The sequence below is a fragment of the Streptomyces sp. NPDC005820 genome (assembly GCF_040630255.1).
Classification (GTDB): Bacteria; Actinomycetota; Actinomycetes; order Streptomycetales; family Streptomycetaceae; genus Streptomyces.
The window spans coordinates 1-115343 of record NZ_JBEXXE010000010.1 but is presented as its reverse complement, the minus strand read 5'-3'; the positions used below and the strand labels follow the sequence as shown (position 1 = coordinate 115343).

The window sequence follows — 115343 nt, the reverse complement described above, 5'->3', positions numbered from 1 at the left end:
ACCGTCCTCCGTCTCACGGAGGTTGATCGCGATGACACCGCCGGAACGGGGCGAATCGTAATCCTTCAGCGGCGTCTTCTTGACCAAGCCGCCCTTGGTGGCGAGTACCAGGTACGGCGCCGCCTCGTAGTCGCGGATGGCGAGGATCTCGGCGATCGCCTCGTCCGGCTGGAAGGCCAGCAGGTTCGCGACGTGCTGGCCGCGCGCGTCCCGGCCGGCGTCGGGCAGTTCGTACGCCTTCGCGCGGTACACACGGCCCTTGTTGGTGAAGAACAGCAGCCAGTGGTGCGTGGTGGAGACGAAGAAGTGGTCGACGATGTCGTCTTCCTTCAGCTTCGCGCCCCGCACGCCCTTGCCGCCGCGCTTCTGGGCGCGGTAGTCGTCCGCCTTGGTGCGCTTGACATAGCCGCCGCGCGTGACGGTGACGACGATGTCCTCCTCGGCGATCAGGTCCTCGATGGACATGTCACCGTCGTAGGGCACCAGCATCGTCTTGCGGTCGTCGCCGTACTTCTCGACGATCGCGGCGAGTTCCTCGCTGACGATGCCGCGCTGGCGGACCGGCGAGGCCAGGATGTCGTTGTACTCCCGGATCTTCGCCTGGAGTTCGTCGTGCTCCTGGATGATCTTCCGGCGCTCCAGGGCGGCCAGTCGGCGCAGCTGCATCTCGAGGATGGCGTTCGCCTGGATCTCGTCGATCTCCAGGAGCTCCATCAGGCCCGTGCGCGCGATGTCGACGGTGTCGCTGCGCCGGATCAGCGCGATGACCTCGTCGATGGCGTCCAGGGCCTTCAGCAGGCCGCGCAGGATGTGCGCGCGCTCCTCCGCCTTGCGCAGCCGGAAGCGCGTACGGCGGACGATGACCTCGATCTGGTGCGTCACCCAGTGGCGGATGAACGCGTCCAGTGAGAGGGTGCGCGGGACGCCGTCGACCAGGGCCAGCATGTTGGCGCCGAAGTTGGACTGCAGGTCCGTGTGCTTGTAGAGGTTGTTCAGGACGACCTTGGCGACCGCGTCCCGCTTCAGGACGATCACGAGGCGCTGGCCGGTGCGGGACGACGTCTCGTCGCGGACGTCCGCGATGCCGCCGATCTTGCCGTCCTTCACCAGGTCGGCGATCTTCTGCGCGAGATTGTCCGGGTTGACCTGGTACGGCAGTTCGGTGACCACCAGGCACTGGCGGTTCTGGATCTCCTCGACCTCGACGACCGCGCGCATGGTGATCGAGCCACGGCCCGTGCGGTACGCCTCCTCGATGCCCTTGCGGCCGACGACCAGGGCGCCGGTCGGGAAGTCGGGGCCCTTGATGCGCTCGATCAGCGCGTCGAGCAGCTCCTCGTGACTGGCTTCCGGGTTCTCCAGGTACCACTGGGCGCCGGCCGCGACCTCGCGCAGGTTGTGCGAGGGGATGTTGGTCGCCATACCGACCGCGATCCCGGCCGAGCCGTTGATCAGCAGGTTCGGGAAGCGGGCGGGCAGGACGGTCGGCTCCTGGGAGCGGCCGTCGTAGTTGTCCGTGAAGTCGACGGTCTCCTCGTCGATGTCACGGACCATCTCCATGGACAGCGGCGCCATCTTGCACTCGGTGTACCGCATGGCGGCCGCCGGGTCGTTGCCCGGGGAGCCGAAGTTGCCGTTGGAGTCGACGAGCGGCATGCGCATCGACCACGGCTGGGCGAGGCGCACCAGGGCGTCGTAGATCGAGGAGTCGCCGTGGGGGTGGTAGTTGCCCATGACGTCGCCGACGACGCGGGCGCACTTGTAGAAGCCGCGCTCGGGGCGGTAGCCGCCGTCGTACATGGCGTACAGGACGCGGCGGTGGACGGGCTTGAGACCGTCGCGGACGTCGGGCAGCGCGCGGGACACGATGACGGACATCGCGTAGTCCAGGTACGAGCGCTGCATCTCCGTCTCGAGCCCGACGGGCTCGACGCGCATCGCGACTTCGCCGCCCTCTTCAGGGGTGACGGGAGTGTTCTCGTCGGCCATTGCTGGTGAAGATCCTTCCTGGTGCGGTCAGCTGAGACCGACTCAGATGTCGAGGAAGCGGACGTCCTTGGCGTTGCGCTGGATGAACTGGCGGCGGGCCTCGACGTCCTCGCCCATGAGGACCGAGAACAGGTCGTCGGCCTGGGCGGCGTCGTCCAGGGTGACCTGGCCGAGGACCCGGTGCTCCTGGTCCATCGTGGTCACGCGCAGTTCCTCGGCGTTCATCTCGCCGAGACCCTTGAAGCGCTGGATCGAGTCCTCGCGGACGCGCTTGCCACGCTGGCGGCCCATCTCGATCAGCGCGTCGCGCTCGCGGTCCGAGTAGGCGTACTCGATGTCGTCCCGGCCCCACTTGATCTTGTAGAGCGGGGGGCGGGAGAGGTAGACGTGCCCGGCCTCGACCAGCGGCCGCATGAAGCGGAACAGGAAAGTCAGCAGCAGGGTGCTGATGTGCTGGCCGTCGACGTCGGCGTCCGCCATCAGGATGATCTTGTGATAGCGGAGCTTCTCGATGTCGAAGTCCTCGTGCACACCCGTGCCGAAGGCGGAGATCAGCGCCTGGATCTCCTGGTTCTGCAGGATCTTGTCGATCCTGGCCTTCTCGACGTTGAGGATCTTGCCGCGGATCGGGAGGATCGCCTGGTACTGCGGGTTGCGGCCGGACTTGGCCGAGCCGCCGGCGGAGTCACCCTCGACGATGAAGATCTCGCACTTGGTGGGGTCGTTCGACTGGCAGTCGGAGAGCTTGCCCGGGAGCGAGGCGCTCTCCAGCAGGCCCTTGCGCCGGGTCAGGTCGCGGGCCTTGCGGGCCGCCACGCGCGCGGTGGCCGCCTGGATGCCCTTGCGGACGATGTCCGCCGCCTCGACCGGGTTGCGGTCCAGCCAGTCCTGGAGGTGCTCGTAGACCGCCTTCTGGACGAAGGTCTTGGCCTCGGTGTTGCCCAGCTTGGTCTTGGTCTGGCCCTCGAACTGCGGCTCGCTCAGCTTGACCGAGATGATCGCGGTCAGACCCTCGCGGATGTCGTCGCCCGTGAGGTTGTCGTCCTTCTCGCGCAGCAGCTTCTTGTCGCGCGCGTACTTGTTGACCAGGTTGGTCAGGGCCGCGCGGAAGCCCTCCTCGTGGGTGCCGCCCTCATGCGTGTGGATGATGTTGGCGAAGGAGTACACGCCCTCGCTGTAACCGCTGTTCCACTGCATCGCGACCTCGAGGGAGAGGGCGCGCTCCTTGTCCTCGGCCTCGAGGTCGATCACCGTCGGGTGCACCGCTTCGCCCTTGCGGGAGTTGAGGTACTTCACGAAGTCGACGATGCCGCCCTCGTAGTGGTACGTGACGGTCTTGACCTCGGACTTCTCGTCGGCGCCCGCCTCGTCCGCACCGGTGACGGCCTTCGCCGACTCGCGCTCGTCCGTGAGTTTGATCGTCAAACCCTTGTTGAGGAACGCCATCTCCTGGAAGCGCCGGGAGAGCGTCTCGAACGAGTACTCGGTGGTCTCGAAGATGTCCTGGTCGGCCCAGAAGGTGACCGAGGTGCCGGTCTCCGTGATGGCCTCGTGCTGGGCGAGGGGCGCCGTGGGGACGCCCATCTTGTAGTCCTGCGTCCAGCGGTGGCCGTCGGTCCTCACCTCGACAGCGACCTTCGACGACAGGGCGTTCACGACCGAGACGCCGACGCCGTGCAGACCGCCGGAGACCGCGTAGCCGCCGCCGCCGAACTTGCCGCCCGCGTGCAGCACGGTCAGCACGACCTCGACGGCCGGCTTGCCCTCGGAGGGCACGATGCCGACCGGGATGCCGCGGCCGTTGTCGATGACGCGGATGCCGCCGTCGGCCAGGATCGTGATGTCGATGGTGTCCGCGTGGCCGGCCAGTGCCTCGTCGACGGAGTTGTCCACCACCTCGTACACGAGGTGGTGGAGGCCACGCTCGCCCGTGGAGCCGATGTACATACCGGGGCGCTTGCGGACCGCGTCCAGGCCCTCGAGGACGGTGATGGCGCTGGCGTCGTACGAGGCGGTGACCTCGCCGTTCGCGCCGGCGTCGGTGGACGGGTTGTTCTCGTTGGGGTTGCCGGAATCGGCCACGAAGCGCCCTTTCTGGCACAGCACGAGCCAGGCTCCCCGGCAGGTTGCCGGAGCGGCTGCGGCATGTTGCGTTGGTAACGCCTTGATCAGCGTTGCTCAGCTTGTCCCGGGCGGTCCCCACGATTGGGGCGGGATTGGCTTCCAGTCTACCGGTAGCACTGACAGTGATGGGGGTTTGCCGGTACCTGAGTCCGGATGTGCCGCCCTCAACCGGTCTCCGACGGGTCCCGATATACGGAAGGGGGCTTCAAGGGGCTCACGGAGGCACTCAGCGCTTCCGGGTGTCAACCCTTGGCTACCGACGGGTCAGGTCGGAAATCGCGGGAAATCGGCCCCGTGTGCGGGCGGTTTGAGCGCTTGTCCACAGGCTGTGGGCGAAGGACGGCGCCCACCTGCGGGCATCCTCCGGGCGCCCTCCGGACAGACGAAAAGACGGCCGGGGCGGTACGCGCGTGCCGCCCCGGCCGTCTCCACGTGACGCAGATCACCCGTATGTATCGCCGGGGCCGGTGGATCCGGGGGCGCGCAGCGGGCCGTAACGACGCACGGGGCCGCCCGGGCCCTGCACCTTGATCTGTCTGACCCGGCCGTGCCCGAGATCCTCGTTGAGCCGGGCGACCAGGGTCGGGGCCAGCAGCCGCAGGTTCGTCGCCCAGGCCGTGGAGTCGCAGCGCACCACGAGGACCCGCTCGTCCTCGTCGTAGCGCTCGGGCACACAGTGCTTGGCCACGTCCTCGCCGACGATCTCGGGCCAGCGCCCCATCACCCCGCCCACGGCCGCCGGCGCCTCCCAGCCGCGCTCGGTCAGCAGCCGGTTGATCGCCGCGCCGAGCGCCATGGGGTCGCGTCCGTCCGCCCGCGCGCCGGAGCGCAGACCGCCCCCGCGGCGCGCCTGCTTCTTCTGCTGCGCGGCGTCCCCCCGCGCGCGTGCCTGCTCGCGCGCCGCCCGCAGCGCCACGCGCGCGAGGTCGACGCCGGAGGGCTCGGGTGTCTTGCGGCGGACGTCGGGGGGCTCGGGTGTGGTGCGGGGCTCCTGCTCGGTCATACGCGTTCCACCGTCCCGTCCGCGACCGCGTACCGCGCCCCGCTCAGCACATGCGGTACGTCGTCGTCGACCGCCGCGGTCACCAGGACCTGTTCGCCCGGCGCGACCAGCTCGGCCAGCCGCTCCCGGCGGCGCGCGTCCAGCTCGGCGAAGACGTCGTCGAGCACCAGCACCGGCTCGTTGCCCTCGGCCCGCAGCAGGTCGTAGGAGGCCAGCCGCAGCGCCAGCGCGTACGACCAGGACTCGCCGTGGGAGGCGTACCCCTTGGCCGGCAGCTGACCGAGTTTGAGCAGCAGATCGTCCCGATGAGGTCCTACGAGGGTGACGCCCCGCTCGATCTCCTGCTTGCGGACGTCCGCGAGCGCCGCCATCAGCTGCGCGTGGAGATCCTCGCGCGTGTGCGCCTCACCGGGCGCCGACGGCCGGTACTCCAGGGCCAGCGGCCCCCCGCCGGGCGCCAGCTGTTCGTACGCCTTGTCGGCGAGCGGCTGGATCGCCGCGACCAGGTCGAGCCGCTGGGCGAGCAGCTCGGCGCCCGCGCGCGCGAGATGCTGGTCCCACACGTCGAGCGTCGACAGGTCCATGGACCGCCCGCCGTGCCGCCGGGCGAGGGCCGCCGACTTCAGCAGGGTGTTGCGCTGCTTGAGGACCCGCTCGTAGTCGGACCGCACACCCGCCATGCGCGGGGAACGGGCCGTGATCAGCTCGTCCAGGAACCGCCGCCGCTCCCCGGGATCCCCCTTGACCAGCGCGAGGTCCTCGGGCGCGAACAGCACGGTCCGTACGATGCCCAGCACGTCCCGAGGTCTGACCTGCGAGGACCGGTTGATGCGGGCGCGGTTGGACTTGCCGGGGTTGAGCTCCAGCTCGACGAGCTGCTGCCGCTCGCCCTGCCGGACCTGCGCGCGGATGATCGCGCGGTCGGCGCCCATGCGGACCAGGGGCGCGTCGGAGGCGACCCGGTGGCTGCCGAGGGTGGCGAGATAGCCGACGGCCTCGACGAGGTTGGTCTTGCCCTGCCCGTTGGGGCCGACGAAGGCGGTGACGCCCGGGTCGAGCGGGACCTCGGCCCGGGCGTAGGAGCGGAAGTCGGCCAGCGACAGATGCGTGACGTGCATGGTCGTTCGCCGACCTCCCCCAGGGTTCTCGGGTTGTTACTTCGTCTCGACCGCGTGGCCGCCGAACTGGTTGCGCAGCGCCGCGATCATCTTCATCTGCGGGGAGTCCTCCTGGCGGGAGGAGAACCGCGCGAACAGCGAGGCCGTGATCGTGGGCAGCGGCACGGCGTTGTCGATGGCGGCCTCGACCGTCCAGCGGCCCTCGCCGGAGTCCTGGGCGAAGCCCTTCAGCTTGTCGAGGTGCTCGTCCTCGTCGAGGGCGTTGACCGCGAGGTCGAGCAGCCAGGACCGGATGACCGTGCCCTCCTGCCAGGAGCGGAAGACCTCGCGCACGTCCGTGACGGAGTCGACCTTCTCCAGCAGCTCCCAGCCCTCGGCGTAGGCCTGCATCATGGCGTACTCGATGCCGTTGTGGACCATCTTGGCGAAGTGGCCGGCGCCGACCTTGCCGGCGTGCACCGAGCCGAAGTCGCCCTCGGGCTTGAGCGCGTCGAAGACCGGCTGCACCTTGGCGACGTTCTCCGCGTCGCCGCCGTACATCAGCGCGTAGCCGTTCTCCAGGCCCCAGACGCCGCCGGAGACGCCGCAGTCGACGAAGCCGATGCCCTTGGCCGCCAGTTCCTCGGCGTGCTTCTCGTCGTCCGTCCAGCGGGAGTTGCCGCCGTCCACGACGACGTCGCCGGGCTCCAGCAGCTCGGCCAGCTCGTCGATCGTCGACTGGGTGGCCGCACCGGCCGGGACCATCACCCACACCACGCGCGGGCCCTTGAGCTTGCCCACAAGTTCTTCGAGGCTGTGGACATCGGCGAGGTCCGGGTTGCGGTCGTATCCGACGACGGTGTGGCCCGCGCGGCGGATCCGCTCGCGCATGTTGCCGCCCATCTTGCCGAGGCCGACGAGACCGAGCTCCATCAGTTGTTCCTTAGGTCGCTGTGTGGCGTGTGGGGCACCTTCGTACCCATGTCCGAGCCTAAACCCGGACGGTCACGCACACCTGTGGGCATACGCGCTCAGACGTACGGCCCCACATGCGGGCTCACCTGCGGGTTTGCCCACAGGCCGGGAGTCGGTTCTCCACGGCCTGTGGACAACACCGGCTGCTCAGCCGCTCAGTCGCACCGGCATGATCAGGTACTTGTAGGCGTCGTCCGCCTCGGCGTCCAGCGCCGGCCTGCCGCTGAGCAGCGCGGGCTTGGTGGACGTCGTGAAGGACAGCTGGGCGACGGGGGAGTCGATCGCGCTCAGGCCGTCCAGCAGGAAGGTCGGGTTGAAGGCGATCGAGATGTCGTCGCCCTCCAGCTGGGCGTCGACCCTTTCCACAGCCTGTGCGTCGTCGCTGGAGCCGGCCTCCAGGATGAGCACGCCCTGCTCGAAGCTGAGCCGCACCGGGGTGTTGCGCTCGGCGACCAGGGCCACACGCTTGACGGCCTCCACGAAGGGGGCGGTCTCGATCACGGCGACGGAGTTGAACTCCGTCGGGAACAGCGTGCGGTACTTCGGCAGATCGCCCTCGAGGAGACGGGTGGTCGTCCGGCGGCCCGCGCCCTCGAAACCGATCAGGCCCTCGCCCGAGCCCGAGCCGGAGAGCGCCAGGATGACGCTGTCGCCGCTCGTGAGCGCCTTGGCGGTGTCCAGGAGCGTCTTGGCGGGCACCAGGGCGACCGCGGAGGCGTCCGGGTTCTCCGGCTTCCACAGGAACTCACGGACCGCGAAGCGGTAGCGGTCGGTGGAGGCGAGGGTGACCGTGTCGCCCTCGATCTCGATGCGCACACCGGTGAGCACCGGCAGGGTGTCGTCACGGCCTGCGGCGATGGCGACCTGGGCGGCGGCGGAGGCGAAGACCTCACCGGGGACGGTGCCCGTCGCGTTCGGCATCTGGGGCAGCGACGGGTACTCCTCCACGGGCAGGGTGTGGAGGGTGAACCGCGAGGAGCCGCAGACCACGGTCGCCCGTACACCGTCTGTGGAAATCTCCACCGGCCGGTTGGGGAGGGCGCGGCAGATGTCCGCGAGCAGGCGGCCGGAGACGAGGACTGTGCCCTCCTCCTCGACCTCGGCCTCCACGGACACGCGCGCGGAGACCTCGTAGTCGAAGCTGGAGAGGCTCAGGGCGCCGTCCTCGGCCTTCAGCAGCAGGCCCGCGAGGACAGGCGCCGGCGGACGGGCCGGGAGGCTGCGCGCCGCCCAGGCCACTGCCTCCGCGAGTACGTCGCGTTCCACCCGGATCTTCACTCTTGCCGCCTCCTGCTGTTGCCGGCGCTTCTCGGCCTGCCTGGCTTGGTCGTCTGGTGTCGGTGTGATCGGCCCCGGCGAAGGGAAGGACCACCGGGGACCAGTCTGACGCACCGCACTGACAGTAGGTGCCTCTCGAGGTCAAGTCGTGACGAGGGGCAGCCGGACGCCGGAGGGCGAGTTGTGCACAGGCCCCACTTCGAAACGGATTCCGAGCTCTCTCTAGTTGTCAGTAGTAGTAGGGCCTGTGGATACCGTGGATAACCCTGTTTTCGCAGCTCAGAGGCGATTTTTTATCCACTGGCCCTGTGGGCGGAGGCGGTGGACAACCGGGCCCGTCTGTGGAGAACAGAAAGTTCTGCACACTCCGTGCACAGGGAGGGGCGAGTTCTCCCCAGCGCCGTCCCCAGCTTTACCCACCTTTCCCACAGGCCAACCCGGCAACTTCGTGTGACGCCTTTCACTCGACCCGGTGAGGAGGCGCGTCAGCTTGCCGAACAGTGGACAGGCATGTGGAGAAACCGCTGATCGCTGGGGACAACCGGCCGCAGCCTGTGGGTTGCCGGTGGACAACTTCGTGCACAGCCTGTGGATCAATTTTTTGTCCACAGCCTGTGGACGTCCTTCGTCCACGAATCCACAACCTGTTGACCTGGCTCGATGCTCCTCCCACAGGCTCGCCTGTGGATACAGTCTGGACAACTTCCGGGTCCCCAGGGTGTGGACGGCAAAAAGTCACCGAATCTGTGGAGAGTGGCCGTAACCCGGCCGGAAATCGAACAGCGGATGACGGGCGGCCCGGACGCACGGGCGCCCCCGGGCCCCTCCGGCGAGGTGTCACGGCTTCCCTGGACACGCGTCACGGCTCTCCTGGACACGCGCCAAGGCTTCCGCGCGGACGCGCCAAGGCTCCCGCGCGGACGCGCCAAGGGGTTCTGCGGGGACGCGTGACGGGCTTCTGCGGGGACGCGTCACGGGCTCACCCGGACACGACGCGCCAGGGGCTCACCCGGACACGCAGAGGGCGCCCCGGGATCGGTTCCCGGGGCGCCCTCCGTGGCGTCGTACGGCGGTCAGCCGGCCTTGATGCGGTTGGTCAGCTCGGTCACCTGGTTGTAGATGGAGCGCCGCTCGGCCATCAGATTGCGGATCTTGCGGTCGGCGTGCATGACCGTGGTGTGGTCCCGGCCGCCGAACAGCGCGCCGATCTTCGGCAGCGAGAGGTCCGTCAGCTCGCGGCACAGGTACATGGCGATCTGCCGGGCCGTCACCAGCGCCCGCCCGCGCGAGGTCCCGCACAGGTCCTCGACCGTGAGGCCGAAGTAGTCGGCGGTGGCGCTCATGATGGCCGTCGAGGTGATCTCGGGCGCCGAGTCCTCGCCGCCGGGGATCAGGTCCTTCAGGACGATCTCCGTCAGCCCCAGGTCCACCGGCTGCCGGTTGAGCGAGGCGAACGCGGTCACCCGGATCAGCGCGCCCTCCAGCTCACGGATGTTGCGCGAGATCCGCGAGGCGATGAACTCCAGCACCTCCGGCGGGGCGTTGAGCTGCTCCTGCACCGCCTTCTTGCGCAGGATCGCGATCCGCGTCTCCAGCTCGGGCGGCTGGACGTCGGTGATCAGACCCCACTCGAAACGGTTCCGCAGCCGGTCCTCCAGCGTCACCAGTTGCTTGGGCGGCCGGTCGCTGGACAGCACGATCTGCTTGTTGGCGTTGTGGAGCGTGTTGAAGGTGTGGAAGAACTCCTCCTGCGTCGACTCCTTGTCCGCGAGGAACTGGATGTCGTCGACGAGCAGGATGTCCATCTCCCGGTACCGCTTGCGGAAGCTGTCGCCCTTGCCGTCGCGGATGGAGTTGATGAACTCGTTGGTGAACTCCTCCGAGCTGACGTACCGCACACGCGTGCCGGGATACAGGCTCCGCGCGTAGTGTCCGATCGCGTGCAGCAGGTGCGTCTTGCCGAGCCCCGACTCGCCGTAGATGAAGAGGGGGTTGTAGGCCTTCGCGGGCGCCTCGGCCACGGCGACCGCGGCCGCGTGCGCGAAGCGGTTGGACGCGCCGATGACGAACGTGTCGAAGAGGTACTTCGGGTTCAGCCGGGCCGTCGGCTCACCGGGCCCGCCCACCGACGGCGACGGCGAGGCCGGCGCCCCGGGCACTCCCGGCGCGCCGGGCCGCTGCGGCGGCCCGGAACCTGCCGACGGCTCGGGCAGCTCCCGCCGGCCCGCGTCCCGCTGGTCGTACTCGGGCCGCTTCTGCTCGTAGGGGGCGGGGTCGTACGGCGGCCGCTCCATCGACTGCGGCCGGTAGTCCTGCGGCGGCTGACCGTAGGAGTCCTGGGGGTAGGGGGCCTGCGACGGCGACCTGTAGGGGTCCTGGGCCGGGGGACCGTAGGAGTCCTGCGACGGCGAGGCGTACGGATCACGCTCCGGGAAACCGAGCCGCTGCTGCTGCCAGCCGTACTCGTCCTGCTGCGGCCGCGGCCAGGCGCCGGGCTCCGGGCGCTGGTACTCCGACGGGTACGCGGGCCGCGCGGTCGGCAGCTGCTCCCCGCGCGGGTCCTCGCCGGAGTGCCCCGGGCGCTGCTCGGCGCGGTGCCGGCCGTAGCTCCCGTCGTACGGGCTGTCATAGGAATTGTCGTACGTGCTGTCGTAGCGGCCCTTGGGCTCGTCGTACGGGCTGTCGTACGGGCCGGACGGGAGTTCGGGCTCCTCGTAGCGCGGCTTCGGCTGCTGCTGGACCGGGGGCGCCGGCGGGGCCGGGGGCTCGCCGACGGAGTCGTCCACGGTGATCGCGATACGGATCGGGCGGCCGCACTCACGGCTCAGGGTCTCGCTGACGATCGGGGCCAGCCGGCCCTCCAGTACGCCCTTGGCGAATTCGTTCGGCACGGCGAGCAGGGCCGTGTCGGCGACCAGCGCCAGCGGCTGGCAGCGCCGGATCCAGTGCTCGTCCTTCACCTCGACACCCTGGCCACGGCCCTCACCGAGGAGCTGCTCCAGTACGCGTGGCCACACTGCGGCAAGATCGGCAGGTACGTCAGCCACAGGGCACGCTCTCTCGTGGGGGGTCCCACGCACGTGTGGTTGCGGGACGGGTTGGGAACCGGGGGTCAAAGGAACGAATCGGAGTCCGGCCACGGTAGTCAGGCCGACGGCTGCGGTTCAAGTTGTTGTCCCCAGGCTGTGGATAGTGTCTCCCGGTGACCCCTGGTTTGACCGGATGGCGCAGCCGCGCGTACCGTAACCAGGTCGAGTTGTCGATGGCTGCTGCCGCCTGCCTCCGATGGGCACAGATCGCGTCAGGTGATCGGGAAGCGGTGCACTCGGGCGTAACGAGAGCTACTCGTGGGCGCACGGTGACAGCCAGGACGGCACCCGCCACACCGATTTGATTTCTGGAGCCCCCGAGTGAGCAAGCGCACCTTCCAGCCGAACAACCGTCGTCGCGCCAAGACCCACGGCTTCCGCCTGCGGATGCGCACCCGTGCCGGCCGCGCGATTCTCGCGAACCGCCGCAGCAAGGGTCGCGCGAACCTGTCCGCCTGAGCCTGATCAGGTCATGACGTCGTGCTGCCTACCGAGCATCGGCTGAGGCGGCGCGAAGACTTCGCGACCGCAGTACGACGGGGTCGTCGGGCTGGCCGTCCGACTCTCGTCGTCCATCTTCGAAGCGGTGCCATGGACCCGCACGCGCCTGGGGAGAGCGCTCCCCCGACGCGTGCGGGTTTCGTCGTGAGCAAGGCTGTGGGCGGGGCGGTCGTACGCAACAAGGTGAAGCGCAGACTGCGTCATCTGATGCGCGACCGAGTCGTTCTGTTGCCCCCCGGTAGCCTGGTAGTCGTACGGGCGCTGCCCGGTGCGGGCGACGCCGACCACGCACAGCTGGCCCAAGACCTTGATGCCGCCCTTCAACGGCTGCTGGGAGGGGGCGCGCGATGAAGTACCCGCTGCTGGCCCTGATCAAGCTCTACCAGTGGACGATCAGTCCGCTGCTCGGGCCGGTCTGCAAGTACTACCCGTCGTGTTCCCACTACGGGTACACGGCCATCGACCGGCACGGCGCGATCAAGGGAACGGCACTCACCGCGTGGCGCATCCTGCGGTGCAACCCGTGGTCGCTGGGGGGTGTGGACCATGTCCCGCCGCGGAAGCGCCCGCGGTGGCACGAAATGCTGCGCGACGCCTGGCGTGCACGCAGGGGCGGGACCTCCGCCGCCGAAACGGCCACCGAGCTCTCCTCGAGCCCGGCCGCAGAGACCCCGTCCCATGCCCAAGGAGCATGATTAGTGGACACGATTGCCAGCCTCTTCAGCTTCATCACGACACCCGTTTCCTGGGTCATCGTCCAGTTCCACACGGTGTACGGCAAGATCTTCGGCCCTGACACCGGATGGGCCTGGGGCCTGTCGATCGTGTCTCTGGTGATCCTGATCCGCATCTGCCTGATCCCGCTCTTCGTGAAGCAGATCAAGGCGACCCGGGCCATGCAGACGCTCCAGCCCGAGATGAAGAAGATCCAGGAGCGCTACAAGAACGACAAGCAGCGTCAGTCCGAAGAGATGATGAAGCTGTACAAGGAGACGGGCACCAACCCGCTCTCCTCGTGCCTTCCCATCCTGGCGCAGTCCCCGTTCTTCTTCGCCCTCTACCACGTGCTCAACGGCATCGCGAACGGTGACACCATCGGCGTGATCAACCAGAGCCTGCTGGAGAGCGCGCAGAAGGCGCACATCTTCGGTGCTCCGCTGGCCGCGAAGTTCACGGACAGCGCGTCGGAGGCCCAGGCCCTCGGCGCCTCCCTCACGGACGTCCGCGTCGTCACCGCGATCATGATCGTCCTGATGTCGGCCTCGCAGTTCTTCACCCAGCGCCAGCTGATGACGAAGAACGTCGACACCTCGGTGAAGACCCCGTTCATGCAGCAGCAGAAGATGCTGATGTACGTCTTCCCGGTCATGTTCGCCGTCTTCGGCATCAATTTCCCGGTCGGTGTCCTCGTCTACTGGCTGACCACCAACGTGTGGACCATGGGCCAGCAGATGTACGTGATCCACAACAACCCGACCCCGGGTTCCAAGGCCCAGGCCGCGTACCTGGAGCGGCTGTACAAGCACGTGACGCACGTCGGCAAGACCCGCCGCCGCAGCGAGAAGACCATCATCAAGGCCATCGTCGCCAAGGGCCGCGACCGCAACGAGGCCGAGCGCAAGTTCATCAACGGTCTGACCAAGGCGGGCCTCGCGGCCCAGGCCGACGGCACCGTGGTGAAGAGCGACGCCCAGACCGTCGTGGAGACCGAGGACGGCACCACCACGACGACCGCGGCCGCCGCCAAGCGCCAGCAGCCGAAGCGGCAGTCCAAGTCCCAGCGCCAGTCCGGCGGCCCGAAGGCGGCCGGCGAGACGACCTCGCTGAGCAAGTCCGACGAGCCCGAGGACGAGAAGCCCTCCGACGCCGCCCCGCGGACCGCCCCCAAGGCCGGTACCGGTGGCGGACGCAGCAAGGCCCAGTCCGGGCAGCGCAAGGGCGGCCCGCAGCGCCCCAAGTCCCCGTCCAAGAAGTAAGAAGGAGCCCATCCCGTGACGGAAGGCACCACCTCCGCTGCCGAGGGTGCAGACACCCTGACCCGCCTGGAGCAGGAGGGCGAGATCGCGGCGGACTACCTCGAGGGTCTGCTGGACATCGCGGATCTCGACGGCGACATCGACATGGACGTCGAAGCCGACCGCGCCGCTGTGTCGATCATCAGCGACTCCGGCACCCGTGATCTGCAGAAGCTGGTCGGCCGGGACGGCGAGGTGCTGGAGGCGCTGCAGGAGCTGACGCGCCTGGCCGTCCACCGGGAGACCGGGGACCGCAGCCGGCTGATGCTGGACATCGCGGGCTACCGCGCCAAGAAGCGCGCCGAGCTCTCCGAGCTGGGCGCCAAGGCCGCGGCCGACGCCAAGAACAGCGGCGAGCCCGTGAAGCTGAAGCCCATGACGCCCTTCGAGCGCAAGGTCGTCCATGACGCGGTCAAGGCCGCGGGCCTGCGCAGCGAGTCCGAGGGCGAGGAGCCGCAGCGCTTCGTCGTCGTGCTCCCCGATTAGATTCGGTACGTACGTCACCCCCGGCCCCGTCTGTAGCGCAGGCGGGGCCGGTCTTTGTCAGCCTTGTTGTTCTGGTGGTCGGCGCTGGACGCGCCGAAGCGGTACGGAAGGACGGTCCCCGTGACGGAGGCAGCGGAGCTCCCCCCTGCGCCCGAGGTGGCACGCGAGGTATTCGGTGATCGCTTCGCGGATGCGGTCCGGTACGCCGAGCTCCTGGCCGAGGCAGGTGTGCAGCGCGGTCTCATCGGCCCACGAGAGGTGCCACGCCTGTGGGAGCGGCACATCCTCAACTGCGCGGTGCTCTCCGAAGTCGTGCCCGAGAGTGTCACCGTGTGCGATGTGGGCTCGGGCGCCGGCCTGCCCGGCATCCCCCTGGCGCTGGTGCGCGAGGACCTGAAGATCACTCTTCTGGAGCCGCTCCTGCGGCGTACGAACTTCCTGACCGAGGTGGTCGAGCTCCTCGGCCTGGACCATGTCACCGTGGTCCGTGGCCGTGCCGAGGAGGTCATGGGCACGCTTCCGCCGGTCCATGTGGTGACCGCCCGCGCCGTGGCACCCCTCGACCGTCTGGCCACCTGGGGCATCCCGCTGCTGCGCCCCTACGGTGAGATGCTCGCTCTCAAGGGCGACACCGCCGAGGAGGAGCTGAAGAGCGCGGCCACCGCCCTGAGCAAGCTGGGCGCGGTCGGCACCTCGATCCTCCAGGTCGGTGAGGACGTCGTCGATCCGCTCTCCACGGTGGTGCGGGTCGAGGTCGGGGAGAGTCCCGGTGGCGTGCGGTTCGCGGCCAAACGGGCGAAGGCCGCCCGGACGGGACGGGCCCGCCGCCGGCGCTGACGGAGTGTCGCGTCCGTTCGGCCGTAGGCGCTGTGCATCGTGTTTCACGTGAAACGTCGCTCCCTGCTGCACGGCATCATCAGTCGCGGTCGCGCCGCGGCCGAACCCCGCGAACGAAAGCCCCTCGGTTCACTCGATGCGGGAGTGGAGTTGTCCACAGAGGTGGATTTCTCCACAGAACAACAGGCCTCACTGGTTCGCGACCCCGAAGACATGGCAGGCTCTGTTCATTGCGAGCTTGAAGTCGAGGAGAGTGAATCCTTGCGGTCCGACGCCAACATCGCGGGACCGATGGCCGATCCGGTCCCCGGTCCCCGTACCGAGTCCTTGGGGGAGGGTGTTTCACGTGAAACACCGCCCCCGATGGACGACACTCCGATCGGTCGTGCTGCCCAACTGGCGGTGGAGGCACTGGGCCGCGCCGGCGAGGGTCTGCCACGTCCGGAGCAAACCCGGATCATCGTGGTGGCCAACCAGAAGGGCGGGGTAGGCAAGACCACGACGACCGTGAACCTTGCCGCTTCCCTGGCCCTGCACGGCGGCCGTGTGCTCGTCGTCGACCTCGACCCGCAGGGCAATGCGTCCACTGCCCTGGGGATCGATCATCACGCCGAGGTTCCATCCATCTATGACGTGTTGGTCGAGAGCCGCCCGCTCGCGGAAGTCGTCCAGCCGGTTCCCGATGTCGAGGGCCTCTTCTGTGCCCCCGCCACCATCGATCTCGCCGGTGCGGAGATCGAGCTGGTGTCGCTGGTGGCACGAGAGAGCCGGCTGCAGCGGGCCATCCAGGCCTATGAGCAGCCGCTGGACTATGTCCTCATCGACTGCCCGCCCTCGCTCGGCCTGCTGACGGTCAACGCGATGGTGGCGGGTGCGGAGGTCCTGATCCCGATCCAGTGCGAGTACTACGCACTGGAGGGGCTGGGGCAGCTGCTGCGTAACGTCGATCTGGTGCGGGGGCACCTCAACCCCGCCCTGCATGTGTCGACCATCCTGCTCACCATGTACGACGGCCGGACGCGCCTGGCGTCCCAGGTCGCCGACGAGGTGCGCACCCACTTCGGTGACGAGGTGCTGCGGACGAGCATTCCTCGCTCGGTCCGTATCTCCGAGGCGCCGAGCTATGGGCAGACGGTGCTGACCTACGATCCAGGATCGAGCGGTGCCCTCTCCTATCTTGAGGCGGCCCGAGAGATCGCGCTGAGAGGTGTGGGCATCAGCTACGACGCCACCCACGCCCATATCGGCGCACAGAACAATCCGAGCATGGTGGAGGGGATCCAGTGAATGAGCGACGGAGGGGGTTGGGCCGTGGTCTCGCCGCACTGATCCCTGCCGCCCCTACGGAGAAGACGCCGGCACAGACCGCAGTGGCCGGATCGACGGCCCCGGCGACTGTCCCGGGCCTGAACTCCGACCGCGGGGTGGCAGCGGCGAAGGTGGCCACACTGCCGGCTGTTTCACGTGAAACAGAGGAGCCGTCGGCCTTCGACGTCGTGGAGACGCCCGGGCCGCCCATCGGGGCGTACTTCGCCGAGATCCCCCTCGATGCGATCACGCCGAACCCGCAGCAGCCGCGTGTGGTCTTCGATGAGTACGCGCTGGAAGAACTCGTCATCTCCATCAAGGAGGTCGGTCTCCTCCAGCCGGTCGTCGTACGGCAGCTGGGCCCTGGGCACTATGAGCTCATCATGGGTGAGCGGCGCTGGCGGGCCTGCCGTGAGGCGGGGCTGGAAGCGATCCCGGCGATCGTGCGGGCCACCGACGACGAGAAGCTTCTCCTGGACGCGCTTCTGGAGAACCTCCACCGGGCGCAGCTGAACCCGCTGGAAGAGGCGGCCGCCTACGACCAGTTGCTGAAGGACTTCAACTGCACGCACGATCAGCTGGCGGACCGAATCGGCCGGTCCCGTCCGCAGGTCTCCAACACACTGCGTCTGCTGAAGCTTTCGCCGGCGGTTCAGAACCGGGTGGCGGCGGGTGTGCTGTCGGCCGGTCATGCTCGCGCGCTGCTCTCCGTGGAGGACGCGGAGGAGCAGGAGCGGCTCGCCCACCGGATCGTGGCCGAGGGGCTCTCGGTGCGGAACGTCGAAGAGATCGTGACCCTCATGGGCTCCCGGCCGCAGACGGCCCAGCGCGCCCGGAAACCGCGTGCCGGTGCTCTCGTGTCCCCGGCGCTGTCTGAGCTCGCCACCCGGCTCTCGGACCGCTTCGAGACCCGGGTGAAGGTCGACCTGGGGCAGAAGAAGGGCAAGATCACCGTCGAGTTCGCCTCCGTGGAGGATCTGGAGCGGATCCTCGGCACGCTGGCTCCGGGCGAGGGGTTCGCCCTGCAGAAGGGGCTCGATGAGGAGAGCGACGCGGAGGAAGCGGACGACTGAGTCCCCGTCGGCCCTGTGCCCCCGTCACAGGGGGGCGCTGTGAGCGTCTGAGCGAGCCGTGTCCGATGTGCCCGGAACACGGCTCGCTCTTTGCGTTCAGTCGGTATCGACGGGAATCGCAACGTGGATACGATGCGAGGGGGTATGGCGCATCCACCGGGCAGCACCTCGAAGTGGGAGGCGAGGGCCATGCGATCGATGAGCCGGACCGGACTGGTGAGCGCGGGGCTGGGGCTGGGGGCGGTCGGCGGATTCGTCGGCAGTCTGCTCAGGGAACGCAGCGCTCTGACAGCCGCTCGCGATGCCGCGGGCGAAGGAAGCGAGGAACAGCCTTCATGGGGCGTCGGCTCGTACCGCTCACGCTGGACAACCTTCAGGACCTTCCCAAGCGCTGTCGCTCGTGTGTCTTCTGGGAGCTGGATCCCGTCAGGGGTGCGGCCGCGCTGAAGGCGGGCACGGCGGCTCTGGAGAAGGAGTCCTGGATCTCCGCCGTCCTGCTGGACTGGGGATCATGCGGCCGGGTGGTGTACGTCGACGACCGTCCCGTGGGGTTCGTGCTCTACGCCCCGCCCGCCTATGTGCCCCGCTCGACGGCGTTTCCCACGAGTCCTGTGGCACCGGACGCCGTGCAGCTGATGACCTCGTTCATCATGCCGGGGTACCAGGGACAGGGGCTCGGCCGGGTGATGGTGCAGACGGTTGCGAAGGATCTGCTGCGACGGGGCTTCAAGGCGATCGAAGCCTTCGGCGACGCCCGCTGGAAGGAACCGGGCTGTCTGCTCCCCGCCGATCATCTGCTGGCCGTGGGCTTCAAGACGGTGCGGCCGCACCCCAGTCACCCTCGGCTGCGGTTGGAGCTGCGGACCACGCTCTCCTGGAAGGAAGACGTGGAGATGGCTCTGGACCGGTTGCTGGGGGCCGTGCAGAAGGAGCCGGTGCTGCGACCGCTGTAGGCATGACGAAGGGGCCGGCCCACCAGGACCGGCCCCTTCGTGTGTCTCTGTTTCACGTGAAACAGTGCGTCACCGTGAAACGGCGCGTCACTCGGAGATGAAGGTCTCCAGGTCGCGGACGAGCGCGGCCTTCGGCTTGGCGCCGACGATGGTCTTGGCGACCTCGCCGTCCTGGTAGACGTTCAGCGTCGGGATCGACATGACGCCGTACTTCGCGGCCGTGTTCGGGTTCTCGTCGATGTTGAGCTTGACGATCTCGATCTTGTCTCCGTGCTCGGCGGCGATGGCCTCGAGGGACGGAGCGATCTGGCGGCACGGGCCGCACCACTCGGCCCAGAAGTCCACCAGAACGGGCTTGTCGCTCTTGAGGACGACCTCATCGAAGTCGGCGTCGGTCACATTCTTCAGGGTGCCGGCCACAGGGGGCTCCTTCATTCCTTGTGCGGTGGGGCGGGAGAGGGGGGTCAGACAGCGGTTTTCTCGGGCTCGGCCTGCTCCTCGTCCGCGAGGGCGGCGAGGAAGCGCTCGGCGTCGAGAGCGGAGGAGCAGCCGGTACCGGCCGCGGTGATCGCCTGGCGGTAGGTGTGGTCCACCACGTCACCGGCCGCGAAGACACCGGTCAGGTTCGTCCGGGTGGACGGGGCGGCCACCTTCAGGTAGCCCTCCTCGTCCAGGTCGAGCTGGCCCTTGAAGAGCTCCGTGCGCGGGTCGTGGCCGATGGCGATGAACAGACCGGTGACCGCGAGGTCGGAGAGTTCGCCGGTCTTGAGGTTGCGCAGCTTCAGCCCGGCCAGCTTCGGGTCGCCCTGGATCTCGGCGACCTCGCTGTCCCAGACGAACTTGATCTTCGGGTCGGCGAAGGCGCGCTCCTGCATCGCCTTGGAGGCGCGCAGGGTGTCCCGGCGGTGGACGATGGTGACGGACTTGGCGAAGCGGGAGAGGAAGGTGGCCTCCTCCATCGCGGTGTCGCCGCCGCCGATCACGGCGATGTCCTGGTCCTTGAAGAAGAATCCGTCACACGTGGCACACCAGGAGACACCGCGGCCGGAGAGGGCGTCCTCGTTCGGCAGACCGAGCTTGCGGTGCTGGGAGCCGGTGGCGACGATGACCGCCTTGGCGTGGTGGACCGTGCCGGCCGTGTCCGTGACGGTCTTGATCTCACCGGTGAGGTCTACGGAGACGATGTCGTCCGCGATGAGCTCGGCACCGAAGCGCTCGGCCTGGGACCGCATGTTGTCCATGAGCTCGGGGCCCATGATGCCGTCCTGGAAGCCGGGGAAGTTCTCCACCTCGGTGGTGTTCATCAGGGCGCCGCCCGCGGTGACGGCGCCTTCGAAGACCAGCGGCTTCAGCGACGCGCGCGCGGTGTAGAGCGCGGCGGTGTAGCCGGCGGGCCCGGAGCCGATGATGATCACGTTACGGACGTCGCTCACGGCTTTGTTCCTCGTCTCTGGTCTGCGTCGTTCGACCGGTGGGAGCTGCTCTGAACTCTCACCCCACCCAACGGATCCTAAGGGGCGCGCATTCCCGGTGTGTCCGGGCACACGGAGCAAGAGCCCTCTGGGGAGAGCCGCCGGGGACGGAGTCGCAGGTGGGCCGTCAGTGACGGGTGTAGGAGTCCTGCAGAAGGATCTTGGCCGGGCCCGACGAGGAATCCGTGACGCAGGTCCTGTCCATGAGGTAGGCGTCGACCTTGGTGCTGTCGGAAGCGTCGGGCAGCACGACGAGAAGCGCCTCCGTGCCCTTGTAGACGCCTTCCTCGGTGACGAGGGCCGCGTCACTGCGGCCGATGCCCTTCTGGACGCAGGGGGGGACGGTGGGCGCCTTGTAGACCTTGGGCCGGGGGCTGCCGGTGTCCCCTGTGATGCCCAGACTGTTCGGAGCCTTGGACCCCTGGGCCTCGCCGAGGAGATCCGTGACCTTCTGCTCCAGGGTGCCCTGGGCGAAGGTGTCGGCGGCGGTGGACTGCCTGTGCGCCGCGGTGCCCGGCCCTCCGCCACCCGTCAGCGAGGAGACGAGGACGCCACCGAGCCCCAGGGCGGCGGCACCGAGGACGGCGCCCAGGACGGCGACCCTGCGGCGCCCACCCCGCTTGCCGCTCTTGCGGCCCGGGCCGGTGGTGGCGGCGCGGGCATGGCCCGAGGGCCGGTCCGCGGCGACCGCTGTTTCACGTGAAACATGGGGTGCCTCGGTCCCGGCGAGAGCCTTGGCGTCCGGGTCGGCCGTGGTGCCGGTCAACGCTTCGGCGGCAAGGGCCGCGTCGATGCGCAGGGCGATGTCCTCCGGCATCCGGGGCGGCTCGGGGAACGTGCCCAGCAGACCGCGGATCTCCTCGAGCGAGGCGTGGACGTCGGCGCAGAGCTCGCAGCCGTCGAGATGACGGCGTACATCGGCGCTCCGGGAAGGAGCGAGCAGGCCCTCGGTGAGGTCGGAGATCTCCGTGACGTCCGGGTGTCCGGTCGTGTCCGTCGTCGATGTCACGCTCGCCCACCTCCGCCCTTCACCGCTGCTGAATCGCCTGACCCGGCGCTGGTCGCCCCCTCATCAGGAGGGTCTGCTGCCGGTGGGACGGCTTTCCCCTGTGCCTGGTTCCGCCCCTCGCCGCTTTCCTCGTCGGCGCCGGAGTTTTCCGGCCTCAGATGGGTCAGCAGCGGAAGCAGTCGGGCTCTGCCCCGGGCACAGCGACTCTTCACCGTCCCGGTCGGCACCTCGAGGATGCGGGCGGCCTCGGCGACCGGGTAGCCCTGCATGTCCACCAGGACGAGAGCGGCCCGCTGGTCGCGTGGGAGGGTGCCGAGTGCTTCGAGGAGCTGGCGGTGGACGTCGTTGCGCTCCGCCGGGGCGGAGGCGGACTCGTGGGGTTCGAGCAGCTGCTCCAGACGCTCGGTGTCGTCGACCGGCGAGGTCTTGCGGGAGGCCGCCTTGCGTGCCCGGTCCAGACAGGCGTTCACCGTGATGCGGTGCAGCCAGGTGGTGACGGCGGACTGGCCACGGAAGGTGTGGGCGGCACGGTAGGCCGACACCAGGGCGTCCTGAACGGCGTCAGCGGCCTCCTCGCGGTCTCCCAGCGTCCGCAGGGCGACCGCCCAGAGCCGGTCCCGGTGCCGCCGTACGATCTCAGCGAAGGCGTCGGGGTCGCCCTCCACATGCCGGGCGAGGAGGTCCTGGTCGCTCGCCGCGTCGTAGCCGCCGCCCTGCGCCATCGGACCTCCTCCCCCTTCGGTGAGTCATCACCCCGTGAACTTCACGTCGGTGATGGCCTGCTTGTAGCCGGTCCCGCTGTAGTCGTCCGACCCCGAGTACGGGGCCGCCGTGATCCATACGAGAACGTACCGCGTCTTCACCGGCGTCTTGGCGGAGATCTGCAACTCCTTGCCGGTGGTCTTGGCGTCGGCGATCTTCGTCATGGAGCTGAGCGACGCCGACGACGAGAGGGAATCGGCCGCGTACAGCGTGGCGGCCGTGTAGTTCCCGCCGTAGTGCAGCCCTATCGAAGCGGCCGACAGGCTCTGCTCGGAACCCAGGTCGTAGACGATGCCCACGCCCTGCTTGTACGGGGCGAGCACGGGTCCTCCGTTGAAGGACTTGGACCGCCAGTACGTGGAGCTGTCGTTGTCGTAGGTCAGCTTGACGTCGCCCGGGTGCTGGGCCGAGCCGTCGGGGTAGTACTCGGCGGCGCCCTGGATCTTCAGCGTGGTGACCGGCTTCGGCGAGGCACTGCTCTTGTCGCCGTCGTCCGTGGTCTGGGTCTTGTTCGTGTCGTCGGACTTGTCCCGGTCCATCAGGGCGTCCGCGAGCTGCCAGCTGCCCAGGCCGAGCGCGGCGATGAGCAGCGCGGAGACCGCCCACTTCAGGGCCCGGCCGGTGCGGCTCTGCAGCGGGGGCGGCGGGGTCGGGACCGGCTGCGTGGCGCCCGGATGGGGCGCGGGGCGGCCGTAGGTGCCCTGCTGGTACGTCGTGCGCTGGTACTCCGGCGGCGCGGTGAACGCGGGCTCCGGCGGGCGGATGCGGGGCATCTCCCCGATCGCCTTCACCAGTTCCTCCGGCGTGGTGCACGCGGCCTCGTGCCGGGACGCGGTCGCCCCGTCGTTGGCGAGCGCGCGCATGGCCAGCTCGGACAGACCCCGGTGGACGCCGGCGCGTACCTGGTCGGGTGCGATGAGACCGACGTCCTTGGGCAGCCCGGACAGGCCGTAGGCGTCGTTCTCGTACGGCCAGCGCTGGGTGAGCGCCGTGTACAGCAGGGCGCCGATCGCCTCCGTGTCGGTGCGCTGCGGGGTCTCGGAGGTGATGCCGCGCAGCGCGGCGTTGACCGCGAGCCCCCGGATGCGCCACTGGCCGGTCGAGGTGCGCAGAACCGCGTTGGGGTTCAGACGCAGATGCGACAGGCCCTCACGGTGCGCCGCGGCCATCGCCGACGAGATCTGACTGACCATCTGGTACGCGTCGTGCGGCTCCAGCGGGCCGGACGCGAGCAGCGTGGTCAGTTCGGTGGCGTCGGGCAGCCATTCGTGGACGACATAGACGAGGTCGTTCTCCTCGACGGCGTCCAGGACCTGGACGAAGCGAGGGTCACCCAGCAGCGCCGAGGAGCGGGCCGCGGCCAGCACCGAGCGGGCGCGGGCATGGTCCGCGGGCAGGATGTGGACTCCCACGGCTCGGCGAAGTTTCTCGTCGACCGCACGCCAACTGCTGAAACCGTCCAGACGGGTGACGCACTCCTCGAGGCGGTACCGTCTGGCGAGTTTGTGGCCGCTGTGCAGTTCAGGCGGTGAGGTCCGGCCGGGATGCTCGGTCCCGCCACTCCCCTGTGCCTCGTCGCTGTCCGTGTCCCGCTCCCGGTTCTTGGCCACCCCGTCGGCCGTGGACTGGTCCGCCTGCGCGGTCAGCGGCTCATCGCCGCTGTTGTCTGCCACGTCGACGGCAGCCGTGCTCCGTTCCGCCACCGTCGTTCCTGCCTCCCCATCCCATGCGCGCCGCCGACCTCGTGCGCGCCGTCCGACGCCGGATCCAATTGTGCCCACAGTCCGCCGCTATGCACGACACGCGGCGGCTAACGATGGTTGTGCGCCTCCCCCTCGTTCAGCGGCCCAAGCGCCCGCGGACCATGCCGACGAGGGAGTTGAGCTCCTCGATGCGCATGCGCCGGGCGGCGACGAAGAAGATGCCGAGCAGCAGGGCTCCGCCGACCACCAGGGCCGCGAAGGAGCCGAGGACGCCCTGACCGAGGGTCCGGGCGATGCCGTAGCAGGCCGCGCCGCTGATCAGCGCCGCCGGTACGGAGGCGATGCACAGACGGGCGTACGTGCGCAGGACGTGGGAGCCGTCGAGGTCGCCGCCGAGCCGCTTGCGCAGCCGGTTCCAGGCGACGCCGACGCCGATCGCGTAGGCCAGGCCGTAGGCGGCGGCCATGCCCGCCACGGCCCAGCGGGCCGGGAGGACGAAGTAACAGACCGCCGAGGCCGTCGCGTTGACCGCGGCCACGATGACCGTGTTGTAGAAGGGGGTGCGGGTGTCTTCGTACGCGTAGAAGGCGCGCAGGACGACGTACTGCACCGAGTAGGGGATCAGGCCGAGGCCGAAGGCCATCAGCATGAAGCCCATGTTGGTGGCCTCGCTGGTGCCGGAGGAGCCGAAGATCAGGGTGCACATCGGGATGCCGAGCGCGAGGAAGCCGAAGGAGATAGGCACGATCGCGACGGCTGTGGTGCGCAGGCCCTGGGAGATGTCGTCGCGGACCGCGCCGCCGTCGCCCTCGGCCGCCGAGCGCGAGATGCGCGGCAGCAGGGCCGCCATCAGCGACACGGTGATGATGGCCTGCGGCAGACCCCAGATCAGCTGGGCGTTGGCGTAGGCGGCGAAACCGGTGCCGTCGACGGGCGAGGCCTTGCCGGCCGCGGTCGACAGCTGGGAGACGACGATCGCGCCCGCCTGGTTGGCGAGGACGAACAGGAAGGTCCACTTGGCGAGCGTCACGGCCTTGCCGAGGCCGTGGCCCCGCCAGTCGAACCGCAGCCGCAGCCGGAAGCCGGTCTCCCGCAGGTAGGGGATCATCGCGAGCGCCTGCACCACCAGGCCCAGCAGGACGCCGACGCCCAGGAGCCGCTGGCCCTCCGGCGGGATGGACGTGACCTTCATACCGGAGTCGGCGGCGGTGCCGTAGACCCAGATGAACATGCCCAGCGTCACGATGATGACGATGTTGTTCAGGACCGGCGTCCACATCATCGCGCCGAACTTGCCGCGCGCGTTGAGGATCTGACCCATCACGACATGGACGCCCATGAAGAAGATCGAGGGCAGGAAGTAGCGGACGAACGTGATGGCGACCTCGTTGGCCGCCGGGTCGCTGGCGACCGGGTCGGACAGCGCCCGGATCAGCAGGGGGGCGCCGGCGATCGCGGCGACGGTCAGCACGCCGAGCGCCACCATCACCAGCGTCAGCAGCCGGTTGGCGTAGGACTCGCCGCCGTCCTCGTCCTCCTTCATGGCCCGCACGAGCTGCGGTACGAAGACGGAGTTGAGACCGCCGCCGACGGTCAGGATGTAGATCATCGTCGGCAGCTGGTAGGCGACCTGGAAGGTGTCGCCGAGCAGGCCGACGCCGAGCGCGGAGACGATCAGAGCGGACCGGACGAAACCGGTGAGGCGGGAGACCATCGTGCCCGCGGCCATCACGGCGCTGGACTTCAGCAGGCCGGCCGCCTTGCCGCCCTTCTTCGCGGCCGGAGCGGCGCCGGGCTCGGGAGCCGGTGCCTCGGCCACGGCGGCCGCGCTGCCGAGGTTCATGGTGCGGTCGTCCACCGGCGGCACGGAAGCCGGGGCCTGCCGGCGCCGCGCGGGCCCCTGGCCGCCGGGGGCCACGGCCGGGCCCGGCACCGCTGGGGACTCGGCCGACGGGCGCGTGCCGCCCTGTTGCTGGTCCTTGAAGAGGTGCGCGAAGGCGTCGGGCTGGTGCTGCTCCTCACCGGAGTGCGACACCAGGTCGTCCACGCCCACGAACTCGGTCGTGCGCGGGTCGTCGCCGTAGGGCAGGTACTGGGTGGGGCCCTCCGGCTCGGGCGCCGGGGGCTGGGCCCACACGTGCGGGTCGGGAGCGTACGGCGACTGCGCCGGGCGGCCGTAGAGCGGCTGCTGCGGCGGGTATGTGCCCGGGGGCGGCGGGGGGTGCGCGGCACGGTCGTAGAGCGCCTCGGCGACCGGGTCCTGCGCGGTGAGGTCCTGGGACCGGTAGGGGTCCTGGTCGTAGGCGTCCTGGAGGTACATGTCCGCGGGGTGCTGCGGCGGCACCTGGCCGTGGTCGGGCGGCGGGCCCTCGGGGTGACCCGAGCTGCCCGCGGCCTGGCCGCGGTCACCCTCGTACGGCGCGTTCATGGCTACCCCACCTCATCGTCCCGGGCCCACCGGCCACGACATCCTCAACGGTCCACTCTCTCACCCGTCCCCGAGGGGGCCGTGCTTTCCGCTGCGGTGTCCGCTGTCCCGTCACTCGGCTGCTCCGGGTCGTCTGCCCCGGACCGCGCGGCCGATTCTTCCCCGGTACGGTCCTCGGCGTCGGCGGGCTTCCCGGGGCCGCCGTCGGCCTCGGCCGCCGCGCTCTCCTCGGCGTCCTCCGCCTCGGTCCCGGCCTCGGCCTCCTGCGCCTCACGGGCCGCCGCCCGCTTGCGCTGGGTGTACATACGGAAGCCGGCCAGCACGAGCAGCAGCACACCGCCGCCGATGACCAGCATCACCGTGGCCGTGATCTCGGTGACCTTCACGTCGAAGGTCACCGGCGCACCGTAGACCTGGCCGTCCTCGGTGTACAGCTGGGCGATCACCGTGGTCTGGCCGTTCACATTGGCCGAGGCGGTGAACTTCACCGTCGTGCTGTGCCCGCCGGAGACCTCGATGCGCGGGTCGGAGTCGTGGCCGCCGATCTCCAGACGGGTGTCGTTGGTCGAGGTGAGCCGCAGGACCAGGTGGTGGACGCCCTGCACCAGGTTGTTCTGCACGGTCACGGGGATCGTGGCGCTGCGCCCGGAGAAATTGGTCTCCGACTTGTCGATCAGCTTGACCTGGTCGGTGAGGTTGTCGAGATAGCTCTGCACGCCCTGGCGGAAGGTGCTCGCCCCGGTGGAGCGGCCCCGCCACGACGTGGACATCTCCCGGTTCGTGGCCCGCCCGAAGGGGGTCACCACTCGGGACTTGTCGGTGAGGATGACCTTGAAGTTGTCGAGCTTGTCCTGGGTGGCCGCGATCTGCTCGAAGGCCGACTTCGGCAGCTCCTGCTTGCGCAGGGAGGAGGGGTACGAGGAGCGCGAGGGCACCTTGGTGGTGGCGCTGTCGTCGGGCTTGGCCCTGGCGGCCGCGGTGAGGTCCTGGGACTGTGACCAGCCCGAGTCCTGCAGGGCCGTGACGGCCGCCGCCATCGCCTGGGCCTGGCCGGCGGTCGGTGTGCGCTGCGGGGCGACGACGATGCTGCGCTGCTTGTGCGTCTGCAGGTTCAGCGCCAGGCTCTGGGCGAGGAACTCCTGCACCGCGAGCGTGGACGCGGAGGCGTTCGTCAGGTCGCCCCGGAAGGTCTTGGACAGGCGGGCGTCGGCCACCACCGCCGTGGTGCCGCCGCCGATGGGCCGGGCCGCCGAGGGGGTGTAGGTCAGGCTGCCGGTCTCCGCCAGGCTGTCGCTGCGCGCGATCACCTTGTCGGCGCCCGCGGAGGTGGCGACCTTCACGATCGAGGGGTCGACGGCCCCCTCCACCGGCCAGGCGAAGTCGGTGCTCGGCGTCACGTGGAGGATCGTCTCCACCGTGGTCGTGGCGACGTCGGTGGCCGCCTTGAGCTGGCTCAGGGAGCCGGCGACCCCGGTGCCGTCGTGGGCGAGGGAGGCCAGATCGGGGTCGGCGAAGGGCAGGGCGACGACCTCCTTGTCGGCCACCGCGTCCTGCAGCTCGGCCAGCCACTTCTTGGCGACCGCCTGATGGGCGCCGGCCGTGGTGGTGTCACCGTCGGCGCGCACCCGGTAGCTGCCGGTCATCGCGTCGACGGAGGCCAGCAGGTCGGGGTCGATCACCCAGGTGACGTCGAGGTCCTTGCCGAGGCTCAGCAGCTGGTCGAGGCGGCCGCCGGGGGCGATCTCCTCGGCGAGGTCGTCGTTGAGGAAGACGGGCGTCTGGCTCGCGTTCGAGCCGGTCTCGGCGGTCATGTGGACGGTCGAGATCAGTGGCCACAGGACGGTCGTCCTCGTCGCCGTGTCCGCCTCGTCGGGCTGCCAGGGCAGGAAGGTCCGCTGGATGCCCAGCATCCGCTCCCACGGCTGCGCGGTCGTCTCACCCGAGAGGGAGACTCCGAGCGGGTAGACGCCGTCGGCGCCGAGGTCCAGTTCGTCGGCCGGTACGGAGATGCTGAAGTGCTCGGCGACTCCAGGGGTGAGTTTGGCGAACTCGGCGATGTACTTGCCGCCCACCTCGGAGCCGTAGCCGGCGGACAGGTCCTCGGCGTCGTCGGCGGCGTCGTCGATCGCCGAGCGGGTGGTGAGCGCGGACCCCACCTGGAGGCCGACGTGCGCCTTGGTGACGGCCTGCTTGCCCTTGTTGGTCACCGTGCCGGAGATGGTCACGGTGTCGCCCTCGGTGGGGACGGCCGGAGTGAGGGAGTCGACGGCGACGGAGACCGAGCCCTTGTCGGAGGCTTCCTTGACGCCTGCCGCGGTGTCGGCGTGCGCGGGGAGTGCGGGCAGCTGCAGCAGCCCGGCCAGCAGGGGCGCCCCGGCGAGCAGTGCTCCGGTGCGCCGCAGCCACCGGCGGGCAGGTGAGGGACTCATCCCCGGGAAGTCTGCCGCCTCGGCCACGCGTTCGCCCGTCTCTCGTCGTCGTCAGTGGTCGTCGGAATGTGCGTCCACGCATGGTAACGATGCGCGCGGAGGTGAAGTGCCGCGGACCGGTCCGCAAGATCAGGTGGGGCCTTTCTCCTGTCCTCTATCGTCGCGTATAGAGGGGAGTGTTGGTGAAGAAGCTCTAAGGCTTACCTTCCGAGGCTATGGGGTGATGTGTCCCACGGCTCTAATCGGGGCGCCCCCGGCCCGCCCGGGCACGTACCCTTTCCTGTTGTGCCGAACGCCAACGAAGACACCCCCAGCGCCCTGAGCCAGGCGCAGCACCACGCGGTGAGCGAGCTGCTGCGGGTCGCGCCTGTCGCCGACGACCTCGCCCGCCGTTTTCAGGAGGCCGGGTTCTCCCTCGCCCTGGTCGGCGGCTCGGTCCGGGACGCGTTGCTCGGCCGGCTCGGCAACGACCTCGACTTCACCACCGACGCCCGCCCCGAGGACGTCCTGAAGATCGTGCGGCCGTGGGCGGACGCGGTGTGGGAGGTCGGGATCGCGTTCGGCACGGTGGGGGCGCAGAAGGACGGCTACCTCATCGAGGTGACGACGTACCGCTCCGAGGCGTACGACCGCACCTCCCGCAAGCCCGAGGTGTCCTACGGCGACTCCATCGAGCAGGATCTCGTCCGGCGTGACTTCACGGTGAACGCGATGGCTGTGGCCCTCCCGCAGAAGGAGTTCATCGACCCGCACGGCGGCCGTGACGATCTCGCGGCCCGGGTGCTGCGCACCCCGGGCACGCCCGAGGAGTCCTTCTCGGACGATCCGCTGCGCATGATGCGTGCGGCCCGGTTCGCCGCACAGCTCGACTTCGAGGTCGCCCCCGAGGTCGTCACCGCGATGAAGGAGATGTCCGGGCGCCTCGACATCGTCTCCGCCGAGCGGGTGCGGGACGAGCTGAACAAGCTGGTCCTCTCCGCGCACCCGCGCAAGGGCCTGAGCCTGCTGGTCGACACCGGCCTCGCCGGCCATGTCCTGCCGGAGCTGCCCGCCCTGCGGCTGGAGCGCGACGAGCACCACCGGCACAAGGACGTCTACGACCACACGCTGATCGTCCTGGAGCAGGCGATCGCGCTGGAGGAGAACGGGCCCGACCTCACCCTGCGGCTCGCCGCGCTGCTCCATGACATCGGCAAGCCGCGCACCCGGCGGTTCGAGAAGGACGGCCGGGTCTCGTTCCACCACCACGAGGTGGTCGGGGCGAAGATGACCAAGAAGCGCATGACCGCGCTGAAGTACTCCAACGACCTGGTGAAGGACGTCTCCCGGCTGGTCGAGCTGCACCTGCGCTTCCACGGCTACGGCACCGGCGAGTGGACCGACTCCGCCGTCCGCCGGTACGTCCGTGACGCGGGCCCGCTTCTGGAACGCCTCCACAAGCTGACCCGGTCGGACTGCACGACCCGCAACAAGCGCAAGGCCACCGCACTCTCCCGGGCCTACGACGGCTTGGAGGAGCGCATCGCCCAGCTCCAGGAGCAGGAGGAGCTCGACGCGATCCGCCCGGATCTGGACGGCAACCAGATCATGGAGATCCTCGGCGTCGGCCCCGGCCCCGTCATCGGCCAGGCGTACAAGTTCCTGCTGGAGCTCCGCCTGGAGAATGGGCCGATGGAGCACGACGCGGCGGTGACCGCGCTGAAGGAGTGGTGGGCCGAACAGAACTGATCCCGTGCGGCGGGGTCATGTTTCACGTGAAACATGACCCCGATCCGCAGCCTTGGTTCTCCCCGAACGCACTGAGGGCCGGTGTTTCACGTGAAACACCGGCCCTCAGTCATGGCAGCCGTTGCTGCTACTTGACTTCCTTCATGCAGAGCACCACGTCGTGGCCGCCGCCGTACTGGACGTAGGAGATCGTCGCCTCGGTGACGGCCTCGCACTTGCTCTCGTCGCTGGAGCCGTCGAACTTCTGGACGACCTTGTACTGGGCCTTGCTGTCGGAGCAGTCGACCTCGTTGAGGTCCGCGTTGGTGTCCGTGCCATCGTTGTGCATGCAGGCGCCGACCGAGGTCGTCTCCGCGTCGTCGCGCGTCAGGAACCAGCCCGCGCCGAACTTGAGGATGCCGATGATGACGGCGACGACGATCGCACCGATGATGCGTATCGCCTTCTTGCCCATGCGCTTGCCGGCCGGCGCGGGCGGCGGGGGAACCGGAGCGCCACCCTGGTTCGGGAACGGGGCGTACGGCTGCTGCGGCGGGACTCCCGGCTGACCGGGCTGCTGCTGCCCCATGGGCACGGTGGGCTGGGCGTACGGGTTCTGGCCCTGCGGAGGCGGCGGAGTGGTCATGCTGGGGTCCCCCTAGAACGTGGGTGCGCAAGAACGTGAGTGCGCATGGCGCGAAATAAGACCCACGTAAAGTACCGGCCACCACTGACAGTGCCTGACTCCAGACGAACTCTGTGTCTTTGATGTGACACTTACTGGCGTTCAAAACGGGCTATAGCTGCCGCAATTGCTCCATAGATAACGGCGACCGTTACCACCAGTGCCGCTGAGCGACCGTCAGACGGCAGCATCAGAGCGGCCACTCCGGCGGCGCCGACGAACGCGACGTTGAACAGGACGTCGTAGAGGGAGAAGATCCGGCCGCGGAAGCCGTCCGCCACGGACGACTGCACGATGGTGTCGGTGGCGATCTTCGCGCCCTGCGTGACCAGTCCGAGGACGAACGCCGCGATGAACGTGGTGGCTTGGGTGAAGGGGAGCATCAGAGCGAGCTCCAGCACGGCGGCCGCGGCCGAGCAGACGACGATCCAGCGGCCGGGGCCCAGCCGCCCGGCCGCTGTCGGGGTCACCACGGCCGCGACGAAGAAGCCGACGCCGGAGATGGCCACGGCCACACCGAGCAGCGCCAACCCCTTGTCGGTGTCGGTGGACCAGGCGTACCGGCACAGCATCAGCACCATGACGGTCAGGGCGCCGTAGCAGAACCGCATCAGGGTGATCGAGCCGAGTGCCCAGACGGCCTCCCTGCGCTTCGGCTCCGTCAGATGGCGTACCCCGGAGGCGAGTCCATGGGCCGTCCCCTGCAGAGCGCTCACCCAACCGGCCGGAACAAGGTCGCGTTCGGGCCCGAGGAGATCCGCGGCCATGGTCAGGGACATGAGCGCCGAGCACAGGTACAGCGCGCTGCCGAGCAGGACCACCGCGGCATCGGTGTCCGCGATCGCGAGGCGTACGACGAAGGCGAGACCGCCGCCCGCGACCGCGGCGAGCGTTCCGGCGGTCGGGGAGAGGGAGTTGGCGATGACGAGACGCTCGGCGTCGACCACGCGCGGCAGGGCGGCCGAGAGGCCCGCGAGGACGAAGCGGTTGACGGCGGTCACGCACAGCGCGGAGACGTAGAAGAGCCAGTCGGGGACGTGGCTGAGCATCAGGACGGCCGTCGCCGAGGCCAGCAGAGCGCGCAGCAGATTGCCGTAGAGGAGGATCTGGCGGCGTCGCCAGCGGTCCAGCAGGACGCCGGCGAAGGGGCCGACGAGGGAGTAGGGCAGCAGCAGGACCGCCATCGCGGAGGCGATCGCCGCGGCCGAGGTCTGTTTCTCCGGGGAGAACACGACGTAGGTGGCGAGCGCGACCTGGTAGACGCCGTCGGCGCACTGGGACAGCAGCCGTACGGCGAGCAGGCGCCGGAAGGCGCCGAAGCGCAGCAGGACGCGCAGATCACGGACGACGGCCATGGGGCCCAGCCTCACATACGGGGAAGGTCCCCGGGTCGACGACCCGGGGACCGACTCAGCCCTGGCAGGAGCGAATTTCAGCGGGTGGGGCCGAGCTAGCGCTCGACCTCGCCGCGGATGAACTTCTCGACGTTCTCGCGGGCCTCGTCGTCGAAGTACTGGACCGGCGGGGACTTCATGAAGTAGCTGGAGGCCGACAGGATCGGGCCCCCGATGCCGCGGTCCTTGGCGATCTTCGCGGCGCGCAGGGCGTCGATGATGACACCCGCGGAGTTCGGGGAGTCCCAGACCTCGAGCTTGTACTCCAGGTTCAGCGGGACGTCACCGAAGGCGCGGCCCTCGAGGCGGACGTACGCCCACTTGCGGTCGTCGAGCCAGGCGACGTAGTCGGACGGGCCGATGTGGACGTTCTTCTCGCCGAGATCCCGGTCGGGGATCTGGGAGGTGACGGCCTGCGTCTTGGAGATCTTCTTGGACTCCAGGCGGTCACGCTCGAGCATGTTCTTGAAGTCCATGTTGCCGCCGACGTTCAGCTGCATCGTGCGGTCCAGGACGACACCGCGGTCCTCGAACAGCTTCGCCATGACGCGGTGCGTGATGGTGGCGCCGACCTGGGACTTGATGTCGTCACCGACGATCGGGACGCCCGCCTCGGTGAACTTGTCCGCCCACTCCTTGGTGCCGGCGATGAAGACCGGGAGGGCGTTGACGAACGCGACCTTGGCGTCGATGGCGCACTGGGCGTAGAACTTCGCCGCTTCCTCGGAGCCGACGGGCAGGTAGCAGACGAGGACGTCGACCTGCTTCTTCTTGAGGATCTTCACGACGTCGACCGGCTCGGCCTCGGACTCCTCGATGGTCTGGCGGTAGTACTTGCCGAGACCGTCGAGGGTGTGGCCGCGCCGCACCTTCACACCGGTGTTGGGCACGTCGCAGATCTTGATGGTGTTGTTCTCGGATGCGCCGATGGCGTCCGAGAGGTCAAGGCCGACCTTCTTGGCGTCCACGTCGAACGCGGCGACGAACTCGACGTCACGGACGTGGTAGTCGCCGAACTGGACGTGCATCAGGCCCGGGACCTTGGACGCCGGGTCGGCGTCCTTGTAGTACTCGACGCCCTGCACCAGCGATGCGGCGCAGTTGCCCACACCGACGATGGCTACGCGAACCGAACCCATTCCGGTTGCTCCCTGTGTGTACGAGTGAGGCCCTGGCTGGGCGCTCACGGGGTGGTGTCGCCGGGCGTATCCGTCCCGGGGGTGTCCCCGGGACGGGGCAGGACGCCCGGCGCTCCATTGGTGTTCTGCTGAGCGGACTCCCCGGAAGCGGAACCCTTCAGGTCCCGTCCGGCCCGCTCGCTCTCGATGAGCTCGTTCAGCCAGCGCACTTCGCGCTCCACGGACTCCATTCCGTGGCGCTGGAGCTCAAGCGTGTAGTCGTCGAGGCGCTCCCGGGTGCGCGCCAGCGAGGCGCGCATCTTCTCCAGCCGCTCCTCCAGCCGGCTGCGGCGGCCCTCCAGGACGCGCATGCGCACATCGCGCGACGTCTGCCCGAAGAAGGCGAACCGCGCGGCGAAGTGCTCGTCCTCGTAGGCGTCGGGGCCCGTCTGCGAGAGCAGGTCCTCGAAGTGTTCCTTACCTTCCGCCGTCAACCGGTAGACGATCTTGGCGCGACGCCCTGCGAGTGGCGCGGCGAGGGCGTCCTGGGGGGTGTTCCCCGGTTCCTCGATCAACCAGCCGTTGGCGACCAGCGTCTTGAGGCAGGGGTAGAGCGTCCCGTAGCTGAAGGCACGGAACACTCCCAGTGACGTATTGAGTCGTTTGCGCAGCTCATAGCCGTGCATCGGGGATTCGCGGAGCAGGCCGAGCACGGCGAACTCGAGGATGCCGGAACGTCGGCTCACCGTCGCCTCCTCTCGTCCGCAGCGCGCTTATCTCGCTCTGATGTATCGACTCGATACATCACGACGATAGAACGGCCTTCCGGATGCGACAAGAGGGACGGTGGTGAACGGGATCACATCACCGTTTCTTCGCAGGCGACTTGCCTGATTTGGGGTGAACCTTGGGGCTGGGCAGGTTTTGACGGTGCGTAGTCTGTGCGCCATGCAGACCACCGGGACCCGCGTGACGCCGGGGGGCGTCGAGGCCCCCGGTGCCGTACGGGTGAATGCGCAGCCGACCGCATCCGTACTTCGGGGGGACAGGAAACCAGCCGCCCTTTACAGGCGCGCACGGATGCGCCTGCCCTAGGAGTAATCGTTCGATGAGCGAGCACCGTCGCAAACCGCCGCAGCCGCAGGGAGGCGGACGTGCCGCGGCCCGACGTGGCCAGTCCGGGCCGTCCTCCGGCCGCCGCGCACCGCGAGGCGCCACCGGATCTCCTTCCGACTACGGGTTGGGCCAGGTGTCGGGGAGTCCGGAGCAGGCGTACGGCAGCCGCGCCGAGGCCCGACGCGCCGCCCAGAGAAGCCAGGGCGGCCGGCGCAGAGGGGCCGAGCCGGGAGGGTCCTTCGGCGACCCCCACGGGCCCGGCATGGGCAGAGGGCGCTCGGCGCCCGGCAGGAAGCGCCTGATCGACTATCCGCGCGCCGACAAGTACGGCTGGCAGCGCTGGATGCCGTCCTGGAAGCTCGTCGCCGGTCTGTTCATCGGCTTCGTCGGCAGCATGGTGGCCGTGGCGGGCATCGGCTACGCCATGGTGGGCGTGCCCGACGTCGCCAAGACGGCGACGGCCCAGAACAACGTCTACTACTGGAAAGACGGCAGCCAGATGGTGGCCACCGGTGGTGAGACGAACCGTCAGACCATCTCGCTGTCGCAGATCCCGCAGGAGATGCGCTACGCGGTGATCTCGCAGGAGAACAAGACCTTCTACGACGACAGCGGCATCGACCCCAAGGGCATCGCCCGGGCGCTGTTCAACATGGCCCGGGGCGGCCAGACGCAGGGTGGTTCGACCATCACCCAGCAGTACGTCAAGAACGCGATGCTGAACGACCAGTCGCAGACGATCTCCCGCAAGTTCAAGGAGATCTTCGTGTCGATAAAGGTGGGCGCCGAGGTCGACAAGGACACGATCATGGCCGGCTACCTGAACTCCGCGTACTACGGACGCAACGCTTACGGGATCCAGGCCGCCGCCCGCGCCTACTTCAACAAGGACGCGATCAAGCTCAACCCGGGTGAGTGCGCCTTCCTGGCCGCCATGCTCAAGGGCGCCACGTACTACGACCCGGCGGGCGCGACCTCGATCGACCCCGTCGGTGCCACGCCCGAGAAGAACACCAGGCGGGCCCTGCTTCAGATGCAGGACACCCTCGACAAGATGGTCGAGTACGGCCACCTCGACGCCTCGGTCCGGGCCAAGTACACCAAGCTCCCCGATGTGAAGAACCCGCGGTCGAACACCCAGCTGAGCGGCCAGATCGGTTACCTCGTCGACCTCGCCAACGGTTACCTCGTCACCCACAGCAAGGAGACGGGGATCACCCAGAACCTGCTGCAGCAGGGCGGCTACTCGATCTACACGACCTTCGACAAGAAGAAGGTCCAGCAGCTCACGGACGCGGTGACCAAGGTCCAGAAGGCCAACATCAAGCCGAAGGAACGCCCGGACACCGACACCCACGTCCAGTTCGGCGGGGCGTCCGTGGAGCCCGACACCGGTGCCATCCGGGCCATCTACGGCGGTGAGGACGCCACCAAGCACTTCACCGACAACGCCGACGAAACCGGTGCCCAGGTCGGTTCGACCTTCAAGCCGTTCGTGCTGGCGGCCGCGATGACCTGGGGCGTGCGCGATCCCGACCTGGGCTCTTCGCAGGCGCAGGACGAGCGCACGATCGTCTCCCCGGAGAGCCTGTTCAGCGGCAAGAACAAGCTGAAGATCCAGGACTACAACCGGACGGTCTGGAAGAACGAGAAGGGCGAGGAGTGGCTGCAGACCAATGACGGCAACGAGTCGTACGGTACTGCGCCCGACTTCAAGATCGACCTGCGCGAGGCCATGCGCGAGTCGGTGAACTCCGCCTTCGTGCAGCTCGGCATGGACGTCGGTCTGGACAAGGTCAAGGACTCCGCCGTCAGCGCGGGCCTGCGGGAGAACAGCCTCGCCGGCACGACCTTCCCCTCGTTCTCGATCGGCATCTCCGACCCGAGCGCGATCCGTATGGCGGGCTCGTACGCCACCTTCGCCGCGAGCGGCAAGCAGCGCGACCCGTACTCCGTGGAGAAGGTCACCAGCGAGGAAGGCCAGATCTTCACGCACAAGGTCGTCTCCAACCAGGCCTTCACCTCGAAGGTCGCCGACAACGTCACGGACGTCCTGAAGACCGTGGTCGACAGGGGCACCGGCACCAACGCCCAGCTGCCCGGCCGTGACGTGGCCGGCAAGACCGGTACCACCGACGGCAACAAGTCGGCCTGGTTCGTGGGCTACACACCGCAGCTGTCCACCGCGATCAGCATGTTCCGTCTCGACGACGACGAGAAGAACAAGAACCGCACGTTCCTGGAGATGTTCGGAACGGGTGGCCAGAAGAAGATCCACGGTGCCTCGTTCCCGGCACAGATCTGGCACGACTACATGGCGGCCGCCCTGGAGGGCACGCCGGTGAAGGACTTCCCGGAGCCCGAGCCCATCGGCGAGGTCGTCAACGCGGAACCCTCGGCGACGCCGACCCCCACGGCCACCCAGACCGAGGAGGCGGACCCGTCCCCGACCCCGACCGCCACGCAGACGCAGATCCAGCCTTCGCCCACGGCGACGCAGACCTGCAGCAACTTCTTCGAATGCAACACCGGCGGCACGGACAGCGGCAACCAGAACGGTGGCTCGGACGGGGGCTCCTCACCGACACCGACCGCGAGCGAGACGGACAGCACCAGAGGCAACCAGAACGGAGGCCTCTTCGGAGGCTCGGACGGTTAGTCGTCTCATGCCCGGCACGGGTGTTTCACGTGAAACATGCGGATGTGTCACGTGAAACGAGAGCCGCTCCACCGAACCTGGTGGGGCGGCTCTCAGCTTTTTCCTCACTCGGTACGGCAGGATGTGCCCCATGCCCAGTGCAGAATCGACGCCAGCGCGCGTGCACGAGCCGGAGCCGGTGCAGCCGACCAGGAACGACAAGGTCGCCTCGGCCGGCAGCGAGCTGATCGGCGGCCCCCTGGGGCAGCGAGCCCTGATCGGGACGTCCTGGTGGACGCCCGTACGGGTCGTCGCGCTCGTGGCGATCGGCATGTTCGCCCTGGGCCTGATCCAGAAGGTGCCCTGCTATGACGAGGGCTGGTTCTTCGGCGCCACCACGCAGTACACCCACGCCTGTTACTCGGACATCCCGCACCTCTACCAGGGACGCGGCTTCGCCGATGGGCTGGTGCCGTACTTCGACAAGCTCCCCGGCGACATGGACTACCTCGAATACCCGGTGCTCACCGGAGTGTTCATGGAGGTCGCGGCCTGGCTGACCCCGGGCAGCGGCAGCATCCAGCACCAGGAGCAGTGGTACTGGATGGTCAACGCCGGGATGCTGATGGCCTGCGCGGCCGTCATCGCCGTCTGCGTGAGCCGTACGCACGCCCGGCGCCCCTGGGACGGTCTGCTGGTGGCCCTGGCGCCCGCCTTCGCGCTGACCGCCACCATCAACTGGGACCTGCTGGCCGTCGCCCTGACAGCCGCGGCGATGATGATGTGGTCGCGGGGACGCTCCCTGGCCTTCGGCGTGCTGCTGGGGCTCGCCACGGCCGCCAAGCTCTACCCCGTGTTCCTTCTCGGACCGCTGTTCGTGCTCTGCTGGCGCGCGGGGAAGTGGCGGGACTACGGCAAGGCCTTCGGCGGCGCGGCCGTCTCCTGGCTGGTGGTCAACCTGCCGGTGATGCTCTTCGCCTTCGAGGGCTGGTCGAAGTTCTACCGGTTCAGCCAGGAGCGCGGCGTCGACTTCGGATCCTTCTGGCTGATCCTGGCGCAGAACTCCAGCGATCCCCTCGCCACCGACAGCGTCAACACCCTCGCCACCCTCCTGGTGGTGGTGTGCTTCGCCGGTATCGCCTGGCTGACGCTGACCGCGCCGCGCCGTCCCCGGTTCGCCCAGCTCGCCTTCCTGGTGGTGGCGGCCTTCATCGTCACCAACAAGGTCTACTCGCCGCAGTACGTCCTGTGGCTGGTCCCGCTGGCCGTGCTGGCCCGGCCGAAGTGGCGGGACTTCCTGATCTGGCAGGCCTGCGAGGTCGCCTACTTCCTGGGTATCTGGCTGTACCTCGCCTACACGACCAGCGGAGACGCCCACAAGGGACTGCCCACCGACGGCTACCACTGGGCCATCGGAGTGCACCTGCTGGGGACGCTCTACCTGTGCGGCGTGGTCGTGCGCGACATCCTGATGCCGGAGCGGGACGTGGTGCGCCAGAACGGCGAGGACGACCCCTCGGGCGGGGTGCTCGACGGGGCGGAGGACGTCTTCGTCCTCGGCGCCGCGGCCCATCCGCCCCGGCACGCCTCCCATGTAGAGGGGCCGCAGGTGGACTGGGGCACACAGCACGAGGTGGAGTGGGGCAGGCAGAGCCCCGCCGACGGTTCGCCCTGAGCGAACGCAGGGCCACGCGGACGTGAGAGAGGCCGTACACGGGACTCCGTGTACGGCCTCTGCGCTGTCCTGGGAGGCTCAGCGGTCCACGATCCGGTCGAACTGGGTCGTGGTGTGGCGCAGATGGGCCACCAGCTCGTCGCCGACGGTGGGCTCCGGCGCGTCCGAGGGGACGAACAGGATCGACACCTGCATGTGCGGCGGCTCGGCGAACCAGCGCTGCTTTCCGCCCCAGACGAACGGGGAGAGGTTCCGGTTCACCGTGGCGAGGCCGGCCCGGGCGACGCCCTTGGCGCGCGGCATGACGCCGTGCAGCGCCTTGGGTGCCTCCAGCCCCACCCCGTGCGAGGTACCGCCCGCCACGACCACCAGAAAGCCGTCCGAGGCCGCCTTCTGCTGGCGGTAGCCGAAACGGTCGCCCTTGGCGACGCGCGTGACGTCCAGGACCGCCCCGCGGTACTCGGTGGCGTCGTGGTCCCCCAGCCACAGCCGGGTGCCGATCCGCGCGCGGAACCGGGTCTGCGGGAACTGCTGCTGCAGCCGGATGAGCTCGTCGGCCTTGAGGTGGCTGACGAACATGGTGTGCAGCGGCAGCCGGGCCGCACGCAGCCGGTCCATCCAGCCGATGACCTCCTCGACGGCGTCGGAGCCGTCGGTGCGGTCCAGCGGCAGATGGATGGCGAAGCCCTCCAGCCGGACGTTCTCGATCGCGGAGTGCAGCTGCGACAGGTCCTGCTCGCTGATGCCGTGCCGCTTCATCGACGACATCACCTCGATGACCACCCGGGCGCCCACGAGGCCGTACACGCCGTCCACCGACGACACCGAGCGCACCACCCGGTCGGGCAGCGGAACGGGCTCCTCGCCGCGCCGGTACGGCGTCAGCACCAGCAGGTCACCGCTGAAGAAGTCCTTGATGCGCGCGGCCTCGTACGTCGTGCCGACGGCGAGGATGTCCGAACCCAGCCGGGTGGCCTCCTCCGCCAGCCGCTCGTGCCCAAAGCCGTAGCCGTTGCCCTTGCAGACCGGGACGAGCCCCGGGAACTGCTCCTGCACGTGCTTGTGGTGCGCCCGCCAGCGCGCGGTGTCGACGTAGAGGGTGAGCGCCATGGCCGGACCTGGGACCTTTCTGGTGGCTGGGAAGGGGGAGGTGTGACGTCAGCGGCGCGACATGTAGATGTCGAGCGCCTTGTGGAGCAGCTTGTTCAGCGGGAAGTCCCACTCGCCGAGGTACTCGGCCGCCTGGCCGCCCGTGCCGACCTTGAACTGGATCAGACCGAAGAGGTGGTCGGTCTCGTCCAGTGAGTCGGAGATGCCGCGCAGGTCGTAGACGGTGGCGCCGAGCGCGTAGGCGTCGCGCAGCATCCGCCACTGCATGGCGTTGGACGGGCGGAACTCACGGCCGATGTTGTCGGAGGCGCCGTAGGAGTACCAGACGTGGCCGCCGACGATCAGCATGGTCGCCGCGGACAGGTTCACCCCGTCGTGGCGGGCGAAGTACAGCCGCATGCGGTTGGGGTCCTCGCTGTTGAGGGCCGTCCACATGCGCTGGAAGTACGACAACGGGCGCGGCCGGAAGTGGTCGCGCACGGCCGTGATCTCGTACAGCCGCTGCCACTCCTCGAGGTCGTGGTAGCCGCCCTGGACGACCTCGACCCCGGCCTTCTCGGCCTTCTTGATGTTGCGGCGCCACAGCTGGTTGAAGTTCTTGTGGACCTCTTCGAGGGAGCGGTTCGCCAGCGGCACCTGGTAGACGTAGCGCGGCTGGACGTCGCCGAAGCCGGCGCCGCCGTCCTCGCCCTGCTGCCAGCCCATCCGGCGCAGCTTGTCGGCCACCTCGAAGGCGCGCGGCTCGATGAAGTCGGCCTCGATGTCGCGCAGCCGCTTCACGTCCGGGTTCTGGATGCCCGCCTTGATGGACGTGGCCTCCCAGCGCCGGATGATCACCGGCGGGCCCATCTTCACCGAGAACGCGCCCTGCTGCTTGAGGTGCGCGAGCATCGGCTCCAGCCACTCGGTCAGATTCGGCGCGTACCAGTTGATGACCGGGCCCTCGGGCAGATAGGCGAGGTAGCGCTTGATCTTGGGCAGCTGACGGTAGAGGACGAGACCCACGCCGACCAGCTCGCCGGTCCGCTCGTCGAACCAGCCGAGGCTCTCCGACCGCCACTCCGCCTTGACGTCGGCCCAGGCCGGAACCTGCATGTGGCTCGCCGAGGGCAGGCTCTGGATGTACGCCAGATGCTGCTCGCGGCTGATCGTCCTCAGGGTCAGGCTCATTCGGGGTGCTCCTCGGGCTGGTGTGTCCCCATGGGTACAGGGGCTCCGGCTCTCGCCGAAGCCTACTGCGCCGTGCGCAGGGGCCGACTGGGCGTACGGCACCTTCGCCCCGGCCAGTTGGGGGGTCGGGGCGTTACGTCAGGGTTCGTAGGCGTCCTACGTGTCCCGCGGCGCGGACGGTGTGCGTGGTGCGGTGTTGCGCCGGCCGAGGTGGCTCAGGTCACCACAGGCTGCCGAAGAGGCCGCCGTGTGCCATGCCGAGGAAGAAGCCGACGCCGGAGGCGCCGAGACCCAGGATCAGACCGAAGCGCTGGCGGGTGGTCTCGGAGATCCACTGGCCGTACGCGCCGGTCAGGATCCCCACCAGACCGGTCCAGGAGCTGAGCAGGTGGAGGCTGTCGAACTGCGCCGTGACGAAGGACACGACTCCCAGGACCAGGGTCACCACCATGAGGGTGTCCTGGACGGGATGGGGCTTTCCATCGGTGGCGAAGAGAGATCCGACTCCGGTGTTGGGTCGCAATGCCTGTGCCATGGGGCACCTCCTGCGGAAGACGGCGCACTGTAGCGCCATACACACCCGATGTGTACAGATTGGCTGCCCTCGGGGCCGGATTTCAACCGGAAGCAGGTGTGCAGGTAGTCTGTACCCTCTGCACCGGTGTCTGCCCAGGCACAGCCAGGGACTCCGCCCAGATCAGAGCGGGGACGTCGGCATCCGACCCCCGATTGTCAGTGGCGGCCGATACCGTTGCGTACGCATCACAACCCTCCTGCCACGGAACGACCGTGGCCGCTGAGTCCGAAGGAGGTGGGTTCCACATGCGTCACTACGAGGTGATGGTCATCCTCGACCCCGATCTGGAGGAGCGCGCTGTCGCCCCCCTGATCGAGAACTTCCTCTCCGTCGTCCGTGAGGGCAACGGCAAGGTCGAGAAGGTCGACACCTGGGGCCGTCGTCGTCTCTCGTACGAGATCAAGAAGAAGCCCGAGGGCATCTACTCGGTCATCGACCTGCAGGCCGAGCCTGCGGTCGTCAAGGAGCTCGACCGCCAGCTGAACCTGAACGAGTCGGTCCTCCGGACCAAGGTCCTCCGCCCCGAGACCCACTGAGCTTCCCGCTCAGCCGATCTCGGGACTCTGAGTAGCAGCACAAGCAGCCAGCAGCAGCAAACCCGCCGAGAGGTTCCCCCATGGCAGGCGAGACCGTCATCACGGTCATCGGCAACCTTGTCGATGACCCCGAGCTGCGCTTCACCCCCTCGGGTGCGGCGGTCGCGAAGTTCCGTGTCGCGTCCACCCCCCGCACCTTCGACCGTCAGACGAACGAGTGGAAGGACGGCGAGAGCCTGTTCCTGACCTGCTCGGTCTGGCGTCAGGCGGCGGAGAACGTCGCCGAGTCGCTCCAGCGAGGCATGCGCGTCGTCGTGCAGGGCCGGCTGAAGCAGCGGTCCTACGAGGACCGTGAGGGTGTCAAGCGCACGGTCTTCGAGCTGGACGTCGAGGAAGTCGGCCCCAGCCTGCGCAACGCCACGGCCAAGGTCACCAAGACCAGCGGTGGTGGCGGTGGCGGACGCGGTGGCCAGGGCGGTTACGGCGGCGGTGGCGGCCAGGGTGGCGGCGGCTGGGGCGGCGGCCCCGGCGGCGGTCAGCAGGGCGGCGCTCCGGCCGACGACCCGTGGGCGACCGGCGCTCCCGCCGGTGGCAACCAGGGCGGCGGCAGCGGCGGTGGCTGGGGTGGAAACTCCGGCGGCGGCAGCGGCGGCGGCTACTCGGACGAGCCCCCCTTCTAGGGCTCGCATCCCCACTTCTTGATCACACAGGAGAAACACCATGGCGAAGCCGCCTGTGCGCAAGCCGAAGAAGAAGGTCTGCGCTTTCTGCAAGGACAAGGTCACGTACGTGGACTACAAGGACACGAACATGCTGCGGAAGTTCATTTCCGACCGCGGCAAGATCCGTGCCCGCCGCGTGACCGGCAACTGCACGCAGCACCAGCGTGACGTCGCCACGGCCGTCAAGAACAGCCGTGAGATGGCGCTGCTGCCCTACACGTCCACCGCGCGCTAAGGGAAGGGTGACCGACACATGAAGATCATCCTCACCCACGAGGTCTCCGGCCTCGGTGCCGCCGGCGAGGTCGTCGACGTCAAGGACGGGTACGCCCGTAACTACCTGATCCCGCGGAAGTTCGCGATCCGCTGGACCAAGGGTGGCGAGAAGGACGTCGAGCAGATCCGTCGTGCTCGCAAGATCCACGAGATCCAGACCATCGAGCAGGCCAACCAGGTGAAGGCCCAGCTCGAGGGCGTCAAGGTCCGCCTGGCCGTCCGCTCGGGCGACGCCGGCCGTCTCTTCGGTTCCGTCACCCCGGCCGACATCGCTTCCGCGATCAAGGCTGCCGGTGGCCCCGAGGTCGACAAGCGCCGCATCGAGCTCGGCACGCCGATCAAGACCCTGGGCGCCCACGAGACGTCCGTGCGTCTGCACCCCGAGGTTGCCGCCAAGGTCAACATCGAGGTCGTCGCGGCCTGATCGCGCGTCCGGCGTGAACAGCTTCGGCTGAACAGCCTCGGCTGAATCGCTGAGAAGGGGCCGCACCCACCCAGGGTGCGGCCCCTTCCGCATGTTTCACGTGAAACAGTCAGCGGGTCGCGCCCGTCACGAGCCAGCGGCCCGAGAGGGTCCGCAGCCAGAGCGTCACCATCCGCACCGTCATCATCAGCGTCATGGCGCCCCACAGCGCGGTGAGACCACCTCCGAGGACGGGGATCAACAGCGCCGCGGGAGTGAAGACCGCGAGGGTGAGCACCATCGCCCAGGCGAGATACGGCCCGTCCCCCGCGCCCATCAGTACGCCGTCCAGGACGAAGACGATCCCGGAGACCGGCTGGGACAACGCCACCAGGAGCAGGGCGGGCAGCGCGGCGTCCTTCACCCCGGCATCGCTGGTGAACAGCGGCAGGAAGACGGGTCGGGCCAGGATGACCAGAAGCCCGAGTACCAGGCCGGCGGCGATGCCCCACTGGACCATGCGGCGGCAGGCGTCCCGGGCGCCATGGGCGTCGCCCGCACCGAGGTACCGGCCGATGATGGCCTGGCCGGCGATCGCGATGGCGTCGAGGGCGAAGGCGAGCAGGCTCCACAGGGACAGCGCGATCTGGTGCGCCGCGATGTCCGCGTCGCCCAGACGGGCCGCTACGGCGGTGGCGATCATCAGGATCGCCCGGAGAGAGAGCGTACGGACCAGCAGGGGGACGCCGGCCTGGGCGGACGCCCTGATGCCGGCGGCGTCGGGCCGCAGCGAGGCGCCATGACGGCGGGCTCCCCGGATCACCACGGCCAGGTAGACCGCGGCCATGCCGCACTGGGCGATGACCGTCCCCCAGGCGGAGCCGGCGATCCCGAGGCCGGCGCCATAGACCAGGCCTGCGTTGAGAACGGCGTTGGCGACGAAACCCGCGACCGCCACGTACAGCGGCGTTTTCGTGTCCTGCAGTCCGCGCAGCACTCCGGTCGCGGCCAGCACGACGAGCATGGCCGGTATCCCGGCCACCGAGATCCGCAGATAGGTGGTCGCGTAGGGGGCGGCGGTGTCCGAGGCTCCGAAGAGTTCCACGAGTGCCGGGGCCGTGGGCACGACGGCGGCGACCACGGCGGCGCCGAGCAGTAGAGCCAGCCAGATGCCGTCCATGCCCTGCCGGATCGCCGAGGTGAGGTCGCCGGCTCCCATACGGCGGGCCACGGCGGCCGTGGTGGCGTAGGCGAGGAAGACGAAGACACTGACGGCCGTTGTCAGAAGGGCGGAGGCGATGCCCAGCCCGGCGAGCTGGGCGGTGCCCAGGTGGCCGACGATGGCGCTGTCGGCCAGGACGAAGAGGGGCTCGGCGACGAGCGCGCCGAAGGCCGGGACGGCCAGTGCGACGATCTCCCGATCGTGCCGGTGCCGGGTGGCCCTGGGGGGCGCGGGAGCCTGTGTCATGGGCATCAATCTAATCGTCCACAGGTAAGAGATGCAATTGCATTGTGACCCTTACCTCTCGTTGCGTTGCGTGTCGTTTCCCCCCTCGTTCGAGACGATCTTGCGCTGACCGGGAAAGTTTTTCTTCTGCACAGCCGGTGGATCGGAAAGATGCAGGTCAGGGGCTGTCGGCAGGAAAAGAAGAGGGCTTGTTCACAGGGCTTTCCACCGGGTCGTGCACAGGTTTTGCGGAGTTGTCCACAGCATCCGGGCCGTCGTCCACATGGCCTGTGGATAACCAGATTGGCTGACGGTGCCCGCGGGCCTACCGTGGTCCGGCGCCCGCTCCGTCCACCGGCCGGTGGAACCCGCACAAAACCGACGCGCCTGAACCGGAGTTGGGCCTCTCAATTGTCAGTGCCGTGCCGTAGAACTGAGGTCACGGCGAGGTCCGCTCGGCGGACGGGAGGAGGTGGCTCGGTGAGCATTTCCGAGCCCTTGGACGACCCGTGGGCCGAGAGTGGATCCAGTGATCGTCTGCCCCCCGCCCGCCGCCGTGGGGACGGCGGCCGAGGTCGCGACGAACAGCACGACCGGGGCCGGGACAGCGGTGAGTGGGAGGGCGGCTCCACCTTCGAGCGCGTCCCGCCGCAGGACCTCGACGCCGAGCAGTCCGTCCTCGGCGGCATGCTCCTGTCCAAGGACGCCATCGCCGACGTCGTCGAGATCCTCAAGGGCCACGACTTCTACAAGCCTGCGCACGAGACGATCTACCAGGCGATCCTCGACATCTACGCCAAGGGCGAACCGGCCGACCCCATCACGATCGCCGCCGAGCTCACCAAGCGCGGCGAGATCAACAAGGTCGGCGGCGCATCGTATCTGCACACCCTCGTCCAGACGGTGCCGACGGCGGCCAACGCCGAGTACTACGCCGAGATCGTGCACGAGCGGGCGGTCCTGCGCCGCCTGGTCGAGGCCGGCACCCGTATCACCCAGATGGGATACGCGGGCGACGACGACGTCGACGAGATCGTCAACCGTGCCCAGGCCGAGATCTACGCGGTCACCGAGCAGCGCACCAGCGAGGACTACCTCCCGCTCGGCGACATCATGGAGGGCGCGCTCGACGAGATCGAGGCGATCGGCTCGCGCAGCGGCGAGATGACCGGTGTGCCCACCGGCTTCACGGACCTCGACTCGCTCACCAACGGTCTGCACCCGGGCCAGATGATCGTCATCGCCGCGCGTCCCGCGATGGGCAAGTCGACGCTCGCGCTGGACTTCGCACGGGCCGCGTCGATCAAGAACAACCTGCCCAGCGTCATCTTCTCCCTCGAAATGGGCCGCAACGAGATCGCGATGCGTCTGCTGTCCGCCGAGGCCCGGGTCGCCCTGCACCACATGCGCTCCGGCACCATGACGGACGAGGACTGGACCCGGCTGGCGCGCCGGATGCCCGAGGTGTCGTCCGCGCCGCTCTTCATCGACGACTCCCCGAACCTGTCGATGATGGAGATCCGCGCGAAGTGCCGTCGGCTCAAACAGCGCAACGACATCAGGCTCGTCATCATCGACTACCTCCAGCTGATGCAGTCCGGCGGCAAGCGCTCCGAGAGCCGCCAGCAGGAGGTCTCCGACATGTCCCGTAACCTCAAGCTCCTGGCGAAGGAGCTCGAGGTCCCGGTGATCGCGCTCTCCCAGCTCAACCGTGGCCCGGAGCAGCGGACGGACAAGAAGCCGATGGTCTCCGACCTGCGTGAGTCCGGGTCCATCGAGCAGGACGCCGACATGGTGATCCTGCTGCACCGCGAGGACGCCTACGAGAAGGAGTCCCCGCGCGCGGGCGAGGCGGACATCATCGTGGGCAAGCACCGTAACGGCCCGACGGCCACCATCACCGTCGCCTTCCAGGGCCACTACTCCCGCTTCGTGGACATGGCACAGACCTGATCGACGCCTGTAGCTTCTCAATCGCCTTCCTATTGGCACTAGGTTAAAACTAGGACCCCAAGGATCTTAGGAGCGTGCATGGCGCGGGCCGGGCTGACAGCGGAGCGGGTGACCATCGCGGGCGCAGAGCCGGCGGACGTCCTGGACCCGCGCGCTCGATGGCCTGCACACCCTCCTGGAGCACTGGCCCCCGTCCCGAGAAGGAGACTCCTCATGACCGCCCCGACCATCGGCAGCCTGCGTGTGAACGGCGCGACCCTGCACTACGAAGTGCGAGGCCAGGGCCCGCTCCTGCTGCTGATCCCCGGAGGGACGGGCGGCGCGGCATCCTTCGACGGCATCGCCGACGACCTGGCCGCCGCATACACGGTCGCGACCTACGACCCGCGCGGCATGTCCCGCAGCAAGCTGGACGACCCCGACGCTGAGCAGCAAGTGGCCGAGCATGCCGATGATGCGTTCCGGATGCTTGAACTGCTGTCGCCCGGTGAGCCCGCCCGAGTATTCGGCGCCAGTTCGGGCGCGATCGCCGCCCTGCACCTGCTCACCGCCCACCCCGAACGCATCGCACGTGTCGTGGCGCACGAGCCGCCCGTGGTGGAGGTCCTGCCGGACGCGGCTGAACACCGCGCACTCATCGCACACGTGCAGGACACGTTCCGCACCCAAGGGCTCATGCCGGCGATGGCCGTGTTCGCCGCGGGCCTGAAGAAGGGCGGCGACACCACCGAGCCGAAGGCCGAGCTCAGACTTCCGCCCCAAGCAGCGGCGCGGGCCGAGCAGACGATGGCCAACCTGCCGTACTTCGTCGGGCGGATCGTGCCGGGCTTCATGTCCTACGCGCCGGACATTCAGCGGCTGGAGGCGCTGTCGGACCGGCTTGTGCTCGCATGCGGCGAGGACTCACGCGGCGAGCTGCCCTACCGTCCGGCCGCTTTCCTGGCCGAGCGTCTCGGCATGGAACTCCAGCACTTCCCCGGCGGGCACATTGGACTGACCACACACCCCGCCGAGTTCGGCGAACTCCTGCGGAAGGCCCTCCGTGCCTGAACCCACTAGCCCTGGCCAACCGCGCGGAAGCCCGTCAAAGGCACTGACACCCATGACAGCGAACCGGAGAACCTACGGCCCGGGTGAAATGAATTCGACGCCGGGCGCGCGGACGGGTGCACTGGGCCCATGACGACACCTCAGGAAGAGCTGCTTCCCGGCACCCGGCGTGCGCTGCTGCACCGGATCGCCGTGGCCCAGGCCGACGGGCGCGCGCCGTCGCTCGTCGCCGCGGTCGTACGGGACGGGCGGGCCGTCTGGCACGGGGCGCGGACCTCGGTCGACGGGCACGCGCCGGACGAGTACGTGCAGTACCGGATCGGCTCGATCACCAAGACCTTCACCGCCGTTCTCGTGCTGCGGCTGCGCGACGAGGGAGCGCTGGACCTCGAGGACCCGCTGGAGAAGCACCTGCCCGGCACGGGGGCGGGGGAGCTCACCATCGCCCAACTGCTCGCCCACACGGGCGGGTTGGCGGCTGAGACGCCCGGACCGTGGTGGGAGCGGACACCGGGCTCGCTGCGACCGGAGCTCGCCGATGTCCTGGGCGAGGGGACGGCCCTGCATCCGGCAGGCCGGCGTCACCACTACTCGAGCCCTGGCTACGCCGTGCTGGGCGCCCTCGTCGAGAAGCTGCGCGGAGCGTCCTGGGAGGACGTACTCCGGCGTGAAGTGCTCGAACCCCTGGGCCTGGACCGTACGAGCGTCCGACCGCAGGCGCCTGCCGCGGGTGGCTGGGCGGTGCATCCCTGGGCCGATGCGATGCAGCCCGAACCCCTCGAGGAGTACGGGCCGATGGCGTCGGCCGGCCAGCTCTGGTCCACCACCGGGGACCTCGCGCGGTTCGCCGCCTTCCTGATGCGGGGCGACGAGCGCGTGCTGAGCGTGCAGACCCTGCGGGAGATGGGGACGCCCGCGGCGCCGGCCGAGGTCTCCGATCTCGCCGACGGAGCCACGTACGGACTCGGGATGCAGATCCAGCACCGGGACGGGCGGGTACTCGTGGGCCACTCCGGCTCGGTCCCGGGCTTCCTGGCCAGCCTCACCGTCGCCGTGTCGGACGACGTCGCGGCCGTGGTCCTCGCCAACTGCACGTCCGGCCCGCTGCTGGGGCAGGTGGGCGCCGATCTGGTCCGCCTCGTCGCGGAGGCCGAGCCGCGGATCCCGGAGCCGTGGCGGCCGCTGCGGGAGGTCGACCGTTCCGTACTGGAGCTGGCGGGTCAGTGGTACTGGGGGACCAGTCCCAGCGTCCTGCGGGTCACGGCCGACGGGCTGGTCTCCCTGGGGCCGCTGTCCGGCGGTGGGCGCCGCTCACGGTTCCGGGCGAACGGGGACGGCACCTGGACGGGTCTGGAGGGCTACTTCGCCGGAGAGGTTCTGCGGCCCGTACGGCGGCCGGACGGGACCGTGGACCACCTGGACCTCGGGTCGTTCGTGTTCACACGTCAGCCGTACGAGGAAGGAGCCGCTGTCCCCGGTGGGGTGGACCCGGAGGGGTGGCGGGGGATCGGCTGATCGCCCGGCCGTGGAAGAGGCGCCATGTTTCACGTGAAACATGGCGCCTTGGTCATGGAGAGAAGTGGCCCTCAGAGCTGCAACTTGAAGCCCACATGTGAGGCCTCGAACCCCAGCCGTTCGTAGAAGCGGTGGGCGTCGGTGCGTGTGACGTCGGAGGTGAGCTGTACCAACTGGCAGTTCTCCCGCCGGGATTCCTCGATCGCCCACTCGATGAACCGTGTGCCCAGACCGCTGCCGCGTTCGTCCGCGTGCACGCGGACCCCCTCGATGACCGATCGCGTGGCACCGCGACGGGACAGGCCGGGGATGATCGTCAGCTGCAGAGTGCCTACGACCCGCCCTTCACGGACGGCGACGACCAACCGCTGGTTCGGATCGGCCGTGAGCCGCTCCAGCGCGCTCCGGTACGGCGCGAGGTCGTCCGGTGACTCCCGCTGTGCGCCCAGCGGGTCGTCCGCGAGCATCCCGACGATCGCGGGGATGTCCTCGGAGACGGCGGCGCGGATGTCGAGATCTCCCATGGCCGCACCCTACGCATGGCGGGAGGGCGCGCTCTACGCGGCGGCCGGCACCTTCAGCGTCTCCACGACGTGTACCAGCGGCGCCAGTTCGGGGTTCTCGGCGGCTTCGTCCAGAGCCTCGCGCAGCGCGGCGTCGTTGGTCGGCCGGGCCTCGGCGAGCAGGGCGAGGCCCGCCCCGGTGACGTCGGTGTAGATGCCGCGGCGGTCGGTGGGGCACAGATAGCGCTCCAGGAGGCCGCGGTCCTCGAGCCGGGTGACCAGTCGGGTGGTGGCGCTCTGGCTGAGGACGACCGCGTCGGCGACCTGCTTCATCTGTAGATGGCCCCCCTCGCGGTCGTGCTGGCGGCTGAGCACGTCGAGCAGGGAGTATTCGCGCACGCTCAGGTCGTGCCCGTTCTGCAGGGCGCGCTCGATGTGGGCCTCGATCCGCCCGTGCAGCAGGGAGAGGGCGCACCAGCCCTGGGCAAGCGCGGTGAGCGCGGAGTCCGTCGCGGTCATGGGCGTTCTCCTCGGTCCCGGAGCGGCTGACACCAGGGTAGAGCAGTACCGCAATAGTCAGCGTCTCCAGATAACCCGCGTCTGCAACTATTGGGGTCACGTAAAGCGCACCTGCAATCGTCCGGGAAGGTCCACCCCCATGCCGACGGCCGGCTTCCTCGTGACGGGCTACGCGCTCGGCGTCATGTTGGGCGCCCCGCTGATGACCGTCCTCGGCACCAAGGTCCCCCGCAAGCGCCACTGAACCTCGCGAGCCCGCACGTCAGCCCCCCCCCGCTGACTCGCGCGGTAGGGCCCCGTATGCGCCACCGCCGCCGTGGAGGCGCCGGCCTGACGTCCGGCCGGTGAAGCGGTGGGTCAGCCGGCCGCCACGGTCAGCGGCGCGAAGCGTCGGCTCCAGTCGCCGGGCAGCTCGGCGATGCCGTACGTCATCACCGCGTTGAAGGCGACGGACTCCAGACCCCGGCACTTCACCCACGCCAGCAGCTCCTCGTGCCGTACGTCGATGTCCGTGCGCAGCGGCCGGTCGGTGTGGGCCGCGAGGGAGGCCAGCAGGGCCTTCGCCGTCTCCGTGTCCCGGGCGATCAGCGGACCCACCACATGCGTGGCCATGTTCGGCCAGGCGGCTGCGTAGCCGATGATCCGGCCGCCGTCCTCGGCGACCCGCAGCTGGTCGGCGAAGGCGGGCAGCCGCGTGATGACATGCGTGCGATCCGCGCCGAACACCTCCTCGTCGAGCCGGAGGATCGCGGACATGTCCTCGGCGGTGGCCGCACGGGTGGCGACATCCGACGGCGGGCCGTCCGGGGTGAAGTGCCCGCACACCATCTCCGCCCGGCCCGTGGTCTTGAAGCCGAGCTCCTCGTACAGCGGGCGGCCGTTGGGGGTGGCGTGCAGCGTCAGCGGGGCCGGGCCCATCGCGCCGACGACGTGTCGCATCAGCCGGCGGCCGACGCCTTGCCGGGCGTGCCGCTCGGCGACCAGCACCATGCCGATCGCCCCGAGCGTGGGACGGTCGGGCGCACCGTACTCGGTGACGATGCAGGCGGTGACCAGACCTCCGGCGGGGTCGTCGATGCCGTACCCCTTTCCGGCGGAGAGGAGGAGGCCCCACTTGTGCTCCTCGCGCGGCCACCCCCGGTCCTCGGACAAGTCGGCGCAGGCGGTGAGGTCGCGGTGCGTCAGACGGCGGATGGGCAGAGCGGCGAGGGAAGGAGTCGGCACGCGGGTCAGGCTGTCCGACCGGCGCCCCTCCCGTCCACCTGTTTCCCCCGGGACGCAGGCGCTTTTGGCCATGTCGTCGTCAACCACACAGGGCACCGGCAGCAGGTTCTGAAAGCAGGCGACGGCGAGAGGGCGCATGCCGCTGTTTCACGTGAAACAGCGGCAACCCGTCCCGGTTAGCCTCGGCCCATGGCGAGACTGCATCCCTTCGACCTCGACGGCACCCTGCTGCACGGAACATCCGCGCCACGGGAGATCTCGCGCCAACTCGGTCTGGAGGCCGAGGCGGTGGCGCTGGACCGAGCGGCGTCCGAGGGGCGGATCCAGCCGCCGGAGTACGCGCACCGGGTCCACGCCCTGTGGACGAGCCTCACCGAGGCACATGTGACGGCGGCGTTCGAGGGCGCTCCATGGCTGGCGCGCATCCGTGAGGTCTGGGCGGAGATCGGCAGCCGAGGGGAGTACTGCGCGGTCGTGTCGCTCTCACCCTCCTTCTTTGTGGAAAAACTCACGGGCTGGGGCGCCCACGCGGCCCATGGATCCCGTTTTCCCGCTCTTCCTTTCACCGAGCCGGTGGATCCGGCGGGAGTGCTCAGCGCCGCGGCGAAGGTGGTGATCGCCGATCGGTTGTGCGCGGAGTTCGGAGTGACACGGGAGGACTGTGTCGCGTATGGCGACTCGCTCTCCGACAAAGACCTGTTCGAGGCTGTGCCGGTCTCCGTGGCGGTCAACGCGGACCGTCATCTGGCGAGCCTCGCGACCCATTCCTACGCGGGGAAGGATCTGTGGGATGCCTATGAATTGGTGCGTCACGCCCGGTAGTTGAGGGAATCGTCGCTTCACGCCCCGGCTGCTTTCCAGGGGAGGGATGGGGGACTTGTGCGGCCCACCGCGGCCGGTATGGTCGACTCCGGTTCGCTTTCGGAGTGAGAGGCGTGCGGGGCTGGGCGCACAAGACCGAAGACCCGCATTTCCGGTGTGCGCGTTGCCTGTGTGCGTGCGGAACCGAACGGAAAAGCAAGCCGTTTGCGGGGGAAGCAGGCACCTTCCGAGCCGGGAAGTGCGCAGACCGACCGAAAGATGTTCGAGGCGAGGCAGACCATGGACGCTCCGACCACCAAGTCGGCCGACAACGGCACGTCCGGCGGCGGGGAAGGATGGTTCTCGCCGCGTAAACAGCCCGATCCGGCCGTCGGAGGATCGCAGGGGGCGTCGGACGGCCGCCGCCTGGCCGCACTGCGCCCGGTGGGCCGTGGCACGCCCCAGGCCGACCGGGACTCCCGGCGGGCCGACGGCGACTCGCCTCAGAACGCTCCCCTGGACGCAGGACAGGGCCGGGACGCGGATGCGGGGCGGCGGCCGGAAACGGGGTCACAGAGCCCCTACGGCCCGTCAGGCGCCCCTGTGGTGCCGATGGCGGCCCCAGCGCCGGTCGTGGGCCCTGACGCCCTCGGACAGCCCCCAGCGCCGCAGGACCCGCAGCCTCCCGCCGATCCCCGCGCTCCCCTCCAGGCCCCACAGCCCGTCCCGGCGCGAGCGACCATGCCGGCCGAGGCACCTCCGCAGCGGGTCGCGCCGGCCGCCCCCTACCTGCCGGGGCCGACCGAAGCCCCCAAACCCTCGGTGACGCGCCCCTCCGCGCCCGCCGAGGCCCCGCGGCCCTTCCCGGCCACCGATCCCGTGGTCCCCGCCCAGCGTCCGGCCCCCGCCCCCGCCCGGGAGGCCTCTCCGGACGCCGTCCTCATCCGTCGGACCATGGCCGAGGTGGGCCCGGTCGCCGACAAGGTCACCTCGTACTTCTACGCCCTGCTGTTCGTCCGCCACCCCGAACTGCGCCCGCTCTTCCCGCCGGCGATGGACGCCCAGCGCGACCGGCTGCTCAAGGCGCTGCTGACCGCCGCCGAGCACATCGAGAACACCCCGGTCCTCGTCGAGTACCTCCAGAACCTCGGCCGTGGCCATCGCAAGTACGGCACCCGGGCCGAGCACTACCCGGCCGTCGGCGAGTGCCTCATCGGCGCGCTGAACAAGTACGCCGACGCCGTCTGGGACGCCGAGACCGAAGCCGCCTGGATCCGGGCGTACACGACGATCTCGCAGGTCATGATCGACGCGGCGGCCGCGGACGAGTTGCGCGCTCCGGCCTGGTGGCAGGCGGAGGTCGTCTCCCACGACCTCAGGACGCCGGACGTCACCGTCCTCACCCTCCGCCCCGACCAGCCGTATCCCTTCCGCGCCGGGCAGTACGCGAGCCTCGAGACACCGTGGTGGCCGCGGATCTGGCGGCACTATTCGTTCGCTTCGGCGCCCCGGTCCGACGGCCTTCTGACCTTCCATGTGAAAGCGGTCCCGGCCGGCTGGGTCTCCAACGCCCTGGTGCACCGCGCCCGGCCCGGCGACGTCGTACGGCTCGGACCGCCGGCCGGCTCGATGGCCGTCGACCACACCCGGGACAGCGGGCTGCTCTGCCTGGGCGGCGGCACCGGCATAGCGCCCATCAAGGCGCTGGTCGAGGACGTGGCCGAGCACGGCGCTCGCCGTCCGGTCGAGGTGTTCTACGGCGCCCGCAGCGACCACGACCTGTACGACATCGACACGATGCTCAGGCTGCAGCAGGCACACCCGTGGCTGGAGGTCCATCCGGTGGTCGACCGGGACGGTCTGCTCCAGCTGCCCGACGCCATCCGGACCTTCGGGCCCTGGACCGCGTACGACGCCTATGTCTCGGGTCCGCCCGGCATGATCCGCAGCGGAGTGGACGCCCTGCGCGGTGTCGGCTTCCCCGTGGAGCGCATATGGCACGACTCGGTCGAGGAGCTCGTCGCCTCCGGCAGCTGACGACGGAGCGGGCCTACGGACTCACCCGAGATCGGGCGCGTGCATGGCCCGTACGCCCTCGATGTTGCCGTCGAGGTAGTGGCGCAGCGACAGCGGCACGAGATGGACGGACGCGATGCCCACCCGGGTGAACGGCGCCCAGACGATCTCGTACTCCCCGGCGGGCTCGTCGACCTCCGGGCCGTGCCGCAGGGAGGGGTCCATGGACTCCAGACGGCAGACGAAGAAGTGCTGCACTTTGACGCCGGTCGCGCCGCCGTCCTCGCCGATGTGCTCGACGGTGTCGACGAAGCAGGGAACCACATCGGTGATCTTCGCGCCGAGCTCCTCGTGCACCTCGCGGTGCAGGGCGTCGACGACGGTGGCGTCATCCGGTTCGACGCCGCCACCAGGCGTGACCCAGTACGGGTCCACCCCGGGCTTGGTGCGCTTGATCAGGATGAGGTCGTCGCCGTCCAGCAGAACGGCACGGGCGGTGCGCTTGACCACAGGTCGGACGGTCATGGGAGAAATGTGGCCCCGCATGTTCCACGTGAAACATCGCGAAACGTCACCGGGGGAGCGCACTCGGTGATGCCGCCGGGAAGTCCTCTCGAAGTCCGCTCAGCACCACTCGGCAGCCGCCCCCAGCAGCCATTCGTGGGCGCGTGCGACATGCGGCATCGCCAGGGTGCCGGTCCGCACCGCCAGCACATACGTCCGCAGCGGCGGCACCGCGGGCTCGTGCGGCGCGACGACGTCACCGCGCTCCAGGGCGGCCGCGCACAGATAGCGGGGCAGCACCGCGAGCCCGGCGCCCGCGACGGCGCAGGCGAGCACGGCACGCAGGTCGGGAACGATCACGGTGCCGGAGGCGGCGGGGCGGGAGTCGAAGACGGAGGCCCAGTAGCGGGAGACGAGCGGCAGCGACTCGTGCACCTCGACGACCGGGAGGTTCTCCAGCGCCGAAGCGCCCTTGCGGCGCAGTGTCCCCGGGTCGATCCGCTCCACCCACTGAGGGGCGGCGATCAGGACGTGCTCCTCGTCGCACAGCGGGGTGGCCGTGAGCAGGGCGCCGCGTGGCCGTGCCGTGCTGATGGCGAGGTCGGTGTGGCCGGCCGCGAGTCCTTCGAGGACCTCCTCGGCGGTGCCGAAGGAGACGCGCAGAGCGAGTCCCTGACCGTCCTCGCCGGTTAGCTCGGTGAGGGCCGGCAGGGCCCGTTCGGCGGTGAACTCGGGGGGCCCGGCGAGGTGCAGGGACCGCAGGGAGGACGCGTCGTCGAGGCCGGTCCCGGTGATCTCCACCAGGGCGTCGAGGTGCGGGGCGGCCTTGTGGGCGAGCTCGTCCCCGATGGTCGTCGGGGTCACCCCGCGCGCCTGACGCAGGAACAGGGGGCGGCCCAGCTGCCGTTCCAGCGTGCGGATCTGTGAGGTGACGGCAGGCTGGGACAGGCCCAGCAGGGCTGCGGCGCGGGTGAAGGAGCCGGCCCGGTGCACGGTCACGAAGGTGCGCAGCAAGGCCAGATCCACGGGGCGTCCTCCTGCCTCTACCCGCCTTCGTCCCGGCTCGGGGGCAGGGTTCACCTATAAATATGTCGATAGGTCTCTGTCGCTACTGTGATTGGACACTGACACAGAGTCAACTAGCCTTGTTCGCGCGGTTCTTCGCGCGCAGAACCGAGGACGGTCCGAGCCACGAGGGGGGAGGCTCGGACCGTCCGTCGCACCGAGGGGGACACCACGAGGGCGTCCGTAAACCGGTCATGACGCCGACTCCCCCAGCGCACGCAGCACATCCGCCACCAGGTCCTCGGGGTCCTCGGCGCCCACCGACAGCCGGATGAAGCCCTCCGGCACCGCGTCGCCGCCCCAGCGCCCACGCCGCTCGGCGGTGGAGCGCACTCCGCCGAAGCTGGTCGCGTCGTCCACGAGTCGCAGCGCCTGAAGGAAACGCTCGGCACGCGCACGCGTGGGCAGCGTGAACGACACCACGCACCCGAAGCGCCGCATCTGCCGGGCGGCCACCGCGTGGGCGGGATCGTCGGAGAGGCCGGGATGGCGCAGCCCGGTCACCTCAGGCCTGCCCCGCAGCGCCTCGGCGACGGCCAGCGCACTGGCGGCCTGCCGGTCGACGCGCAGCTGGAGCGTGGCGAGAGAGCGGTGCGCCAGCCAGGCCTCCATGGGCCCGGGGATCGCCCCGACGATCTTCCGCCAGTGTCGTACGGCGGTCATCGCCTCGCCGGCCCGCCCGGTGACATATCCGAGGAGGAGGTCGCCGTGCCCCGTGAGCTGCTTGGTGCCGCTGGCCACGGAGAAGTCGGCGCCGAGCTCCAACGGGCGCTGTCCCAGCGGCGTCGCGAGCGTGTTGTCGACGGCCACGAGGGCGCCACGCGCGTGTGCCGCCTCGACGAGCCGCCGGATGTCGCACACGTCGAGGCCGGGGTTCGACGGCGACTCGATCCACAGCAGCCGGGCGCCGTCGAGGGCGTCGAGCTGGGCGTCGCCGCCGGTCGGGGCCGTCCGCACCTCGACGCCGTACGCCTCCAGCTGGGCGCGTACCAGGGGCAGCGCCTGGTAGCCGTCGCTGGGCAGGACGACGGTGTCGCCCGAGCGCGACTGGGAGAAGAGCAGCGCCGAGATCGCGGCCATGCCGGAGGCGAAGGCGAGCGTCTCGACGTCGTCCCGCCCCGGTGCCTCCAGCTCGCCGATGGCCCGCTCCAGCCGGGTCCAGGTGGGGTTCTCGTCGCGGCCGTAGGTGTACGGCCCGGTCGGCTCGCCCGGCAGGTGGTAGTGCGCGGCGAACACCGGGCCCGGCAGGGTCGGTTCGTACTTCACCGGCTCGGGCAGCCCGGCCCGTACCGCGCGCGTGCCCTCCCCGGCGTCCCCGGGGAGGCCTTCGGGTGGGGCGGAGTCGCTCATGCCCGTCGTCCTTCCAGTTCCTCGCGTACGGCGGTCAGCAGGCCGACGGCCGCCGCCTCCACCATCCCGAGGCACTCCTCGAAGCCGTCCCGGCCGCCGTAGTAGGGGTCGGGCACGTCGAGGTCGTCCCGGGCCGCGGGGTCGTAGGAACGCAGCAGACGCACCTTCCCGGCGTCCTGCGCGGTGGGCGCCAGGCGGCGCAGGGCCTTGAGGTGTCCGGCGTCCAGGGCGAGCACGAGGTCGAGGCGGGCGAACCAGGACGGCCGGAACACCCGGGCCGTGTGGTCGAGGGCGTAGCCGTTCTGCTCCAGGACGGAGAGGGTGCGCGGGTCGGCGCCCTCGCCTTCGTGCCAGTCGCCCGTGCCGGCGCTGTCGACCTCGACCAGCCCGTCGAGACCGGCTTCGGCCACCCGCGCGCGGAAGACCGATTCGGCCATCGGCGAGCGGCAGATGTTGCCGGTGCAGACGAAACAGACGCGGTAGGTCATCGAGGGCTCAGTCCCCGTCGGGCAGGACGACGTTGAGCGCCCAGGAGACGACGGAGACGATCAGGCCGCCGCCGATCGCGGTCCAGAAGCCGTCGACGTGGAAGCTCAGGTCGACCACGTCGGCCAGCCAGGAGGTCAGCAGCAGCATCAGGGCGTTGACGACCAGGGTGATCAGACCGAGGGTCAGGATGAACAGCGGGAAGGTCAGCACCTTCACGATCGGCTTGACCAGGAAGTTCACCAGGCCGAAGAGCAGGGCGACGACCAGGAGGGTGACGATCTCCTTGCCCTTGTCGGCACCGGACAGGGTTATGCCGGACAGCGCCCAGACGGCGACCGCCAGGGCACCCGCGTTGGCGATCGTCTTGACTACGAAATTCTTCATGTGTCTGATCGTGGCAGAGAGATCGGCAACGGGCACCGGGCGAGGGCGGACAAACACGATGAAGGCATTCCGGTTGGACGAGCTGGAGGCGGAGCGGGCCTCCAACGACGGGGCCTACCTGCAGTTTCTGCGGGAGCGGAACATGTCCGTGGGCCTGTACGCGCTCAACGCCGGGGAACACGATCCACAGAACCCGCACAACCAGGACGAGGTGTACTTCGTCGTCAGCGGCCGTGCCTCGATCACCGTCGGGCTGGAGACCACCCAGGTCGCGCGCGGCAGTGTGGTGTACGTCCCGGCCGGCGTGGCCCACAAGTTCCACCACATCAGCGAGGACCTGCGGGTTCTGGTGGTGTTCTCTCCGCCTGAGGCCTGATCCGGCGCTCCGGGTTCCCTAGGGGATCGATCAGGGGAGGACAAGGGGCGCCGGGCCCCCGCCGGACCCCTTCGCGGACCTAGCATCGACGGCAGGACATCGGAAGCATCCGGACTCACAGGAGTTCGGGCCGGACGAGGACAAGGACGAAGGCGATGCGAGAGATCTTCGCGGGACTGCCGTGGTGGGTGAAGTGGGTGGCGGTGCCGGTCATCGCCCTGGTCGTCTTCGGCGGCCTGATAGCCAACGTCGTGGGTTTCCTGGTCTGGCTCCTGTTCAAGGTGCTGATCTTCGTGGCCCTGGTCGGTGGACTGGTCTACGTCGTACGGAAGTTCATGGCGGGTTCCTCCTCGCGCGGAGACTGGTGACTGGCACGGGAGGACGCTGAGCGGTAACAGGAATCACCTGTTCCCTCGGCTGGGGGAAGTTTCGGGCAGGGCCGGTTCCCGGGCGGTGGCGGGCGGTTAAAGTCCGGAACTCGACGCGGGGAAGAACCCCGCGAGCGGCGTACACCCCCCTCCCGTGTCTCCCCGCACGGGCCGCCCCCTCGCGCTTCGGGAGTGACCCCTTGGCCCTGGTCGACACCGCATCCCCGGAACCCCACGCACCCTCCGCCCCGCGTGCCCCCACGCCCCCGCTCCAGCGCCCTTCGGGCACGGGACTCCCCGAGCAGCCCCGTCCCGCGACGACGCAGCCGAACCCCGCCATGACGCTGATCGGCTCTGTGCAGCGCGCGATGCGTCTGCTGGAGTCCGTCGCCGAGCACGAGTACGGCGCTCCCGCCAAGCAACTGGCCCGGGAGACCGGCCTCGCGCTCCCCACGGCCTACCACCTGCTGCGCACCCTCGTGTACGAGGGCTATCTGCGCCGGGACAAGGGGCTGTTCTTCCTCGGCGAGGCGGCCGAGCGGCTGGCCAGTAGCGGAGCCGAGCAGAAACGTCGCAGCACGGTCGCCGACACCCTCGCCGAGTGGCGTGATTCGATCGGTGTCCCCGTGTACTACGCCCGTTACCGTGACGGCGAGATCGAGATCATGTGTGTCTCCGACACCCCCGGCAATCCGGCGGTGCAGGAGTGGGCCGACTTCCGTGAGACCGCGCACGCCCACGCCATCGGGCAGTGTCTGCTGTCCCAGATGGACGAGTCCGCCCGCCGTGACCACCTGGACCGCCATCCCGTGCAGTCGATCACCCCGTACACCGTGCGTGACGACCACACCCTGCTACGACGCCTGGAGCGAACCCGGCGCATGGAACCGGTCGTGGAGAGGCAGGAATACGCATTGGGCACGGTGTGCGCCGCGGTTCCGATCACCGTGGGCGCCACGGTGGCGACGATGGCCATCTCCCTGCCCGCCCGTCAGGCCGACCGGCTGCTCCCGGCGGCACGGCAGTTGCAGAGCCAGATCGGGAGCAAGTTGGGGTCAATCGCGATCTCTATCAGTATGTGAAAACTCACTCCTTGTGATCTGTTGTGTACGTTCAGCAAGATGCGGTGCAGTGTCAGGGGTTGATTACCGGCCATTCGACGGCAAATGACGGGGTAACGCGATGCGCGAGTCCGTACAGGCAGTTCAGGCAGAAGTCATGATGAGCTTCCTCGTGTCCGAGGAGCTCTCGTTCCGCATCCCGGTGGAACTGGGCTATGAGTCGCGCGATCCCTATGCCGTACGGCTCACCTTCCACCTTCCCGGTGACGCGCCGGTGACCTGGGCGTTCGGGCGCGAGCTGCTGATCGACGGGGTGGGCAGGCCGTGCGGGGAGGGGGACGTCCGGGTCTCGCCCGTGGACCCCGATGTGCTCGGCGAGGTGCTGATCCGGCTTCAGGTGGGAGGTGACCAGGCGCTGTTCCGGTCCTCGGCGGCTCCGCTGGTGGCCTTCCTGGACCGCACCGACAAGCTGGTCCCGCTGGGCCAGGAGGGTGCGCTCGCCGACTTCGACGCCCATCTCGACGAGGCGCTGGACCGGATCCTCGCGGAGGAGCAGAGCACCGGCTGACAGGCCGACGGCCGGCACTGGCGGAACGCTTCGCCAGGGGGGTGGGGCCGCGCAGGAACGCTTCTTCTTTCAGGGGTGCGGGCGCTTCTCCGGCGCCCGCACCCCTGTCGTCAGTGCTTGCGCCGTCTCCCCCGGCCGCCGCGGGGCTGGGCGGGGCCTGCCGCCGGCGCGCCTGCCGGAGCCATTTCGGGCGCCGGTGCGGCCGCGGCCGCCGTGCCCGGTTCCGGGCGGTCGGCCGCGACCACGAGAGCCGCGAGGGCGGTGGTGACCGGCACCGACGCCACCAGGCCGATGGAGCCCACGAGAGTGCGCACGATCTCCTCGGCCACCAGCTCGCTGTTGGCGACCGTGCCGACGCTGCTCTGCGCGATCGAGAAGAGCAGCAGCAACGGCAGGGCGGCACCGGCGTAGGCGAGGACGAGTGTGTTGACCACGGACGCGATGTGGTCGCGGCCGATCCGGATGCCGGCCCGGTACAGCCCGCGCCAGCCCATCGCCGGGTTGGCCTCGTGCAGCTCCCAGACCGCGGACGTCTGGGTGACCGTCACGTCGTCGAGGACACCGAGCGAGCCGATGATGATGCCGGCGAGCAGCAGACCGCTCATGTCGATCGACGGGTACAGCCCGTGGATCAGACCGGTGTTGTCGTCCGTGTTGCCGGTGAGCGCGGCCCAGTCGATGAACCAGGAGCCGAGGAAGCCGATCAGCATCAGCGAGATGAGGGTGCCGAGCACGGCGACGGACGTACGGGCCGACAGGCCGTGGCACAGATACAGGGCGATCAGCATGATGGCGCTGGACCCCACCACGGCCACGAGCAGCGGGTTCGATCCCTGGAGGATCGCGGGCAGGATGAAGAAGTTCAGGATCATGAAGCTCACGGCGAGCGCCACCAGCGCCATGACACCGCGCAGCCGCCCGACGACCACGACGGCGACCGCGAAGATGACGGCCAGCACCGTCATCGGGATCCGGCGGTTCACATCGGTGACCGAGTACTGCAGGTCCTTCGGCGCCGAGGGTTCGTAGGCGACCACGACCTTCTCGCCCTGCTCCAACTGCCGTGACTGGTCCGGCTGGACGATCTCGGTGAACGTACGGCCCTGGTCGTCGCCGGTGTCCACGCGGATCGTGGCCTTCTTGCAGGTGCCGTTCGCCTGCTGCACGGCGGAGGAGCCCTCGGCGGTGGAGGTGTCGCCGGTCGGGGTGCCACCGGAGGCGTTCACCGACTGACAGCTCACCTTGACGACCTTGGTCACCGTGGCGTGCTGTGTCTGCCGGTCGAAGCCGACGCCGGTGCGCTGGTGCGCCGGGGCGCCGCCGGGCCACAGCACCACGAGCCCGACCAGCACCGCCGCACCGAAGGGGATGAGGATGGCGGCGATCACCTTGCGCAGATGCCGGGAGACGGGGGCGGCCGGACCGTGGCTGTGGCTGTGCCCATGCCCGTGTCCGTGCCCGCCTCCGGAACCGGATCCCTGTCCATGGCCCGGAGCGTGCGCAGCACCATGGCCGTGCTCGTGCTCGTGCTCGTGCCCGGGGTGCCCGGGGTGATTGGGGTGCCCGGGGTGATTGGGGTGCCCGGCGTGCCCGGAGTGGGGATCCTGGTGCTGCCGCCGGCCACGCTCGGCCTCGTGACCGCGGTCGAACCCACCGGGGAATCCGAAGTCGCGGTCGTCCTCGGGTCCTTGTACGGGCCTGCCCTGCGGAGCGTTCGCAGGTCCCGGACCAGGGCCGCCACCGGCGCCGGGCCTGCGAGGCGGCTCGCCGGGCGGATACGGGGGCTGGTGTGTCGTGGTCACCGCCCGATCATCGCAAGAACGGCAGAGGCCCACTGTTCACCGCGCCACAAATGACGCTAGCGTGGAGCCACCTTTGCACACGCGGGAGCTCGGAGCACCGGGCTGAGAGGGCGCTGACCTCCGTCTTCGCGATGTTTCACGTGGAACGTCACCAGAGCGAGTGATGTTTCACATGAAACGTCGGCAGACGGTAGCCGCTGCGTCGACCGCCGAACCTGTTACCGGGTAATGCCGGCGTAGGGAGTAGGTCTCATGACCAACAAGGACGCACGCACGCCTGCCTTCACGCAGAACGCGGCCGATACAGACGCGGCCGACGTGACCAGCGAGAAGAGCGGGACGTCCATCGGCTGGCACAAGGGCTACATCGAGGGCGCTCGCCCCGACCTGCGTGTGCCGGTCCGCCAGGTGCACCTCACCAACGGGCAGTCGGTCACGCTGTACGACACCTCCGGGCCGTACACCGATCCGCTCGCCGACACCGATGTACGCAGGGGCCTGGCGCCGCTGCGTGAGAACTGGATCATCGCCCGCGGTGACACGGAGGAGTACGCGGGCCGTCCGGTCCGTCCCGAGGACGACGGCATCAAGCACACCTCGCCGCGCGGCGGGCTGCGCAATCTCGACGCGGTGTTCCCGGGCCGTCCGCGACTGCCCCGCCGGAGTCGGGACGGCAAGGCGGTCACCCAGCTCGCGTATGCCCGCAGGGGCGAGATCACCCCCGAGATGGAGTTCGTGGCCCTCAGGGAGAACGTTTCTCCGGAGGTGGTGCGCGAGGAGATCGCGGCGGGGCGCGCGGTGTTGCCGGCCAACGTCAACCACCCGGAGATCGAGCCGATGATCATCGGTAAGAGGTTCCTGGTGAAGGTCAACGCCAACATCGGCAACTCGGCGGTGACGTCCTCCATCGAGGAGGAGGTCGAGAAGATGACCTGGGCGACCCGTTGGGGCGCCGACACGGTCATGGACCTCTCCACCGGCCGCAACATCCACACCACCCGTGAGTGGGTGCTGCGCAACTCCCCCGTCCCCATCGGCACGGTGCCGCTGTACCAGGCGCTGGAGAAGGTCGACGGCAGGGCCGAGGAACTGACCTGGGAGATCTACAAGGACACCGTCGTCGAGCAGGCCGAGCAGGGCGTGGACTACATGACGGTCCACGCGGGCGTGCGCCTCGCGTACGTCCCGCTCACCGCGAACCGCAAGACCGGCATCGTCTCGCGCGGCGGCTCGATCATGGCGGCCTGGTGCCTGGCGCACCACAAGGAGTCCTTCCTGTACGAGAACTTCGAGGAACTCTGCGAGATCCTCGCCGCCTACGACGTCACGTACTCGCTGGGCGACGGCCTGCGGCCCGGCTCCATCGCGGACGCCAACGACGAGGCGCAGTTCGCGGAGTTGCGCACGCTCGGGGAACTCAACACGATCGCCAAGCGTTTCCACGTACAGACCATGATCGAGGGCCCGGGACATGTCCCGATGCACAAGATCAAGGAGAACATCGACCTTCAGCAGGAGATCTGCGATGAAGCTCCGTTCTATACGCTCGGGCCGCTGACCACGGACGTCGCTCCGGCGTACGACCACATCACCTCCGGCATCGGCGCCGCGATGATCGCCTGGTGGGGCACGGCGATGCTCTGCTACGTCACGCCCAAGGAGCATCTGGGCCTGCCCAACCGCGACGACGTCAAGACCGGCGTCATCACCTACAAGATCGCCGCGCACGCGGCCGACCTCGCCAAGGGCCACCCCGGAGCCCAGGAGTGGGACGACGCGCTGTCCGACGCCCGCTTCGAGTTCCGCTGGGAGGACCAGTTCAATCTGGCCCTCGACCCGGACACGGCCCGTGAGTTCCACGACGAGACCCTCCCGGCCGAGCCGGCCAAGACGGCCCACTTCTGCTCGATGTGCGGTCCTAAGTTCTGCTCGATGAAGATCAGCCAGAGCATCACGGAGCGGTTCGGCGGTGCGGTGGCCGAGGGGGCGACCTCCGAGGAGATCGCTGAGGGCATGCTGCAGAAGTCGAAGGAGTTCGCGGCGAGCGGCAACCGGGTGTACCTGCCACTGGCGGAATAGTCCGGGTGGCCCCGCAGAACAGCCCGCGCCTCATGGCGGAGTCGCGGGCCGTCCTGCTCCGCTCGGGAGGCGTGAGCTTCACGCCGGTTCCGGCAGGTCCATCAGCGCGAGCCCGGCCGGGTCGACCACGATCGTGATGTCGGTGATCCGGCCGTCGGCGACGGTGAACGCGACGACCGAGAGCGGGGTGCCGTCCTCGCGCCAGGAGATGATCCCGGGGAGGCCGTTGACCAGCGCCTTCCGACCCTGTGCGGCCGCGCCCGCGGACAGTCGTGCGCCGGCGGCTACCTTCGTGGCGCCGAGGGTGACGACAACGCCGGACGGGGTCTCGACGGTCAGCCTCACCTCGGGGTCGAGCACCCGCAGCAGCCCCTCGAAGTCGCCATGGCGAGCCGCCGCCAGGAAGGCCTGGACCACGTCTCGCTGTTCCCGGCCGACGGCGGCCGGACGCTCCTGCGCCCGTACCTTCCTGCGGGCGCGGCTGGCGAGCATCTTGGCGGCGGCGGTGGACTTGCCGAGGATCTGGCCGATCTCGTCGAACGGCACCGCGAACAGGTCGTGCAGCACGAACGCCAGCCGCTCGCTCGGCCCGAGCGACTCCAGGACGACGAGCAAGGCGAGCCCGACCGAGTCGGCGAGCGCCACGTCCTCCTCGGGAGCCGGACCGTCGTCGAGCGTCACGACGAACTCGGACAGACGGTCGTCGTCGTACGACGCCTCGGGGCGCGACCGGCGCGAGCGCAGGACGTCGAGGCTGATCCGGCCGACCGTCGTGGTCAGCCAGCCGGCCAGGTTGTGGATGGTCGCCGCGTCCTGGCGGGAGAGGCGCAGCCAGGCCTCCTGGACCACGTCCTCGGCGTCGGCGTGCGATCCGAGCATGCGGTGAGCGACCGCGCGCAGCCGGTCTCGCTGGGCCTCGAACGCCTCGGCCGTCGGGTCCGCCGGGCTGATGTCGGACATGTGGTTACCTTCCTCGGATCCGCTCCGTCACAGGGATGACGGGCCCGGAGGGGCTCGGGTAACCGATGAGGGAGACACACCGATGGAAGCACGCGTGAACGGCACGGCGAACCCCGATGTGATCACAGCGATCCAGCACCTCTACAAGGCGATTCACGCCGGTGGCGTCGACCGGCGTCTGCTGTCGCTGGTCCATCTGCGCGCCAGTCAGATCAACGGCTGCAGCCCGTGCGTCTTCGCCACGATCGAGTCGGCGCGGAAGGCCGGTGAGACGGACGAGCGGCTGCACCACGTGGTCGCGTGGCGCGAGACGCCCTTCTACACGGAGGAGGAGCGGGCGGCCCTGGCCCTGACCGAGGCCGCCACCCGGCTCCAGGACGGCGCACCGGGCGTGACCGACGAGATCTGGGACGACGCCGCCGACCACTTCAGCGAGGATCAGCTGAACGCGATCATCCTGGAGATCGCGATGACCAACTTCTTCAACCGCATCAACCGTACGATCCGGGAGCAGGCCGGCAAGACCTGGTGAGCCGGGCACTCCCGGTCAGGACGGGGCGGCGTCCTGTGGGTACCAGCGGAGTTCCACGGTGTTGCCGTCCGGGTCCGCGATGTAGACCGAGGTGGCGACGCCGCGCGCGCCGAAGCGTTGTGCCGGGCCCTCGAGGACGGTGAAGGCTTCCGAGGCGATGAACTCCTCCCAGTCCAGGGGGTCGACGGTGAGACATATGTGGTCGACGTTCGACTCGCCGCGGGGCCGGTCGACCAGGTCGACGATGGTCTCGGGGGTGATCCGCACCGACGGGAAGGGGACCTCGCCGGCCCGCCACTCGGCGACGCGGACCGGTTCCAGGCCGAGGCGTCCGGCGTAGAAGTCGAGGGCCCTCTCGACATCGCCGACATTGAGGACCAGGTGGTCGAAGGCCTTCACGCGCAGAGAGGTCATGGAGGTCATACGGGTCATGGGGGCTTCCTCGGTTGTCGGGCGGACGGGCGGATGGGTGGGCGTGCGGGCAGGCGTGCGGGCGGTGGACTCCTCTCACGATCCGCCGACCCGGATCCGTCATCAAGGGCGTCGGTGCTTGACTGAGTCCATGAACGCGCGATCCATGAGCAAGGGCGCGAACGTGCCGGTCGACTCTTCCGCCGTCCGGGCGGAGCTCAGCTGGTCCGAGGGGACCGGAGGGCCGGACATCGACGCCTCCGCACTGCTGCTGACCGCCGCCGGACGCGTCCGGGACGACGGTGACTTCGTCTTCTACAACCAGCCGCGACACACGTCCGGCGCCGTCACCCACCTCGGCAAGCAACGGGCCGACGGGGTCATGACCGACACGGTCCAGGTGGACTTCGGCTCGCTGGAGAGCGCCGTCACGCGGGTGGTGCTGGGCGCGTCGGCCGACGGCGGCACCTTCGGGCAGGTGGCCGGACTCACGCTCCGGCTGCTCGGCCCGGACGGCCGTGCCGAACTGGCGCGCTTCGAGATGCGGGCCGACACGGAGACCGCGTTCCTCTGCGGCGAGCTGTATCTGCGCGAGGGGCGCTGGAAGTTCCGCGCCATCGGCCAGGGGTACGCCTCCGGACTCGCCGGACTGGCCACCGATTTCGGCATCACGGTCGACGAGGAGCCGCCGCCCACCCGGACCGCTTCGCCGGCCCCCGCCCCGACGGCTCCGCCGGCCGCCACCCGGACCGCTCCGCCGGCCCCCGCCCCGACGGCTCCGCCGGCCGCCACCCGGACCGCTCCGCCGGCCCCCGCCCCGACGGCTCCGCCGGCCCCCGCCCGGACTGCTCCGTCGGTCCCCGCCCCGACGGCTTCGCCGGTCCCCGCCCGGACTGCTCCGTCGGTCCCCGCCCCGCCGACCTCGGCGCCGCCCACGCCCACCCCACCCGTCACAGCCGCCCCCCGCCTGGTCAAGGGCGAGGAGCAGCTCCCCGTGGACATGCGCAAGCGGCTCTCCCTGCGCAAGGAACAGGTCGCCGTCAGTCTCAGCAAGCGCGGCGCCGCCGGTGTCCGGGCGCGGATCCTGCTGGTGCTGGACGCCTCCGGATCCATGGCGTTCCTGTACTCGCGCGGCGTGGTGGCGGACGTGGTGGAGCGCATGGCCGCGGTCGCCGCGCAGCTAGACGACGACGGCGAGATGCAGGCCTGGACGTTCGCCAGCAACCCCGCCCGGCTTCCCGATCTCCGCCTGGCCGAACTCCCCGAGTGGCTGGGGCTGCATGTGCGGGTGGGCGAGATCAGCCTGTTCCGCCGCGGCAAGAAACCCCGCAAGGGGCTGGAGGCGGGGCAGGTGGACATGCGGGCGGTCGGCATCCAGAACGAGGAGCAGAAGGCGATCGCCGAGGTCAGGGCGTATGTACGGGAGAATCCCGTGCCCCTGCCCACGCTGGTGCTGTTCTTCTCCGACGGAGGGGTCTACCGGGACGCGGCGATCGAGCAGGAGCTGCGTGCGGCGGTCGAGGAGCCGGTCTTCTGGCAGTTCGTGGGGCTCGGCCGGTCCAACTACGGCGTTCTGGAGCGGTTCGACACCCTCCCGGGCCGGCGCGTGGACAACGTCGGCTTCTTCGCCGTGGACGACATCAGCTCCGTACCGGATCAGGAACTCTACGACCGGCTGCTGTCGGAGTTCCCGTCCTGGATCACGGCGGCCGGACACGCCGGCATCCTCTGATCACCCACCGGTCAAATCACCCAGCGCTCCGGTCGCCCCACCGATCGGCTTGCGCTCCCCGACCCCAGGTATGCGGGGGCGCAAGCCGAGGGGTTATTCCGGCAGGTGCTCCGGGCCGCCGAAGTCCGGGCTCGTGTAGTCCGGGCTGGTGAAGCTCGGGCGCGGGCCGGCCGCGGGGCCGTCGTCGGGGCTGGTGAAGCCCGGACGGTCGTACCCGATCTTCGGCAGGCGGCCGGTGGGGGCGGGCGGGGCCGGTTCCGGGGACAGGACGCTCGTGCTCTGGTCGGCGAGGGCCTCCCGCAGGAACGGCAGGATGCCCCGCTCCAGGAGGGCCTCCCGCCAGGCGTCCCTCGCCCGCTCGACCTCGTCGTTCAGTTCGCCGTACGATCCCGCCTCCAGCGAGGGACGGTTGCGCAGCGCGGTGAGCAGCAGTCCGACGGTGGCGACGAGGATCGCCAGCGCGGCGATCGCTCCGAACGTCCAGCCGACGTTGAGCATGGCGTGGGCGGCCGTCCGGTCCGGGTCGACCGCCCGCAGGAGGTAGCCGACCAGCAGGAAGATCACCGCGGCGGTTCCGGCGAGGACGGGGGTGAGCACGGCGGCGACGGCCACGGCGCCCGCTCCGGCGGCCTCGGCGGCCTGCGCCGCGTCTCCCATGGTGGCCGCGAGCCCCACCGCGCCCGCGCCCGGCTCCCCCGAGCCGGACTCGTGCGGGGACGAGGGGGTGGACGGCGCCGGGTGGCGCAGTTCCTCGCGGACCTTTATGTAGTGCTGGTACTCGGTCGCCGCGGCCGCCGTGATGAGCGCGGAGGCGTTGAGCGCCATGGTGCGCAGCTGTTCGGGGTTGAGCCGCTGACCCACAGCGGCCGGTTCCGGGTGGTGTGGTGCGGAGCGCAGCGCCTCGTCGAGGACCCGTTCGTACTCCTGGCGGTCCTCACTGTGCAGGTGCTGCGGAACGCTGTTCATGTGCATCCCCCGATGCTCCGTAGGGCTTGGGGCTCGCATGCCAACGAGCCGTCGGGCAGAAACGGAGGGGAGCCTGCTACGGATAAGCCGATGGTAGAGCGGCGACGGCCTGCGGTGACAGGGGGTTTGCCGAAATTGGCCGCCGGCCTGCACCGCCGCCGACCGCTTCGGGAGGGCGTGCGCCCGCCGAGCGAGCGCTTGGACATCCGCCCCCTGAACGCTCAGTCGTCCAGCGGCAGTTGCTGGACCAGCAGCTTTCCGGCCATCGTCACGCCGCCGTCCATCGCGATGGCCAGTCCCTCGGCGTAGACGTGCGGTCCCGCGACGTGCGGGCCGTCGCCGTCCTCGTCCTCCTCGGAGCCGACTTCGCCCAGGAGATACGGAATCGGGCTGTGTCCGTGAACGATCCGGGTGCCGCCGTACGTATCGAGCAGGGAACGGACGGCGTCGGCTCCACCTTCGTCCCGGAAGGAGAAGCGCTTGGTGAACTTGCGGAAGAGATCCCACACCTCGTCCGCGTCGTTGCGGGTGATCGTCTCGCGGACGGTGTCGTTGACCGCCTCGATCGAGTCGCCGTAGTCGAGGTAGGCGGTGGTGTCGGAGTGGACGAGAAGATGGCCGTCGACCTCCTCGACGGCGTCGAGCCGCGCCATCCACTGCAGATGGTGGTCCTGGAGGCGGTCCATGTCGTTCTTCTGGCCGCCGTTGAGCAGCCAGGCCGCCTGGAAGGTGGCGGTGCCCGCGCCGGAGTTGACGGGGGTGTCGCCGAACCGCTTGGCGCCGAGCAGGAGCAGCTCGTGATTGCCCATGAGGGCCTTGCAGTAGCCGCCGGCGGCCGCGGCCTCGGCGGACAGCCGCATGACGAGGTCGATGACGCCGATGCCGTCCGGGCCGCGGTCGGTGAAGTCGCCGAGGAACCACAGCCGGGCGGTGCCCGCGCACCAGTTGCCGGCCGAGTCGATCAGGCCCTTCTCCTGGAGCGCGGCCAGCAGCTCGTCGAGGTAGCCGTGTACGTCGCCGACGACGAACAGGGGTCCCGGGCCGGCCGAGGGCTGCGGTGCGGGGGCGGGCGCCGGGTCCACGGGCACCTGGAGGGTGTCGCCGCGGTGGATGACCGGCAGGTCGCGTTGTGTGGGCGTGTAGCCCTCCGGATGCTCCAGGGCGTCCTCCAAGGGCGGCGTGACGTTACCCGGGTGCGTGTTCTGGTCGAACGGACCGGTCTCGTGCACGTAAGCGGGTACCCGGAAGTCGCGCAACGTCGCCGTCCGCTCCGCCTCCGGTCCCTGACCGGCCCCCTGAGTCATCAGACCCCTCCACCATCGCGCCGCAGCTGCACCCTGCGGGCTGCTTGGTCGAAGCCGCCCGCGGTGCCGTGCGCCCATCATAGGAATGCGGATCGAGCCGTGTGATGACCCAGGGGTGCTGAATCGGCGCAAGGCTCCAGTTCATCGCGGCTTTCGCCCCGATTGGGCCGGGCTTCGGCAGCCCGCACACACCCGGCGCACACGACACTCATACGCGCCGGGCCCCGCCGTGGGGGCGGAGGACCGGTTTCCCGGGGCGGCACCGGATGGCCGGACGGCCGGACCACACGGACACGCCCGACACGGCACCGGCCGACTGCACCGACGGCCGGGCAACGGCCGACATACGACCGCGAGGCGATACGACGAACACACCCGCGCGGTACCGCGCACCCGCCGCCGGGCCCGCGCGCCCCCGCCATGCCGCCCACTCACAGGGACGCGGGGGAGCGCCGACAGGGCGTCGGTAGGGCGCTGGTAGGGCGCTGGTGGGGCGTCGGCAGGGTGCTGGTAGGGCGTCGGCAGGGTGCTGGCAGGGCGTCGGCATGCCCCGGTAGGCCGGTGAGAGCCCTCGGCAAGGGGCGTGGACGCCTCGGCAAGGACGCGGGGAGGACGCCTGGCAGGAGGCTTCGGCAGGAGGCCTTGCCAGCTCCCGAACCTCTGCGAGTCGCCCCTCGGCCTCCTGGCACCTCCGCCGGTCACCCCCTAGGCCTCCCCGCGCCCCCGCCGGTCGAACCTTCAGGCCCCCCACACCCCCACTGATCACCCCTTCAGGCCCCGAGCCCTCACTCCGGCCGTCCTGAGGCTCCCTGCATGCCCCCGGCTGGTAGCCGCTTCAGGCCCCGCGCCCTCACTCCGGCCGCCCTGAGGCTCCCTGCACGCCCCCGGCCGGTAGCCCCTTCAGGCCCCGCGCCCCCTCCGGTGGCACCGCGTGCGCCCCCTCCGGTGCCTTCCTTCGGTCTCCTTGTCCCCCGTCGCCCGTCCCCCCGCTACCCCTTCTCCGGCGTCCGAGGCGGGCTCACCGTCGTGCGTGGTGGGCGTCGCTGAGAAGAGGTACGGATGATCAGTTCGGTCGGTATCACCTGTTCGACCGGCGAGTCCGCGTCCACGCCCTCGATCGCGTCGATGAGGAGTTGGACCACCGCCGTACCGATGCGGCGGGGCTTCAGGGAGAGCGTGGTGATGGGCGGCTCGGTGCTGGCGTACACCGTGGACTCGCTGCAGCACACCAGCAGCAGATCCTCCGGCACCCGCAGCCCGTAGCGGCGGGCGGCGGCGAGCAGATCGGTGCCGTTGGGGTCGAACAGCCCGTAGACCGCGTCGGGGCGGTCCGGGCGGGCGAGCAGCCGGTCGGCCGCGACGGCGCCCGCGCACGGATCGTGGGCGGGGTAGGCCTCGTACACCGGATCCTGCCCGACCCGCTCGCACCAGTGCAGATACGCCGTGGTCGACAGATGCGTGTACGTGTCCGTCGTGGTCCCCGTCAGCAGGCCGATCCGGCGGGCGCCGGCGTCGGCCAGGTGGTCGAGGATGTCGAGCACGGCGGCCTCGTGGTCGTTGTCGACCCAGGCGGTCACCGGCAGCGAGCCGACCGGGCGGCCGTCGGAGACCACGGGTAAACCCTGGCGCACGAGCTCGCTGACCACCGGATCCTGGTCGGACGGATCGATGACGACCGTGCCGTCCAGGGCGACGTTCGACCACACGTCGTGGCGCGAGGTCGCGGGGAGGATGACGAGCGCGTAGCCGCGGGCGAGCGCGGCCGAGGTGGCGGCGCGCGCCATCTCCGCGAAGTACGCGAACTCGGTGAAGGTGAAAGGTTCATCCCCGTACGTCGTCACGGTCAGACCGATGAGGCCCGACTTGCCGGTACGGAGGGTTCGGGCCGCGGCCGAGGGCCGGTAACCCAGTCGGTCGGCGACCTCGCGGACATGGCGTCGGGTGGCGTCGGGGAGCCTGCCCTTGCCGTTGAGGGCGTCGGAGACGGTCGTGATGGACACTCCGGCGGCGGCGGCCACGTCCCTGATGCCCGCCCGGCCCGGCCGGTTGCCTCGGCGTGAGGTTTCCGCGCGGCTCACCTGGTGCTTCCCTGCTGCTGTCATGGCGAGCCGATAGTAGGGCTCATCCGGTGGGGTAGGGCGGACGCATATGCACGCGTTGACAGGCACGTTTCTGCAAGGTCGTCAGCCGTCAAATGCCTTAGAAACCAAGTCAGTTGGGCGTGAGTATCCCAAGACGTGACGTGTTGGCACGGATGAGCCTGCCAACGCACCGATGTTTCGAAGAGGTCTCAACTCACCTGTACGAGGGATGCGCGCCACGGCGTGAGCCACCGGCGCATAGATATATGTATGCCGCGCCCCCTGACGTGTACGCCTTCGTGCGGCTTCGTCCATAGAGGTCGCGGAGATCCGTACGCGCCTGTACGCACCCGACCCGAATCCTCATAAGGTGAGCAGTATTGAAGCCGGGAGCCGGAGCCGGTGGTGTGGTCACGAGGAGGACTGCGGTGAGCGAGACGAGCCCCAAGCTGCGTGCCGAGCTGGAGGGGATTCCCACCTACAAGCCTGGCAAGCCCGCCGCGGCCGGCGGTCCCGTGGCCTACAAGCTGTCCTCCAACGAGAACCCCTACCCGCCGCTGCCCGGGGTGATGGAGGCCGTGACGGCCGCCGCCGCCACCTTCAACCGCTACCCGGACCTGGCGTGCACGGCCTTGGTGGAGGAGATCTCCGGCTGCTTCGGCGTGCCCGCCTCCCACGTCGCCACCGGCACCGGCTCGGTCGGCGTCGCCCAGCAGCTGGTCCAGTCGACGGCGGGCCCCGGCGACGAGGTGATCTACGCCTGGCGCTCCTTCGAGGCGTACCCGATCATCACCCAGATCAGCGGCGCCACCGCGGTGCAGGTGCCGCTCACCGAGGGGGACGTCCACGACCTGGACGCGATGGCCGACGCGATCACCGACCGGACCCGGCTGATCTTCGTCTGCAACCCCAACAACCCCACCGGCACGGTCGTCCGTCGAGCCGAGCTGGAACGGTTCCTCAACCGGGTGCCGGGCGATGTGCTGGTGGTCCTCGACGAGGCCTACCGGGAGTTCATCCGCGACCCCGAGGTGCCGGACGGCGTCGAGCTGTACCGGAGCCGGCCGAACGTCTGCGTCCTGCGCACGTTCTCGAAGGCGTACGGTCTGGCCGGGCTGCGGGTGGGCTTCGCGATCGCCCATGAGCCGGTGGCGGAGGCGCTGCGCAAGACGGCGGTGCCGTTCGGGGTGAGCCAGCTGGCGCAGGAGGCGGCGGTCGCCTCGCTGCGCGCCGAGGACGAGCTGTTCGGCCGGGTCGGTTCGCTGGTGGGCGAGCGCGCCCGGGTGGTCGGGGGGCTGCGCGCCCAGGGCTGGGCGGTGCCCGAGAGCCAGGCCAACTTCGTGTGGCTGCGGCTGGGGGAGCGGACGGCGGCGTTCGCGGCGGAGTGCGAGCAGCACGGGGTCGTGGTCCGGCCGTTCCCCGGGGAGGGTGTCCGGGTCACGGTGGGTGAGGCAGAGGCGAACGACATCTTCCTGAAGGCGGCGGAGGGGTTCCGCAGGGAGATGTAGCCGACACCAGTCCGTTTGTGCTGGTCAGAAGGCGTGTGGAGGGGGTTCCCGGCGGTAAGCGGGACCCCCTTTCTCTTGTCCCGAAGGTGTTTGTCATACTAGCTTGTGAATGTGAACGCTTTCACAAGCGCTCGCTGAGCGTATGTTCCACAAGCCTGTGAGGTAAGGAGCGGCGACGTGGACCTGGCTTTGGCGCCGGAGACCCTGGCGCGCTGGCAGTTCGGCATCACGACCGTCTACCACTTCCTGTTCGTTCCCCTGACGATCTCCCTCGCGGCTCTCACCGCGGGGCTCCAGACCGCCTGGGTGCGCACGGAGAAGGAGAAGTACCTCAGGGCGACCAAGTTCTGGGGCAAGCTCTTCCTGATCAACATCGCGATGGGCGTCGTCACCGGCATCGTGCAGGAGTTCCAGTTCGGCATGAACTGGTCCGACTACTCGCGCTTCGTCGGCGATGTGTTCGGCGCCCCGCTGGCCTTCGAGGCCCTGATCGCGTTCTTCTTCGAGTCCACCTTCATCGGCCTGTGGATCTTCGGCTGGGACAAGCTGCCGAAGAAGATCCACCTGGCCTGCATCTGGATGGTCTCGATCGGCACGATCCTGTCGGCCTACTTCATCCTCGCGGCCAACTCCTGGATGCAGCACCCGGTCGGCTACCGGATCAACAAGGAGAAGGGCCGCGCCGAGCTCACCGACTTCTGGGCCGTGCTGACCCAGAACACCGCGCTCAGCCAGGTCTTCCACACCATGTCGGCGGCCTTCCTGACCGGTGGCGCCTTCATGGTCGGCATCGCCGCCTTCCACCTCTTCCGCAAGAAGCACGTCACCGTGATGAAGACCTCGCTGCGGCTGGGCCTCGTCACCGTCGTCATCGCCGGACTGCTCACCGCGATCAGCGGCGATGTCCTCGGCAAGGTGATGTTCAAGCAGCAGCCGATGAAGATGGCCGCCGCCGAGGCGCTCTGGGACGGCCAGGACTCCGCGCCGTTCTCGATCTTCGCCTACGGCGATGTGGAGAAGGGCCACAACAGCGTGGCCGTCGAGATCCCCGGCCTGCTGTCCTTCCTCGCCAACGACGACTTCACCTCGTACGTCCCCGGCATCAACGACGTCAACAAGGCCGAGCAGGAGAAGTTCGGCCCCGGCGACTACCGGCCCAACATCCCGGTCACCTTCTGGGGCTTCCGCTGGATGATCGGTTTCGGCATGGCCTCCTTCGCCATCGGCCTCGCCGGACTCTGGCTCACCCGCAAGAAGTTCATGCTCCCGCAGCACTTGAGGGTCGCCGACGACGAGGTGCCCCATCTGGTGCTCTTCCGCAACAAGGCCCTCGACCCCAAGCTCTCCCGGCTGTACTGGCTGGTCGCGATCTGGACCCTCGGCTTCCCGCTGATCGCCAACTCCTGGGGCTGGATCTTCACCGAGATGGGCCGCCAGCCCTGGGTCGTCTACGGCGTCCTGCAGACCCGCGCCGCGGTCTCCCCCGGGGTCTCCCAGGCCGAGGTACTCACCTCGATGATCGTCTTCACGGCCCTGTACGCCGTCCTCGCCGTCGTCGAGGTCAAGCTGCTGGCGAAGTACGTGAAGGCCGGCCCGCCCGAGCTCACCGAGGCCGACCTGAACCCGCCCACGAAGATCGGCGGCGACTCCCGTGACGCCGACAAGCCGATGGCCTTCTCCTACTAGGCCGAGGGAGCTGCACAGTCATGGAACTGCACGACGTCTGGTTCGTCCTCATCGCCGTCCTGTGGACCGGCTACTTCTTCCTGGAGGGGTTCGACTTCGGAGTCGGCATCCTCACCAAGCTGCTCGCCCGCGACCGGCCCGAGAAGCGGGTGCTGATCAACACCATCGGCCCGGTCTGGGACGGCAACGAGGTGTGGCTGCTCACGGCCGGCGGCGCCACCTTCGCCGCCTTCCCCGAGTGGTACGCCACGCTCTTCTCCGGTTTCTACCTGCCGCTGCTGCTGATCCTGGTCTGCCTGATCGTCCGGGGCGTCGCCTTCGAGTACCGGGCGAAGCGGCCGGAGGAGAACTGGCAGCGCAACTGGGAGACCGCGATCTTCTGGACCTCGCTGCTGCCGGCGTTCCTGTGGGGCGTGGCCTTCGGCAACATCGTGCACGGGGTGAAGATCGACCGGCACTTCGAGTACGTCGGGACCGTCGGGGACCTGCTCAACCCGTACGCCCTCCTCGGCGGTCTGGTGACGTTGACGCTGTTCACCTTCCACGGCGCGGTCTTCACGGCCCTCAAGACCGTCGGCGAGATCCGGGAGCGGGCACGGAAGCTGGCGCTGTACGTCGGTCTCGTCACGGCCGTGGTCGCGCTGGTCTTCCTGCTGTGGACCCAGGTCGACAGCGGTGACGCCAAGAGCCTCGTCGCGCTGGTCGTCGCGGTCGCCGCCCTGGTCGCGGCGCTCGTGGCCAACCAGGCGGGGCGCGAGGGCTGGTCGTTCGCCTTCTCCGGCGTGACCATCGTGGCCGCCGTGGCCATGCTCTTCCTGACGCTCTTCCCGAACGTCATGCCGTCCAGCCTGAACGAGGACTGGAGCCTCACGGTCACCAACGCCTCGTCCAGCCCGTACACCTTGAAGATCATGACCTGGTGCGCGGGGATCGCCACCCCGCTCGTCCTGCTCTACCAGAGCTGGACCTACTGGGTCTTCCGCAAGCGGATCGGCACTCAGCACATCGCCGCCGATGTCGCCCACTGAGGTGTGTTTCACGTGAAACCAATCGATCCGCGTCTGCTGAGATTCGCCCGGGCCACCCGGCTCTTCCTGGTGGCCGTGGTCGGCCTGGGCGCCGTCGGGGCACTCCTGGTCATCGCCCAGGCGATGCTCATCGCCGAAGTGGTGGTCGGCGCCTTCCAGCACGGGCTGGGCGTCTCCGGGCTCCGCACTCCCCTGCTGCTGTTGGCGGCGGTTGCGGGCGGCCGTGCCCTGGTCTCCTGGCTCACCGAACTCGCCGCCCACCGGGCGAGCGCGGCGGTGAAGTCGGAGCTGCGGGGGCGGCTCCTGGAGCGGGCCACCGCTCTCGGTCCCGGCTGGCTGGGCGGACAGCGCACCGGCTCCCTGGTCGCCCTGGCCACCCGGGGAGTCGACGCCCTCGACGACTACTTCGCGCGCTATCTCCCCCAACTGGGGCTCGCGGTGGTCGTGCCGGTCGCGGTGCTGGCGCGGATCGTCACCGAGGACTGGGTGTCGGCGGCCATCGTCGTCGGCACCCTCCCGCTGATTCCGGTCTTCATGGTGCTCATCGGCTGGGCCACCCAGTCGCGGATGGACCGTCAGTGGCGGCTGCTGTCCCGGCTCTCCGGGCACTTCCTGGACGTGGTCGCCGGGCTGCCGACGCTGAAGGTGTTCGGGCGGGCCAAGGCTCAGGCCGAGTCCATCCGACGGATCACCGGCGAGTACCGCCGGGCGACCATGCGGACGCTGCGGATCGCCTTCATCTCGTCGTTCGCGCTGGAGCTGCTGTCGACCCTCTCGGTGGCCCTGGTCGCCGTGACGATCGGCATGCGGCTCGTGCACGGTGAGATGGACCTGTACATCGGCCTGGTCATCCTGGTGCTCGCGCCCGAGGCGTATCTGCCGCTGCGGCAGGTCGGCGCGCAGTACCACGCGGCCGCCGAGGGGCTCGCGGCCGCCGAGGAGATCTTCGCCGTGCTGGAGACACCGGTCCCGGCCCCGGGCACGACCCGGGTCCCGGAGGGCCCGGTGGCCTTCGAGGGCGTGACGGTCCGCTACCCGGGCCGCGCGGCCGACGCCCTCTCCGACGTGTCGTTCACCGTCGCGCCGGGGGAGACCGTCGCGCTGGTCGGGCCGAGCGGCGCGGGCAAGTCGACCCTGCTGCACACCCTGCTGGGCTTCGTGCGGCCCACCGGGGGCCGGGTGCGGATCGGGGGAGCCGACCTCGCCGACCTCGACCCGGAGCAGTGGCGGTCACGGATCGCCTGGGTGCCGCAGCGCCCGCACCTGTACGCCGGGACGATCGCGGAGAACGTACGGCTGGCGCGTCCCGACGCCGACGAGGCGGCCGTACGGCGGGCGCTGGCGGACGCCGGGGCGTTGGACTTCGTGGCCGCGCTGCCCGAGGGCGTCGACACTCCCCTGGGCGAGGACGGTACCGGCCTCTCCGCGGGCCAGCGCCAGCGTCTCGCCCTGGCCCGGGCCTTCCTCGCCGACCGGCCCGTCCTCCTGCTCGACGAGCCGACGGCCGCGCTCGACGGCGGGACGGAGGCCGAGATCGTGACGGCCGTACGGCGGCTGGCGGCCGGCCGGACGGTCCTCCTGGTCGTCCACCGGCCGGCGCTGCTGGGCGTGGCGGACCGGATCGTACGGCTGGAGGAGCCGGCCGACGCCGGCCCCCGACGGTCCGCTGCCGGGGGCACGGCGGCCACCACCCCGCCGGAGGCGACGGCGCCCAGGACACCGGTTGTCCCCGAGACCACTCCCGCCGCCCCCCGACGCGGGGTGCTCGCCCGGGTCCGGGGCATGGCGGGCGCCCGTCGGGGCCGGCTCGCTCTCGCGCTGCTGCTGGGCGCTCTCGCCCTCGGCAGCGCCGTCGGGCTCATGGCCACCTCCGGGTGGCTGATCTCGCGTGCCTCGCAGCAGCCGCCGGTGCTGTACCTGATGGTGGCGGTGACGGCGACCCGCGCCTTCGGCATCGGCCGGGCGGTGTTCCGGTACGCGGAGCGGCTCGTGTCGCACGACGCCGTGCTGCGGATGCTCGCCGACACCCGGGTGGCGGTGTTCCGGCGCCTGGAGCGGCTGGCGCCCGCCGGACTGCGCACGACCCGGCGGGGCGACCTGCTGACGCGGCTGGTCGCCGACGTGGACGCCCTGCAGGACTACTGGCTGCGCTGGCTGCTGCCCGCCGCTGCCGCCGCCGTGGTGTCGGCCGGGTCGGTGGCGTTCACGGCGTGGCTGCTGCCGGAGGCGGGCGCGGTGCTCGCCGCCGGGCTGCTCGCGGCCGGGGTGGGCGTCCCGCTGGTCACCGGCGCGGTGGCCCGCCGGGCCGAACGCCGGCTCGCCCCCGCCCGGGGCGTGCTCGCCACCCGTACCGCCGACCTGCTCACCGGCACCGCCGAACTGACCGTCGCGGGCGCCCTGCCCGCCCGCAGGGCCGGGGTGCGGGCCGCCGACGGCGTGCTCACCCGGATCGCCTCGCGGGCCGCCACGGCCACCGCCCTGGGCGACGGGCTGACCGCGCTCGTCTCCGGGCTGACCGTGGCCGCCGCGGCGCTCGTGGGCGCCCAGGCGGTCGCCGCCGGGCGGCTGGACGGGGTGACCATGGCGGTGGTCGTCCTGACCCCGCTGGCCGCCTTCGAGGCCGTCCTGGGGCTGCCGCTGGCCGTGCAGTACCGCCAGCGGGTGCGCCGGAGCGCCGAGCGGGTGTACGAGGTGCTGGACTCCCCCGACCCGGTGCGTGAGCCGGAGCTGCCCCGGCAGGCGCCCGCGTCGCCGTTCCCGCTCGTCGTCAAGGGGCTGACCGCCCGCCACGCCGGGCAGGACCGGGACGCGCTCGCCGGAGTCGACCTCACCCTGGCGCAGGGGCGCAGGATCGCCGTGGTGGGGCCCTCCGGCTCCGGCAAGACGACCCTCGCCCAGGTGCTGCTGCGCTTCCTGGACGTCGGCGCGGGCTCGTACACCCTCGGCGGGGTGGACGCCGCGGCCCTGGACGGCGACGATGTGCGCCGCCTGGTCGGGCTGTGCGCCCAGGACGCGCATCTCTTCGACAGCTCGGTGCGCGAGAACCTGCTGCTGGCGCGGAAGGGCGCGAGCGAGGACGAGCTGCGCGACGCGCTGGCGCGGGCCCGGCTGCTGGAGTGGGCGGACGGACTGCCCGACGGGCTCGACACGCTCGTCGGCGAGCACGGGGCCCGGCTCTCCGGCGGCCAGCGGCAGCGCCTGGCGCTGGCCCGCGCGCTGCTCGCCGACTTCCCCGTGCTGGTGCTCGACGAGCCCGCCGAGCATCTCGACCTGCCGACCGCCGACGCGCTCACCGCGGACCTGCTCGCCGCGACCGAGGGCCGTACCACCCTGCTCATCACCCACCGGCTGGCCGGTCTCGGAGCGGTGGACGAGGTGGTCGTCCTGGACGCGGGCCGGATCGTGCAGCGCGGCACGTACGCGGAACTGGCGGCCGTGGAGGGACCGTTGCGGGGGATGGTCGAGCGGGAGGCGGCGGCGGACCTGCTGGTGGGCGCGGAGCTCTCGGGTTGAGCCATCCGGGGTGAGGCGTCCCCCGGGCGTACGCCTTCGACAGGACCGGGGCCGCCGGCCGGGTCACGATCGCTGACATGCGCTCACTTCGCCGTCGTTCCCGGCTCGTCGTGGTCCTGCTGTGCGGTGCGGCCCTGCTCGCGGCCCGCCCCACAGCCGCCGACGGGGAGCCCGGCGACGGCGCGGACTCCGGGCTCAGTACGCGGGTGGCGCGGCTGTACGAGGACGCGGCCGTGGCCGCGCAGCGGTACGAGACGGGGCGGCGCGCGGCGGAGGCGCAGCAGGGCGAGGTCCGGCGGCTGGAGGAACTTCTGGGCCGGGAACGGCGGGAGACCGCGGTGCTGCGCGAGGACCTGGGCCGTTTCGCCCGTGCCCAGTACCGCACCGGGGGCGGGCTCCCGGTCGTCGCGCAGATGCTGCTGGCGGCCGATCCGGAGCGGCTGATGCGCGGTCAGCACCTGTTCTCCCAGGCGAGCCTGGCCGTGGACAACGCGTTGGAGAAGAGCCGCCGGGCCGAGACACGGCTGGCCGCCGACGAGGGGCGGGCGGTCGCGGCCTGGCAGGAGGTCGAGCGCAGGCGCGTCGAACTCGCCGAGGTGAAGAAGGGCATCGAGGACACCCTGGAACAGGCGCGGTGGGAGCTGCAGGGGCAGGCGGACGCCTCGGTGGCCGCGGGCGCGTGCCGTGGCGCCGTACGGCTCGACCGGCCGTCCCCGGGCGTCCTGGGCGAGTGGGTCACCCCGGTGGAGACGTACACCTTGTCCGCGGGCTTCGGCAGCGGCGGTGACCGCTGGGTGAACCGGCACACGGGGCAGGACTTCGCGGTGCCGATCGGGACGCCGGTGCGGGCGGTGGGCGCGGGGCGGGTGGTGCGGGTGGCGTGCGGGGGCGCGTTCGGCATCCAGGTCGTGATCCGGCATGCCGACGGCTACTGCACCCAGTACGCCCATCTCGCCGCCGTGACGGTCGACCAGGGCGACCGGGTGTCTGCCGGGCAGTGGATCGGGCAGTCCGGCACCTCGGGGAACTCCACCGGCCCGCATCTGCACTTCGAGGTACGGGTCACGCCCGAGCTGGGCTCGTCGATCGACCCGGTGCCGTGGCTGGCGGACCGCGGGGTGCCGGTTGCCTAGGCGGGCGGAGGCCTACCGCCGCTCGGCGATCAGCCGCTCGATCACGACGGCGACCCCGTCCTCGTTGTTGGCGACCGTCTGCCCGGAGGCGGCGGCGATCACGTCGGGGTGCGCGTTGCCCATCGCGTACGAGCGGCCCGCCCAGGTCAGCATCTCGACGTCGTTGGGCATGTCCCCGAACGCGACGACCTCCTCGTGCGAGATCCCGCGCTCGGCGCAGCACAGGGCGAGCGTGCTGGCCTTGGAGACGTCCGGGCCGCTGATCTCCAGCAGGGCGCTGGGGCTGGACCGGGTGACGTTGGCGCGGTCGCCGATGGCCACGCGGGCCAGGGTGAGGAAGGCGTCCGGGTCGAGCGTGGGGTGGAACGCGAGGATCTTCAGCACGGGCTCACCGGCGGCGAGTCCGTCCGGCGCCAGCAACTCCTCGGCGAGCGCGAGGTTGTCCGGGACCTCCATGTGCATCTTCGGGTACTCCGGCTCCTGGTGGAAGCCGTACGTCTGCTCGATCGCGTACATCGTGCCGGGCGCCGCGTCGCGCAGCAGCCGTACGGCGTCCAGCGCGTTGTTCCGCTCCAGCTCGCGCACCTTCACGAACCGGTGGGTGCCGGGGCCGCCGTGCAGATCGACCACGGCGGCGCCGTTGCCGCAGATCGCCAGGCCGTGTCCGTGGACGTGCTCGCTGACGACGTCCATCCAGCGGGCGGGGCGGCCGGTGACGAAGAAGACCTCGATGCCCGCCTCCTCGGCGGCGGCGAGGGCGGCGACCGTGCGCGGTGACACCGACTTGTCGTCACGCAGCAGAGTGCCGTCGAGATCGGTGGCGATCAGCCGCGGCGGGAGGGCGGGGGTCGGGGTCTCGGGCTGTCGAGTCGCTGAGGTCACCCGGCCATTCTCGCGCATATGCCCGCACGGCCGTGCGAGAGCCCGCACACCTGAGACAGCAGGAAGGGCTCAGGCGGCCGGTCTTCGCGGTCGGCGACCGGCGGTCGGCGTCAGCCGAGTTGGGCTGGGGCCTCCATGGCGATCTGCTCGAAGACCTTCTCGTCCGCGGCGAAGTCGGAGTCCGGGATGGGCCAGTGGAGCACCAGCTCGGTGAAGCCGAGCTCCTGATGCCGTCCCGCGAAGTCGACGAAGGCGTCCACGGACTCCAGCGGCCGGCCGCGGTCCGGGGTGAACCCGGTGAGCAGGATCTTCTCCAGCTCGTTCACGTCCCGGCCCTCGGCGCCACAGGCTGCGGTCAGCTTCTCGACCTGGCCGCGAATGGCCTGAACCGACTGCTCGGGGGTGCCGTGCTCGTACAGCTTGGGGTCTCCGGTGGTCACCCACGCCTGACCGTGCCGGGCTGCCAGCCGCAGTCCGCGCGGACCGGTCGCCGCGACGGCGAAGGGCAGCCGGGGACGCTGGACGCAGCCGGGGATGTTGCGTGCCTCGTGCGCCGCGTAGAAGGCGCCCTCGTGCGACACGGAGTCCTCGGTGAGCAGCCGGTCGAGCAGCGGGACGAACTCGGCGAGCCGGTCGGCCCGCTCACGCGGGGTCCACGGCTCCTGGCCGAGGGCGGTGGCGTCGAAGCCGGTGCCGCCCGCGCCGATGCCGAGCGTCACCCGGCCGCCGGAGATGTCGTCCAGGGAGATCAGTTCCTTGGCGAGCGTCACCGGGTGCCGGAAGTTCGGCGAGGTCACCAGGGTGCCCAGCCGCAGCCGGTCGGTGACGGCAGCGGCGGCCGTGAGCGTGGGGATGGCGCCGAACCAGGGGCCGTCTCGGAAGCTGCGCCAGGACAGATGGTCGTAGGTGTAGCCCGTGTGGAAACCGAGCTGCTCGGCCCGCGTCCACGCCGAACGGCCCCCTTCGTTCCAGCGGCGGTACGGGAGGATCACGGTGCTCAGGCGCAGACTCATGTCATCGAGCGTATGCGGACGGCCGTGTTTCACGTGAAACAGTCACCGTACGCGACCGGCCAGCCACGGACTGAGGCTCATCGGGAGGTGCTCCTTGTGCACCCGGTCGCCCGGCAGCGGCACCATCAGGGTGTGGCTCGGCGGGAAGCGGCGCGCCTTGACCCAGGCGTGGCCCTCGTAGAGGGCGCGGAGGAAGGCGGGGACGTCGTCGCGGTCCACGTCGGGGCATTCCACGCCGTCGACGGTGATGAGGGCGTCGTCGTCCGGGTAGAGCCGTACGCTCACGGCGGGCCGGCCGCCCAGCTCCACATGGGCCTCGTGGGGCAGCGAGCCGTCCGGGTCGGTGGTGACGCCCACGCCCGCGGCCGTGCGGCGGGAGGTGCGGTCGGCGCCGATGTCGTGGGTGACCTCGAAGGCGAGGCCATAGGTGTCGGCGATCGCGCGGAGCGCGGTGACCGCGGCCTCGGTGGTGGGGAGGTGGTCCATGTCGCCGATCATGCAGGGTCAGTGCTTCTCGGGGAACCGCACATACTGCGGCGGTACGGCCTTCGTCAGCCACACGCCGTTGGCGCTGAGGTGGAAGACATGGCCCTCCCGGTGCATCGCGCCGGTGTCCACGGACAGGACGACGGGGCGTCCCCGGCGGGCGCCCACCCGGGTCGCGGTCTCCCGGTCGGCGGAGAGGTGCACGTCGTGCCGGTTCATCGGCCGCAGCCCCTCGGCCCGGATCGCGTCCACGGAGCGCGCCACGGTCCCGTGGTAGAGGTACGGCGGCGGGGTCGCCGGGGGCAGGCCGAGCTCCACCTCGATGCTGTGGCCCTGGCTGGCGCGGATCCGGGTGCCCTCGATCGCGAAGCGCTTCTTGTCGTTGGTGTCGACGACATGGTCCAGTTCGTCCCGGGTGAAGCGGAAGCCGTGGGCGGCGCATGCCGCGATCAGCCGGTCGATCTCGACCCAGCCGGCCTCGTCGAGGGTGAGGCCGATGCGCTCGGGCTGGTGGCGCAGATGCTTGGAGAGGTACTTCGACACCTTCACGGTGCGTCTGGGGTCCATGCCCTCAGCATGACGGGGGAGACGTGGATCACGCATTTTCTTTTGGGGCCGAGGTTTGATCCACAACCAACAGTGGTTATCCACAGGCGAGTTGGCGTTTCTGTGGACAACTGGCCGCCCCGCCCGGGTCTTTCGCCAAGGTCGCGCGACGAGGCGTGACTTGGGACAGGGCGGCCCAAGTCACCTCAGACCGGCGGCTGCACCCGGGCGAGCGCCCTCAACACCCCGGGCGCGAACCGCGACAGAGCGTGCGCACCGCGCGCCTCCGGTGTCACCGGGACCACGGCCTCGTTGCGGACCACGGCGCGCAGGATCGCGTCCGCGACCTTCTCCGGCGGGTAGTTGCGCAGTCCGTACGCGCGTGTGGCGCGCTTCTGGCGGCGCTTCTCCTCCGCCGCGTCGACGCCCACGAAGGTGGCCGTGGCGGTGATGCCGGTGTTCACCAGTCCGGGACAGATCGCCGTAACGCCGATGCCCTGACCGGCCAGTTCGGCGCGCAGGCAGGCGCTCAGCATCAGGACGGCCGCCTTGGACGTGCTGTAGGCGGGCAGCGCCCTGGACGGCTGAAAGGCGGCGGCGGACGCGGTGTTGACGATGTGACCGCCTTGACCGCGCTCGGCCATCCGCCTGCCGAAGAGCCGGCACCCGTGGATGACCCCCCACAGGTTGACGTCCAGCACCCGGCGCCAGTCCTCGGAGGTGGTGTCGAAGAACGAACCGGACAGCCCCACCCCGGCGTTGTTCACCAGCACGTCCAACACCCCGTACTCGGCGTGCACCTTGTCGGCGAGCTTCTCCATCTCCTGTTCGTCGGAGACGTCCACGGTCTCCGCCCAGGCCTCGGGGGCGCCGATGAGCCGTGACATGTCGGCGGTGCGGGCCGCGCTCTCCGTGTCCCGGTCGACGGCGATCACCCGTGCCCCGGCCTCGGCGAACGCGAACGCGGTGGCCCGCCCGATGCCACTGCCCGCGCCCGTCACCAGCACCAACTGCCCGCCGAAACGGTCGGCATGGCGCCCGGTGGCCCGCGGCGCGGGTTCCCCGGTGGCCTCGACGGACGTGACGAACTCCGTGATCCAGGAGGTGAGCCGGTCGGGACGCGTCCGCGGGATCCAGTGCTTCGCGGGAAGCGTGCGCCGGGTCAACCGCGGAGCCCACTGCTCCAGTTCGTCGTAGAGCCGCTCCGACAGGAACGCGTCGCCCAGGGGCGTGATGAGCTGCACGGGCACGTGCGCGTGCGCGTCGGGACGCGGACGTCGCAGCCGGGTCCGTACGTTGTCCCGGTACAGCCAGGCGCCGTTGGCCGCGTCCGACGGCAGCGACGAGGTCGGGTAGCCGTCGCCCGGCATGTGCTCGGTCCGGCGCAGGATCGCGGGCCAGCGCCTGCCGAGCGGGCCGCGCCAGGCGAGTTCGGGCAGGACGGGCGTGTGCAGCAGATACACGTACCAGGACTTGGCGCCCTGGCCGAGGAGTTGACCGACCCGACGTGGAGTGGGCCTGGTGAGGCGCCTGTTGATCCAGTGACCGAAGTGATCGAGGGACGGTCCGGACATCGAGGTGAAGGACGCGATCCGGCCCCTGGTGCGCTCCACGGTCACGAACTCCCAGGACTGCACCGAGCCCCAGTCGTGCCCCACCAGATGCACCGGCCGGTCCGGACTCACCGCGTCCACGACCGCCAGGAAGTCGTCCGTCAGCTTCTCCAGCGTGAACCCGCCCCGCAGCGGGCTCGGTGCGCTGGACCGCCCGTGGCCCCGGACGTCGTACAGCACCACGTGGAACCGGTCGGCGAGCCGGACCGCGACCTCGGACCAGACCTCCTTGCTGTCCGGATAGCCGTGCACCAGCACGACCACCGGCCGCCCGGGTTCCCCCAGCTCGGCCACGCACAGCTCTATCCCGTCCGTACCGCCGGTCCGCACCCACCGCTCGCGCGCGCCCTGGAGCACCGTCACTTCCCCGCCCTTCCTGCTGCCCAGCGCCGCACTCCCCCACGCTCGAATGCGCTCGCGCGGGGGGACCCCCATGGCAGATCGTCGTCCAGCCAGAAGGCGCTCTCCTCGGGATCCACGGAGTCGGTGACGACCAGGATCTCCTCGAACTTGGCGCCTGTGCCCCGGAACCCGAGATGGGGTTCCACCGCCCACAGCCCGGGCCGCGGCGGATGGTCGGAGAAACGGTACGGCGACCACAGCGGCGACCAGCCCTCGCGGTGCCCGTGCAGCGCGTCCGCCGCCAGCCCCTTCAGCGACTGCGTGCCGAACCCGAACAGACGCGGCGAGAACCGGCGCTCCCGCACCCGGTCCACCTTGTGGGCGATCACCCCGAAGGGGTACGCCCGGTGCCGGTTGGCATACCCCTGGCGGACCATGAGGCGGTCGACGTCCGCGTAGATCTCCCGCAGCGACCGCCGCTCCCGCACCTCGCGCAGGATCAGCTCCCGGTGCGCCTCCAGGTCGGCCGTCAGCCGCTCCTGCACCGGGTGGGCGCCGAGCGCGCCGGAGTAGCCGATGTCCGCCGTGAAGCCCTCCAGGACGGGGGCTATGTCCAGGATGAACGGCATCCCGGGCTCCAGCCGGCGGCCCGTGGGGAAGCACTGGAGCGGGATCCGGAAGCCCGCGAAGGCCGTGCGGTCCCCGAACCAGGCGAATGGCAGGTGGAACCAGTCGCGCACCCCCCGCTCGCGCAGCCACTCCCGCTGCATCCGCGCCGCGTCGCGCTCCGTGACCCCCGGTTCCAGCCGGGCCGCCACCGCCTCGGCGCACTCGTAGGCCAGGCGCTGCACCCGCCTGAATCCCCGCAGCTCGGCGGAGAGTTCGCCCGTCACTGCCGTCGTCATGCCACCTCGTCCCACCGGTCGTCCACCGGTCCCGCGCCGACTGCGGTACGTGTCCGTAACTTGACCACGCCTAATCTGGCGCTTGTTAGAGAAAGCGTCAATAGGGAGGTCGTGAGGCCCTCCCGTAACTCTCAAGAAGGGGGTCCCCCTACGGACCCGTACATCTGAGGTCTGAGGCGAAGACGGCTCTGAGGTCTGACGATGTCCGTGGCGCGCGTCACTACATTCGAAGCTGTGACTGTGATCGCGACCGAAAGCCTGAGCAAGCGGTTCCCCCGGGTGACCGCGCTCGACCGGCTGTCCGTGGACATCGGACCCGGTGTGACGGGACTGGTCGGAGCCAACGGCGCCGGCAAGTCCACGCTCATCAAGATCCTGCTGGGTCTCTCGCCCGCCACCGAGGGCCGCGCCGAGGTGCTCGGCCTCGACGTGGCCACCAAGGGCGCCGCCATCCGCGAGCGGGTCGGCTACATGCCGGAACACGACTGCCTGCCGCCCGACGTCTCGGCCACCGAGTTCGTCGTGCACATGGCCCGCATGTCCGGCCTGCCGCCCACCGCCGCGCGCGAGCGCACCGCGGACACCCTGCGCCATGTCGGGCTGTACGAGGAGCGCTACCGCCCCATAGGCGGCTACTCCACGGGCATGAAACAGCGGGTCAAGCTCGCCCAGGCCCTGGTGCACGACCCTCAGCTGGTCTTCCTCGACGAGCCGACCAACGGCCTCGACCCGGTCGGCCGCGACGAGATGCTCGGCCTCATCCGCCGCATCCACACCGACTTCGGCATCTCGGTCCTGGTCACCTCCCACCTCCTGGGCGAACTGGAGCGCACCTGCGACCACGTCGTGGTCGTCGACGGCGGCAAGCTCCTGCGCTCCAGTTCCACCACCGACTTCACCCAGACCACCACCACCCTGGCGATCGAGGTCACCGACACCGACGCCCACCCGGACGGCACCCGCGCGGTCCGCGAGGCACTCCACGCGCGCGGCGTGGAGATCGTGGAATCCGGCGCGGGCCTGCCCGGCGCCGGCCACATCCTGCTGCTGACCGCCCAGGGCGAGGAGACCTACGACCTCGTCCGCGACGTGGTCGCCGACCTCGGAATCGGCCTGGTCCGCATGGAACAGCGCCGGCACCACATCTCCGAGGTCTTCACCGACAGCGCGGACAGCCGGACGCCGGACGGCGACACGACCAGGAAGGAGGCCGTCGGCCATGGCGGTTGACCAGCCCGTCACCACCCCCGCGGGGGACCAGACCCGTATCCACAACATCGGCTACCGCAGCTACGACGGCCCCCGCCTCGGCCGCGCCTACGCCCGCCGCTCCCTGTACTCGCAGTCCCTGCGCGGCGCCTACGGCCTCGGCCGCTCGGTGAAGTCCAAGGTGCTGCCCATGCTGCTGTTCGTGGTGATGTGCGTGCCCGCGGCCATCATGGTCGCCGTCGCGGTGGCCACGAAGGCCAAGGAACTCCCCGTCGACTACACGCGCTACGCGATCATCATGCAGGCCGTCATCAGCCTGTACGTCGCCTCGCAGGCGCCCCAGTCCGTCTCCCGCGACCTGCGCTTCAAGACCGTCCCGCTGTACTTCTCCCGGCCCATCGAGACCGCGGACTACGTACGCGCCAAGTACGCGGCACTGGCCTCCGCGTTGTTCGTCCTCACCGCCGCCCCCCTCCTCGTGCTCTACGTCGGCGCGCTGCTGGCCAAGCTCGACTTCGCCGACCAGACCAAGGGATTCGCCCAAGGACTCGTCTCCGTGGCCCTGCTCTCCCTGCTCTTCGCCGGCATCGGCCTGGTCATCGCCTCGGTGACCCCCCGCCGCGGCTTCGGCATCGCGGCCGTCATCGCCGTCCTGACCATCTCCTACGGCGCCGTCTCCACCCTCCAGGCCATCGCCGACGCCCAGAACAGCACCGACGCCGTCCCCTGGATCGGACTGTTCTCGCCGGTCACCCTCATCGACGGCGTCCAGTCCGCCTTCCTCGGCGCCGACTCGGCCTACCCCGGCGCCATGGGCCCGAGCACCGGTGAGGGCGTCGTGTTCGTCCTCGTCGTCCTCGGCCTGATCGCCGCCAGCTACGGCCTCCTGATGCGCCGCTACCGGAAGGTGGGCCTGTGACCACGCTCCACATCGACCATGTCTCCCGCTGGTTCGGCAACGTGGTCGCCGTCAACGACATCACCATGACCATCGGCCCCGGAGTCACCGGCCTGCTCGGCCCCAACGGCGCCGGGAAGTCCACCCTGATCAACATGATGGGCGGCTTCCTCGCCCCCTCCACCGGCACCGTCACCCTCGACGGAGAGCAGGTCTGGCGCAACGAGGCCATCTACAAGCACATCGGCATCGTCCCCGAGCGCGAGGCGATGTACGACTTCCTCACCGGCCGCGAGTTCGTAGTCGCCAACGCCGAACTGCACGGCCTCGGTGACAAGGCCGCCCAGCGGGCACTGGCCACGGTGGAGATGGAGTACGCGCAGGACCGCAAGATCGCGACCTACTCCAAGGGCATGCGACAGCGCGTGAAGATGGCGAGCGCCCTCGTCCACGACCCCTCGCTGCTCCTGCTCGACGAGCCCTTCAACGGCATGGACCCGCGCCAGCGCATGCAGCTCATGGACCTGCTGCGGCGCATGGGCGACGAGGGCCGCACCGTGCTGTTCTCCTCCCACATCCTCGAGGAGGTCGAGCAGCTCGCCCGGCACATCGAGGTCGTCGTCGCCGGACGGCACGCGGCCAGCGGCGACTTCCGCAGGATCCGCCGCCTCATGACCGACCGCCCGCACCGCTATCTGGTGCGTTCCAGCGACGACCGCGCCCTCGCGGCCGCACTGATCGCCGACCCGTCGACCTCCGGCATCGAGGTGGACCTGGCCGAGGGCGCACTGCGCGTCCAGGCCGTCGACTTCGGCCGCTTCACCGCGCTGCTGCCGAAGGTCGCCAGGGACCACGGCATCCGGCTGCTGACGGTCTCGCCGTCCGACGAGTCCCTCGAGTCCGTGTTCTCGTACCTGGTCGCGGCGTAGGAGGCCGAAGATGTACGACCCCACAGTCGCCCGGCTCACCTACCGGGCCCTGCTCGGCCGCCGTCGGGCCCTCATCCTGGGCGCCCTGCCCCTGCTGCTGATCGTGATCTCCCTGGTCGTCAGAGCCCTGACCGGCCCCGACGACCAGACGGCCGCCGACCTGCTCGGCGGGCTCGGGCTGGCCACGATGGTGCCGATCATCGGCGTCATCGCCGGCACCGGCGCGATCGGCCCGGAGATCGACGACGGTTCCGTGGTGTACCTGCTGTCCAAGCCGATCAAGCGGCCGACGATCATCTTCACCAAGCTGATCGTGGCGATCGCGGTGACCATGGTGTTCTCGGCCCTGCCGACGCTGATCGCCGGGTTCATCCTCAACGGCAACGGCCAGCAGATCGCCGTGGCCTACACGGTCGCGGCCCTGGTCTCCTCCATCGCCTACGCCGCCCTCTTCCTGCTGCTGGGCACGGTGTCCCGGCACGCGGTGGTCTTCGGGCTCGTCTACGCCCTGGTCTGGGAGGCCCTGTTCGGGTCCCTGGTGCCGGGCGCGCGCACCCTCAGCGTCCAGCAGTGGTCGCTGGCCGTCGCCCACAAGGTGGCCGGCGGGGATCTGGTCACCTCCGACGTCGGACTGACGACGGCGACGGTGCTGCTGGTCGCGGTGACCGTCCTGGCCACCTGGTACGCGGGACAGAAGCTGCGGGCGCTGACGCTGGCGGGCGAGGAGTAGAAGGGGCGGGAGTGGGGCCTCCGTCGCTCTTGACGGGGGCTTCACCTCCTCCCGGGCACACTGGGCCGAAGGATTGCGGCCCATCAGGAGGGCAGGAGGCCGGGGATGGCAGACAGGACGTCACAGCGCGGCGGTCGCGAGGAATCGGGTGACGAGATCTGGGACGACCTCGTTCTGGACGAGGACTTCGTCCGGGCCGCCGAGACCTCCGAGCCGTCCGCCCGGGCCCGGATGCTCGCCGCACGCTGGCGGGCCGAGGAGCCCGAACCGCAGCCGTGGCGCTCCGACGAGCCGCCCGCCGGATGGTTCTTCAGCAAGGCCCGTCGCCGCAGGTGGCGCCGCCGGTAGCACACCTGTTTTATTCAGTGGCGCCCAACTCGTGCACCGGGCACAGTGGTTGTCGTCCACCACGAGCTGGGAGAGGAGCGGGGCGATGTCCATGCACGGCAGTACGTCCAGCTCCCGACAGGGCAGCCGGCGGCGGGCTTCGGAGTAGTTACCCCTCCAGGAAGCCCCGGTCGCACGGGGAGCTGCCCGGGGCGGCCGCTTCGAGCACGCGATGTCGCTCTCGCGTGGGCCGCCCACCCGGAGGATTGGCCGAGTGGCAAGGCACCGGTTTGCTAAACCGCGGTCGGGGGTCACACCCCGCGCACGTTCGATCCGTGCATCCTCCGCAAGACATTGAACGCAGGACGAGTGGACCCACCAGGGGCGCGGGGCTGTATCGATTTGCGGCTCCGCCGCGTGGGCGCGACCAGCCAAGACGGCGCCTCGCCCGCCCCCGACCTCAGCCCAGCAGACGCTCCACGACCACCGCGACCCCGTCCTCCTCGTTCGAGGACGTCATCTCGTCGGCCACAGCCTTGAGCTCCTCGTGGGCGTTGGCCATGGCCACCCCCCACGAGGCCCACGCGAACATGGGCACGTCGTTGGGCATGTCGCCGAAGGCGATGGTCTCGGCGGCCTTCACACCCAGCCGGCGGGCCGCCAGGGAGAGCCCCGTGGCCTTGGACAGCCCCAGAGGCAACAGCTCCACGATGCCCGCACCGGCCAGCGCGACGGTCACGAAGCCCCCCGCGGCCCGGCGGGCGGCATCCGCCAGCTCGTCGTCCGTGAGGGTCGGATGCTGTATGTAGATCTTGCTCAGCGGGGCCGCCCACAGGTCGGACGCGTCCGTGAACGGCGTCGACGGCAGCCTGCCGGTGACGGAGTAACCGGGCCCGACCAGCACATCGCCGTCCAGCCCGTCCCGGCTCGCCGCCAGATGGAGCGGGCCGACCTCCGCCTCGATCTTCGCGAGGGCCACCCCGGCGAGCCGGCGGTCCAGGGTCACCGAGGTCAGCAGACGGTGCGCGCCGGCGTCGTACACCTGCGCGCCCTGGCCGCAGACCGCGAGGCCCTCGTAGCCGAGGTCGTCGAGGATGTGCCGGGTCCAGGGGACCCCGCGGCCGGTGACGACGATGTGCGCCGCGCCTGCCGCGGTGGCGGCGGCGAGCGCGTCACGGGTGCGCCGTGAGACCGACTCGTCGGAGCGCAGGAGCGTTCCGTCGAGGTCGGTCGCGATCAACCGGTAGGGGAACCCCCCGGAGGCAGACGCGGTGCTCACTTGGCGGTCGGCTCCAGGACCTCTCGGCCGCCGAGGTAGGGGCGCAGCACCTCGGGCACCCGCACCGAACCGTCGGCCTGCTGGTGGTTCTCCAGGATGGCGACGATCGTGCGCGGGACGGCGCACAGGGTGCCGTTGAGCGTGGCCAGCGGGCGGACCTGCTTGCCCTCGCGGAGGCGGATCGACAGCCGGCGGGACTGGAACTCGGTGCAGTCCGAGGTCGAGGTCAGCTCGCGGTACTTGCCCTGGGTCGGGATCCACGCCTCGCAGTCGAACTTGCGGGCCGCAGAGGAGCCGAGGTCACCAGTGGCGACGTCGATCACCCGGAACGGCAGCTCCAGCGAGGTCAGCCACTGCTTCTCCCACTCCAGCAGACGCTGGTGCTCGGCCTCCGAGTCGTCCGGGTGGACGTAGGAGAACATCTCGACCTTGTCGAACTGGTGGACGCGGAAGATGCCCTTGGTGTCCTTGCCGTGCGAACCGGCCTCGCGGCGGAAGCAGGGCGAGAAACCGGCGTAGCGCAGCGGGAGGCGCTCGGCGTCGATGATCTCGTCCATGTGGTACGCGGCGAGCGGGACCTCGGAGGTGCCGACCAGATAGAGGTCGTCCTTGTCGAGGTGGTAGACGTCCTGGGCCGCCTGGCCGAGGAAGCCGGTGCCCGCCATCGACTGGGGGCGCACCAGCGCCGGGGTCAGCATCGGCGTGAAGCCGGCCGCCGTGGCCTGCGCGATCGCCGCGTTTACCAGGGCCAGCTCCAGCAGTGCGCCGACGCCGGTGAGGAAGTAGAAGCGGGAGCCGGAGACCTTCGCGCCGCGCTCGACGTCGATCGCGCCGAGGATCTGGCCGAGCTCCAGGTGGTCCTTGGGCTCGAAGCCCTCGGCGCCGAAGTCACGGATCGTGCCGTGCGTCTCGAGGGTGACGAAGTCCTCCTCGCCGCCGACGGGCACGTCGGGGTGGACGAGGTTGCCGAGCTTGAGCAGCAGCTCCTGGGTCTCGGCGTCGGCCGCGTCGCGCTCGGCGTCGGCGGTCTTGACGTCGGCGGCGAGCTGGCCCGCCTGCTTCAGCAGCTCGGCCTTCTCCTCGGCGGAGGCCTTGGGGATCAGCTTGCCGAGCGACTTCTGCTCGTTGCGCAGTTCGTCGAAGCGGACGCCGGACGACCTGCGCCGCTCGTCGGCAGACAGGAGAGCGTCGACGAGCGCGACGTCCTCTCCACGGGCGCGCTGGGACGCGCGCACACGGTCGGGGTCCTCACGGAGCAGGCGAAGGTCAATCACGCGGTCAAGGCTACCGGTGCCCGGTTGCGGCTCACGACTCACTATTCCGGACCGCACCGAACGTTCCGAAACGCGGCTTACGTTCCGTTGTGGGGGAATTGCCGAGCGTGTCAAGGAAAAGTGTCTCATTCCCTGGGACGGGGCAGGTGACGGGCGTCGCCTTGACTCGATTTCCTTGCGCGAGGGGGCACTTGGACGCCGAGTTGTCCACAGGGATCCACACCCCGAGTGAGTTATCCACAGGGTGTGCGAAAGATCTGTGGACATCGAAATGGATCATTCCGAGATGCCTCGACGACACGAGGAATTCCCGTTCCCGACGCCCTCCGCGCCCACTTTCGAGTGGAAATGGGTCGCCCCAAAGGATTGATCGAAGGAAACGGGTGGACGAAGGGTGATGTGCGCGGCTGTGGGCCCGCTTGGGCCCTCCGGGGCGATTTGTCGACTGGGTGGTGCTTCGTTGTCGACTTGTCCCCAGGTCGAGAAGCCCACCTGTGGATAACTTCTGTGGATAACGAAGACGTGGAGAGAGAAGCCGCCCCGCCCCGGTTCTAGAAGCGGCCGTCCTGGCAGCGCGCCACCCAGTCCGCCGACGCCACGAACTCCCGGTCGGAGGTCCCGGTCAGCGGAGCCGGTACGTCCGCCACGGTCGCGTCCGCCCGCGGGTACGAGCCGAGGAAGCGCACATCGCGGCAGATCCGCTTCAGCCCCATCAGCGCGTCCGCCACGCGGCGGTCGGTGATGTGGCCCTCGGCGTCGATGCAGAAGCAGTAGTTGCCGATGCCGGCGCCCGTCGGCCGGGACTGCAGCACCATGAGGTTGACACCGCGGGTGGCGAACTCGCCGAGTAGATCGCGCAGCCCGCCGGGGTGGTCGTCGCGCTGCCACAGCACGATCGACGTCTTGTCCGCGCCCGTCGGCGCCGCGGGCCGGGCGGGCCGGCCGACGAGCACGAACCGGGTCTGGGCGTTCTCGGCGTCATGGATCCCGGTCTCCAGGGCGGTGAGACCGTACCGGGCGGCCGCGAACTCGCCCGCGAAGGCGGCGTCGTAGCGGCCCTCCTGGACCAGCCGGGCGGCGTCCGCGTTCGAGGCGGCCGACTCCCAGACGGCGTCGGGCAGGTTCGCCTTGAGCCAGTTGCGCACCTGCGGCTGGGCCGCCGGATGCGCGGAGACCGTCTTGATGTCCGACAGCGTGGTGCCGGGCCGCACCAGCAGCGCGAAGGTGATCGACAGCAGCACCTCGCGGTAGATCATCAGCGGTTCGCCCGCGACCAGCTCGTCCAGCGTGGTGGTGATCCCGCCCTCGACGGAGTTCTCGATCGGCACGAACGCGGCCTCGGCCTCGCCGCCGCGCACCGCGTCGAGCGCGGACTGCACCGACACGTACGGGATCAGCTGCCGGGTGGCGGTCTCCGGAAGCGTGCGCAGGGCGACCTCCGTGAAGGTGCCCTCAGGGCCGAGATACGCATAGCTCGCTGGCATGACCTCACCCTAATGGCCCTTGCGGAACCACGGGCCGCCGTCTCACGAGCACCCCTCCCACGAATGAATCCGCGTAACCCCGGGCGCACCCGTTGGACCAGACCGGAGAACCGGCCCGCCACACGAGCCCCACCTCACCCTTCCAGCAACGCCTGCCCCACATATCCCCCCTCCGCCGCCCCGCCGGGCACCGCGAAGAGGCCGCTGGACTCATGGCGGATGTACTTCGACAGGGCGTCCCCGCGGTCCAGCTTGCGCTGCACGGTGACGAACCCGCGCAGCGGGTCCGCCTGCCAGCACACGAACAGCAGGCCCGCGTCGGGGGTGCCGTCCGCGTCGATGCCGTCGTGGAAGGAGAAGGGCCGCCGCAGCATGGCCGCGCCGCCGTTCTGGTCGGGCCGGGTGATCCGGGCGTGCGCGTTGAGCGGGACGACCAGATCGCCGTTCGCGTCGGTCTTCTCCAGGTCCATCGCGGTCGTCTCGCCGCCCCCGGTCAGCGGCGCCCCGTCGGACTTGCGCCGCCCGATGACCTGCTCCTGCGCCTTGAGCGACAGGTTCTCCCAGTCGTCGAGGAGCATGCGGATACGGCGTACGACGGCATAGGAGCCGTTCGCCATCCAGGCGGGGTCCTTGGTGCTCTTCGCCGGGACGAAGATGCGCTCGTCGAAGTCGGACTCGGTCGGCTTGGGATTGCGGGTGCCGTCCATCTGGCCCATCAGATTGCGGGCCGTCATGGGGTGGGCGGTGGCGCCCGGGGTGCGGTTGAAGCCGTTCATCTGCCAGCGGACCTTCGCCGCGCTGCCCGCGTCCTTCTGGATCGCGCGCAGGGCGTGGAAGGCGACCAGGGCGTCGTCCGCACCGATCTGCACCCACAGATCGCCGTTGCTGCGGGTCCTGTCGAGGTGGTCGGAGGAGAAGTCAGGCAGCGGGTCCAGGGCGACCGGGCGCTGCTTGTCCAGACCGGTGCGCGCGAAGAAGCTGTTGCCGAAGCCGAAGGTGATCGTCAGCGAGGACGGCCCCGCGTCCCGGGCGATGTCCGTGTCGTCGTTCGGGGCCGCCTCGCCCGCCATCAGCAGACGTGCCGTCTGCGACCAGCGGCGCAGCAGCGCGGCGGCCTCCTTGCGGCCCGCACCGGCCGCCAGGTCGAAGGCCACCAGATGCCCGCGTGCCTGGAGGCTCTGGGTGATGCCGGGCTGGTGTTTCACGTGAAACGGCGCCTGCCCCGCGCCGATCGAGGACAGCGGGGCCGCTTGCGCCGGCGCCGCCGCATAGCCCGCGGCGGCGCCTGCCGCACCGAGCACCAGCCCGGTGGCACCGGCGGTGCCGAGCAGCCGGCGTCGGGTCAGCCGTGGCGCCCCCTCCTCGGAGGAGGGGGTCTCCGGCTCATGGACTTCGGTGGTGGACTGGTCAGGCATGGTGCGGTTCAGCCGATCTGCGCGTTCTTGGAGACGGTCACCTGGTCGATGTCGGAGGTCCGCACGGTCACGGAGATCTTCCATTCGCCGGCCATGGGGATCTGCACCCCGTTCGCCGCCCAGTGGCCGGTGGTGATGTGGTCGGGGGCGACGGACAGCGGCCCGATGTTCTTGGCTTCGAGGGTGAAGGCGACCTTGACCTCGGGGACGTCGAAACCGCGGCCGTTGGGCCGGGTCACATAGACGTGCATCTCATTGGCGCCGGCCCGGGCGGGGTCGATGTCCACGCTGACGACGCCCTTGCCGTCGGTGCCGCCGGTGTCGAAGGACATGTCCAGCGTCAGGGCGCCCGAGGTGGAGTCCGACGAGGAGGACGACGAGGAGGCGCTGGACGACGCGGTGGCCTTGGCGGCCTCCAGCTCCGTACGGCCGGGCTCGGTCGAGGTCAGCGCGGTGGTGACGGCGAGCAGCACGACGGCGACACCGGCCTCGGCGAGCACCGAGCGGCGCAGCCCGAAGCGGTGGGGGTCGCCGTCCCGCAGCCGCTTCTCCCGCGCGGTGTCCACGGCGGCCTGCTGCCGGGCGAGCTGCGCGGCACGTTCCGAGTCCTCCGCCCCCTTGGAGCCACCGGCTCCCGCCGGACTGGTCACATGCTCCTTGGCAGGCTGCTTCGCGTCGGCCTTCTCGGCTTCTGCGGCTTCTGCGGCAGCCACGGTGGCGACGGCCGTGTCCCCCAGCCGGGCCGTCCACCGCCGGGAGATCCAGGCGATGCCGACGAGCACGGTGACCAGGCAGATCTTCACCAGGAGCAGCTGGCCGTAGCGGGTCTCGGTGAAGGCCGACCAGGAGCCGAGCTGGCGCCAGGACTGGTAGACGCCGGTCGCGACCAGGGCGATGACGCTACCGAAGGCGACCTGGGAGAAGCGGTGGACGGCCCCGGCCTCGACGGGCCGGTCCGCGGGCGCCCGGTAGAGGGCGACGAGCAGCGCGGCGAGCCCGCCCAGCCAGGCGGCGACCGCCAGCAGGTGCAGGATGTCGACCGGCATCGCGATGCCCGGCTGCAGCCCGGTCGAGGCGTGCTCGGCCATGGCCCAGCTCGCGGCGAGCCCTGCGGCCACCACGGTCCCGCCGACCGCGAGCCCGAAGGTGAGGTCCCGCTTCTCCTCGTCCTCGCTTGAATCAGGCTCTCGGCGCGAAGCGCCGTCGTTCAGGGTGGTGGTGGGAGACGGGTGGGCGTACGCGCCGAACAGGACGGCGATGAACAGCGCCGCCGCGGCGAGCAGCAGCAGCCGGGAGACGAGGGCCGCGCCCGTCTTGGTCTGCAGGACCTGACCGAGCAGCTCCAGGTCGAAGATGTCGCCGACCTTCCCGGAGCTGGTGTAGGAGCCGCGCAGGAGCAGCAGGAACAGCGTGGCCGCGGTCATCGCGAGCCAGCCGGAGACCACCAGCCGCTGCACCGCCCGTACCCCGGTGCCGCGCTGCCAGCAGGACAGCACGAAGGCGGCGCCGCCGACCATCACGATGAACCCGGCGTACGACACGTACCGCCCGAAGCCGTAGAGCCCGCCGACGACCCCGCCGCCGGCCGCCTGGTCCGAGACCGAGACGCTGGTCTTGGAGGGGGAGCCGATGGAGAAGGTGTAGGCGCCGGCGACGGGATGGCTGTCGGCGGACACCACCTGGTAGGTCACGGTGTACGTGCCGTCGGGCAGCCCCGAGTGGAGCTGCACGGCGTACGAGGTGCCGCTGACGTTGGACGGCTTGCCCTTGTCGACCTCGGCGCCCTTGGGGTCGAGGACGTGCAGCGAGTCGTCGTTCAGGGAGACGGTCTCGGAGAAGGTCAGCGTCACCTGGGTGGGTGCCTTGTCGACCACCACCCCCTGTGCGGGGTCGCTGCCCGTCAGCGCGGCATGCGCGGCGGCCGGTCCGGCGCCGGCGAGAAGCGCGCCGGTGACCGCCAGGAACAGCAGCACGATCATCCGCACGCGGGGGGCGATGGTCTGCCTCACGGTGGTCCTTCCCTCAGTGGCCGGTCTTGGGGCTGTACACGGCCGACTCCACCGGGATCTCGACCTTCAGCGGACCGGACTCGGCGAAGTGCAGTTCGACGTCGACCGTCTCGCCCTGCACCGGCTTGCGCTTCAGCTTCTCGAACATCAGATGGTTTCCCCCGCTCTTGAACACGAGTTGACCGTGCGCGGGCACCGCCAGCGAGGTGACCTCCTCCATCGAGGACCCGACGGTCTCGTGGAGGGTGACGCTGCCGGCGACGGCACTGGTGACGGAGGTCAGTTCGTCCTTGGCGCCGCCCTTGTTGACGACGGTGAGGAAACCGGCGGCCATGGTGTCGGAGACGGGCTGCGGTATGTAGGGGGACTCGACGGACAGTTCGGCCTTGCCGTCGGAGCCGCAGCCCGCCAGCAGGAACGCCCCGGCGATCACCACCGCGGTGGCCGACGCGGGATGCCTCACGGGTTCTGCCCCTTCATGATCTTGGGCAGGTCCTTGGTGTAGTCGTCGACGGTGGCGTCCTCGCCGTACAGCAGATAGCCGCCGTCCGTCTTCGGGGAGAAGGCGATGACCTGGGTGCCGTGGGTGGACACCATCTTGCCGTTCTTGTCCTTGTGCGGCGGCTCGACGGAGATGCCGACGGTGCGTGCGGCCGCCTGGATGGTGGCGAACTTGCCGGTGAGGCCCACGACCTGCGGGTCGATGCCCTTGAGCCACTTGCCGAGCGCGGCCGGGGTGTCCCGGTCCGGGTCGGTGGTGACGAACACCACGCGCAGCTCGTCCTGGTCGGCCTGGGACAGCTGCTTTTTGGCGACGGCGATGTTGCTCATCGTCAGCGGGCAGACGTCCGGGCAGTTGGTGTAGCCGAAGTAGATCAGCGTGGGGTGGCCCTTGGTCTCCTTGCGGAGGTCGTACGACTTGCCCCCGGTGTCGGTGAGGACCAGGTCCGGCTTGGTGAAGGGCTGGTCGAGCACGGTCGCGGCCTGCTGCTTGCCGTTCTCCTCGGAGACCGCGGCGACGGAGGTGTCGGCGCTGTCGCCGCTGCCGCAGGCGGAGAGGGTGAGGGTGGCGGCGGCGAGCAGCGCGGCCGCGGCGAACGTCTTCTTGCGCATAGAGAAATGTCCCAGATGTGTGAACTCCGGTACGCACCGGGGCCGTGCGTCCGTGCGGTTGCACGGGCCCCGGCGCGTACGGCGGTACGACGGTACGGGTACTGCGGTGGAGCGGGGTCGGTCAGGCGTCGGACGTCGTACGGCGGCGGCCGGCGAGCACGCCGTACGCCACCCCGGCGGCGCCGACGACGATGCCGACCACGCCGAGGACCCGGGCGGTGGTGTCGCTGCCGCCGGAGGAGTCGGCGGCCTCGGTGGCGGCGGAGGCGGCCTTGGCGTCGTCGGAGGACTCGGCGGACTCGTCGGAGGCGTCCTCGGCGGTGGCCGCGCCCCCGTGGTGGTCCTCGGTGGCGGCGGACAGGGCGAGCACGGGCGCCGGGTTCTCCGGCTCCTCCGCGCCGTCCTCCTGCACCTCGATCCAGCGCACGACCTCGCCGCCCGAGTAGGTCTGGATCGCCTTGAAGACCAGCTCGTCCGTGTCCTCGGGCAGGGCGCCCATGGAGACCGGGAACCGCTGGATGTAGCCGGGCTCGATGCCCTTGCCGTCGGCGGTCCAGGTGACCTTGGAGACCGCCTCGTTGATCTTCTGGCCGTGCACCTCGAGCGGCTTGGCCAGCTTGGTCTTGGTGACGGTGGCCTTCCAGCCGGCGATCTTCTCCGGCATCACCGAGGCCAGCGGGTGGTCGGTCGGGAAGCTCACCTCGAGCTTGGTGGTCGAGGCGTCGTCGCGCTCGTTGGGGACGCGGAAGTTGACCAGGGCGTAGCCGCCCTTGGCGGCCGTGCCGTCCGGCTGCACGCTGACGTGCGCGAACGCGGGCGAGGACAGCAGGAGGACGGCGGAACCGGCGACGGCAGCGGCGGCGGCGATACGAGAGGCCTGCATGGCGAGGAGCACTCCACTGTGAGTGAGGTCCGATGGTGGGAGGCGTACGCGACGGGCCGGCCGGAACCGGCGGGAAGCCGGACCGCAAAGGCGGCAAACGCGCACGCACGCGTGCCGCACGACAGCGGCCACCCTCCATGGAGCGTCGGAGTGCTGGTCGTGTCGCGTCAGGCAGCGAGGACGAGGACGGACCCGGTCGGCGGGCCGCGTCTGATCACCGTGTGCTGGAGTGCGGTGGTGCGGGGCCGCGGGGGCGGGAGAAGGGCGGTGCGCGGGAGGCGCGGGCCCGTGCCCGGTGCGGCCGGCAGCCCCGCGAGCAGGGCGCGCACCAGCGCGAGCGCCCCGCGCAGGGACCGTACCAGCGCCCCCTCGGCGACTCCGTGCGCCGACAGCTCGATCAGCCGCCGCACGGCCGAGTCGCCGCGCCGCAGCAGCCAGCCCGCGGCGAGGGCCGCGAGGAGATGGGCGAGCACCATGGGCAGCGACGGCAGCAGGGACATGCCCGAGCCTGCCGCCGTGGACAGGGCGTCCGCGGGGTGGGCCATGGACCCCATCCCGCTCATGCCGGCCATGTCCGTGCCGTCGGTGGCGTCGTAGAGCCGCGCGTCGACGAGGATCTTCTGGGCCTGGGCCGGGCTGATCGCCGCCGCCGTCGCCCCGCACACCAGCCGGGCCGCCCGCGCGACGAGCGCGGCGTCGGACGCCGACAGCGCGCCGGTGGTCGTGGCGGCGGTGTGCTGCCCCAGCCCGAACAGGGTGTGCAGCACGGTCTGTCCGACCGCGAGCAGCGCCACCACGCCCGGCAGCGAGCGCTCGCGCCCGGCGAGCGGCACCACGACGGCGAGGGCGCCCAGGAAACCCGCGCCGAGCGTCCACAGCGGAACCGTGGCGCAGGAGGCCATGGTGTGCCCGGCCGCGGCCAGCACGACACAGACCGCGGTGAACACCGCGGCCCGCAGCAGGCGGACCTCGTGGGGGACAGTCATGGCGGCCTCATCATCGCACTGGGCTTACGACCGCCATACGGCAGGTCTGCAAGATGAGGTACGGCTCCCTGTGATCCGGAAGATCACCTTCTGGGGGACTGGTACGACTGGTGCCTCCTGCGTCCCACATACACCGATTCCTGTCATCCGTGCATCCCCCATATGGGCGGCATCACGCGGAATTCGCGCTTACATACGCGCCCGGGCGGCAATACGTATCGGTATGTCGAGCCGCGGCCAGGAGGCTGGAGCATGAGCATCTGGTGGTCACTCCATCTGCGGCGCGAAGCCGCGAGCGTTCCGCTCGCCCGCCGTCTGCTGCTCGGCACGATGGAGACGGCGGGAGTCGATCCCGACGTGAGCTATGACCTCTCGGTCGCGCTGAGCGAGGCCTGCGCCAACGCCGTCGAGCACGGCGGCGAGTACGCGCGCGGCGGCCCTTCGGAGGCGTACCGCGTCACCGCGTATCTGGACGGCGAGAAGTGCCGGATCGAGGTGGCCGACTCCGGCCCCGGCTTCACCGGCGACCGCCCCGCACCCGCGCCGGCGCGCATGAGCGCGGACGCGGAAGAGGGCAGGGGCCTCTTCCTCATCCAGGAGCTCGCCGACCACGTCCACATCGGCAACACCCCGGGGCGCGGCGGAGCGGTGGTCAGCTTCGACAAGATCCTGAAGTGGCGCAAGGACGCCCCGCTGATGGCCGTATGACGCCCCCTCAGGCCCCCTGGGCGGCATGCGGCTTAAGGTTCCTCAGCACTCACAGGTTCCTCTCAGCGTTCTTCCAGCCCGCTGATGGACTGCGTTCCTAATTTCCTGGTCATGACGGGAAACCACAAAGACACCAGCATCACCCGGCGCCGCGCTCTCGTGGTGACGGGTGGCACGGTCGCGGCCGGCGGACTCGCCGTCGCGGGCTACCAGTCGGCGTTCGCCGACACCACCACGGACACCGAGGCGACCGCGGACGCCACCTCGACCAGCAGTGAGTGCATGACGCTGATGAGCAGCGTCACGGAAGGGCCCTACTACCTCGACGGTGCCTTGGTGCGCAAGGACATCACCGAGGGCAAGAGCGGCGTACCGCTGACCCTGCGGCTCACGGTCGTCGACGCCACCGACGGCTGCACCCCGGTCAAGGGCGCCGCGGTCGAGATCTGGCACTGCGACGCCTGGGGCTACTACTCCGGCTACACCACCGCCAACCCCGGCGGCTCGGCCCCCGCCGAGAGCGAGGACGGCTCCACCGCCGACGACAGCACCTACCTGCGCGGTTACCAGATCGCCAACGCCAACGGGGTCGTCAAGTTCGAGACGATCTTCCCCGGCTGGTACACCCCCCGCACCTGCCACATCCACGTCAAGGTGCACACCGGCGGCGAGAAGGAGGACGGCACCTACGAGGGCGGCAAGGTCAACTACACCGGCCAGTTCTTCTTCGACGACACGATCGCCGAGGAGATCTTCACCCTCGAGCCGTACTCGAAGCACTCCGGCAGCTACACCACCCTCGACAACGACATGGTGTACGACGGCGGCGGCGCCTCCAGCGGCCTGCTGACCCTGAAGGCCGTCCACAAGAAGGACCCCTCCAAGGGCTACAAGGGCTTCCTGACGCTCGGCATCGACCCGGACGCCGAGAGCACCGGCGCCGGCAGCGGCAGCGGCGGGGGTGGCGGCACCCCGCCGAGCGACGCCCCGACCGGCACCCCGCCGAGCGACGCGCCCACCGACTCCGCCACCACGTCCTCGTAAGGCGGGGTCATGACCAGCCGTGAGGACGACGTGCTCGCGCAGGCCGCCGTGGCCGCGCTGACCGGTCAGCTGGCCCTCGCCCCCAAGCCGGGCCTGCCCGACCCCCGTGACCTGGACGCCCGTGTCACCCGCAGGGACCACTGCGGGCTGCGCTGGTCGGCCAAGGCGCTCGCACCAGGCCTTGCGGCGATGGCCGCCGCCGCCCGCCGCACCGGCGAACCCACCCCCCGGCTCCGCGCGGAGCTCGGCGCCATCGGCCGCTGCACCGAACACTCGGTGGGCCTGGCCGGCGGCGGACACCGGGGAGCTCTGTGGACGCTGGGACTGCTGGTCGCCGCGGCCGCTCTCCACCCCCGCGCGCGGGGTGCCGAGGTCGCCCAGGCCGCCAAGCGGATCGCCGCGCACCCCGACCGGGGCGCACCACGGCGGCCGTCACGCGGTTCGACGGTCTCGGCGAAGTACGGCGCGGCAGGCGCCCGGGGCGAGGCACGCGCCGGGTTTCCTCATGTACGGCGGGCACTGGACGCCCTGGCCAAGGCACGCTCCGCCGGCGCGGGCGAGGCCGAGGCACAGCTGGACGCCCTGCTCACCGTGATGTCCACCCTCCAGGACTCCGAACTCCTGTACACGGCCGGCCCCCTGGGCCTGCGCCACGTCCAGGCGGGCGCCCGCGGAGTCCTGGAGGCGGGCGGCACCCACACGGACGAGGGCCGAGAGGCCCTGACGTCTTTTGACGCAGATCTCCACGAACGGGCCTGGAGCCCAAGGGGCAGCGCAGGCCTGCTCGCAGGGGCCCTTTTCGTGGACTCCTTGCCCGACATCAGAGCAACCCCCTAGGGGCGCGCGCAGCGCGCTTCCAGGGGCGCGGGCCTGTATCGATATGCGGCTCCGCCGCGGGGCGCGACAAGCCCCCACGCACCCGCAGACCGCGACGACGGCCGGGCACCCCTCCGGTACCCGGCCATCAATTCCCCGTCAGCCCTTCAGCGACGCCATCCAGCTCTCCACCTCACCGGACCGCCGCGGCAACCCCTCCGACAGATTCCGCTGACCGGACTCCGTCACCAGGATGTCGTCCTCGATCCGCACCCCGATCCCCCGGTACTCCTCCGGCACGGTCAGATCGTCGGCCTGGAAGTACAGCCCGGGCTCGACGGTCAGCACCATCCCCGGCTCCAGCGTCCCGTCGACGTACGACTCCACACGCGCGGCGGCGCAGTCGTGGACGTCCATGCCGAGCATGTGCCCGGTGCCGTGCAGCGTCCACCGGCGCTGCAGCCCCAGCTCCAGCACCCGCTCCACCGGCCCCTCGACCAGCCCCCACTCGACGAGCCGCTCCGCGAGCACCCGCTGCGCCGCGTCGTGGAAGTCGCGGTACTTCGCCCCCGGCACGACCGCCGCGATACCGGCCTCCTGGGCCTCGTACACGGCGTCGTAGATCTTCTTCTGGATCTCGGTGAACCGGCCGTTGACCGGCAGCGTGCGCGTGACGTCCGCGGTGTAGTACGTGTGCGTCTCGACGCCCGCGTCCAGCAGGAGCAGGTCACCCGAGCGCACGGGTCCGTCGTTGCGCACCCAGTGCAGCGTGCAGGCGTGTGACCCGGCCGCGGCGATCGTGCCGTAGCCGACGTCGTTGCCCTCGACGCGCGCGCGGAGGAAGAACGTTCCCTCGATGTACCGCTCGCTGGTCGCCTCGGCCTTGTCCAGGACCCGTACGACGTCCTCGAAGCCGCGGACCGTCGAGTCGACGGCCTTCTGCAGCTCGCCGATCTCGAACGCGTCCTTGACCAGCCGCGCCTCGGAGAGGAAGACCCGCAGCTCCTCGTCGCGCTCGCCGGTGACCTTGTCGGTCAGGGCGGCCTCGATGCCGGCGTCGTACCCGCGGACGACCCGCACCGGGCCGGTGGCCTCGCGCAGGCCGCCGGCGAGCTCGCGCACATCGGCGGCGGGGATGCCGTACAGCCGCTCCGCCTCGCTCAGCGAATGCCGGCGGCCGACCCACAGCTCGCCCTGGCCGGAGAGCCAGAACTCGCCGTTCTCGCGGTCGGAGCGCGGCAGGAGGTGGATCGTCGCCTCGTGGCCCTCGCCCTTGGGCTCCAGGACCAGGACGCCGTCCTCCGTCTGGTTGCCGGTGAGGTACGCGTACTCGACGGAGGCGCGGAACGGGTAGTCCGTGTCGTTGGACCGCGTCTTCAGACCGCCCGCGGGGATCACCAGGCGCTCGCCCGGGAAGCGTGCGGAGAGCGCGGCCCGCCGGGCGGCGGTCTCGGCGGCCTGCGCGATCGGCTCCAGGTCACGCAGCTCCGTGTCGGCCCAGCCGGACTTCATGTTCTCGGCGAGCTCGTCGGACACGCCCGGGTACAGGCCGTTCTTGCGCTGCTTGACGGGCTCCTCTTCGGCAGTCTCCGGGGTCTCCGCGAGTTCCTCTGCCACGGTCATCCTCCTCGATACGGCACTGGGCCCCGTCCATCGTACGGTCGGACGTAAGGGGACCCGTAGGGGAGAGACCTCATACGGCCGCTACTCGAAGCGCGCCGCCAGCAGCACCACGTCCTCCTCGCTGTCCTGCTCGGCCGCCCCGTCCGGCAGCACCGTGCGCAGCACGTGGTCGGCGATCGCGCCTGGGTCGCCGCGCAGGGCCTTCGGCACTCCGCAGGCGGCCGCGTGCAGCCGGGCGAAGGCGCGGTCGACGGGGTCGCCGGTGCGGTGCAGCAGCCCGTCGGTGTAGAGCAGAACCGTCTCGCCGGGCTCCGGATCCAGCTCGACGCTCGGCGCCTCCCAGCAGGTCAGCATGCCCAGCGGCGCGGAGACGGAGGTCTCCACGAACTCGGTGCGCCGTTCGCCCATCAGCAGCGGCGGGCAGTGTCCGGCCCCGGCCATGGTGATCTTGCGCAGGGAGGGTTCGCAGTACGCGAACAGGGCGGTCGCGGAGCGGGCGGGCTCGGTGAGGCGCAGCAGCAGCTCCAGGTCGGACAGGACGGCGACCGGGTCCTCGCCCTCCATCACGGCGTACGCCCGCAGGGAGGCGCGCAGCCGGCCCATGGCGGCGATCGCGCTCGGCCCGGAGCCGGTGACCGACCCGACGGCGAGGCCGAGGGCCGCGTCCGGCAGCGGCAGCGCGTCGTACCAGTCGCCGCCGCCGCGCGGGCCGCTGCTGCGGCGGGCCGCGAGCTGGACGCCGGGCACCCTCGGCAGCCGGGACGGCAGCAGTTCCTCGGCCATGGTGGCCATGGACGCGCGCGTGCGCTCGACCTCGACGAGGCGGGCGAGGTGCTCGGCGGCGGTGCGGACGTACAGACCGATCAGATGGCGCTGGCGCTCGCCCGGCTCGGCGGGCTCGTCGTACAGCCAGACGGCGGCGCCGACGCGGCCCTCGGGGCCCTCGGCGACCAGGGGCAGGGCGTAGCTGGCGGCGTAGCCGAGGCGGGCGGCCACCTCGCGGTGGCGGGGGTCGAGGCCGTCCTCGGCGAACAGGTCGGGTTCGGCGATCTCGCCCTCGCCGCCGGGCAGGCCGTCGAGGATCCGGCCGTAGGAGAGGGCGCTGCGCGGCACGGTCTCGATGTGGCCGAGGTCGGCGCGGCCGAGTCCGAGGCCGATGGTGGTGTCGGGGCCGAGGCCGTTGGCCGGTTCCAGGACGACGAGACCGCGCCGGGCGCCCACGAGGGCGGCTCCGGCGCGCAGCAGTTCGGTCAGGGCCTCGTCGAGTGCGTCCGTGCGGGCCAGACGCTCGGTCAGTTCGTGCAGGGTCGTGAGGTCCGAGACCCAGCCGGCGAGCCGGTCCGTGAGCAGGGCGCCCGGGTCGGAGGGGGCCGCGGCGGCCGGTGCGGCGTCCGGGGAGGCGGGCGCGGGCGCGACAGTGTGTGCTGGCGAGGGAACCGTTGAATCGATTCCAGCCACTTTCGGAGCGTGAGGGGCGTTCATGGCGTCCGGCTCTCGGACCGGAGCGTATTGCTCAAAAGCATCGCAAACCCCCATGTCAATCTGCGCCGCTAGCAGTGTCTCCACATGTACACGCACTCGTAAGGGGATGTCCAGCATTGTCCTGCTGGGATTAGTGGTGTCCATGAGGCCTTTGGGGGGAATCGGACATGGCTCTTCCGACCCCCTTGTCGAATAACAAAAATGGCTTAAAACTGACTCGGGTTACGGTTGTTTGCGGTCGACTGGCCTTGCTCCACGGAGCGTCACAACGGTCGTGATGGGTACGTACTCGGTAAGGACCAGGGGTCGTCGGGAGCCACCCGGAACCTGGTGACCGAACCGGGCGTCATAGCCACCGACGACCGTGCCCCATCCTCCCGTGGCGGAGGCCGAGAGAAATACGGCGAGCGGCAAAACGCCAGACTTCGCCACCCCACGCCACGCCCAGCGTTTTGATGGACGCAAGTCGGCGGAGCGGCCGCGGAAGCGGCCGGAGCTCGGCCCCCAGGGGTTCCCCTTGTCGAGGACAGGGGTGTGATGCGCCAACAGGTACGCCCAGTGAACTGATCGACACATGGTGTGATGTGGCCCACGGTGTTGCCAGCGGTGCAACGGAAAGGAACGAGCGCTCATGCGCGAGATCCTCGGAAGGCGACGCAGGCTCCTGTCCCAGTCCAGCGACAAGGGGCCTGAGGTGATCGACTCGGCCCTGACCTTCGCGACGGAATGGCAGTGGCCCGTCCTCCCCGGCGTGACAGCGGACCAGCGCAGCACCTCGCGGTGCGGCTGTCCCGACCCCGAATGCGTGCTGCCCGGCGCGCATCCCTTCGACCCCGGCCTGCTCGCGGCCACCACCGACGCCCGCATGGTGCGCTGGTGGTGGACCAACCGGCCGGCCGCGCCGATCATCCTCGCGACCGGCGGGCAGGCGCCCTGCGCGGTCAGCCTTCCCGCGCTCGCCGCGTCCCGCGCGCTCGTGGCGCTGGACCGGCAGGGCATGCGGCTCGGCCCGGTGGTCGCCTCGCCCACCCGGTGGGCGATCCTCGTCCGCCCCTACTCCATGGAGCAGCTGGGCGAACTCCTGTACGCCAAGGACTTCGTCCCCGGCTCCCTGCGCTTCCACAGCGAGGGCGGCTATCTCGCCCTGCCGCCCTCCGAGACCGGCCGCGGCGACATCCGCTGGGAACGCGCCCCGCTGCCCGGCTCGGCCTCCCCCTGGGTGCCCGACGTCGAAGCCGTGGTGGACGCCGTCGTCGACGCCCTCACTCGTACGGGTGTGAGCGCGCCCGAGATGTAGGGGTGTCGGGCGCGCGCCGACCGGGGAGGTCCGGGTTCGCCCCCTATCTTCCCCTTATGAACCTTCGTCTCCTCGCCCTCGGCGGAGCCGTGGCCTGCGCGCTCGCCCTGCCCCTGGCCATGGCTTCCGCGGGGCAGGTCGGAGACGAAGGGCGTGCGCAAGGGCATCCGGAAGGGCGCTCGGCGATGGGCTTCCTGACCTCGCCCCAAGGGCGTACGGACCCGAAGGCGCCCGCCGCCCGCGCCGGCGCACTGCCCTCCCCGTCCGCTGCCGCCGCCCCGCTGCTGCTCGGCCTCGGCCTCGCCACCGCCGCCCGCTGCGGTCCCGGACTGACCTCGCCCGAGGGCGTCGAGGCGCAGACCTGTGTGCTGACCCAGGGCGAGGACACCTGGGCGCGCACCTACTACCGCAACGCCACCGGACGCGCCCTGGACGCCGTCCTGAGCCTCATGGGGCCCGCGGGGCGCACCGTACAGATGCGCTGCGCCGTGGCCGCCGAGGACGAGCCGGAGACCTGTGAGACGCCCCGTGAACGGACGCGGGGGACCCTGGACGCGTACACCGCCGTCGCCGAGTTCTCGGCGTTCGCGGGGGAGGCCGGCGAAGGGCCGCTGCTGCTGCGGTCGGGCAGCAACTCCACTGGCACTGACGGCAGTTGACGGACGAGCCGGTTCTGCCCAGGTCGGCCGGGCATGGAAAGACCCGGTTGCTGGCGACGGGGGATGCACCAGCAACCGGGCTATTGGAACGGTAACAAGAGATCGGCTCCAAGCAAATTCGATCTCTTGTTTTCATCGGGCTTTCGGACACCCGCTCATCGGCGATTTCTGGCGCCGACTCACCTTGCGCGTACGGGAGTTGTGAGCGGAGTCACGCCTTCCGCCCGCTCGGACCCGGCTGACCGACCAGTCAGCCGGAGCCTGTTCGGCGGCCGTGCCTCAGCTGAGCGTCACCTGGCGGTTGGTGAGCCCGCCGCGCGCCCGGCGCTCCTCGGGGGTCAGCGGCGCCTCCGAGGCCAGGGCCACCGCGAGCCGCTCGGCGAACTCGGCGGCGGGCTTCTCCACGTCGTCCGCCGAGACCCCGCTCGGCAGGTCCCAGACCGGCACGGTCAGGCCGTGCGCCCGGAAGGAGCCCACCAGACGCGTCCCCTCGCCGAGGCTGGAACGGCCCGCCGCGTGCAACCGCGCGAGAGCGTCCAGAAGCCGCTCCTCCGGGTGCGGCATGACCCACCGCAGATGGTTCTTGTCCGGCGTCTCGCACCAGTAGGCGGAGTCCACCCCGGTCAGCTTCACGGTCGGGATCGCCGCCGCGTTGGCCCGCTCGAGGGAGGCGGCGACGTCCTGAGCGGCGTTCTCCGGGTCCGACACCCAGAACTCGAATCCGTCGTGGACAACTGGCTCGAACACGCCTTCGGCGTCGAGCAGATCCTGCATCCGGGGACCGTCCGCCGGGGCACGGCGGGCCTGCACCGGCGTGCCCGGCTGTGCCTCGAGAGCCCGCTGGAGGGTGTCCGCCAGGTCACGGCTGATGTCACCGGACGGCGTGTCGTTCTGCAGGCCGAGCAGCACCGAGCCGTCGTCGCGGCGCAGCGCGGGCCACGCCATCGGCAGGACCGTGGCGAGCGTGACGGAGGGGACGCCCTCGGGCAGACCGTCCTTCAGCGTCAGCTGGACCGTCGCGGCCGGGACCAGCTCGCGCAGCGCCACCCAGTCGCACTCGCCCGGCAGCCCCTCGAAGGGCCGCTGCACCAGCTCGGTCACGGCATGCGCGGCGGCCCGTCCGTGACAGGCCTTGTAGCGGCGGCCGCTGCCGCAGGGGCAGGGCTCCCGGGCGCCGACGACCGGGATCTCCCCGTCCGTGAGCTGCGGCCGGCCGGCCTTCGTCTGGGGTCGCTTCTTGGCCACTGGGTGTCTCCCGGGTACGGCTCGTCTGGTACGGGCGGAGCCTAGCCGTTCGCACCCGAGACCACGGGAACCTGTGGACAACGCGGCGGTTGTGGACAACGGGTTGGTTCTTCAGGGGGTTGATCGGAGTCGGTTGGGGAGCGGTGTCAGTCCATGTCGTCGAACGCGTCGGCGAAACCCAGTCCCGGCATCGACGACACCCTGGGCGCGGCGACCCGGGAGGCGAAGTCGTCGCGGCGACAGCCGGCGTCGGGGTCGAAGGCGTCCACGTGGACGAGGACCCACACGGTGACCTCGCCGCGGGCGTCGTCCCGTACACCCCAGTCGTCGGACAGGGCCGTGATGATGTTCAGCCCCCGGCCGCCGTGCGCGGTGACGGAGGGGGTGGCCGGCGAGGGCCGGGTCGGGCCGCCACCGTCGGTCACCTCGACGACCAGCCGGCCGCCGGGATCGACCCGCCACGCGGCGCGTACATCGCCGTCCCCCGCCAGGGCGTCACCCAGGGGCCGACCGTGTTTGCACGCATTGCTCAAAAGTTCGGAAAGGATCAGTACGGCATCATCGATGACCGTTTCCGAGACCCCACCGCTGCGCAACTGATCGCGCATACGGTGTCGCGCCTCCCCCACGCCCGCAGGGCCATGGGGTACGGCCATGCTCGACGACGTGGGCACCTCCTGTGCCACCACCAACGCCACCCCCGAGACCTCCTTCGCCCCACGCCACGGTGTGGATGCCCCATTGGCCTGTACCGGAAACCGGCCAATCCACGTCCTCAGACGCATTCGCAACGATCGAACACGGAGCGAACGCGCCGGAGCACTCCCCGTGAGCGTCTGGCTGATTTTCGACGGAGTGGCCGATTTGGAGGATGCGGGAGGGTTGGCGTGGGGTCAAGGGGACGTGAGGTATCTGTGAGGTGTGAGTGACCTGTGGGACACCGGAGGCCGCCGCGGCCGGACGGTGTGACGGCTCAGCGGCCCAGTCGGTGCAGCACCGCGCGCGGGCGGTTGGTGATGATCGCGTCGATGCCCAGCTCGACACAGAGGTCCACGTCCTCCAGCTCGTTCACCGTCCAGACGTGCACCTGATGACCGGACTTCTTCAGGCGCTCGACGTAGACCGGGTGGTTGCGCACGATCCGGATCGAGGGGCCCGCGATCCCCACCCCCACGGGCAGCCGGCCGTCGCGCAGCCGGGGCGAGACGAACTGCGACAGATAGACGGTCGGCAGCGTCGGCGCCGCCGCACGCACGCGATGCAGCGAACGCGCCGAGAAGCTCATGATCCGCACCGGGGACTCGGCCGCCGACTCCGGCGCGTCCAGGCCGAACCGCTTCAGCAGGATCAGCAGCCGTTCCTCGACCTGCCCGGCCCAGCGCGTCGGATGCTTGGTCTCGATGGCCAGCTCGACCCGGCGGCCGGAGTCGGAGACCAGCTCCAGCAGCCGCTCCAGGGTCAGTACCGACGTCTCCTCGCGGTCCTCCGGCCGGACCTCCCAGTCCGGGTCCTCCACGCGCGCGTGCCAGGCCTCGCGCGCCTCCTTCGTCTTCCAGGAACCGAAGTCCAGCGCCGCGAGATCGGCGAGCTCCAGCGCGGAGACGGCACCGCGGCCGTTGGACGTACGGTTGACTCGTCGGTCGTGCACGCAGACGAGATGGCCGTCCGCGGTCAGCCGTACATCGCACTCGAGGGCGTCCGCACCGTCCTCGATCGCCTTCTTGTACGCGGCCAGGGTGTGCTCGGGGGCCTCCTCGGAGGCTCCGCGGTGGGCGACGACTTGAATGTGGTGCTGCCGTGCGTGGGTCACCGCGTCATCGTGCCACCGCAGCATCTGAGAACAGTCTGAGATGTTTCGAAGATGCGCACTTAGTGCACTAAAAGTCCCTTATAAAGATTGCCCGTGGACCCACAGCCAGCGCTTATGGTGCTCTGACGGCCCGTGGGAAAAGCTGAGCAGTACACAAGCGCACGCACAGCCACCGCCGCGCCGGGTCAACGCCAAGCGTGAACGGGCGAGACCCAGTGCGACCGACGACAACAGCCGTGGATCGAGGAGAAGAGCTGTGAGCACCGAGAACGAGGGCACGAACGAGGGCACCCCGGTACCCCCGGCGCCGTCCGCACCCCCCGTGCCGGTGGAGTCTTCCTCGGCCACCGCCCCCCAGACGCCCGCGCCGGACGCCGGCGCCACCACCCCCCTCCCGCAGACCCCGCCCGCGGCCGCTGCGGCTCCGCCGGCCCCGGCGGCTCCTGTGGGCGACTGGCCGCCGCCCGCCGCCCCGCAGCAGGCACCGACCGCTACCGAGGGCGACTGGCCCCCGCCGGCCGCACCTCAGGCCGCTCCCGCGGCCGCCCCTGCCGCCGCGGCCGACGGCTGGCAGAACCCGCCCACCACCCCGCTCTACGCCGAAGCAGGCGCCGGTACGCACGCGTACGGCGATGCCGGTGCGGCAGGAGTGACCGGTGCCGGTGCCGGTGCCGGTGGTGCGGGCGGAGCGGACGGCGTCGCCTGGGGCGCCTCCTACCAGCAGCCCGCGCCCAAGCCCGGGCGCGGCGGCCGGGGCGGACTCGTCGCCGCCGTGCTCGTCGCCGCGCTGGTCGCGGGCGGCCTGGGCGGCGGACTCGGCTACACCCTCGCCAAGAACGACGACAACACCGGTTCGACCACCGTCTCCGCCTCCACCAGCGGCGGCGACGTGAAGCGCGCCGCGGGCTCGGTCGCGGCGGTGGCCGAGGCGGCCCTGCCCTCCACGGTCACCATCGAGGCCGAGTCCAGCAACGGCGAGGGCGGCACCGGTACCGGGTTCGTCTTCGACACCCAGGGCCACATCGTCACCAACAACCACGTCGTCGCGGACGCCGTGGACGGCGGCAAGGTGACGGCCACCTTCCCGAACGGCAAGAAGTACGACGCCGAGGTCGTCGGCCACGCCCAGGGTTACGACGTCGCCGTCATCAAGCTGAAGAACGCCCCGTCGGACCTCAAGCCGCTCACCCTCGGCGACTCCGACAAGGTCGCGGTCGGCGACTCGACGATCGCCATCGGCGCCCCCTTCGGCCTCTCCAACACGGTGACCACGGGCATCATCAGCGCCAAGAACCGCCCGGTGGCCTCCTCGGACGGCAGCGGCAGCTCCTCGTCCTACATGAGCGCCCTGCAGACGGACGCGTCGATCAACCCGGGCAACTCCGGCGGCCCGCTCCTCGACGCCCAGGGCAACGTCATCGGCATCAACTCCGCGATCCAGTCCACCGGCAGCGGCGGTCTGGGCGGCACCACCCAGTCCGGTTCGATCGGCCTCGGCTTCGCCATCCCGATCAACCAGGCCAAGTACGTTGCCCAGCAGCTGATCAAGACCGGTCAGCCGGTGTACGCGAAGATCGGCGCGTCCGTCTCCCTGGAGGACTCGGGCAACGGCGCGAAGATCACCGACCAGGGGTCGGGTGGCGCCTCGGCCGTCGAATCGGGCGGCCCCGCCGCCCAGGCCGGCCTCAAGCCGGGCGACGTCATCACCAAGCTCGACGACACGGTGATCGACTCCGGCCCGACCCTCATCGGCGAGATCTGGACCCACCAGCCCGGCGACAAGGTCGCGATCACCTACGAGCGCGACGGCAAGACCCACACCGTGGACCTCACCCTCGGCTCCCGCAAGGGCGACAACTGAGCCCACGCGCGCGTACCTCCCCGGCTCAGCACCGACTGACCCACACGCGCGCGTGTCCACCCGTTACCCTTATCCCCGCGCCGCCGATCAAGCGGCGCGGGGAGACGTGCCCGAGCGGCCTAAGGGAACGGTCTTGAAAACCGTCGTGGCAGCGATGTCACCGTGGGTTCAAATCCCACCGTCTCCGCAGGTGAACGGCCCCTGACCAGGTGAAACGGTCAGGGGCCGTCGTGCTGTGCGCTGCCCTTGAATGGCCGCTGTGCCCCGTGGTTTCCCGCTGCATCGGGCACGACTGGGGCACGGTGCTCCGTGACGGTCAGGAACGGTACAAGAACACTGCTGCGGCACCTGTCAGGGCCGTGATCAGCTGCGCCAGAGCCGTGATTAGCACTGCGGCCTGGTTACCTCTGGTGCGTGGTTCGGTGATTGCCCTTGGTGTACTATTCCGGTCGTCGAAAGTTGTGTTGCGGTCAGAGTGCTGGTCCTGCGGGTTGGTCAACTGGCTCCTCCTCAATGAGTAGATACGCGAAAGCCGTAAGACGTGTCTCCGGCCAAGAGACAGCACGCCCTACGGCTATTTCGTCATGTTCGGGCGCGAGTGTAGCAGACCCCTTCCAACCCTCCTGCGAACGTGGCCTGTTGAGGTCGGCGGAGCGGCTTTGGGCTGGAGCTGCTTTGGGGCGAGTGATCATGGCCCCGTAAGCTTCCGGCGCGTCGGGCAGTCTGTGGACCTGCCCGGTAAAGCACGACGTGGGGGCCATGATCTTAGAGGCTCGCCCCAAAGTGGCTGCCTAACTGGCTGTTCTCTATCCGGCCGTGTGGTCGGTGGGGTTCGAACAGGGGCCTGGTTCGGGTGAGTTGTCCGGTGTGGAGGCATGGAAGAAGGGCC

At 70.2% G+C, this 115343-nt stretch carries 100 protein-coding genes, 2 tRNA genes and 1 riboswitch (1 of these 103 running past the window's edge); of the genes, 46 read left to right on the top strand and 56 right to left on the bottom strand.

Features of this window, described 5'->3' with window-relative positions; all coding sequences use genetic code 11:
- The 7 genes from gyrA to dnaA form a co-directional block, all read right to left on the bottom strand.
- Window positions 1-1989: the 5' portion of a DNA gyrase subunit A gene (gene gyrA / locus ABZ464_RS14470; protein WP_359275861.1), read on the bottom strand. It extends 606 nt beyond the left edge of the window; 1989 of the gene's 2595 nt are visible here — the first part of the coding sequence; the start codon lies at window positions 1987-1989; its stop codon lies off the left edge, out of view.
- 42 nt (window positions 1990-2031) lie between these two features.
- Complete coding sequence (gene gyrB, locus ABZ464_RS14465; RefSeq protein WP_359275858.1) at window positions 2032-4095, bottom strand: DNA topoisomerase (ATP-hydrolyzing) subunit B; 2064 nt, start codon at window positions 4093-4095, stop codon at window positions 2032-2034.
- A 460-nt stretch (window positions 4096-4555) separates the two neighbouring features.
- Window positions 4556-5116, bottom strand: a complete 561-nt coding sequence (locus ABZ464_RS14460; RefSeq protein ID WP_359275856.1) for a DciA family protein — start codon at window positions 5114-5116, stop codon at window positions 4556-4558.
- Window positions 5113-6234 (bottom strand): DNA replication/repair protein RecF, encoded by a 1122-nt coding sequence (gene recF / locus ABZ464_RS14455; RefSeq protein ID WP_359275854.1) that lies wholly within the window; start codon window positions 6232-6234, stop codon window positions 5113-5115. Before recF ends, ABZ464_RS14460 begins: the two co-directional genes overlap by 4 nt.
- 36 nt (window positions 6235-6270) lie before the next feature.
- On the bottom strand, window positions 6271-7146 hold the full coding sequence (gnd, locus tag ABZ464_RS14450) for a phosphogluconate dehydrogenase (NAD(+)-dependent, decarboxylating) (RefSeq protein WP_359275851.1): 876 nt from the start codon (window positions 7144-7146) through the stop codon (window positions 6271-6273).
- 189 nt (window positions 7147-7335) lie between these two features.
- A complete protein-coding gene (dnaN, locus tag ABZ464_RS14445) occupies window positions 7336-8466 on the bottom strand; it encodes a DNA polymerase III subunit beta (RefSeq protein ID WP_359275848.1) in 1131 nt (376 codons plus the stop codon).
- A gap of 1073 nt (window positions 8467-9539) precedes the next feature.
- The gene (gene dnaA / locus ABZ464_RS14440) at window positions 9540-11513 is read right to left on the bottom strand and encodes a chromosomal replication initiator protein DnaA (protein ID WP_359275845.1); all 1974 of its coding nucleotides are present in this window, start codon (window positions 11511-11513) and stop codon (window positions 9540-9542) included.
- 363 nt (window positions 11514-11876) lie between these two features.
- Here dnaA and rpmH point away from each other — a divergent pair, with 363 nt between their 5' ends.
- The 9 genes from rpmH to ABZ464_RS14395 all read left to right on the top strand — a co-directional run bounded on the left by rpmH (window position 11877) and on the right by ABZ464_RS14395 (window position 18728).
- On the top strand, window positions 11877-12014 hold the full coding sequence (gene rpmH, locus ABZ464_RS14435) for a 50S ribosomal protein L34 (protein WP_018846094.1): 138 nt from the start codon (window positions 11877-11879) through the stop codon (window positions 12012-12014).
- 21 nt (window positions 12015-12035) lie between these two features.
- On the top strand, window positions 12036-12407 hold the full coding sequence (gene rnpA / locus ABZ464_RS14430; RefSeq protein WP_359275843.1) for a ribonuclease P protein component: 372 nt from the start codon (window positions 12036-12038) through the stop codon (window positions 12405-12407).
- Window positions 12404-12751 (top strand): membrane protein insertion efficiency factor YidD, encoded by a 348-nt coding sequence (gene yidD / locus ABZ464_RS14425; protein ID WP_359275841.1) that lies wholly within the window; start codon window positions 12404-12406, stop codon window positions 12749-12751. The genes rnpA and yidD overlap by 4 nt, the downstream gene beginning before the upstream one ends.
- Before the next feature lie 3 nt (window positions 12752-12754).
- Entirely contained in the window at window positions 12755-14032 is a 1278-nt protein-coding gene (gene yidC / locus ABZ464_RS14420) for a membrane protein insertase YidC (RefSeq protein WP_359275838.1), read from the top strand.
- 15 nt (window positions 14033-14047) lie between these two features.
- Window positions 14048-14557, top strand: coding sequence for a R3H domain-containing nucleic acid-binding protein (locus tag ABZ464_RS14415; RefSeq protein ID WP_055632124.1), 510 nt, complete (start codon window positions 14048-14050; stop codon window positions 14555-14557).
- A gap of 120 nt (window positions 14558-14677) precedes the next feature.
- A complete protein-coding gene (gene rsmG, locus ABZ464_RS14410; protein WP_359275835.1) occupies window positions 14678-15394 on the top strand; it encodes a 16S rRNA (guanine(527)-N(7))-methyltransferase RsmG in 717 nt (238 codons plus the stop codon).
- Window positions 15395-15607: 213 nt separating this feature from the next.
- A complete protein-coding gene (locus tag ABZ464_RS14405) occupies window positions 15608-16681 on the top strand; it encodes an AAA family ATPase (protein WP_359276187.1) in 1074 nt (357 codons plus the stop codon).
- Window positions 16678-17775: a ParB/RepB/Spo0J family partition protein gene (locus ABZ464_RS14400; protein ID WP_359275832.1), complete on the top strand. Its 1098-nt coding sequence runs from the start codon at window positions 16678-16680 to the stop codon at window positions 17773-17775. The genes ABZ464_RS14405 and ABZ464_RS14400 overlap by 4 nt, the downstream gene beginning before the upstream one ends.
- A gap of 335 nt (window positions 17776-18110) precedes the next feature.
- Window positions 18111-18728, top strand: a complete 618-nt coding sequence (locus ABZ464_RS14395; protein ID WP_055632128.1) for a GNAT family N-acetyltransferase — start codon at window positions 18111-18113, stop codon at window positions 18726-18728.
- A gap of 87 nt (window positions 18729-18815) precedes the next feature.
- Here the strand turns inward: ABZ464_RS14395 and trxA are convergent, their stop codons facing one another.
- The 7 genes from trxA to ABZ464_RS14360 form a co-directional block, all read right to left on the bottom strand.
- The gene (gene trxA / locus ABZ464_RS14390; RefSeq protein WP_055632129.1) at window positions 18816-19148 is read right to left on the bottom strand and encodes a thioredoxin; all 333 of its coding nucleotides are present in this window, start codon (window positions 19146-19148) and stop codon (window positions 18816-18818) included.
- A gap of 44 nt (window positions 19149-19192) precedes the next feature.
- Window positions 19193-20161 (bottom strand): thioredoxin-disulfide reductase, encoded by a 969-nt coding sequence (gene trxB, locus ABZ464_RS14385; RefSeq protein ID WP_359275829.1) that lies wholly within the window; start codon window positions 20159-20161, stop codon window positions 19193-19195.
- 166 nt (window positions 20162-20327) lie between these two features.
- Window positions 20328-21209 carry a hypothetical protein gene (locus ABZ464_RS14380; RefSeq protein ID WP_359275827.1) on the bottom strand — a complete coding sequence of 294 codons (882 nt, stop codon included), beginning with the start codon at window positions 21207-21209 and terminating at the stop codon, window positions 20328-20330.
- Complete coding sequence (gene sigM, locus ABZ464_RS14375; RefSeq protein WP_359275825.1) at window positions 21206-21931, bottom strand: RNA polymerase sigma factor SigM; 726 nt, start codon at window positions 21929-21931, stop codon at window positions 21206-21208. Before sigM ends, ABZ464_RS14380 begins: the two co-directional genes overlap by 4 nt.
- Before the next feature lie 27 nt (window positions 21932-21958).
- Window positions 21959-23674, bottom strand: coding sequence for a protein kinase family protein (locus ABZ464_RS14370; protein WP_359275822.1), 1716 nt, complete (start codon window positions 23672-23674; stop codon window positions 21959-21961).
- A 136-nt stretch (window positions 23675-23810) separates the two neighbouring features.
- Window positions 23811-26102 (bottom strand): murein biosynthesis integral membrane protein MurJ, encoded by a 2292-nt coding sequence (gene murJ, locus ABZ464_RS14365; protein WP_359275820.1) that lies wholly within the window; start codon window positions 26100-26102, stop codon window positions 23811-23813.
- A 44-nt stretch (window positions 26103-26146) separates the two neighbouring features.
- Window positions 26147-28558, bottom strand: a complete 2412-nt coding sequence (locus ABZ464_RS14360; protein WP_359275818.1) for a DUF6049 family protein — start codon at window positions 28556-28558, stop codon at window positions 26147-26149.
- 258 nt (window positions 28559-28816) lie between these two features.
- Between ABZ464_RS14360 and ABZ464_RS14355 the strand changes: the two genes are divergently transcribed.
- On the top strand, window positions 28817-30259 hold the full coding sequence (locus tag ABZ464_RS14355) for a CCA tRNA nucleotidyltransferase (RefSeq protein WP_359275815.1): 1443 nt from the start codon (window positions 28817-28819) through the stop codon (window positions 30257-30259).
- Window positions 30260-30386: 127 nt separating this feature from the next.
- Here the strand turns inward: ABZ464_RS14355 and ABZ464_RS14350 are convergent, their stop codons facing one another.
- The 4 genes from ABZ464_RS14350 to ABZ464_RS14335 form a co-directional block, all read right to left on the bottom strand.
- Window positions 30387-30884 carry a hypothetical protein gene (locus ABZ464_RS14350; protein ID WP_359275813.1) on the bottom strand — a complete coding sequence of 166 codons (498 nt, stop codon included), beginning with the start codon at window positions 30882-30884 and terminating at the stop codon, window positions 30387-30389.
- Between the two features lie 131 nt (window positions 30885-31015).
- Window positions 31016-32278 carry an MFS transporter gene (locus ABZ464_RS14345; RefSeq protein ID WP_359275810.1) on the bottom strand — a complete coding sequence of 421 codons (1263 nt, stop codon included), beginning with the start codon at window positions 32276-32278 and terminating at the stop codon, window positions 31016-31018.
- A 95-nt stretch (window positions 32279-32373) separates the two neighbouring features.
- Complete coding sequence (locus tag ABZ464_RS14340) at window positions 32374-33456, bottom strand: inositol-3-phosphate synthase (protein ID WP_359275807.1); 1083 nt, start codon at window positions 33454-33456, stop codon at window positions 32374-32376.
- Between the two features lie 44 nt (window positions 33457-33500).
- Window positions 33501-34181 (bottom strand): helix-turn-helix transcriptional regulator, encoded by a 681-nt coding sequence (locus ABZ464_RS14335; protein ID WP_359275804.1) that lies wholly within the window; start codon window positions 34179-34181, stop codon window positions 33501-33503.
- A gap of 362 nt (window positions 34182-34543) precedes the next feature.
- Between ABZ464_RS14335 and ABZ464_RS14330 the strand changes: the two genes are divergently transcribed.
- Both ABZ464_RS14330 and ABZ464_RS14325 read left to right on the top strand, forming a co-directional pair.
- Entirely contained in the window at window positions 34544-37210 is a 2667-nt protein-coding gene (locus ABZ464_RS14330; protein WP_359275801.1) for a transglycosylase domain-containing protein, read from the top strand.
- Between the two features lie 130 nt (window positions 37211-37340).
- Window positions 37341-38864 (top strand): glycosyltransferase 87 family protein, encoded by a 1524-nt coding sequence (locus tag ABZ464_RS14325; protein WP_359275798.1) that lies wholly within the window; start codon window positions 37341-37343, stop codon window positions 38862-38864.
- Window positions 38865-38942: 78 nt separating this feature from the next.
- On the opposite strand, the gene ABZ464_RS14320 is transcribed toward ABZ464_RS14325, so the two are convergent.
- The 3 genes from ABZ464_RS14320 to ABZ464_RS14310 form a co-directional block, all read right to left on the bottom strand.
- Window positions 38943-39974 (bottom strand): alanine racemase, encoded by a 1032-nt coding sequence (locus ABZ464_RS14320; RefSeq protein WP_359275796.1) that lies wholly within the window; start codon window positions 39972-39974, stop codon window positions 38943-38945.
- Window positions 39975-40022: 48 nt separating this feature from the next.
- The gene (gene femX / locus ABZ464_RS14315; RefSeq protein ID WP_359275794.1) at window positions 40023-41144 is read right to left on the bottom strand and encodes a peptidoglycan bridge formation glycyltransferase FemX; all 1122 of its coding nucleotides are present in this window, start codon (window positions 41142-41144) and stop codon (window positions 40023-40025) included.
- A gap of 220 nt (window positions 41145-41364) precedes the next feature.
- Window positions 41365-41679, bottom strand: coding sequence for a hypothetical protein (locus ABZ464_RS14310; protein WP_359275791.1), 315 nt, complete (start codon window positions 41677-41679; stop codon window positions 41365-41367).
- Window positions 41680-41966: 287 nt separating this feature from the next.
- On the opposite strand from ABZ464_RS14310, the gene rpsF reads away from it, so the two are divergent.
- The 4 genes from rpsF to rplI all read left to right on the top strand — a co-directional run bounded on the left by rpsF (window position 41967) and on the right by rplI (window position 43679).
- A complete protein-coding gene (rpsF, locus tag ABZ464_RS14305) occupies window positions 41967-42257 on the top strand; it encodes a 30S ribosomal protein S6 (protein ID WP_007383258.1) in 291 nt (96 codons plus the stop codon).
- A gap of 80 nt (window positions 42258-42337) precedes the next feature.
- Window positions 42338-42937 carry a single-stranded DNA-binding protein gene (locus ABZ464_RS14300; RefSeq protein WP_359275788.1) on the top strand — a complete coding sequence of 200 codons (600 nt, stop codon included), beginning with the start codon at window positions 42338-42340 and terminating at the stop codon, window positions 42935-42937.
- Between the two features lie 40 nt (window positions 42938-42977).
- On the top strand, window positions 42978-43214 hold the full coding sequence (rpsR, locus tag ABZ464_RS14295; RefSeq protein ID WP_003949403.1) for a 30S ribosomal protein S18: 237 nt from the start codon (window positions 42978-42980) through the stop codon (window positions 43212-43214).
- Window positions 43215-43232: 18 nt separating this feature from the next.
- Window positions 43233-43679 (top strand): 50S ribosomal protein L9, encoded by a 447-nt coding sequence (gene rplI / locus ABZ464_RS14290; RefSeq protein WP_055633673.1) that lies wholly within the window; start codon window positions 43233-43235, stop codon window positions 43677-43679.
- 109 nt (window positions 43680-43788) lie between these two features.
- Here the strand turns inward: rplI and ABZ464_RS14285 are convergent, their stop codons facing one another.
- Window positions 43789-45126 (bottom strand): MATE family efflux transporter, encoded by a 1338-nt coding sequence (locus ABZ464_RS14285; protein WP_359275785.1) that lies wholly within the window; start codon window positions 45124-45126, stop codon window positions 43789-43791.
- Window positions 45127-45585: 459 nt separating this feature from the next.
- Between ABZ464_RS14285 and dnaB the strand changes: the two genes are divergently transcribed.
- The 3 genes from dnaB (at window position 45586) to ABZ464_RS14270 (ending at window position 49623) form a co-directional block, all read left to right on the top strand.
- On the top strand, window positions 45586-47058 hold the full coding sequence (dnaB, locus tag ABZ464_RS14280) for a replicative DNA helicase (RefSeq protein WP_359275782.1): 1473 nt from the start codon (window positions 45586-45588) through the stop codon (window positions 47056-47058).
- Between the two features lie 213 nt (window positions 47059-47271).
- Window positions 47272-48108 carry an alpha/beta hydrolase gene (locus ABZ464_RS14275; RefSeq protein ID WP_359275779.1) on the top strand — a complete coding sequence of 279 codons (837 nt, stop codon included), beginning with the start codon at window positions 47272-47274 and terminating at the stop codon, window positions 48106-48108.
- Window positions 48109-48237: 129 nt separating this feature from the next.
- Complete coding sequence (locus ABZ464_RS14270; RefSeq protein ID WP_359275777.1) at window positions 48238-49623, top strand: serine hydrolase domain-containing protein; 1386 nt, start codon at window positions 48238-48240, stop codon at window positions 49621-49623.
- A gap of 71 nt (window positions 49624-49694) precedes the next feature.
- On the opposite strand, the gene ABZ464_RS14265 is transcribed toward ABZ464_RS14270, so the two are convergent.
- The 3 genes from ABZ464_RS14265 to ABZ464_RS14255 form a co-directional block, all read right to left on the bottom strand.
- Window positions 49695-50147: a GNAT family N-acetyltransferase gene (locus ABZ464_RS14265; RefSeq protein WP_359275774.1), complete on the bottom strand. Its 453-nt coding sequence runs from the start codon at window positions 50145-50147 to the stop codon at window positions 49695-49697.
- A 33-nt stretch (window positions 50148-50180) separates the two neighbouring features.
- Window positions 50181-50645: a MarR family transcriptional regulator gene (locus tag ABZ464_RS14260; RefSeq protein ID WP_359275772.1), complete on the bottom strand. Its 465-nt coding sequence runs from the start codon at window positions 50643-50645 to the stop codon at window positions 50181-50183.
- Window positions 50646-51002: 357 nt separating this feature from the next.
- On the bottom strand, window positions 51003-51869 hold the full coding sequence (locus ABZ464_RS14255; protein ID WP_359275770.1) for a GNAT family N-acetyltransferase: 867 nt from the start codon (window positions 51867-51869) through the stop codon (window positions 51003-51005).
- 189 nt (window positions 51870-52058) lie between these two features.
- On the opposite strand from ABZ464_RS14255, the gene ABZ464_RS14250 reads away from it, so the two are divergent.
- A complete protein-coding gene (locus ABZ464_RS14250) occupies window positions 52059-52691 on the top strand; it encodes a haloacid dehalogenase-like hydrolase (protein WP_359275767.1) in 633 nt (210 codons plus the stop codon).
- Window positions 52692-52949: 258 nt separating this feature from the next.
- Window positions 52950-54707: a globin domain-containing protein gene (locus tag ABZ464_RS14245; RefSeq protein WP_359275764.1), complete on the top strand. Its 1758-nt coding sequence runs from the start codon at window positions 52950-52952 to the stop codon at window positions 54705-54707.
- A 21-nt stretch (window positions 54708-54728) separates the two neighbouring features.
- Here the strand turns inward: ABZ464_RS14245 and ABZ464_RS14240 are convergent, their stop codons facing one another.
- The 5 genes from ABZ464_RS14240 to ABZ464_RS14220 form a co-directional block, all read right to left on the bottom strand.
- A complete protein-coding gene (locus ABZ464_RS14240; RefSeq protein WP_359275761.1) occupies window positions 54729-55211 on the bottom strand; it encodes an NUDIX hydrolase in 483 nt (160 codons plus the stop codon).
- Window positions 55212-55310: 99 nt separating this feature from the next.
- Window positions 55311-56216, bottom strand: coding sequence for a LysR family transcriptional regulator (locus tag ABZ464_RS14235; protein WP_359275759.1), 906 nt, complete (start codon window positions 56214-56216; stop codon window positions 55311-55313).
- A gap of 231 nt (window positions 56217-56447) precedes the next feature.
- Window positions 56448-57605 (bottom strand): cystathionine gamma-lyase, encoded by a 1158-nt coding sequence (locus tag ABZ464_RS14230; RefSeq protein ID WP_359275756.1) that lies wholly within the window; start codon window positions 57603-57605, stop codon window positions 56448-56450.
- The gene (locus ABZ464_RS14225; RefSeq protein ID WP_359275755.1) at window positions 57602-58093 is read right to left on the bottom strand and encodes a low molecular weight protein-tyrosine-phosphatase; all 492 of its coding nucleotides are present in this window, start codon (window positions 58091-58093) and stop codon (window positions 57602-57604) included. The genes ABZ464_RS14230 and ABZ464_RS14225 overlap by 4 nt, the downstream gene beginning before the upstream one ends.
- Before the next feature lie 7 nt (window positions 58094-58100).
- Window positions 58101-58478, bottom strand: coding sequence for a phage holin family protein (locus ABZ464_RS14220; protein ID WP_359275752.1), 378 nt, complete (start codon window positions 58476-58478; stop codon window positions 58101-58103).
- A gap of 58 nt (window positions 58479-58536) precedes the next feature.
- Here ABZ464_RS14220 and ABZ464_RS14215 point away from each other — a divergent pair, with 58 nt between their 5' ends.
- From ABZ464_RS14215 to ABZ464_RS14200, 4 genes are all read left to right on the top strand, one after another.
- Window positions 58537-58854 carry a cupin domain-containing protein gene (locus ABZ464_RS14215; RefSeq protein ID WP_055635821.1) on the top strand — a complete coding sequence of 106 codons (318 nt, stop codon included), beginning with the start codon at window positions 58537-58539 and terminating at the stop codon, window positions 58852-58854.
- A gap of 155 nt (window positions 58855-59009) precedes the next feature.
- A complete protein-coding gene (locus tag ABZ464_RS14210) occupies window positions 59010-59222 on the top strand; it encodes a DUF5326 family protein (protein WP_359275750.1) in 213 nt (70 codons plus the stop codon).
- Window positions 59223-59422: 200 nt separating this feature from the next.
- Complete coding sequence (locus ABZ464_RS14205; protein WP_359275747.1) at window positions 59423-60304, top strand: IclR family transcriptional regulator C-terminal domain-containing protein; 882 nt, start codon at window positions 59423-59425, stop codon at window positions 60302-60304.
- 100 nt (window positions 60305-60404) lie between these two features.
- Entirely contained in the window at window positions 60405-60851 is a 447-nt protein-coding gene (locus ABZ464_RS14200) for an SsgA family sporulation/cell division regulator (RefSeq protein WP_059202881.1), read from the top strand.
- 110 nt (window positions 60852-60961) lie between these two features.
- On the opposite strand, the gene ABZ464_RS14195 is transcribed toward ABZ464_RS14200, so the two are convergent.
- Window positions 60962-62653, bottom strand: a complete 1692-nt coding sequence (locus tag ABZ464_RS14195; protein ID WP_359275744.1) for a YibE/F family protein — start codon at window positions 62651-62653, stop codon at window positions 60962-60964.
- Between the two features lie 71 nt (window positions 62654-62724).
- Window positions 62725-62913, top strand: a riboswitch (TPP riboswitch).
- Between ABZ464_RS14195 and thiC the strand changes: the two genes are divergently transcribed.
- Entirely contained in the window at window positions 62906-64732 is a 1827-nt protein-coding gene (gene thiC / locus ABZ464_RS14190) for a phosphomethylpyrimidine synthase ThiC (RefSeq protein WP_359275742.1), read from the top strand. Its footprint overlaps the riboswitch before it by 8 nt.
- Before the next feature lie 78 nt (window positions 64733-64810).
- Here the strand turns inward: thiC and ABZ464_RS14185 are convergent, their stop codons facing one another.
- Window positions 64811-65692: a sigma-70 family RNA polymerase sigma factor gene (locus ABZ464_RS14185; RefSeq protein ID WP_359275739.1), complete on the bottom strand. Its 882-nt coding sequence runs from the start codon at window positions 65690-65692 to the stop codon at window positions 64811-64813.
- 82 nt (window positions 65693-65774) lie between these two features.
- Here ABZ464_RS14185 and ABZ464_RS14180 point away from each other — a divergent pair, with 82 nt between their 5' ends.
- Window positions 65775-66224: a carboxymuconolactone decarboxylase family protein gene (locus tag ABZ464_RS14180; protein ID WP_359275736.1), complete on the top strand. Its 450-nt coding sequence runs from the start codon at window positions 65775-65777 to the stop codon at window positions 66222-66224.
- Window positions 66225-66239: 15 nt separating this feature from the next.
- Here the strand turns inward: ABZ464_RS14180 and ABZ464_RS14175 are convergent, their stop codons facing one another.
- A complete protein-coding gene (locus ABZ464_RS14175) occupies window positions 66240-66647 on the bottom strand; it encodes a VOC family protein (RefSeq protein WP_359276185.1) in 408 nt (135 codons plus the stop codon).
- 139 nt (window positions 66648-66786) lie between these two features.
- On the opposite strand from ABZ464_RS14175, the gene ABZ464_RS14170 reads away from it, so the two are divergent.
- A complete protein-coding gene (locus ABZ464_RS14170) occupies window positions 66787-68367 on the top strand; it encodes a VWA domain-containing protein (RefSeq protein WP_359275733.1) in 1581 nt (526 codons plus the stop codon).
- A gap of 93 nt (window positions 68368-68460) precedes the next feature.
- On the opposite strand, the gene ABZ464_RS14165 is transcribed toward ABZ464_RS14170, so the two are convergent.
- The 3 genes from ABZ464_RS14165 to ABZ464_RS14155 form a co-directional block, all read right to left on the bottom strand.
- Complete coding sequence (locus tag ABZ464_RS14165; protein WP_359275730.1) at window positions 68461-69339, bottom strand: hypothetical protein; 879 nt, start codon at window positions 69337-69339, stop codon at window positions 68461-68463.
- 215 nt (window positions 69340-69554) lie between these two features.
- Complete coding sequence (locus tag ABZ464_RS14160) at window positions 69555-70637, bottom strand: metallophosphoesterase (protein WP_359275727.1); 1083 nt, start codon at window positions 70635-70637, stop codon at window positions 69555-69557.
- Window positions 70638-71626: 989 nt separating this feature from the next.
- Window positions 71627-72739, bottom strand: a complete 1113-nt coding sequence (locus ABZ464_RS14155) for a LacI family DNA-binding transcriptional regulator (protein ID WP_359275725.1) — start codon at window positions 72737-72739, stop codon at window positions 71627-71629.
- A 407-nt stretch (window positions 72740-73146) separates the two neighbouring features.
- Here ABZ464_RS14155 and hisC point away from each other — a divergent pair, with 407 nt between their 5' ends.
- The 5 genes from hisC to ABZ464_RS14130 all read left to right on the top strand — a co-directional run bounded on the left by hisC (window position 73147) and on the right by ABZ464_RS14130 (window position 81586).
- Entirely contained in the window at window positions 73147-74226 is a 1080-nt protein-coding gene (gene hisC, locus ABZ464_RS14150; protein WP_359275722.1) for a histidinol-phosphate transaminase, read from the top strand.
- A gap of 177 nt (window positions 74227-74403) precedes the next feature.
- On the top strand, window positions 74404-75912 hold the full coding sequence (locus ABZ464_RS14145; protein ID WP_359275720.1) for a cytochrome ubiquinol oxidase subunit I: 1509 nt from the start codon (window positions 74404-74406) through the stop codon (window positions 75910-75912).
- Between the two features lie 20 nt (window positions 75913-75932).
- The gene (cydB, locus tag ABZ464_RS14140; protein WP_359275717.1) at window positions 75933-76940 is read left to right on the top strand and encodes a cytochrome d ubiquinol oxidase subunit II; all 1008 of its coding nucleotides are present in this window, start codon (window positions 75933-75935) and stop codon (window positions 76938-76940) included.
- A gap of 12 nt (window positions 76941-76952) precedes the next feature.
- Window positions 76953-80453 carry a thiol reductant ABC exporter subunit CydD gene (gene cydD, locus ABZ464_RS14135; protein WP_359275714.1) on the top strand — a complete coding sequence of 1167 codons (3501 nt, stop codon included), beginning with the start codon at window positions 76953-76955 and terminating at the stop codon, window positions 80451-80453.
- A gap of 77 nt (window positions 80454-80530) precedes the next feature.
- Complete coding sequence (locus ABZ464_RS14130; RefSeq protein ID WP_359275711.1) at window positions 80531-81586, top strand: M23 family metallopeptidase; 1056 nt, start codon at window positions 80531-80533, stop codon at window positions 81584-81586.
- Window positions 81587-81598: 12 nt separating this feature from the next.
- Here the strand turns inward: ABZ464_RS14130 and ABZ464_RS14125 are convergent, their stop codons facing one another.
- The 6 genes from ABZ464_RS14125 to ABZ464_RS14100 form a co-directional block, all read right to left on the bottom strand.
- Window positions 81599-82486 carry a Cof-type HAD-IIB family hydrolase gene (locus ABZ464_RS14125; RefSeq protein WP_359275708.1) on the bottom strand — a complete coding sequence of 296 codons (888 nt, stop codon included), beginning with the start codon at window positions 82484-82486 and terminating at the stop codon, window positions 81599-81601.
- A gap of 92 nt (window positions 82487-82578) precedes the next feature.
- Window positions 82579-83481 carry an LLM class flavin-dependent oxidoreductase gene (locus ABZ464_RS14120; RefSeq protein WP_359275705.1) on the bottom strand — a complete coding sequence of 301 codons (903 nt, stop codon included), beginning with the start codon at window positions 83479-83481 and terminating at the stop codon, window positions 82579-82581.
- 42 nt (window positions 83482-83523) lie between these two features.
- Window positions 83524-83967, bottom strand: coding sequence for a hypothetical protein (locus ABZ464_RS14115; protein ID WP_359275703.1), 444 nt, complete (start codon window positions 83965-83967; stop codon window positions 83524-83526).
- 18 nt (window positions 83968-83985) lie between these two features.
- On the bottom strand, window positions 83986-84534 hold the full coding sequence (locus ABZ464_RS14110) for an RNA 2'-phosphotransferase (protein ID WP_359275700.1): 549 nt from the start codon (window positions 84532-84534) through the stop codon (window positions 83986-83988).
- 185 nt (window positions 84535-84719) lie between these two features.
- Window positions 84720-86489: an SDR family oxidoreductase gene (locus ABZ464_RS14105; protein WP_359275697.1), complete on the bottom strand. Its 1770-nt coding sequence runs from the start codon at window positions 86487-86489 to the stop codon at window positions 84720-84722.
- Entirely contained in the window at window positions 86486-87373 is an 888-nt protein-coding gene (locus tag ABZ464_RS14100; protein ID WP_359275694.1) for a M24 family metallopeptidase, read from the bottom strand. The genes ABZ464_RS14105 and ABZ464_RS14100 overlap by 4 nt, the downstream gene beginning before the upstream one ends.
- A 240-nt stretch (window positions 87374-87613) precedes the next feature.
- Between ABZ464_RS14100 and ABZ464_RS14095 the strand changes: the two genes are divergently transcribed.
- From ABZ464_RS14095 to ABZ464_RS14070, 6 genes are all read left to right on the top strand, one after another.
- Window positions 87614-88603 carry an ABC transporter ATP-binding protein gene (locus ABZ464_RS14095; RefSeq protein WP_359276183.1) on the top strand — a complete coding sequence of 330 codons (990 nt, stop codon included), beginning with the start codon at window positions 87614-87616 and terminating at the stop codon, window positions 88601-88603.
- Window positions 88593-89501 carry an ABC transporter permease gene (locus ABZ464_RS14090; RefSeq protein ID WP_359275692.1) on the top strand — a complete coding sequence of 303 codons (909 nt, stop codon included), beginning with the start codon at window positions 88593-88595 and terminating at the stop codon, window positions 89499-89501. The genes ABZ464_RS14095 and ABZ464_RS14090 overlap by 11 nt, the downstream gene beginning before the upstream one ends.
- Window positions 89498-90409 carry an ABC transporter ATP-binding protein gene (locus ABZ464_RS14085; protein ID WP_359275689.1) on the top strand — a complete coding sequence of 304 codons (912 nt, stop codon included), beginning with the start codon at window positions 89498-89500 and terminating at the stop codon, window positions 90407-90409. The genes ABZ464_RS14090 and ABZ464_RS14085 overlap by 4 nt, the downstream gene beginning before the upstream one ends.
- Window positions 90410-90419: 10 nt before the next feature.
- On the top strand, window positions 90420-91139 hold the full coding sequence (locus ABZ464_RS14080; protein WP_359275687.1) for an ABC transporter permease: 720 nt from the start codon (window positions 90420-90422) through the stop codon (window positions 91137-91139).
- Window positions 91140-91244: 105 nt separating this feature from the next.
- Window positions 91245-91487, top strand: a complete 243-nt coding sequence (locus ABZ464_RS14075; protein WP_359275684.1) for a hypothetical protein — start codon at window positions 91245-91247, stop codon at window positions 91485-91487.
- A 239-nt stretch (window positions 91488-91726) separates the two neighbouring features.
- A tRNA-Ser gene (locus ABZ464_RS14070) sits at window positions 91727-91813 on the top strand.
- Between the two features lie 113 nt (window positions 91814-91926).
- Here ABZ464_RS14070 and ABZ464_RS14065 read toward each other — a convergent pair.
- From ABZ464_RS14065 to ABZ464_RS14025, 9 genes are all read right to left on the bottom strand, one after another.
- A complete protein-coding gene (locus ABZ464_RS14065) occupies window positions 91927-92745 on the bottom strand; it encodes an HAD family hydrolase (RefSeq protein ID WP_359275682.1) in 819 nt (272 codons plus the stop codon).
- Entirely contained in the window at window positions 92742-94019 is a 1278-nt protein-coding gene (serS, locus tag ABZ464_RS14060; RefSeq protein WP_359275679.1) for a serine--tRNA ligase, read from the bottom strand. The genes ABZ464_RS14065 and serS overlap by 4 nt, the downstream gene beginning before the upstream one ends.
- A gap of 551 nt (window positions 94020-94570) precedes the next feature.
- Window positions 94571-95503 carry a prephenate dehydratase gene (pheA, locus tag ABZ464_RS14055; protein WP_359275676.1) on the bottom strand — a complete coding sequence of 311 codons (933 nt, stop codon included), beginning with the start codon at window positions 95501-95503 and terminating at the stop codon, window positions 94571-94573.
- Window positions 95504-95637: 134 nt separating this feature from the next.
- Window positions 95638-96918: an iron uptake transporter deferrochelatase/peroxidase subunit gene (gene efeB / locus ABZ464_RS14050; RefSeq protein WP_359275673.1), complete on the bottom strand. Its 1281-nt coding sequence runs from the start codon at window positions 96916-96918 to the stop codon at window positions 95638-95640.
- Window positions 96919-96926: 8 nt separating this feature from the next.
- Window positions 96927-98927 carry a copper resistance protein CopC gene (locus ABZ464_RS14045; RefSeq protein ID WP_359275670.1) on the bottom strand — a complete coding sequence of 667 codons (2001 nt, stop codon included), beginning with the start codon at window positions 98925-98927 and terminating at the stop codon, window positions 96927-96929.
- A gap of 13 nt (window positions 98928-98940) precedes the next feature.
- The gene (locus ABZ464_RS14040; RefSeq protein ID WP_359275667.1) at window positions 98941-99390 is read right to left on the bottom strand and encodes a copper chaperone PCu(A)C; all 450 of its coding nucleotides are present in this window, start codon (window positions 99388-99390) and stop codon (window positions 98941-98943) included.
- On the bottom strand, window positions 99387-100040 hold the full coding sequence (locus ABZ464_RS14035; protein WP_359275665.1) for an SCO family protein: 654 nt from the start codon (window positions 100038-100040) through the stop codon (window positions 99387-99389). Before ABZ464_RS14035 ends, ABZ464_RS14040 begins: the two co-directional genes overlap by 4 nt.
- A gap of 121 nt (window positions 100041-100161) precedes the next feature.
- Complete coding sequence (locus ABZ464_RS14030) at window positions 100162-100923, bottom strand: YcnI family protein (protein WP_359275662.1); 762 nt, start codon at window positions 100921-100923, stop codon at window positions 100162-100164.
- A 167-nt stretch (window positions 100924-101090) separates the two neighbouring features.
- Window positions 101091-101909 carry a hypothetical protein gene (locus tag ABZ464_RS14025; protein ID WP_359275660.1) on the bottom strand — a complete coding sequence of 273 codons (819 nt, stop codon included), beginning with the start codon at window positions 101907-101909 and terminating at the stop codon, window positions 101091-101093.
- Window positions 101910-102161: 252 nt separating this feature from the next.
- Between ABZ464_RS14025 and ABZ464_RS14020 the strand changes: the two genes are divergently transcribed.
- The 3 genes from ABZ464_RS14020 to ABZ464_RS14010 all read left to right on the top strand — a co-directional run bounded on the left by ABZ464_RS14020 (window position 102162) and on the right by ABZ464_RS14010 (window position 104498).
- A complete protein-coding gene (locus tag ABZ464_RS14020; RefSeq protein ID WP_359275657.1) occupies window positions 102162-102617 on the top strand; it encodes an ATP-binding protein in 456 nt (151 codons plus the stop codon).
- A gap of 111 nt (window positions 102618-102728) precedes the next feature.
- Window positions 102729-103661: an intradiol ring-cleavage dioxygenase gene (locus ABZ464_RS14015; protein ID WP_359275654.1), complete on the top strand. Its 933-nt coding sequence runs from the start codon at window positions 102729-102731 to the stop codon at window positions 103659-103661.
- 9 nt (window positions 103662-103670) lie between these two features.
- A complete protein-coding gene (locus ABZ464_RS14010; protein WP_359275651.1) occupies window positions 103671-104498 on the top strand; it encodes a triphosphoribosyl-dephospho-CoA synthase in 828 nt (275 codons plus the stop codon).
- A gap of 138 nt (window positions 104499-104636) precedes the next feature.
- On the opposite strand, the gene ABZ464_RS14005 is transcribed toward ABZ464_RS14010, so the two are convergent.
- Entirely contained in the window at window positions 104637-106100 is a 1464-nt protein-coding gene (locus ABZ464_RS14005; protein ID WP_359275648.1) for an aminopeptidase P family protein, read from the bottom strand.
- Between the two features lie 81 nt (window positions 106101-106181).
- Window positions 106182-107699 (bottom strand): PP2C family protein-serine/threonine phosphatase, encoded by a 1518-nt coding sequence (locus ABZ464_RS14000; protein WP_359275646.1) that lies wholly within the window; start codon window positions 107697-107699, stop codon window positions 106182-106184.
- Between the two features lie 514 nt (window positions 107700-108213).
- Here ABZ464_RS14000 and ABZ464_RS13995 point away from each other — a divergent pair.
- Together ABZ464_RS13995 and ABZ464_RS13990 are read left to right on the top strand one after the other, a co-directional pair.
- Window positions 108214-108879: a bifunctional DNA primase/polymerase gene (locus tag ABZ464_RS13995; protein WP_359275643.1), complete on the top strand. Its 666-nt coding sequence runs from the start codon at window positions 108214-108216 to the stop codon at window positions 108877-108879.
- Window positions 108880-108935: 56 nt separating this feature from the next.
- On the top strand, window positions 108936-109538 hold the full coding sequence (locus tag ABZ464_RS13990; RefSeq protein WP_359275640.1) for a hypothetical protein: 603 nt from the start codon (window positions 108936-108938) through the stop codon (window positions 109536-109538).
- 279 nt (window positions 109539-109817) lie between these two features.
- Here ABZ464_RS13990 and ABZ464_RS13985 read toward each other — a convergent pair whose 3' ends face one another.
- From ABZ464_RS13985 to ABZ464_RS13975, 3 genes are all read right to left on the bottom strand, one after another.
- Window positions 109818-110783, bottom strand: coding sequence for a DUF5926 family protein (locus tag ABZ464_RS13985; RefSeq protein ID WP_359275637.1), 966 nt, complete (start codon window positions 110781-110783; stop codon window positions 109818-109820).
- 146 nt (window positions 110784-110929) lie between these two features.
- Window positions 110930-111568, bottom strand: a complete 639-nt coding sequence (locus ABZ464_RS13980; protein ID WP_359275634.1) for an ATP-binding protein — start codon at window positions 111566-111568, stop codon at window positions 110930-110932.
- A 188-nt stretch (window positions 111569-111756) separates the two neighbouring features.
- Window positions 111757-112593 (bottom strand): glycerophosphodiester phosphodiesterase, encoded by an 837-nt coding sequence (locus ABZ464_RS13975; protein ID WP_359275631.1) that lies wholly within the window; start codon window positions 112591-112593, stop codon window positions 111757-111759.
- Window positions 112594-112849: 256 nt separating this feature from the next.
- Between ABZ464_RS13975 and ABZ464_RS13970 the strand changes: the two genes are divergently transcribed.
- Window positions 112850-114454 (top strand): trypsin-like peptidase domain-containing protein, encoded by a 1605-nt coding sequence (locus tag ABZ464_RS13970; RefSeq protein WP_359275629.1) that lies wholly within the window; start codon window positions 112850-112852, stop codon window positions 114452-114454.
- Window positions 114455-114554: 100 nt separating this feature from the next.
- A tRNA-Ser gene (locus tag ABZ464_RS13965) sits at window positions 114555-114641 on the top strand.
- The last annotated feature ends 702 nt before the right edge of the window (window positions 114642-115343 follow it).

What these genes read in the sequence shown, in the direction of transcription:
- ABZ464_RS14330 (WP_359275801.1), top strand. Translation starts at nt 34,544, where the DNA reads ATGAGCGAGCACCGTCGCAAACCGCCGCAGCCGCAGGGAGGCGGACGT.
- ABZ464_RS14165 (WP_359275730.1), bottom strand. Translation starts at nt 69,339, where the DNA reads ATGCACATGAACAGCGTTCCGCAGCACCTGCACAGTGAGGACCGCCAG.
- yidD (WP_359275841.1), top strand. Translation starts at nt 12,404, where the DNA reads ATGAAGTACCCGCTGCTGGCCCTGATCAAGCTCTACCAGTGGACGATC.
- ABZ464_RS14325 (WP_359275798.1), top strand. Translation starts at nt 37,341, where the DNA reads ATGCCCAGTGCAGAATCGACGCCAGCGCGCGTGCACGAGCCGGAGCCG.
- ABZ464_RS14175 (WP_359276185.1), bottom strand. Translation starts at nt 66,647, where the DNA reads ATGACCTCCATGACCTCTCTGCGCGTGAAGGCCTTCGACCACCTGGTC.
- ABZ464_RS14405 (WP_359276187.1), top strand. Translation starts at nt 15,608, where the DNA reads ATGGCAGGCTCTGTTCATTGCGAGCTTGAAGTCGAGGAGAGTGAATCC.
- ABZ464_RS14340 (WP_359275807.1), bottom strand. Translation starts at nt 33,456, where the DNA reads ATGGGTTCGGTTCGCGTAGCCATCGTCGGTGTGGGCAACTGCGCCGCA.
- ABZ464_RS13980 (WP_359275634.1), bottom strand. Translation starts at nt 111,568, where the DNA reads ATGCGTCTGAGGACGTGGATTGGCCGGTTTCCGGTACAGGCCAATGGG.
- ABZ464_RS14345 (WP_359275810.1), bottom strand. Translation starts at nt 32,278, where the DNA reads ATGGCCGTCGTCCGTGATCTGCGCGTCCTGCTGCGCTTCGGCGCCTTC.
- ABZ464_RS14200 (WP_059202881.1), top strand. Translation starts at nt 60,405, where the DNA reads ATGCGCGAGTCCGTACAGGCAGTTCAGGCAGAAGTCATGATGAGCTTC.
- ABZ464_RS14130 (WP_359275711.1), top strand. Translation starts at nt 80,531, where the DNA reads ATGCGCTCACTTCGCCGTCGTTCCCGGCTCGTCGTGGTCCTGCTGTGC.
- ABZ464_RS14350 (WP_359275813.1), bottom strand. Translation starts at nt 30,884, where the DNA reads ATGACCACTCCGCCGCCTCCGCAGGGCCAGAACCCGTACGCCCAGCCC.
- ABZ464_RS13990 (WP_359275640.1), top strand. Translation starts at nt 108,936, where the DNA reads ATGAACCTTCGTCTCCTCGCCCTCGGCGGAGCCGTGGCCTGCGCGCTC.
- ABZ464_RS14245 (WP_359275764.1), top strand. Translation starts at nt 52,950, where the DNA reads ATGTTCGAGGCGAGGCAGACCATGGACGCTCCGACCACCAAGTCGGCC.
- ABZ464_RS14155 (WP_359275725.1), bottom strand. Translation starts at nt 72,739, where the DNA reads ATGACAGCAGCAGGGAAGCACCAGGTGAGCCGCGCGGAAACCTCACGC.
- ABZ464_RS14010 (WP_359275651.1), top strand. Translation starts at nt 103,671, where the DNA reads ATGACCAGCCGTGAGGACGACGTGCTCGCGCAGGCCGCCGTGGCCGCG.
- ABZ464_RS14460 (WP_359275856.1), bottom strand. Translation starts at nt 5,116, where the DNA reads ATGACCGAGCAGGAGCCCCGCACCACACCCGAGCCCCCCGACGTCCGC.
- ABZ464_RS14270 (WP_359275777.1), top strand. Translation starts at nt 48,238, where the DNA reads ATGACGACACCTCAGGAAGAGCTGCTTCCCGGCACCCGGCGTGCGCTG.
- ABZ464_RS14265 (WP_359275774.1), bottom strand. Translation starts at nt 50,147, where the DNA reads ATGGGAGATCTCGACATCCGCGCCGCCGTCTCCGAGGACATCCCCGCG.
- ABZ464_RS14215 (WP_055635821.1), top strand. Translation starts at nt 58,537, where the DNA reads ATGAAGGCATTCCGGTTGGACGAGCTGGAGGCGGAGCGGGCCTCCAAC.
- ABZ464_RS14015 (WP_359275654.1), top strand. Translation starts at nt 102,729, where the DNA reads ATGACGGGAAACCACAAAGACACCAGCATCACCCGGCGCCGCGCTCTC.
- ABZ464_RS14035 (WP_359275665.1), bottom strand. Translation starts at nt 100,040, where the DNA reads ATGCGCAAGAAGACGTTCGCCGCGGCCGCGCTGCTCGCCGCCGCCACC.
- ABZ464_RS14275 (WP_359275779.1), top strand. Translation starts at nt 47,272, where the DNA reads ATGACCGCCCCGACCATCGGCAGCCTGCGTGTGAACGGCGCGACCCTG.
- ABZ464_RS14090 (WP_359275692.1), top strand. Translation starts at nt 88,593, where the DNA reads ATGGCGGTTGACCAGCCCGTCACCACCCCCGCGGGGGACCAGACCCGT.
- ABZ464_RS14075 (WP_359275684.1), top strand. Translation starts at nt 91,245, where the DNA reads ATGGCAGACAGGACGTCACAGCGCGGCGGTCGCGAGGAATCGGGTGAC.
- ABZ464_RS14100 (WP_359275694.1), bottom strand. Translation starts at nt 87,373, where the DNA reads ATGACGACGGCAGTGACGGGCGAACTCTCCGCCGAGCTGCGGGGATTC.
- ABZ464_RS14285 (WP_359275785.1), bottom strand. Translation starts at nt 45,126, where the DNA reads ATGACACAGGCTCCCGCGCCCCCCAGGGCCACCCGGCACCGGCACGAT.
- ABZ464_RS14000 (WP_359275646.1), bottom strand. Translation starts at nt 107,699, where the DNA reads ATGCTGGACATCCCCTTACGAGTGCGTGTACATGTGGAGACACTGCTA.
- ABZ464_RS14310 (WP_359275791.1), bottom strand. Translation starts at nt 41,679, where the DNA reads ATGGCACAGGCATTGCGACCCAACACCGGAGTCGGATCTCTCTTCGCC.
- ABZ464_RS14250 (WP_359275767.1), top strand. Translation starts at nt 52,059, where the DNA reads ATGGCGAGACTGCATCCCTTCGACCTCGACGGCACCCTGCTGCACGGA.
- ABZ464_RS14115 (WP_359275703.1), bottom strand. Translation starts at nt 83,967, where the DNA reads ATGGACCACCTCCCCACCACCGAGGCCGCGGTCACCGCGCTCCGCGCG.
- ABZ464_RS13995 (WP_359275643.1), top strand. Translation starts at nt 108,214, where the DNA reads ATGCGCGAGATCCTCGGAAGGCGACGCAGGCTCCTGTCCCAGTCCAGC.
- femX (WP_359275794.1), bottom strand. Translation starts at nt 41,144, where the DNA reads ATGAGCCTGACCCTGAGGACGATCAGCCGCGAGCAGCATCTGGCGTAC.
- ABZ464_RS14160 (WP_359275727.1), bottom strand. Translation starts at nt 70,637, where the DNA reads ATGACTCAGGGGGCCGGTCAGGGACCGGAGGCGGAGCGGACGGCGACG.
- ABZ464_RS14030 (WP_359275662.1), bottom strand. Translation starts at nt 100,923, where the DNA reads ATGCAGGCCTCTCGTATCGCCGCCGCCGCTGCCGTCGCCGGTTCCGCC.
- ABZ464_RS14120 (WP_359275705.1), bottom strand. Translation starts at nt 83,481, where the DNA reads ATGAGTCTGCGCCTGAGCACCGTGATCCTCCCGTACCGCCGCTGGAAC.
- ABZ464_RS14110 (WP_359275700.1), bottom strand. Translation starts at nt 84,534, where the DNA reads ATGGACCCCAGACGCACCGTGAAGGTGTCGAAGTACCTCTCCAAGCAT.
- ABZ464_RS14260 (WP_359275772.1), bottom strand. Translation starts at nt 50,645, where the DNA reads ATGACCGCGACGGACTCCGCGCTCACCGCGCTTGCCCAGGGCTGGTGC.
- ABZ464_RS14080 (WP_359275687.1), top strand. Translation starts at nt 90,420, where the DNA reads ATGTACGACCCCACAGTCGCCCGGCTCACCTACCGGGCCCTGCTCGGC.
- ABZ464_RS14210 (WP_359275750.1), top strand. Translation starts at nt 59,010, where the DNA reads ATGCGAGAGATCTTCGCGGGACTGCCGTGGTGGGTGAAGTGGGTGGCG.
- ABZ464_RS14185 (WP_359275739.1), bottom strand. Translation starts at nt 65,692, where the DNA reads ATGTCCGACATCAGCCCGGCGGACCCGACGGCCGAGGCGTTCGAGGCC.
- ABZ464_RS14220 (WP_359275752.1), bottom strand. Translation starts at nt 58,478, where the DNA reads ATGAAGAATTTCGTAGTCAAGACGATCGCCAACGCGGGTGCCCTGGCG.
- ABZ464_RS14025 (WP_359275660.1), bottom strand. Translation starts at nt 101,909, where the DNA reads ATGACTGTCCCCCACGAGGTCCGCCTGCTGCGGGCCGCGGTGTTCACC.
- ABZ464_RS14125 (WP_359275708.1), bottom strand. Translation starts at nt 82,486, where the DNA reads ATGCGCGAGAATGGCCGGGTGACCTCAGCGACTCGACAGCCCGAGACC.
- ABZ464_RS14225 (WP_359275755.1), bottom strand. Translation starts at nt 58,093, where the DNA reads ATGACCTACCGCGTCTGTTTCGTCTGCACCGGCAACATCTGCCGCTCG.
- rpsF (WP_007383258.1), top strand. Translation starts at nt 41,967, where the DNA reads ATGCGTCACTACGAGGTGATGGTCATCCTCGACCCCGATCTGGAGGAG.
- ABZ464_RS14020 (WP_359275657.1), top strand. Translation starts at nt 102,162, where the DNA reads ATGAGCATCTGGTGGTCACTCCATCTGCGGCGCGAAGCCGCGAGCGTT.
- thiC (WP_359275742.1), top strand. Translation starts at nt 62,906, where the DNA reads ATGACCAACAAGGACGCACGCACGCCTGCCTTCACGCAGAACGCGGCC.
- sigM (WP_359275825.1), bottom strand. Translation starts at nt 21,931, where the DNA reads ATGGCGCAGGGCGGCGGCTACGACGCGGCGAGCGACCAGGACCTCCTC.
- pheA (WP_359275676.1), bottom strand. Translation starts at nt 95,503, where the DNA reads ATGCCAGCGAGCTATGCGTATCTCGGCCCTGAGGGCACCTTCACGGAG.
- ABZ464_RS14300 (WP_359275788.1), top strand. Translation starts at nt 42,338, where the DNA reads ATGGCAGGCGAGACCGTCATCACGGTCATCGGCAACCTTGTCGATGAC.
- ABZ464_RS14180 (WP_359275736.1), top strand. Translation starts at nt 65,775, where the DNA reads ATGGAAGCACGCGTGAACGGCACGGCGAACCCCGATGTGATCACAGCG.
- ABZ464_RS14240 (WP_359275761.1), bottom strand. Translation starts at nt 55,211, where the DNA reads ATGACCGTCCGACCTGTGGTCAAGCGCACCGCCCGTGCCGTTCTGCTG.
- ABZ464_RS14320 (WP_359275796.1), bottom strand. Translation starts at nt 39,974, where the DNA reads ATGGCGCTCACCCTCTACGTCGACACCGCGCGCTGGCGGGCGCACCAC.
- rpsR (WP_003949403.1), top strand. Translation starts at nt 42,978, where the DNA reads ATGGCGAAGCCGCCTGTGCGCAAGCCGAAGAAGAAGGTCTGCGCTTTC.
- efeB (WP_359275673.1), bottom strand. Translation starts at nt 96,918, where the DNA reads ATGCCTGACCAGTCCACCACCGAAGTCCATGAGCCGGAGACCCCCTCC.
- gnd (WP_359275851.1), bottom strand. Translation starts at nt 7,146, where the DNA reads ATGGAGCTCGGTCTCGTCGGCCTCGGCAAGATGGGCGGCAACATGCGC.
- murJ (WP_359275820.1), bottom strand. Translation starts at nt 26,102, where the DNA reads ATGAACGCGCCGTACGAGGGTGACCGCGGCCAGGCCGCGGGCAGCTCG.
- ABZ464_RS14230 (WP_359275756.1), bottom strand. Translation starts at nt 57,605, where the DNA reads ATGAGCGACTCCGCCCCACCCGAAGGCCTCCCCGGGGACGCCGGGGAG.
- ABZ464_RS14005 (WP_359275648.1), bottom strand. Translation starts at nt 106,100, where the DNA reads ATGACCGTGGCAGAGGAACTCGCGGAGACCCCGGAGACTGCCGAAGAG.
- cydB (WP_359275717.1), top strand. Translation starts at nt 75,933, where the DNA reads ATGGAACTGCACGACGTCTGGTTCGTCCTCATCGCCGTCCTGTGGACC.
- rplI (WP_055633673.1), top strand. Translation starts at nt 43,233, where the DNA reads ATGAAGATCATCCTCACCCACGAGGTCTCCGGCCTCGGTGCCGCCGGC.
- ABZ464_RS14170 (WP_359275733.1), top strand. Translation starts at nt 66,787, where the DNA reads ATGAACGCGCGATCCATGAGCAAGGGCGCGAACGTGCCGGTCGACTCT.
- ABZ464_RS14395 (WP_055632128.1), top strand. Translation starts at nt 18,111, where the DNA reads ATGGGGCGTCGGCTCGTACCGCTCACGCTGGACAACCTTCAGGACCTT.
- recF (WP_359275854.1), bottom strand. Translation starts at nt 6,234, where the DNA reads ATGCACGTCACGCATCTGTCGCTGGCCGACTTCCGCTCCTACGCCCGG.